Consider the following 115,343-nt stretch of genomic DNA (forward strand, 5'->3'; position numbering starts at 1 on the left):
AGGTGAGAAGAATAACCGTCTCGTGCTTCATTTGTTTTCCGGCTTACATATACCAATTGTCCGCCTTGAGGAGACGGGGTTGGATCATTAACCCATGTAATCTGAAAAAGATCTTCCGATGTTATGCCGCGCAGACTCTTCATTGTTTGTCCTCCCACCACGATTCAGATTGTTTTAATTTCCTAACCTTTCCATTTATATTAACGGAAAGCATGAGGCAGGACAACACGATTCTAACGAACGTATTCCTATTTCTTAACAATATCGCTTATGCCCGAAAGGAATTATTGGAAGCATGACGAATCCTAATGTTGAATAGTCATGAAATAGACGAAAAGCTGTCTGAAAATGATGTTTAATGTCAGTTGGATCTGTTTAATGAACAATGCTCTTTAGGTATATTTGGTAATCCAGCTCATTCAATGAGCTGTACCCCGTTTATATATATCATTTTTGTCTCAGTCACCATGAAGGAGGATCATCACTTTGTCCACATCCTATGATCAACAGCACGTGGAATACCCGAGCCGGAAACGCATGGCATGGCTTACAGTGGGGGCTGCACTTTTTGTAGCAGCCGGATTTTTTTTGATGTTTGATGATTCTTCAGCCAAGGGATCTGCCATTTCTTCCGTTATAGGCTTGTTCTCCATTTTATTTTTTGGGCTTTGTCTCTGCTACAGCCTGGTGAAGATGATTAAGAAGGAACCTTCCTTTGTTGTCGATGAGCATGGATTTGTGGATTCATCTTCTTACACATCAGGAGGGCTAATTGCCTGGAAAGATGTTGAGAATATTTTTATGTATGAATTCATGGGACAGAAGATGATTGGAGTTAAATTGTGGGACGAGAAAGCCTTTCTGGATCGTCAAAATGGGATGAAGCGCAAATTAATGACGGTAAACAGCAGCATGGTCGATGCTACGGTAAGCATTGCCCAGAACAGCCTAACGTTACCACTGGATCAGTTGTATATCATGATGGTGGAGCGTTGGAAGCGATCGAATGAAGGGGCGAGTGAAGGCAGTAACTTTGATCTGTTTAATAATGAATAGATAGGCAGAAGAGTATTCTCAGATTGGAGGAGTACAAATGCAACAAGGAAATCAGACGCGTACGATCCAGCTGCCCGATGGGACAACACTGCCTGCAATCGGACAGGGAACATGGTACATGGGTGAGAAACAATCCAGTCGAAGAGAAGAAGTTCAGGCACTGCGTTATGGCATTGAACGTGGAATGACAGTGATAGATACTGCTGAGATGTATGCTGAAGGCGGGGCAGAAGAAGTCACTGGTGAAGCGATAAAGGGCTGTCGCGATGATGTATTTCTGGTATCCAAGGTTTATCCTCATCATGCGGATCGTAAGCAGATGATTACCGCTTGTGAGCGCAGCCTTTCGCGTCTGGGGACAGATCGCTTGGATCTGTACTTGCTGCACTGGCGTGGAGATGTGCCGTTGGAAGAGACGGTTGAAGCTCTGGAACAGTTGAAACAATCAGGCAAAATTCTGCGCTGGGGTGTCTCGAATCTGGATACAGAGGACATGCAGGAGTTATGGAACATTCCAAGTGCCCAGCATTGTGCAGTGAATCAGGTGCTGTATCATGCTGCCTCTCGTGGTATAGAATACGAGCTTCTTCCCTGGTTGAGGGAACGCCGTATTCCTGTGATGGCATATTGTCCACTGGCCCAGGGAGGCAGGCTTCGTAAAGAATTGCTGGAGCATTCAGTCATCCGTGAGATTGCCAAAGATCACGGAGTCAGTCCTTCGCAAATTGCGTTATCCTGGGTTATCAGGGATGGAGACATACTGGCGATCCCGAAAGCCGTACAGCTGAATCATGTTGCAGAAAATGCTGCGGCGATGGACGTTATTTTGACCGAAGATGAAATTGTTCGTATGAATGAGGCATTCCCTGCGCCTAAGGGTAAAGTGCCTTTGGATATCGTATAGAAAACTTCTTGTCAGACCGATTACATCATACAATGAACGTAGTTGGGAGAATCAAAAGTAATAAGAGCAGATCTGCGGATCTGTTCTTTTTTTTGCATTTGAAGCTATTTTATACAAATGGGCTTTACAACAACAAATCACTAGTGTACTATGTAACTAACACACAGATACAGAGAGGAGCGAGGACATTGTGAGCATCGAATTTGACAACAACTTGCCAATCTACCTGCAGATTATGCAGTACATCAAAAGACAGATTGTGACCGGAACACTTAAGGCAGGCGATAAAATTCCTTCGGTTCGTGAGCTCGCGGCCGAATTACAGATCAATCCCAATACAGTACAGCGAACATTTCAGGAGTTGGAGCGGGAAGAAGTGGTTGAAACCAAGCGAGGTCTGGGCCGATACGTGACAAGTGAGGAGTCGAAAATTATGACGATCAAAAAAGAGATGGCTGGTGAATTGCTGGAGCGTTTTCTTACAGGAATGCAGGAGCTGGGCATCGAAGAACAGGATATTGTAAATATCGTGGCGGATGCCGTTGCAGAAGGAAAGCAATCATCGCATCGCGATGGAAGAGGAGGAACAGTGAATGAGTAATATTCTTGAGCTGAACCATGTAAGTAAAAAGTATGGCGGTAAAAAAGCTCTTCATGACATCACGCTGGATGTCGCACCAGGCCGAATTGTAGGTCTGCTGGGCAGTAACGGCAGCGGTAAAAGCACACTAATGAAGCTGGTTGCAGGACTGCTGCACCCCAGCAGTGGAGATGTTCTTGTCACAGGAAAAGCGGTTGGCTTGGAAACGAAGTCGCTGGTATCCTTTATGCCGGACCGCCCGTTGACTGAGAATTGGATGAAGGTACGGGACGCGATTGCGTATTACCGCGATTTCTACGCTGATTTTGATCAAGAAAAAGCGAGAGAGATGCTTGATTTCATGAAGCTTGGAGAGGGAGATAAGGTAAGACATCTGTCGAAAGGCATGAATGAACGACTGCAATTAACACTGGCTCTTTCCCGTAAAGCTCGTCTTTATCTGCTCGATGAACCGATTGGCGGGGTAGACCCGGTTGCACGTGGCAAAATTCTGGATGCGATTGTGAAGTTCTATGACGAAGACAGCAGTCTGATCATTTCTACGCATCTTGTAACAGACATTGAACGGATCTTTGACGAAGTCATCTTCATCCGTGAAGGTGAGATGGTGATGCGGGAAGAGGTCGAGACTCTGCGTCTCAAGTACGGTAAAAGTGTGGATGAGATGTTCAAGGAGGTTTATGCGGAATGATGACATTGCTGAAATATGACTTTAGAAGAAATTGGAATACGTTGCTGGCTGGATTGGCCGTATTGATTATTGTGCAAATTGGGCTGGCATTGTTCATGTCCGATATATCAGGCAGTGTTATCGGTATTATGGCATATGTCGGAGTAGGCGTATCTATATATGTGAAAATGATTAAAACATACTGGTCCAATATCCGCTCGTACAATCGCCGACTTTTGCCAGTAACAGGACTGTCTCATGTCTTATCCCCGATCATATTCGGAACGCTCTGCGGGCTGGGTTTACTGGTTGTTGCCACCATTCACTATTTTATTTTCAGTGCAACGCATACAGGGATTAACTTTGCCGACTACATTAACGATTCGGGTATTCATGTTTCGGAGATTGTTTCCTTGCTGCTGTTTTCCTGGTGGGTGGCTTTGTTCATGACCATTATCATCTTCCTCTCCATCTCCATTGGAGGCAGCTTCCGCTTTAAAACAGGACCGTGGATTAGTATCGTCGCTTTTTTCGTGTTAACCAACCTTATTAGCTGGCTGGAGAATATCATTTTCTCGGGCCGCTTTAACCCGAATGAGTTGTTTCAAATCACAGAAGGAAATACAGGGATCTCCGTTACGTCCAATCGAATCATGTGGTCAGATGGAACGTGGGCAAGTATCATCTTTGAAATCATCGTTGCTGTGATTTTGGTTGGTGTTGCAGTGTATCTGAATAATAAAAAAGTTGAAGTCTAAGATCAGATTCTGTCAGCTGCAGTTTAGCTGGCAGATTTTTTTATTTGAAGCAATTCCCAGTTCTTATACGTAAATAGGGATATATGTCGTTTTACAATAAGGTAGAAGGTTTATTTCTTGTGAGGAGGGATTCCATGGAACTCTATTTCAGAGATAATTTCTTTAATGCAGGGTACACCGAGATTATGAACCATCAACAGGAACAGGCAGGTCATCTCGATTTAAAAAGTGCCTTTGGTTCATCGCTTGATGTATTCGATAACTCGGGGCTCATCTGCAGTGGTAAATTCCGCATGTTAAGTAACCGTTGGGATGTAACCTCGGCCGATGGAAGGGAATGGGGTGTCTTAAGGGCGAGGATCAGTTTCTTCAGTAAAAAGTATGAGTATGATGCAGGACCGCGTGGTGTGTATGATGTCTCCGTTCCGGCGTTTTCACAGGAATATGATATCACCGGGATGGGCGGCAAAATCGTGGCAAGCTTCAGGCGTACAAGTGGCTGGTTTGGTTCAGGTGCGTTTGTGTTAGACAACAAATCAGAACAGCTGGATACGTATGAATTGATTGCGGTTGTGATGGGCGTACATGCGATTAATAAAAGAAGGAATTCGGCTGCCGGCAGTGGCGCGTAGACAGAACATATGAACAAAGAGGCTGTCCCTTGGGTCGTTAGCATTAACGGGGACAGCTCTTGTTGTCTTATTTTATTCTAATGAAACGAACACACGCTATTTGTCCCCATTTGCATAAGTTGGACGTTTAACGAATCACAACTAACATGAGCTATGCAGAATCACTGCCATCTGCATTGGCGAAAGGCTTTTCAATGGGGTGGCTGCGCACTCCTCCAGAAGTCCGTTCAGGCAGTGTTTCAAGCTCGGTTTCCGCATAGCGTGCCAATACTTTGGCGGCTGTCTCGGACATTCGCTCTCGAAGCGCAGCATTGTCCGCAATCCGTACCCGTTTGCCCAGAAAACGCATTTTGGAAAGTACGTAATCCATCTCATTCCGCGGAATGGTCAGTTCAATGCGGTACGTCTGTTGGGCTTCCACAAATTCCACCTGCTTCTCGAAGCAAGAAAAGGCATACAGAATTCGCGACAACTCCTGATTGAACTCCGGCAGCACTTCGATCGTTACGGTCGTCTTCCGGTTTTCCGTTAAAATCGCGATTTTGGCAGCATATTGCGAAGCAGTTTCCGGTTGAAGTGGCTGGGCTTCCGTTGTAATGATGCTGTGCAGCTTGGTGGACATCAGTTTGTTGTGGAGTGGAGCATACCAGAGCACGTACCATTCTTTTTTGACCATGGAATATTCGAGCTTGTAGGGGTATCCAAACTGATCCTGGCTGATTCGTCCATTGCGGACACGCCCTGTCAAACGAAACCCTTGATGATGCAAAATCATCTGCCGTAATGGCTTGAGCAGCGGATGAAAGACACTGTTTTCTTCACTTTTGGCTTTTTCGGTCAGGTAATCCTGAAGGTCCAGATCCTGCTCTGCATCCAGCATGTCATGCATTTTGTGCAACGTATTAGGGTGCAGCGCTTCTGGTGCAGCAGGGTGATTCAGCATCATGCGCAGCCAGGCTCGTTCCTGGGAAGTCCAGGTGAACAGTCCGGTTTCATTCAATCTCGTCATCATCTGGTAGTTGAACATCTTCTCGAACAGATTCATAATATTGCGCAATCTCCTTCCATTCCTTAATCATCTCCTGACGCAGCCTCTGTGGAGCAATCACCTCACAGCTTGAGCCAAAACTTCGAAGCCATGGCTTAATCTCGGTGATACCGTTGACCTGGATTTCATACAGAAAGGTATGATCTGTTTCGGGCGTAATCGTTCCCCACTGGCCTTGCAAACGAACCCGATCCAGAATGAAGTTACGCTGGCCATCCTGAGGATGGAAGAATCGTGCTTGAACCGTTACAGTGTTCCCCGTATCCACGAGCCAGCTGTAGCGGCTGATCTCAGCCCACTGTTGCTTTAATTTGAGCATATATTCTTCTTCAATTGAATCCTGTTCCTCTAGCTGTGTAATGCCTTCCATTCGGAACTTCACAAATCCTCGGCGTCCCTGAAATCCAATGACATACCAGCGGCCATACTGATGGTCATAGACAACTTCAAGTGGTACGATCCGGTTGGATCGTCCGCCTGCTTCCCGTTCAAAGCGTGGGTTTGTATTCTGCGAACTGTAGCTGGACGGTTTTTTGGGTGAATAATACAAAAACTGCACATGTTTTCGCTGGCGAATCGCACTAAGCAGAGTGTACAGATGTGCTTCATCCAGAATGCGTGAATAATAGTGGTACTTGTATATAAATGGCTCAGTAGCTTCTTCCTGTGGATAGCTTGTAGCAATGGCTTTTTTGAGACTGTCACGCAATAAATATCCCTGCACGGACGGAACCTGGGTGTTGGCCATAATATCCACAAAATCATACAACTCCAGCTGTTCTTCCACGGATAGCCCCGTAAGTACGTCCTGCTGCAACAGGTAACGATAAGGCCTGCCGCCAGGTTCCTTGCGGATCACCCCGACTTCTTCCAGATACTTCAGATCTGAGCGAATGGTCTTTTCGTCTGGTAATGCCAGATCTTCCGGAAGATCAGCACAGCAGGCATCCAGTAATTCCATAGCGGTTAAAGCCTGATCTTGAAGGGTGTGCAAAAGAACGGAAAGTCGCTGCACTTCAGTCTCTTTCATCGACTTGGCGCGAAAGAGGAAGAGCAGCATGGGCTCAGCAGATTCCCCATACTGGAAACGAACTAGATCCGCCATTTCTTTGTTTTGTTCCGAGCCTGAGCGTTGGTCCGCGACGGTCTGCATGATTTCTTTTAATCTACGCTGGGTTTTATCAAATGTATGTACGGAGATGCCGAGCCGTTCGGCGTACTGTTTACGGTTATACGCACCACTTGTCAGGGACAACATGCGCAGAAATTGAATTTCTTTGTCAAAGCTCTCTTTAGCCATGAATATTCACTCCTTGGTGGCCTGGAGTCAGGCGGATATAGTGGATGACTATGTTGGCAGAACAATTCTTCGTTATATAGAAACATTGGTGATCTTCCCATTTACTATATCCCTACATTGTATCAGGATGAGTGGCTGGTTTCATTTTAAACTTACGGCGGTTGAATCAATTTCATAATACCTTTAGCTGCTTCAATCGTTACAAAATGATATTTTTATGAGTTATGAAATTGATTCGTCGCCATACTTTCGCCATGTTCGCGTGCAAATGGGTGAGGCATAATAAGGGTGTGAAGCGGGGCAGCAACAAACTCTGCGGATCAAGGTTCCGAGGCGCCAGGGAGGGTTACTTCGATTGTTAATCGACCAGGTCGTTGGTTCAAATCCAATCGCCGCCGTTCATGGCGGTGTAGCTCAGCGGTAGAGCGGGTATTATACCTTCCCACCTTTTTCCTCGGAACATTTTATTATGGAGTATCAGTAAATAGACTCACACCGGGAGGTCATGAGTGATGAGCAGAGCAAAACAATTATTTAATCAACCTCAGCCAACGATACGTAATCATGGGGGCTACGGAGCCTATGAACGGTTGATAGAGGAACAATATATACAGATGTTGATGACCAATACTTTGAACAATACATTTTATGCAGATACCCAGCAGCTGATGGACGATGCGATGGTCAGTCATCAGGAGATGGCTGAGGTCGATGCAGGGTTTATGGCGCGGGCGCTGGTCTATGCTCGTAATGAAGGCTTGATGCGGTTACAGCCTCTATACGGGCTGGCACTCTTGTCCAAGGTGGACCCGGATCAGTTTGCGAAGGTATTCTCCAAGGTGGTACAGACACCGGCTGACTTGGCCGATTTTCTGACGATTCTTAGAGGAACGGGGCGAGGACAGGGCGGACGAGCGGTGAAGCGACAGGTGAGTCAATTTTTGAATGGTATTACTGAATATTGGGCGATCAAATATAACGGGCGCGGACGTGGATACAGTCTGGGCGATATGATCGCTACAGCACACCCCAAGCCGTCAGATATGAAGAAACAAGCTTTGTTTCGTTATTTGCGAGGACATGAGGTGGATCTTACGGACCTGCCGCAGTTGCAGGCGCTGGAAAAGTTGAAGGCAACCCCAAACCCTGCAAGTCGGATGCATCTGATCGAAAAAGGCAAACTGCCGTATTCGGTGATCACATCGATCATGCAGCCGACACGTACGGTATGGGAGGCGTTGATGTCCCAGATGCCCACCTTTGCATTGTTACGTCATCTGAATGCGATGGATCGGGCGGGAGTGTTTGAAAAATCGAAAAATATCGATTACGTAACGGGCCGTCTAACGGATGCAGAATCCCTGCGTAAGTCGCGCATTTTACCTTTCCGCTTCGCCAGTGTGTATGAAATGATCGCCAGAGAAGAGCTGCGCTCTGCTTTGCGGGAAGCGGTGGAGCTATCGATTGGCAACCTGCCATCGCTGCCGGGAAGAACCGCCATATTCCTGGATCGCTCCGGTTCCATGCAAGGGGATTATTTACGGATTGGATCGGTGCTGGCACTGGCACTTTATAAACAAACACGAGGCAACTCGCTGTTCTGGTTATTCGACCACATAGTTGAGGATGCTCGTCCCAAGATGGATGAAAGCATCCTTTCCCAAGCTCATCGGATTCGCGCACAAGGTGGAACTGACACGGGACGGCCTGTCCGAGAGCTGCGGGATATTGGAGAGAAAGTGGATCAGATCATTATGATCACCGATGAACAGCAGAATGAAGGCAGTCCGTTATATGCTGAGCTTGAACGTTATCGCCGGATGATGAATCCGGACCTGAAAGCATTTATCGTGGATATTGCACCTTATCAGCAGGCAATGGTGCCGCCACGGGATGGCAAAACCTTTTATATCTATGGGTGGAGTGAAACGGTACTGACGTATATTGCTGAGACTGTAGCGGGATATGATACACTTGCGAGCCGGGTGAGAGAGATAGAGATTTAAATTGGAAAATGTGGAGGGCACAGAGATGACTCATGTTCATGAAGAAATGAGAGATACGATTAGACAGCAGCTGAAGCAGATTGAACAGGAGGAGCAGGTGCGGATCATCTATGCCTGTGAATCGGGCAGCCGGGCATGGGGATTTCCTTCACAGGACAGCGATTATGATGTTCGTTTTCTGTATGTGAGACCGCTGGAATGGTACTTGTCCATTGAGGATAAAAGGGATGTTATCGAACGCCCGATCAGTGATCAGCTTGATATAAATGGTTGGGATTTACGCAAAGCCTTGAAGCTGTTTCGCAAGTCGAATCCGCCGCTGCTGGAGTGGCTGCAATCCCCGATTCAGTATGACGAACCGTACAGCGTGGCAGAGCATATTCGTACACTATCGCCTTTGACCTTCTCGCCAAAGTCCTGTATGTACCATTATCTGAATATGGCGAAGGGAAACTTCAGGGATTATCTGCAGGGTGAACAGGTGAAGATCAAAAAGTATTTCTATGTGCTGCGCCCACTGCTCGCCTGTGGATGGATCGAACGTTATGATGCGATGCCACCGATGGCATTTGAAGAGCTGGTGCAAGAGCTTGTTCCTCAGAGCGCGCCGCTCTATACGGAAATCCATGAACTGCTGCGCCGGAAAAAGGCCGGCGAGGAACTCGACCTGGAACCGCAGCTACCCGCCATACAGGCTTTTTTGGCGGAGAAGATTGCGTATTTTGAACAATTGGCCGCCCAGCTGGAGAATGAACAGATTATTCAATATGAAGAACTGGACCGTATCTTCCGTTTTGCACTGCAAGAGGTGTGGGCGGCAACCTTCGATTAAAGTATAAGGTCCTGCGTATTTGCACATCAAAAGTCTGAACCGGTGGGCCCACGTTTGTAACAGGATCGGAGAAGTGTGCGACTTCTGATCCCTTTGGAGTCAAGGTAATAGTACAGGTTTGGTATATCCAAGCCTGTTTTTGTTTATTTTTCGTCAAAATATTTCATTCAAGATAATTAAAATTAGGAGTTTTAACGTTAATATAAATAACTAAAGCCCTATATGTTTCCAATCCATTCTGGGTAATAATTAATAGTAAGCAAGTGGTCATTGGAATCTCACAACGTAACGATAGGGGGTAACCTGTATGGCGTCAATGATTCTGCTGGTGAAACAGACGGAAGATGATGAAAAGGTTATTTATCGATTCGGACCGAATGAGCGGAAGATGGGACTCATTGAAATGAATAAGGTCAAGGAAAGTGTGAAGGAACTGGAGCCTGTTCAGGTGGAGGGTGTCAGTCCGAGTTTTTATTTTAATCGGGCCGCGCAGCGACTGGTTCGATGTTTGTTCAGAGAAGGTGGTAAGTTCCCTGAACGGACGACATGTGAATCTTAGTTTTCTTAGGGCTGGTCAATCATATAATGGACTCGATCAGATCGAATATGCAGGTAACAAAAGAAGTTCAAGCTCATCCGGAGACGGCTGTGTTTGGACTTTTTTAGTTGTGCAGGCTTTGTGCTGACTTCTCCTCAGACCAAATAAAGCCCACAGCTCCGTTGAGGAGAGTGGACTAGTTATTTTTGCCTATAGGTCAGAACGTCTTCGCAAACGAAATCAGTGCGGTAATTGTAATGATGTTAAGCAACGTCGAGATTAGTACCGTCTGGGCGGCAAAGTCTGGCTCGTTATCGTATTCCTCGGCTAGAATGGACGCATTGACTCCGGTAGGCATGCCGGATGCGATAATAAGGGCCTGAGCGGCAATACCTTGCAAACCGAGCAGCAGCACAATGGAAATCCCGATGGCCGGGCCAATCAGCAAACGCAGAAATGTGCTAATATACACATCAAGACGATACAGGCGAATTGGATATTTTACAATTTGGGCGCCGAGTGTCAGGAGTGCTACAGCGACCATACTTTGTTGCGCGTAAGTCAGCGGCATGGACAGGAAAGTGGGCAGTGGAATATTTCCCATATGAAACAAAATGCCGAGTAACAGCGCATAAGGAACGGGCATTTTTAGAAATCCAATGATCACCGCACGGTAATTGCCTTTGAGCTTCGCGCCCTGAATGGACAGCACACCATAGGTAAACGTCAGCAATGCCTGTAAAGACATGACCAGTGCCTGAATGGAAGAGGCCAGCGGATCACCACGAAATACCAGGGAGTTGATGGGCAGACCATAATTGCCTGCGTTGTCCAGCATGATGCTGTTGTTGAAGGCAGCCTTCATGCCTTTGTTCATGCGAAGCGAGCGTGCGAACACAGACCCCACAATATAGAGAATAAGTACATATAAGGCGTAAAAAAGCGTGACGGTACCAAGTAATTCCCCCGACATATCGGAGTGATACATGCTCATAAAGACGGCTGCGGGGGTAATACAATAGAAATTGATTTTGGCGAGGGTGTACAAGTCCAACTTGAACACCTTTTGCATCCAGGACCCGACGGCAATCAGGAGAAAGACGGGCAGGACGACTTCAAGCATGATGTCTGCAATCATCAGTTCAGCTTCCTTTTTCATGAAAATTTCAGTCCGATTTCGAAAATACTTCAACCATTATATCATTTTATACACAGATGAAAGATGTAAATGACTAAAAAAGATAAGGGGGCTTTTCATTATGATTCCAGATCATCTGGATTATGGTTTATCGATATTATTTATTGGATTCAATCCCAGCATCACGTCTGGAGAGACGGGTCATCATTATGCTTATAAAGGAAACCGTTTCTGGCGCATTCTTGAGCGTTCCGGATTGACTCCTCGTTTATATGATGCACAAGAGGATGGAGAGTTGCTGAAGCTGGGGTACGGATTTACGAATATTGTTGCCCGGCCAACAAGAGGTATGGATGATATTACAAAGGAAGAATATGCAGAGGGACGGCAGATTTTACGGCAAAAGCTGGAGGAATACCGACCAGACATCGCCTGTTTTGTGGGGAAAGGGGTATACACTCAGTATAGTCAGCGTACCAAAGCGGAATGGGGATTTCAGGACGACCCGGTCGTCAAGGAAATTCATGAATTTGTAGCCCCGTCATCCAGTGGGTTAGTGCGTATGTCGATGGACGAGATCGTAGCGATCTATTCCCAGCTTAGTGATTTTGTCTCAGAGAAAAGCAGAGAGGACTGAAAAACGAAGCAAAAATGAAACTCCACATGGCAGCAAGTGGAGCAGTAACAAAGAACCTTCATTGGTTGCAGAGTTCGGCTATCCGGTTTACACCGGGTGGCGCGAATTCTTTTTTTTGGATAAAGTGAGAGGTTTCAGGAAGTGATTCCGTCTATTATAGTACAGAACCATGCATGGAAGCTGTAGAGAAGGGGGATTACATGACTCAACAGATACCAGAGGAGGAGCTCATTCAGCGTATTATCGCAGGGGACAAACAGCTATTTGCTGTGCTCGTGGATCGATATAAAAATAAAGTCTTCGGCATTTTACGCGGGATGGGTGCGAGTCATCAGGATGCACAGGATCTCGCTCAGGATACGTTTCTTCGGATGTACCGCTATCTTCCGACACGAAAGGAAGGAAGCAGTTTCTCATCTTGGGTATACACCATCGCTGTGAATCGGATGCGGGATTTTATGCGGCAACAGAAACCGGTCATGACCGCTGTTCATACAGGCTTGGAACAAACCAATGGTGAAACGCCAGAAAAACATGTGCTGCATAAGGAGATGCAGCGTGAAATATATCGCCAGATGGACCAACTGCCAGAGTCGTATCGGCTTGTGCTGCTGCTTAAATATACGAATGAGCTGAGCTACGAAGAGATTGCAGATATCACGGACATGAGCCCCGCACAAGTGCGTAATGCACTTTATCGAGGGAAGAAAACGTTAAAGAAGCAAATGGAGCGCAAAGGAGGTTTATCGACGTATGAAGCCTATTCCAAATGATGAGGATCGATTGTGGGAGCAGCATTTATTCCGCGAGGAACCGGATGCGGACTTTACGCTTGAGGTGATGCGAAAACTGGAAGGCGTGTCCATGGAAAGCGCAGAGCACGGGGATCCATTTACGAAAAAGGCTTCCAAATCCCATTGGATGCGCCGTACTGGGATTGCAGCGGCGGCAGTTGTGATCCTTGCGGGAGGGGCATGGTTTGCTTTTGATCACACAGCAAAATCGACTCAATCCACGGTAAATGCCGTAAATCAACGGCTTCCCGACATACCTGTACCAGAAGAACTCAAGTACTCCTATTTTGCCGATGATTACAAACGTTTGAAGCCGCTCGGTCTAGTGGTTAATCCGAATATCAACATTGAGGATCAGGGCTACACGCTTAAGATTGAAAATGTGCTTGTGGATCGTTCTCAGATTGTAATGACCGTGCAACAAACAATGCCTGATGGGTCAGAATTATCACGGTTAGTGTCTGTAATGGGTAGAATTCATGTTACGGATAAAGAGGGACGAGAAGTTGCCACTCTTGCAAGAGATACCAGAACAAAGGGCTATGTTACCGAACGACTGGTATTCCAGTTGCATGATGAAATTCCGGATCAAGTGGTCGTGCGTGGTGAACTGAGCCACTTAAATATGGGTTATTATAATTTCGAGACAAAATCGTACGAAGATAAAGAGGTTACGGTAGATTGGAGCTTTCAATTCAACATCGATATGACCAAAGCTAAATCACTGGCTGTTGAGGCTCCCATGAACAACACCTACACCACTCCTGAGGGTTTGAAACTGGATCTGACACAGCTTGTACGCACGCCAAACGGGACTCGCCTTGACATGAACATCAGTCTGAATGATCAGCTTCAAGCCAAAGTTGATGAGAATTGGGCGAACTATATGAGCATCATCTACCATCTTGAGATCCCTGAAACCAATGAATATCGAATTTTCAATGGATTTAGACCAGATGCCCGTGAAGCCAAGTTTCGGCTTCATGATGAGAGTGGCATAAGGGATGGTGGTCCATTGAAGTTATCGGAGACATGGGATCCTGCATTTGTAACGGTAGATGCAAAGAGCATTCGCTTTGTTCTGGATGGTTACACGATTCCTGTGAAGGAAGAGAAATCAGTGGAAGTTGATCTGGACAAGAGGCGTAAGGATACCAAGTTCTATACATTTGTAGAATTTGAACAGCTTGGGGATAAGATACTATTTGATGATTTTGATTATAAGCCTGTTCCGGAATCATCTAATCTTCAGATGAGTAATGTGAATAAAGGATATTCACTTGTTCTGAATGGAACAGGGACGTACCGAAATGCTTTCGTGGGTGATCGCTGGGTGGCAGTAGATTCGGAAGGAACAGAATATCCTGTTGAAGTGGTTGGTTATCCAGACCAGCCCAATAGTAACGGTGAATACGTTGCCGATAAACTGAAAATGGTCATCCGTGGTTTTTACAAAGAAGATGGAACGAAATTCACCTTAAAAAGAACCGTGGTTAATCGAGAGTACCGTGACGTGAATTGGGAAGTAGATCTTCCGTCGTACACCAGTCTGCCTTGGCAGAAATAACAGTCATGAATGACGAGGAGGGAATTGAAAAGCTTGGATGATTAACTAGATAGGGATGAAAGGCCCCGCATAATAACATGCGAGGCCTTTTTGATATTCAATTAAGTTAAGTTGTGCTGAAGCTAAAGAAGTTGTGCGCATTGATTTACGCCGATTCCCTTGGAATAAGGGACGTGGATAACATCACCGTTTCCTTTGGTGTTCCCGGGCGTTCAATTCTGCGCTGCAAAGCTTCGATTGCACGCTGCCCGAGTTCCTCTTTGCACAGGTTGACCGTGGTCAGAGGCGGGGATGATGTAGCGGCGGCATGCACATTGTCGATACCGATGACAAGACAATCCTCAGGTGTGGAGAATCCCATTTCCTGCAACTTATTCATCCACTGCAAGGCGATATCGTCATTGACGCCAATCCACGCATCAGGCCGTTCGTTGGCGGGCATGTTTTTGATTGTGGCAGCCAATTGGTCGATCCATTCGCCGTTCTCATAAGGAATATTCCATTCTCTGAACGTGGTCAACCGACTGCTGTCTGCGTGAAAATGGTTCAAAGCCAGTTCGATGCCGATCTTCCGCTGCGCAAAGCTGGCAGCTCGGCCATCATCCGTAATCAGACCGATGCGGCGGCACTGCATCGACATTAAATATCTAGCCACAGTAATGCCTGCTTCCAGGTTATCATGGCTAATGGTATCACAGTTCAATAGTGGCTCCTGATGATCCACGAGCACAATGGGGCGGCCTGTCTGGGTCAGTCGTTGCAGGACTGCATGGGGGAAAGCGCCCATGGCGATGACTCCTGCACAACGTTCCCAATCCAAGTGAGGAGCGATTGCCCGTTCTGGCGGCGTGTGTTCATCAGCGACTCCCAGAGAGGGAGATACAATGGCATGATGCCATCCTCTCTCATTACAGGCAGAGATCATGCCTGAGAGGACGCGCTGCCAGTAGTGGGGCTCACCCCGGTTGAGCTGATTCATGCAGATGAGAGCAAATGGAGGCTCGGATTGTTCTGTATGGGTTGCAGTTGGAACAGTGCTGCTTCCTGGGGTGCTTTGGCGATATCCCAAGGCACGAGCTAATTCCAGCACACGGGCGCGTGTCGCTTCGCTGACACCTGTCTTGCCACTGAGTGCACGGGAGACGGCATATTTGGATAATCCAAGCTGGTCAGCCAGCGACTGGATGGATACTTTACGTGACATTTCATTACTCCTTCATATGTAAACAATTTGCATAAATCCAACAAGCCATTTCAATCTATATAAATTGAACAAAACATTTACACGATAACGGAGAGGACAGAGATAACCTGAAGAAGCGGAGCGTTCGCCTTTATCCCCGGATTTTCCCCTTCGAAAAAGGGAATCCAAAAAAATCTGGGGATAACAGCGATCGGAAGGTTGTTCTGTCATCGGAGTGGCAGGTGTAAATATTCTTTAGTTCAATTTATATATACAAGATATGATCCAATTTATTTTTTTAATGAACCATCCGTTATGAATTGACGATCATCTTCTGGCACAGTACACTTACAAATAATAATGTTATTATAATTTATCATAACAAAAATAACAATGTGACACAAATCATTGAATGAAACGATGCAAACAAATATGGAAACTTCAATTCAAAGGAGACGACATCCATGGAACAGTTCAGATTACCGAAAATCCCCATGCCGCATCTGGAATTACCGCAAGCTGTGCAGAACATTCTTACCGAGGCTGAGGAAAGACTGCAACATAGACCCAGATTGCTGGCACAGTTCCGTAACTGTTTTCCCAACACGTTGGAAACGACGACAAAGCTATTGGATGATGGGACAACCTTTGTAATTACAGGGGATATCCCGGCAATGTGGCTGCGTGATTCAGTGGAGCAGGTGATGCACTACGTTCCGCTGGCAAAGGAAGACGAACAGCTGCAGCGGATCATTGGCGGGCTGATCAAACGGCATACATTCTATGCGGACATCGATATCTATGCCAATGCGTTCAACGAAACGGCTAATGGATGGCATTGGGATGCGAATGATGAGACAGAGATGTCGCCTTGGGTGTGGGAACGCAAGTTTGAGCTGGATTCACTTTGTTTCTCTATGCGGCTCGCCTATGCGTATTGGCGTGAGACGGAATTGACGGATATATTTGACGAGCGTTTCAAGAGGGTGATGGAGAGCATATTAAGTCTGTGGAAAACGGAGCAGCGCCATGGTGAGCAGTCTTCATATCGATTCATGCGCCGGAATTGCCCAGCTCATGATACGCTCCGTAATGAAGGATTCGGGATGCCGGTAAACTATACCGGGATGATCTGGTCCGGTTTCCGCCCCAGTGATGATGCATGTGATTTTCATTATAATATCCCGGCAAATATGTTTGCGGCGGTAACTTTGCGTCAAATGGGAGAGATTGCAAGGTGGGTATTCAGGGATGAGAAGCTTGTCAGTGAGATGGCTCATCTGGAAGAAGAAATACGACATGGTATTTCCTTATACGGTACTTACCGTCACCCCGAGTATGGGCAGATCTATGCCTATGAGACGGATGGTTACGGCAACTTTTGCCTAATGGATGATGCAGGTACCCCGGGACTAATGTCTATTCCGTATTTGGAGTATGCTTCCACGGAGGACATCGTGTACCAGAATACACGGCGCTTTATTTTGAGCAAGGAAAATCCGTTTTATTATGAAGGACAAGCAGCCAAAGGCATCGGCAGCCCTCATACTCCGCCTGGATACATCTGGCATATGGCGCTGTCCATGCAGGGTCTGACCGCAGACAATGATAAGGAAATGCTGGAGATGATAGAGCTGCTGGAGAACACGGATGCAGGTACCGGGTACATGCATGAAGGTTTTCATTCGGATGATCCAAACACGTTCACAAGGCCTTGGTTTGCCTGGTCCAACAGCCTATTCTCGCAGCTTGTGTACAAGGCAATGAAAAAAGGGATTCTATAAAATGATGTAAGTTCAAAAAATGACTGTCTGCAAAGCAGCCGTTCCGGTTACGAATCGTTCTTTCGATCGCTGTTATCCCCGGATTTCCTGATCACCTTTTTCAAAGTCGAAATCCGGTGATAGCGTATGCTTCCGATGCAGCTTTCTTGCAGAAAGCTTTCAGGCGAACACTTCGTTTCTCCAGGATCGATTTCGTTCCCTGCACTACTTCGCGTTTTATCAGAAACTTTTTTTGTACCTTGTATAGGAAAAGGAAGTAGGTAAAAAACAATAAAGCCCAAACTGCTAAACTTTTGCAGATTGGGCTTTATTTAATTCAAGTACACAGGCGCTTCGCTATGTGGTTTTCAGCAGATCGGCGATGAACACCTTTTGACCAGTGCGGGCACTTTCGAGGGACGCAAGCACCATGGCCATACTGAACTGGTTGTCACTGCAATCGGTCTCAGGCAGATGCCCGGATTCCAGCGCTGCGAACATGTCTTCGAGGCAGCCGTGATGTCCTGTTTTCTCCATGACAGGCTGCTCTCCTTCAATCCGCTCACACGGTTGGAAAAAGGACGGTTTGCCTTCCGCATCCAGCTGCTGCGCCGAGACAACTTCAGCATAAATGTCATCATGTCCATCCCAGATCGCGGTTCCTTTTTCTCCGGTTACACGCCAGGATGCTTCCCATGAAGTAGGCACACCCTCTGTACACCAGGACCCGCGATAGTTAAACACGGAGCCATCGGACATTTCGAAGATACATAACGCCATCGCATTGCCTTGATACCATGACCCCGGAGGATTGAATTCGTGGCAGTACACAGAGACCGGGTTGGCACCAAGAATGTATCGTGCCTGGTCGAAGGTATGAATCGCCATATCCAGCAGCAGTGGACTGTCCATCAGGTCACGGAATCCACCAAAATGAGGTCCCAGGAAGAAATCTGCCCCAGCAAAACCGACCTGGCCGATCGTTCCGTCGGAAATCAACTGCCGATAGGCGCGAATACGTGGATCGAAACGACGATTTTGCATCACAGCCTGAATATTACCTGTACGGCGTGCAGTCTGAACAATATCTTCACAGTCAGAGAAGGATTCCGCCAGAGGTTTTTCACCAAATACATGACATCCTTGTTGTAACGCCGTCATGGCAATGGTGTGATGGCTTGCTGGAATGGTGACATCAAATACGATATTGGCATCTGTTGCCCGAATGGCCTCACTGATATCCGTAAACGTGGGGCAGGAGAGGCCGTGCCGTGCAGCGAGTGCAACGGCGGTCTGTTCATACAGATCGACAAGCCCTACAATTTCCGTGTCCGGCCTTTGCATGGCATAATCTACCCAGGTATTGGACATGGCCCCACAGCCTGCCACAACTACCCGATAAGGATGACTCATCCAATCATCTCCTTATGCTTTTCATTTTCTATGTTCGTATAATGGACATCATGCCACTTCATGTTAATCCCGTTTCTATACCGGATTGGGAACAAAGTTTCCACCGCGACATTGTTTCAAATAGTTTAGTGCGTGCACCTGTCCGGTCATTTCGAGTTCATCTTTGTAGACAGGATCATGCCAGCCTTCAATATCAATCGTTCCCTGATACCCGTTTTGGCGCAGAATTGTAATAATGTCGGACCAGTTGGTATCCCCGAAGCCGGGTGTACGGTGCCAGACGAATTCACGTGGGCCGTGCACGCCATATTCTTTGACGATGTCCCAGGCAATGGTGGCATCTTTGCCGTGCACATGGAACACTTTAGGCGCCCACTTGCGCAGTTGAGGAATCGGGTCGATCAGGCTGGACATTTGATGGCATGGCTCCCATTCCAATCCAATGTTTTCATCAGGAACCGCATCGAACATCATCTCCCAGGCCGTTGGATTATGCGCAATGTTCCAATCGCCAGTCTGCCATGTACCGCCCATATCACAGTTTTCAAAAGCAATGCGTACACCCCGGTCTGCGGCCCGGCGTGCCAGTTCTCCAAACACTTCCTTGAACCGCGGAATCGACTGGTCAATCGGTTGGTCGGTCAGTCGTCCGGTGAACCCGGAGACGATATCCGCTCCGAAGAGCTGGGCATGGTCAATCACCCGTTCCCAACTGGCGAGTGTATCGGCATTATCCCCGGCTCCGGTGAGCGGATTGCCGAACACACTTACTGCAGAGATGACAATTCCTTGTTCGTCCACAATTTCACGGACACCTTTGGCAGTTTCGGCGAGGTCCAGATCACCCGTCGTTTGCCAGAAGGTCAGATTAAATGATTCGAAGCCATGTTTCATGATCTGTGGAATGACGCGGACTGCGTCGTGTCCACCTACAAGGGTACCTATGCGTAACGGATTATTCATGGTTGTATTTCACTCCAATATTGGCTTATAGTACTTCGTGACACACTCATTATAGCCGGGCATCTACCGGATGGCTCTATACAATCTTGTGCAATATTAGTCTGATCTTGTGGGGAAAGGAGGAGACAGCGTGCTGGACCTGAAAGCGCTTCACGAAAATACCCGCATTGACCATAAATCTCATCCATTTCAGCTGTTCCAGAATCGTTGCTGGGGGATGAAAACGGAAGAATGCATTCTGTACCTGCACTGGCATGAACACTTTGAACTGATTTTTATGCGGCAGGGCAGTGCCTTGTTTCATATCGACAGCAGACCCTACGTAGCTCAAGCAGGTGAGGTCATTATCATTCCCGGAGGGGCGCTGCATGTCGGGTATGCTTTGGAGGAAGGGGATATCCACTATGATTCGGTTGTGCTCAACAGTGCATTATTTCATGATTTTACCCTTGATCCCGTTCACTTGAAATATGTTGCTCCCTATCTGGAGGGGAAGGTAAGGTTCCCGGTGAAACCGGCGGAGCACGACGCAGCTTGCCAAGGCTATTACTCCCTGTTGGATGAAGCCATCGAGGAGATGGCCTCACAACCGCTGGCCTACCAACTGGTTGTGAAGTCCAAGCTGCATGCCTTGTTCACTCTGCTTGCCCGTACATTTATGCCACATCAACTTCCTGATAAAACAACGGGATCGTATTTTCCAAATCGGGAACGATTCAAGCATCTGATTGAGCAGATTGAAGCGGAGCCAACAGGGAAAATGTCCGTTACCGAGGCAGCCGGGAAGATAGGGCTGAATACGTATCATTTTTGTAAAATGTTCAAAAAACTGACCGGACGCACCTTTGTGGAATATGTGAACGGGTGCCGAATGACCAAAGCCGAACAGCTGCTGCAGGAGAGCAGCCTGACCATTACAGAAATTGCCGCCCAGGTTGGCTGTGATAACGCCAACTATTTTACGAAGCTGTATAAACAATACAAAGGGATGACACCCTCGCAGGGGCGGTTAAAATAGGAAAACCTTGTGTCAACAGGTACAAACAAAAATCCGGATCACCGCCAGAGATGCGCGAGTAATCCGGATTATTTTATGAATATCAGATATCAGAACAAACATTTGATCTGTTTATAAACATGCTTATTTCATGAATTTAGAGAATAACCGATTAGCTTTCTTGGAGAGGTCGTCCAACTTGATATTGGCCTGATCCAGTTGATTGTATCCCCACTTGATCGTTTGCAGCATGCGAGGGGAGATGGGCGTACCTTTGATCCGTGGATAAATGTTGTGATAGGCCCAGACGAGATGCTCCCAGCGATTATCGTTACCGTCCTGAATATACTCCGATACGTCGATGACTTTCCCGCGTCCATTCTGGAGAATTACATTTTTCAGGTGAATGTCCCGTGGATTCAGGCCGCGGCTGCGTACTGCCTCACGCGCTTCGTCCACATCGAGCATGACCTGCTCAGGGACCGGGATACCTTTTTCCAGACATTCGAGTAAGGTATCTCCCGCTTCAAAACTGATCACAAGAATATTCCGGCCGCTGCCGTAATAGGTAGGGAAATAGGGCAGACCTTTGAGCTGCTCATATACCTGTTTTTCATTTTCAAGTTTGTCCAGGGCATGATCTGAGTACATCTTGAAGGCATACTGCGGCAATCCGTCATACGTAAATACCGCCGCATCCGTTCCTGTGCCAATACAATTCAGTCCTTCTACATGGCCAATGATGTTCACGAGCTCATTCCGGTCGCTTCCGATGACTTGGATTTGTTGTAATGCTTCTTCCGCCTGGAACCAATCCGGTCGATTCATGGGTGGTGCCTCCTTTTAGGATATGCCTGTACAATTATCTGTCTAACTGCAAAATCCTGTACTCTTTTAGTATAGTATGCGTTCTGCGCTGTAATTTCATATTCTGGTGATGTTACTATATAAACGTTACGCATTGAATCGGAAACGGTTGCGGATAGAAGAAAATTACGGAAGGGGTGCTTGCGACGTTTTTGCTCTTTCCTATATACTGTGAGCATTAAGGGATCTCATGCAGATCCGGCATACAGAAAGGCAGAATATCTTATGGCACAATACCCGCAGTGGTCTTATTCGCAGTCGCGGGCGAGTATGTTCGATGAGTGCCTGCGCAAATATTATTATCATTATTATGGAGCCCATAACGGCTGGAAGGCAGAGTCGGCTGATGAGATGCAGGTACGTCTGTATCGGTTGAAGCAGCTCAGCAATCTATACCTCGTATTCGGCGACCTCGCGCACCGGATGTGTGAATCGGCGGTTCGCAGCAGGGAAGAAGGCAAGGATAAACCGCGTGAACACTTTCTGGAACAAACTATGCGCAAGCTGCTCAATCAGGCGTATGTGGAATCGATGGATCAGGATCAGTGGCGGCTCGACCCCAAGAACCGGGTAATGTTGTCTGAGATGTATTACGGGGATGACACGTTGAGTGACCGGATTGCCACGATCAAAGAACGAGCCTCGGCCTGTGTCGGCAATCTGTACCAGACGCTCACGTGGGAGGACCTGTCCCGTGCAAGTACGGATATTTTGGAGATTGAGAAATGGGATACGATGATGCTGCACGATACGCGTGTGTATGTGAAGATGGACTTGTTATATCGTCGCAGCAACGGCAACATCGTCATTGTGGATTGGAAAACGGGCAAGGAGGATGACTTCTCGGATCAATTGATGCTGTACGCATCCTATGTGAGGGAGCATTACCGGGTTCCACTGGAGCAGATCGAGCTGCGGGTGGAGTACCTGTTAACCGGGACACACCGAGAGTTTACGGCAACGGAAGAGGATATCCTGAAGGTGGAGGAGAACGTGGGGCGGTATATTGCGGAGATGCGCTCCTGTGTGGATGATGAGTATTACAACCGTCCCAAGGACGTTTCGTATTTCACGCCAATGCCTTCACGCCGTGCTTGCCGGGACTGTAATTTCCGTGAGGTATGCAGCGAACGTGTAGTATAGAGCACTAGAAGCATCTTCAGATCTCATTCCTATTCATGTGAAAATAAAACAAGAAGCGCCAGCCTGGACAGGATCTGCCCGGACTGGCGCTTCTATTACGTTCCACAGGCCGGCGACAAGGCGCCAGGTGGAACGGTCATGTCAAGATTACTGGACCGTGGCGGTATTCTCCAGCGCCTGTCCTGCGGGAACATAGGCATGCCCGAGATCCCGGGCAACCGCCTCATACGTGATATGTCCATTCAGCACGTTTACCGCGCTGCGAATGGACGAACTGCCGCGAATCGCGGCAGCTGCACCGTGGTTCGCCAGCTGCAGCGCATAAGGCATGGTGGCGTTGGTCAGCGCCACCGTAGACGTGCGCGGCACCGCGCCAGGCATGTTCGCTACCGCGTAATGCACCACACCATGCTTCACATAGGTCGGTTCATCGTGGGTCGTGATATGATCAATGGTCTCCACAATTCCGCCCTGATCAATTGCGACATCCACAATGACCGAGCCGGGTGCCATGGTGGTGACCATTTGCTCGCTGACTAGGGTCGGCGCTTTGGCGCCTGGAATCAGCACCGCACAGATCAGCAGGTCGGCAGCCGCAACAGCCGACGCAATATTGGATGGACTCGATACCAGCGTATGAATCTGATTGCCAAAAATATCATCCAGCTGGCGCAGACGATTCAGATTCAAATCAAGGATGGTCACATCCGCACCCAGACCAATCGCGATTTTGGCGGCATTCGTACCTACTGTGCCACCTCCAATAATGACGACCTTGCCACGGCTTACGCCGGGTACGCCTGATAACAGAATGCCTTTGCCACCTTCCGTTTTCTCCAGCAGCTGCGCTCCAATCTGAGCAGACATCCGTCCGGCAACTTCACTCATCGGGGTGAGCAGAGGCAGTGTACCATTAACTTCCAATGTCTCGTACGCAATGGCAGTCACCCGGCTTTCAATCAGTGCCTTTGCCAGTGCAGGTTCCGCTGCGAGGTGCAGGTAGGTGAAAAGAATCAAGCCAGGACGAAAATAGGGGTATTCGCTGGCAAGGGGTTCTTTGACCTTGATGATCATATCTGCCTCTGCCCACACAGTTGAAGCTGTATCCCGAAGCTCCGCTCCGGCCGATTGATATTCGTTGTCTGTGAATCCACTGCCCAATCCTGCGCCACGTTCGATCATGACTTGATGTCCGGCTCTGATAAAATCAGCAGCTCCAGCAGGGGTCATTGCTACACGATTTTCATTGTTTTTGATTTCTTTCGGAATTCCGATTCTCATCGCCATGCACCTCGTCCATTTAATGGTTGTTAGCTTATACTACAAGTTTATGACCTGGATCATCGTTTTGCACCTTACCTCATGTCTATGTTTTGAAGAATTGATTCAACATAATGTCGAGAAAAGACTATTCAGGACATTTGTCCATCGCTTATAATGTAAGAAAAAATGACACTATGAGGGATCGATATTGAGAAATGACCGCGTGTTTACGATAAAGGATATTCTGGCTCGCCCTGTCTTTGCCAAAGCCCGGCTTGCTGCGGGGAAAGAAGGAACATCACGTCAAGTTGGATGGGTTCATGTGCTGGAGATTACCAATGTTTCTCCCTTTGTAAGCCCCCATGATCTTATTTTATCCACTGGACTATGGCTTCAATCGGAAGAAGGGCGCGAAGAATATCTGCTCCAGTTAATCCGGAGCGAAGCGGCGGGGCTCTGCGTGGAGTTTGGTACGAGCATTCATGGCATACCCGAAGAATTGATAGAACTCGCTGACAGGCATCAATTCCCGCTTATCGTGTTTGAGCAACCGGTCCGTTTTGTTGAGATCACGCAAGATATTCACGCTTTGCTTATTAATCATCAACACCAACTGCTGAAAAGTCTGGAAACCTATTCCCGTCAGCTTCAGCAGCGAACATTACAGAGTACAGACATGTCGGCTGTGCTCAATCTTCTGCATGAATATGCAGCCAAGCCGGTTGTGTATATCTCGTCCATGGAACCGGGCAGTTTTGTGCCGGAGCTGCCCTCCGAGACACAACAAGCGATCTACACATGGTACGAACAGGAGGTTGAGCATCTGGATCTCAATGATTCAGACACGGAGTTATGGTTCCATCTGGATGAGGAACAGGTGTTGCTATGTCACCCGGTCGTATGTTTTGGGCAGGTTTTTTCCGCAGTAGGCATGGTTGTACATCCTTCGGCACCCGTCGAATATCTCAAGCTGTTGCTCGATTATACAGCGAAGGCTGCGGCCGCATTGACGCTGCGCTCTCAGTTTCTGGAGGAGAAAATGGTACGCAACCAAAATGAGCTGATCCAGGATCTGATGAACGGTAACATTCTTCAAGAGGAGCAGGCACAGACCCGAATGGGGCTCCGTCTGTTGGTGAAGGGACAGTACTGGTTTGCCGGCGGCGTTATTGAGATGGAGCACCGTCTGAAAGGCATAGGCCGTGAGCGAATGGAAACCAATCATCAGGATATTCTGGTGCTGCTGCGTTCCTTGCTCAAAAAGAACAACCTGGCCAGCCTCATCATGCTGAAAAATAATCAGGTATATGTATGCTGCGCCAAGGAAGAGAGCAAGACATCCACACGAAATCAACTGGTAAAATCACTTGAAGGCATTATTAGTGATGTGAAGAGATTTGCGAGTCGCAACCTGAAGCAGGTTACGATCCATGCCGGATTTGGCAAGGTGCGTAACCGGTTAACAGGATTGCCGGACAGTCTGCGGGAAGCATATCAGGTCATCGAAGTTTCACGATCCGTGGATCGGCTGGAACATATTCATTTTTACGAACGTATGGGTATATATCAAATGCTCAAAGCATTGCCCCAATCGTTTCTGCAGCCTTTTGTCAATGACCATCTGGGCGTTCTGATTGACTATGATCGGGCACATCATCTAAGGCTGGTGGAGACATTGGATGCCTTTCTGCAAAATTTTGGTTCCAAACGGGATGCGGCTGCTCAATTGTTCATACATCGGCAAACCTTGTACAATAGATTGGAGAAGTTAGAAGAATTAATGGGACCAGATTTTATGGATCAGGAAAGAAGAATCTGCCTGGAGATGGCGCTGCTTGCTCATGCCATGATCGAGGAGGAACAGGATTTTCCATCTTGATGAATCAGGCTGGAAGACAGTCCAGACTGTGCATTATTGAAAGCATGCACAGTCTAGCAATTTTTACTGATGCGACGAGCGTTTCGTAATGCTCTTGGTAATACAGAGTTGCCAGAAGCCGGACGGCGGCCACGGAACAGTTTGGGTTGGCCGGAGGAAGGTGCAAGGGATAACGAGGTGGGAGCAGCCAAGCGATATGGCGAAGAGCTGCGCTCCGGAAGAGTTTCCGTCTCCATTCTTTTGGATGAAACACCGGTTTGACGCAACCATTCATCAAGTCGCTCGCGGTTGATTCCCAGTTGTCCGCTCAGATTACAGATATCGAGGTTTTTTCTCACACAAATCCGCCTTTCCTGGAATATCGGGCTGTATTGGTTCTGAAAGGGAAGCATGAAGTTCGAAATGGGTGGATGCCCACTTGATTGGTGTGCTCGATTAGCGGAATGGCGAATATGTTAAACATCCTCATGAAAGATGTATGTACCCTGTGTTAAACGTTTGCAAACAGCTGCTTTGTATATTTTAGAATAATTTGGCTTTTATCTAGATTTTATCACTCCACATGTAACTGTGCGTCTCAATATAGTCTCAACTTGTGAGAAAATAAGGTGTATGGAAAGTACCAGTATCTAGTACGGAGGACACAGATGGAAAACAGTAGTGAGGTTCAATACGACAGCCACTATGGTCATGGAAAACGTTTTGTGGGTCGAGCCAAGGAACTGATGATGTTGGACCGATGGCTTAGTAATCCGGAAGCACCTTTAACCATTTTTTCAGTTACGGGCATGGGGGGGATCGGTAAATCATCCTTACTGTCCGAGATGTTGTCTGTTGCTCGAAATCAGGGAGCAACCGCCATATGGATGGATGGCAGATCCTGCGGCTCTACACCGTCGGTCTTTTTGGAGTATCTCTCCTCTACATTGGGACTAGAGACGATGGGGAGTGATGGTAGCACGCGGCCATTGAGCCTGCTAAGTGAGACTTCAGTAAAGAGGCGGCTGGTCCTTGCTGTGGATAATTATGAAGAGTTGGCTCTTCTGGAGAGCTGGTTTATGGAAGTCTTCGTATCCAAGCTCCCGTTATATGGAGTACTTATTATTCTGGCCTCACGACCGGAGCCTGCTTCAGCGTGGCGGACACATCCAAGGTTGCGGCAGCGCCTCGTGCAGATGCCTCTTCAACATTTTACGGGTGAAGAAGTGTCCGAATATATTGCGGTGGCAGGATCATTGAACAGGAGCATGGCGGGGACAATTGCGCGTATGACAGATGGACATCCGCTGGGGCTGGCGCTTGCTGTGGAGGCTGCGGATCAGCGCAGGAATGTACCCATTTCCGATTGGAATGAATTGTCACAAATGATTAGTGCCAGACTGCTGCTTGAATTGACGCTGCCCCGCCTGCACCCGATGGTCGAGGTATTAACGCTGCTAGAAACAGCGAATCAGGAATTGCTATCATCCGTGCTGCAAACAGAGGTGACGCTTGAGGAATATAACGTCCTGAGACGTATGTCGTTTATCCGTTCCGGTCCTAATGGTCTGGCGCTGCATGATATGGCCAGATTACATCTGCTTCGCGATTTCCGCCAACGTGAGCCCCAGCGTGTGCTAGCCATGCGGGTGCGAATTGCAAGGCTGCTGAAGCCGCTCCATGAACAAGCTGGTCCACATGAGAGGCGCCAGATTACGAGGAAAATGCTACTGTTGTGCCAGGAATCCATGCTCCAGCACCGGAAGTATGCTGATGTATCGGCGGATTCACTATTTTCTCCCATGGAAGTGATGCGAGCAGAAGACTTGCCGGCGTTGCACAGATTGCTCCAACAGTGGTGTGAATATAGTGTAGAACCCTGGCAGGCGCCGTCTTATCCTGCTTTTTTAGACGAACTTGCACAGCGTTATCCTGAGGGGATTGTATTGATGCGTGACAAGGAAGGTGATCCAATCGCAATGTTCATTACGGTGCTCGTGCATCGGGAGAGCAGCGGGATGTTGTGCAGCTATTTTCCGGCCGAGATGCAAGAATGTTTCACACCGGACGAGCTGGATTGCGATCCGGACCAGACGGATACTCACTTTGCGGTACTCGCTGCAGCACGAGATGATGTGCCAGGTTACAAACGTGAAGAGCTTGTGGGTTATATGTCGCTGGATCGCCTGTCACTACTTGGAGAAGGGGCCAGGGTCATACTGATCGCAACCAATCCGCATCTGAAGCTGTTTTTGCAGAGTATTGGGTTTCGGAGTAAAAGAACACGCACTCGTTTGTGCGACTTGTATGAAGATCAAGCAGAAGTGCTGGATCTGGATCTACGCAGTGGACAATTTGGTGATTGGATGATGTCCCTCTTGGTTCCGGATACAAAGAGCAGTGGGTTACAACAGGGGACGTCTGGTGTGAGTCTGGTATCCTGGTCCGAACAGGATGTGCGCAAAATGCTGACTCATCTGCACTCTCCCGGAGAATTGCATGAGTATGCAGGGCGAGTGAATGGCATAACGGATGGCATTCATCTACAGTCGCATATTCTGGATTTGCTGGAGGGCCGGGTTCATGGTATCTCCCAACAGGATCAGCTGCTGTTATATACCGCCTATTGGACACATGCTGGCAATCCAACTGCCGCAGCACAGGCTTGTTCAATGAGCCGGGCGACATTCTATCGGCATCTGCGATCCGCTTTGATCCGATTGGCAAGAGTACTGTAGCGTGACAGAAAAAACACACAGTAACCGGCCTATCGAGCCAGTCCTGCGTGTTTTTTTAATGAAATAAATCTCAAGCAGATGACCATGAGATACAGGGTCAGTGAGGCTTTGGTTATTGAAATTGAAGCGTTAATGCGTTGTTCCTACTAACCAAGCGGCGAGTTCTTCCGTTTGGGTGAGAATGGCAATGGGGTCCCAATACCAGGAGCGATCGGCACCCCAGATATATACATGATCATTTTTGACGGCGTCCAATCGTCCCCAGATGGGGTCAGCCTTTAAATCTTCTATCGTCTGGTTATCTGTCGTTAGAACGATATAATCCCCAGCATATTTAGGCAAAACTTCCGTGGAGAGACTTGCCCAGCCTGGATCGGCTAACTCAGCGATTACCTCAGCTGGAGGTTTGAAACCAAGCACATTGTATATTACGGGTCCGCCCTTGCCATAGTTGGCGCCAACGGTTGAAATATCTTTCCCCATATATTCCAGAATGGAGAATGTGCTATCGGCAGGGATAACCTGGAGCACTCGTTCTTTCGCTGCGGCTGTGCGGCGGTCATAATCGGCAAGCCATGCCTTTGCTTCCTCTTGCTTACCTAGTAGCTCACCGAAATAACTGACTTCTTCATGCACGGTTTTGAATGAGGCATAGGGTACGATTACAGTCGGAGCAATTTTAGTTAACTGCTCATTCATTTCAGCGTACATATCATCCATAATAATCAGATCCGGCTCCATGGCAGCAATCTTCTCCAGGTTGCCGTTGCCATCTCCCAGATCCTCCACGTCTTTCAGCGCATCATGCAGGTAGGGGTTCGCAATGTGGTGACTTGATGTTCCGACAGGAGTTACACCCAGAGCGATCAGACTGCCCAAGTATTCACCCGCTACAATTCGTTTGGGTTGCAATGGGACTTCAATATCTCCTGTAACCGTGGACACGGTTTTGGTCTGTGGTTGCTCGGCAGTTGTAGTTCCAGCAGTTTGTCCTTGTTTGGTATTGGTCGGAGTTGTCGCATTCTCTGTTGCTCCCGAGGAGCTATTACCTGTAGCCTCCGTCCCGCAAGCGCTGACCAACAGCATAAAGCTAAGCAATAATACCGCCGTAATTGGTGGTCTTGATCCTCTATACATGTTCAATTCGTCCTCTCTATCCCTAGCTCGTTGATAATCATTATCATCTACAACAGTATAGCTGAGGGGTTTTGGAGGGCCAATGGATAATCTCATGGTTGTAGAAGGACTATCTTCTCGTTGGGTGGCTCTATGGTCCGCTCTGAAATGTGAGGGAGAGACACCTTTATACTTTTTGAATAACCTGCCCAGATAGTAGGGGTCCTGATAACCAACGCTGGATGCAATCTCTTTTAAGGTGGCATCCGTCTCCAGCAGCAATGCTGCCGTCTTTTCGATCCGTACTTTAATGAGATAATCAATCGGGCTGAGTCCGGTCCGGCTTTTAAAATAGGAGGAGAGATGCGGAACGCTATAATTCAGGTTCTCTGATAGTAATTCCAGCGTAATGGCTTCGGCGTATCGAGACTGAATAATCGTGATGATTTGCGCAGCCAGATCGCGTTTCTGAGAACGTACACCTTGAGTCTGCATCTGATTCATCAATTCAGTGATGAATTGAAAAAGCAGGCTCTTGGCACGCAAATGTCCAAGCGCTTCGGCTTTGCCCCATTCCTTATGCATGTCCGTCAAACAGCGATAGAGTATAACAGGTTCCGCAGGGATTAGGCTGTAGGTAACGTGGAAAGGACGCAGACGATCAGCTAGTGCTGCAAGTTCGCTATGGGCTGGCAGTGAAAGTTTTGCTTTATAATAAACGCAATAATATTCGAACTCTTCTTGTCCGGCTTCTACGTTCAGAATGCTTCCTTTACCCGCATGGAATATCTGAAAACGTCGTGTATTGTGTGATGTCTCATCGAGTATAATCTGAGCGCTTCCGCGGACAGACATGATAAAGACACTGGCAGGTAAGACATAGGGACGCGAAGTCTGACCTGCTCGGACTACCACACGGCGGATATCAAATATGTTGAAGGAAGCGTGATTCCACAACATCATGTGATTCTGTATCTCCATGTGCTATAACCAACCTTCTTCATCGAGGCTTAACCATTCTATGTATCATTCATTATAACGACATGAAGAGGCTGGTCATAGACCGAGCCTCTTCATGCGGTTATAGAGCGTTGCTCTTGAGATGCCGAGCTGCCGGGCGAGCGTTCTTTTGTTGCCTCCGGCGGCTTGCAGATATTGGAGCAGAAGTTTCGACTCATAGGCGTCCAAATGTTCCTGATACGATAGGGTCGACATATCCGTCGACTCCTCTCTTTTTCCTTCGTGTATTGGAACAGGTGGGTCCGTGCTACCTGGGAAAGGAGACGATCCCGATTCAAGACGAGGCTGAGTATGAAGCTGCACCGTCTCGTGCCAAATGGATGCTGCCTGATCCACGGATGAAATGAAGGTGTCAGGGAGATATTCAGGCTTAACCTCGCCATCCGTGGTGAGAATGGTGATTCGTTCAATCACATTTCTTAATTCCCGTACATTACCCGGCCAGTCATACTGGAATAACAGCTTGAACACCTCAGGAGGAACCAGTTCAATATGACGATTATAGAGCAAGGAAAACTCTTGCAGGAAGGTCTGTGTCAACTCGTAAATATCTTCCTTGCGCATACGCAGGGGAGGAATGACGAGATTAATGACATTCAGTCGATAGTAAAGATCTTCTCGGAACTGATTGCGGGCAATCATGCCCAGCAGATTCTGATTGGTTGCAGCGATAATCCGGCAGCTTGCCTGTTTCATGCGTGTTCCACCAACAGGGAAGTAACTTTTCTCCTGCAATACACGTAATAGCTTCACCTGAAGCTCCAACGGCATTTCTCCTATCTCATCCAAAAAGAGCGTGCCGCCTTCAGCGAGTTCAATTTTCCCTTTTTTTCCTTTGGGATCAGCCCCTGAAAATGCACCCTTTTCGTACCCGAATAATTCACTCTCAAATAATGAACCAGGAATAGCTCCGCAGTTAATGGCGATAAATGGCGCTGTTTGCGGTTCTCGCAGGTCATGAATGGCTTTGGCGAATAGCTCCTTGCCCGTTCCGCTTTCTCCAAGAATGAGTACAGTAGCTGAGGTGGTACTAATCTTGCGAATAGTCTCCAGACACTGGTTAATTACAGGACTGCTGCCCTTGATTCGGGCAAATGGATCGGAATCCGGGCGCAGACGGGCAACGGCTTTCTCCAGATGCTGGACTTTGGATGTCATATGTAATAACTCTTGATGTAGACGGATTTCGGTTGTTATATCCACTTCGGCGGCAACCGCGCCTACAATACGTCCATCGAGATGTACCGGACGTGCATTAATGAGTGCGAACAAATCGGGTCTTGGCTGGTGCTGCTTTCGATATACAGTTTCTCCTGTATACAACGTTTTGAGTGATTGAAGGCGATCCGGGGGGAAGAAATCCGCTGCCGGTTTTCCAATGATATCTTTTTTGTGAATGGAAAAAACATGCTCCGCACCCGATGTCCAGTAGGTCACCTTTGCTTCTTCATTAATCAATGTCAGAGCTGAGCCTGCCGTCTCCAGTGTGGTCTCAAAATAAGCTTCCATAAGCCGATGAGCATGCATCATTTCTTGTAAAACATCGGATACAGCGATATAGCCCAATAGAGGTCCATCATCCTGAATTAACAGATAAGGACTTGTGTTGAATAGCGGTAATGCTTCTGCCAACGTTGTAGAGGAAGAGATGACAGTCATGGAGAGGCCTGCATCCAGGGTTCTCATATCTGTACGTAATAAGGTCATCAAGTCTGGAAGTAAATGTTTCATCGGTATATCACCTCAGCTAGAGCATAACTTTCGGAAACTACACCTGTTCCAGGAAATGCTAACAAGTGGTCTGCATATGAAATGATTGGGAGAATGATGGTTACCCATATTATAGCCTTCCAAATGCAGTGTGTATATATTTTTTGACATGAAGCATACATGTTGTCGATGTAGAAGAGAAGATTATGGATTTATTATTATTGTTATGCGCTTTCATTTTTGCAGTTTAGGAATAATTGTTAATTTACATGAAGTGATTCGCTTTTAGAGTGAGTTTTGAGTGATTATAACTGACATTGAAGACGGTTTTTTTCTGGCAGGTTTCAAACAATATGACTCGGAATGAGCGAAGTTTACGCAAGAACACAAAAGGGTTGTGTCCAGAAAAGTAGACATTTTAAATTGGGGATGCTCATTTTTTAGACATTAAGAGATGGGTCGAAGAGAAGAAAAGTGGGATGCTCTGGGATGTTATACACGACAGAAAAAAACCATGTGCTGAAAGAAAGTGGCAGCATGGTTTTTGTGTTCTCATTATTGTGTTTTGGATCAATGGATTCAGCAATGGGATTATCTGAACATGTTTTTGACCACCATCCAGAGATTTGCTGGTTTCTCGGCCAGACGGCGGGTGTAGTACGGGTACCACATGGTTCCATAGGGTACGTAACAACGAATGCGATATCCTTCTCTGGCCAGGCGTTCCTGTTCGCCCATACGCAAGCCGTACAACATTTGAAATTCAAATGCATCCGGGGAGATTCCACGATCTTTCGCATATTGCTTGGTCCAGGCAATAATATGGTCATCATGTGAGGCAACCGCAGTATATACACCCTGATCGAGATGATTGCGAATCATCGTTTTGAATTGATCAATCACTTCTGAAGTGTTCTGATAAGCTACGGATGCAGGTTCCTTGTAAGCACCTTTGACCAGACGCAGCCGGATTCCTTCCCGAATCATATCACGTGTATCTTCCACGGTACGATGCAAGTAAGCCTGCAATACCGTACCTGTATTATCCAGTCCTTCCGAGTGTAGACGGCGCACAATATCCAAAGTCGCTTGGGTAAACGGGCTGTCCTCCATATCGATCCTTACAAACAGATGATGCAGCTTCGCTTGGGTGGCAACGGCACGTATATTTCGATAACCTTCCTCAGGGTCCAGCGCGAGTCCCATTTGGGTTGGTTTTAGCGAGACATTGGAGTCCGCACCCTGACGGGCAATGCCTTCCACCAGACGTATATACTCATCACGATACAGCCCAGCTTCTCTTAAATGGGTAATGCCCTCGCCCAGATGATCCAGTGTAGCCATAATGCCTTTGTTGTTGAGTACCCGAATCTCTTCGAGAGCTTCTTCCAGTGTGTTGCCTGCGATAAACTTGCCAGCCAGCTTTTTGCCGTATTTGATGGAGAGATTCTCCACAGCTTTATTGCCTGCGACGGTCAGCAGCGTTTTACGGTACATTTCCGTTCCGATACTCATCGGGGTTCCTCCTTATGGATCATGTTTCTTTATAACAAAGTTATCAAGCAATAATCATGCCAAGGTTATTCTGCATAAAAAATATTCCTCTTCAACCGGAGTTGGCATGGATCTTGCTACATATATTTGGTGATGAGTAAAATGCATGGCAGCTCAGGCAAACAGTCAGCGAACCCCCACATCTGAAGGAGGAAATCATTCATGAATATCCCTTTTGTTAACGAACCATTCACATCCTTTGCAGTCCCGGCCAACCGGGAAGCTTTTGAGAACGCACTTCGTAAGGTGGAGGCTGAACTTGGGCAAGAATACTCCATTATTATTGGTGGACAAAAAATAACAAGCGCCCGCACGTTATCCTCCGTGAATCCTGCGTACAAAAATCAGATTGTCGGAAAGATCTATCAGGCTGATCAAGAGCTTGCCGAGCAGGCCATCCAAACGGCTGCGGAAACATTCCGCACCTGGAAACATACGGACCCGAATGAACGTGCCCGTTATTTGTACAAAGCAGCGGCGCTCATGCGGCGTCGTAAGCATGAATTCTCCGCTTGGATGGTGTACGAAGCAGGCAAAACATGGCCAGAAGCGGATGCGGATACAGCGGAAGCTATTGATTTTATGGAGTTTTACGCCCGTGAGATGCAGCGTATGAGTGAACCGCAGCCGCTCACAAGAATTGCAGGCGAAGATAATGAATTGAGTTATATTCCGCTTGGTGTGGGGATTGTAATTCCGCCATGGAACTTCCCGCTCGCGATTATGGCGGGCATGACTTCTGCTGCTTTGGTATCGGGCAACACGGTTGTATTGAAGCCAGCCAGTACAACACCGGTAATTGCCGCCAAATTCATGGAGCTACTTGCCGAAGTGGGTGTGCCGGACGGCGTAGTGAACTATTTGCCAGGACCTGGAAGCGAAGTTGGCGATTATCTGGTGGACCATGCACTCACCCGCTTCATCAGCTTCACAGGCTCCCGGGATGTCGGTCTGCGGATCAATGAACGTGCAGCACGCACCGCGCCGGGACAAAAATGGATTAAACGGGTGATTGCTGAAATGGGCGGCAAGGACTCAATTGTTGTAGATAGCGACAGTGATCTGGAATTGGCCGCAGAATCCATCACAGCTTCCGCGTTTGGCTTCTCGGGACAGAAGTGCTCTGCGTGTTCCCGTGCCATTATTCATAAAGATGTATATGACGAGGTATTACAAAAAGTGATTGAACGAACCAAGCAGCTGAGCATGGGTAGTCCGCTTGAAGTCGGAAATCAGGTAGGTCCGGTTATCGATGACAAGGCGTATGCCAAGATCACAGAATATATTGAAATAGGCAAGGGTGAAGGACGCCTTGTACTCGGGGGTAGTACTGGGAACGAGGCAGGTTATTTCATTGAACCGACCATTATTGCTGATGTGGACCCGCAAGCACGGATTTCACAGGAGGAGATTTTCGGACCGGTGTTGGCCTTTATCAAGGCAGAATCTTTCGGGGATGCACTGGATATTGCCAATAATACCGATTATGGACTGACAGGTGCAGTGATCTCTCGCAATCGCGAACATCTGGAACAAGCCAGACGGGAATTTTTTGCGGGTAATCTATATTTCAACCGTAAATGCACAGGTGCACTGGTGGGGACACATCCATTTGGAGGGTTTAATATGTCAGGAACGGATTCCAAGGCAGGGGGAAGGGACTACTTGCTGCTGTTCACCCAAGCGAAGTTGGTATCGGAGAAATATTAAGTTGAGAAATTGGGTTTGGGCCCGCTGACAATCACTTGGTTTTTATGCTATCATTTCCTGAAAATAGTCTTTGTTCGTCAGTATACTGTAGTAGCTTGAGCAGCGCTTAAGGGGGGAGACGGATGTTAGGATTTCAGTTGGTGCAGGAGGGGCGTATTCGATTATCCATTACGCCGGAGATGAAGCAATCCATTCATCTGCTGACCTTATCGGGTCAGGAATTGGCTAGATATTTGCAGGAAGCTGCGGATGAAAATCCGGTGCTTGAGCTAGAAGAGCCCTCTACCCTGCGCACCCGTCTTCCCCGACGATTGAGTCAGGAGAGGTTCTCCTCTTATGATCCACTGTTACAGATGAAAGAGGCTGAACCTACACTTGAACAACTGTTGATATCTCAGCTTCGGTTGCAGAATGTTCCACGAGCAATGGAGACAACAGCTATGTATTTAGCTGGTTGTGTCAACGATGATGGCTATCTGACGATGGAATTGACGGATGTTGTATCGGCAAGAGGTGTATCGATGCCGGAAGCTGAAGCTGCTCTGCATATTCTACAATCGCTGGACCCCGCAGGTGTGGGCGCACGAAATTTGCGTGAATGCTTGTTGCTTCAGATTAGGCGTGATCCAGTAGCTAACCAGCATGCGGAGCACATGGTGGAGAAAGGGCTGGAAGAGTTGGTTCGTTTCCATCCAGGAAGAGCGGGAACAAGACTGGGGATTACGTCGCAGCAGGCTCAGGCAGCCTATGACTATATTGCTTGTCTTGACCCGAAACCTTGTCGATCCGTCGGGTGTACGGAACGTGCACATTATATTATTCCGGATGCCGTTGTGCAGATAAAGGGTGATGAGCTTTCTCTACGTTTAAATTCTGCGGGTGTGCCGCGGGTATCCCTGAATGAAGCTTGTTGCCGCTGGATAAGGAAGAATGATGCAGACGAGGTCTGGTTAGGTCGGGCAGCAGAGGCAAGAGCGATCATTCGCAGCGTGGGCATGCGTCGCCGAACCCTGATGCGTGTCCTGGCGGCGATCATGAGTGAACAGGAACCTTTTTTGCGTGAAGGACCTGCCGGATTGAAGCCGCTCAATCTGGCGATCATTGCCGAGGCCATCGGTATGCATGAGTCGACGGTGAGCCGTGCAGTCAATGGCAAATACGTTCAGACACCGCATGGTGTGTTTGAGCTCAAGGCTTTTTTTGCAACAGGACTTGAAACAACGAACGGAGAAATGACCTCTGCACCGGCGGTGAAGCTCAGACTAAAAGAACTGATTCGTTCTGAACGGGCGGAACGCCCCTACTCCGATAGCCAACTGGCATCATTACTCGCGAATGAAGGCATCGTTATCTCCCGCAGAACGGTTGCGAAATACAGGGAAGAGCTTCAGATATTGCCTTCACTTGAACGTAAGCGATGGGCATGAATGGTGTTTACTCTTATTATATATCCTAAACAAGTAACCCCCGCGAGCCGTGGTAACGGTCTGCGGGGGTTGTTCGTCTCGGTTTAACAGAGATCAAAAGGCCGCTCTGTCATCGGAGTGTCAGTGTAAATATTCATTAGTTGAACTTAAAAGCTTTTAAACAGCTTACTAGCGTTCCATATTATGCAGGAAGTGCTCACCTGCAATACCAGGAGTAGTCATTTGCTCCGGATGCAAAATTTCTTCCAGTTCTTCCGGCGTCAGCAGACCCCGTTCCAGAATAATCTCCTGCAAAGTGTTTCCAGTCTTCAATGCTTCCTTCACAATGGAGGCTGCCACATCATAACCCAGATGTGGATTGAGCGCTGTAATTACACTAAAGCTCTGTTTCATGATCAATGCACAACGCTCACGGTTCGCTTCCATTTCTTCAACGGCATAACGAGTGAAGACGTCGATGCCGTTATTCATGATTTTCAGTGATTGCAGCAAGTTGAACGCAATAACAGGGCCCATGACGTTCAATTCGAATTGACCGGCTTCACAGGCCATGCAGATCGTATGGTCGTTCCCCATTACCTGGAAGGATACCTGATTGATCACTTCCGCCATAACCGGATTCACTTTGCCTGGCATAATGGACGAACCTGGCTGACGCGGTGGCAGACGAAGCTCATTGAATCCTGCACGTGGACCCGAAGCCATCATGCGAATATCGTTACAGATTTTGGACAGACTGACAGCACATACTTTCAGTGCAGCCGACAATTCCAGATAGGCATCCGTATTCTGTGTGGCATCCACAAGATCTTCAGCCGTTTGCAAATTCAATCCTGTCACATCGGACAGATGCTCCGTTACCTTAATGATGTATTCCGGTTTGGCGTTGAGACCTGTACCTACAGCGGTCGCACCCAAGTTAATGGTGAGCAGGCGACGATTTGCGAATTCAAGGCGCTCGATATCACGTCCGATCACGCGCGCATAGGCACCGAACTCTTGTCCAAGACGAATAGGCACGGCATCCTGAAGATGTGTCCGACCTACCTTGACTACATCGTTAAATTCCTGTTCTTTTTTGCGGAACGCATCCTGCAGACTTTTCATCGTATCCAGCAGCGTTTCAGACAACCGATACGCAGCAATACGCAGTGCAGTTGGGATCACGTCATTGGTGGATTGGGACATGTTCACATGGTTATTCGGGTTACAGTGGAAATAGTCACCCTTGTTCTGCAATAGCAGTTCCAGTCCACGATTGGCCAGAATTTCATTCATATTCATATTCATGGAGGTGCCTGCACCGCCCTGAATGGAGTCAACAATAAAATGATCTAAATGATGGCCTTTCATCATTTCTTCAGCAGCCATGACGATAACATCGCCAATTTTGCGTGGCAGCATCTTCAGCTCCATATTCGTGATTGCCGCAGCTTTTTTCACCGCAGCCAGAGCTGTAACCAGCTCTCGGTGTACAGGAACGCCGGTAATCGGGAAGTTCTCTACAGCCCGAATCGTCTGTATTCCGTAATAAGCATAAGCAGGAATTTCTTTTTCTCCAATAAAATCTTTTTCCGTCCTTGTGGACAATGTAGACATTTCGTTCGCCTCCAGTGGCATCCAAAAATAGGTCTGCTCCGGCAATGCCGAAGCGCACTCAGTATATCATTTAAGCAAAATGGATGCCAAGCTAAATCATTTCACCCAACTTGCCGATAAATAATTTAAATTAAGGATATCACCTTGGCAGACTGCAAAGGTTCAGTCAGTCAAAACTCGTCTTATCAATTATGCTCCACTTAGAGGAGAAGTCATGCATGATGAATTAGATGGGGGAGAATTTGTCGTTTTCAGTGATCTAAATCACATGTTATTTGGTTATCTACTGGTAAAATAGGAAAAAAGGACTATGAGGTGTGAATATGAAATGGACTTTAGGCGCAAAAACCGTCGCAGGTTTGGTACTGATTTCACTGATTACGTACGGAACTAGCGGCTTTTTTATATTTTTCCTTCAGGACTGGCTCTCGTTCTCCATGCCAAGCTGGTTATATATATCTATCGTACTCATCATGGGTGTATGCTGGAATGCGATTCTGGGCTGGTTTGCCTCTCGTTGGTTGACTCGTCCAATTGTACATTTGTCCCGTGCGGCACAACAAGTCTCATCGGGGGATTTGACAGCTGAGATCCCAGAGCGGCGTACACAGGATGAAATTACTGTATTATATGATGCTTTTCGCGTAATGGTTTTTAATTTGAGAAGTATTGTAAACGATATTACAGATAGTACACGTACTACCTCACAGAATGCACAGTCACTTAGCGAAGCAATCGCCCAGGCAGCGGAGCAGATCGAAATGATGTCTGATGCGGTTGATCATATTGCTGTGGGTGTGGAAGAGCAGAAGACGACATCACATCAGTCATTGATTACAGCGGATGAGATGTTGAACGATTTTCAGCGTATGCACAGTCAGTCCATCGGGATGACAGAGATGTCAGGCCAAATGGAACGTTCGGTAGATCATACGAAACAGACCTTCTCTTCTTTGATGAAAGGAATGGACGAGCTGACGGAATCTCACAATCGTTCCCGAGACATCATGGTGCTGCTCGAGAAGGAAGCCTCGGACATTGAAGCCATTACTCAGTCCGTCAAAAACATTGCAGAGGAAACAGGGCTGCTCGCTCTGAATGCTTCCATTGAGGCTGCGCGTGCGGGAGAAGAAGGTGCAGGATTTGCTGTCGTGGCTCAACAGATTCGTAAGCTGGCAGATGAGAGCAAACAATCGGTGCATCGGATTAATGAGCTGATCAGCCGCGTACAACAGCGGATTAAAGATACAGCTCAACTGATTCATGAACAGCATGGCCTGGTTGTGAATGAATCTGAGCGCACGATCTCTGTTGATCAGACTTTGCAGGAGCTTACAGGTACGGTAGAGGTATTTATGAAGGGTGCTCATGAAATCGGCTCCAAAATTGGGGAACAGACCAGCCGCGTGGAACAAACGCACGGTCATGTGAAAAAGATTCAAGGGAAAGCTGGATCATTCTCGGATGAGGCGAGACGGATCATGGATGCGGCACATGAAGAGACGGCAATCATGCAGGAGATTTCATCCTCGGCTGAAGAGTTAAGACAGTTAACAGATCGATTAATGGACAAAACGAAAGCATTTCGGATGCAGCCTTGAGCTGTTTCCGGGGTGTTTTTTTGCTTATTATGGTTAAAGCCGAACGTTCTTTCGTAGAAACTGAAATATGTAAAGATTTTTTTATGAAACATTAACAAATTCGCAACGCTTGGGCGATAAATGAAGATATAATGGTAGTATTCCACTACAGATTAAGGAGCCCAGCATATTGAAAACTTGGACAGGTATCCTGCTGATGATTATTTTGGCGGTAGCGACGATTAGTACAACTTCGTCTGCCAGAACCATGAATGAATCGCAAAAACAGCTTAACATAGATGATCAATCCAGCCAGACCTCAGCGGTCGTGGCCTCCAATATAGAAACAATGAATGAAGCAGCATTTACAACGAAGGAATCGATTCCTGTTAAGGGAGAGTACGTTTCGGTTGCTCCGGAAAATGAGAATGTAAGACTGTACCCCATGAAAGTTGAAGGTTCAGGATATATATACAACGGAATGGTGTTAGAAGTGAACGGCAAGAAACGTGAATTCAGTAAATGGCAAGGAGAAGGCGGCTCCTACAAACCCGAAGTGCACGAACTGGATCTGAATGGAGATGGCAAGAAGGAGATTGTTGTGTTGTTTACAGCCGGTCACGGAACAGGCATCTATCTGGGAGAAGCGCATATTATCAATCCAGATACGCTGGAAGAGATGAAGATGCAATCACTGGATGAAATTGTAAAGCAGCATGTAAATTCGAACGTCAGTGTTGCACCAGGTCAGGTGACGATCAACGTTACCGTTGATGGTGTACATGCAGAACCTTCTCTGATGGAGGAAGACACGAGCGAGGGAGTTTATAACGAGGAACTCAAGTTCGGCGGTGTTGTTTACTACAGTGTGGAGAATGGCAAGTTGGTTGTGTCGGCATCCGGTGCATATGGTATGGGTTTATATGACGGTGATCTAAACTTTGCCTATTACTATAAAGATGGCGAGTGGCAGGCTGTGGACTTGGAATACAGCACGGAAGAGTATGAGGATGAGTACTATGAATCTTTTGATTGAACGGAAGTAAGCAGAAAAGAGCGGCATTGATGAGAACAATGATAAAAAAATATGTCCCCACGGTCTGAAATGACAGAGGGAAACGGGTGAGGCTGAAAAAAATGATGAACCTTTAGCCTCGCTTTGTGCTATCCAAAATCGAATTTTATTTCAGAAATTTTCCATGAAATGGTTGACACAAACACTTTAGTCGTTTAAATGTATAAAGGATGGAACTCATCTATTTCATACTTTCACTTTCAGGAGGGATCATTAATGAAGAAGAAGGTCGTATTGGGTTTAATGGTGGGTACACTAACACTCGGCATCGGCACTGGAGCACTTGCAGCAACGGGTCTGGAACCGATCAAAGCGTATTTGAACAGCAAGATATCTCTGAAATTAAATGGGACAACGGTAACAGCCAAAGATGCTAATGGCAAAACGGTATTGCCGATTACTTACAACGGAACGACCTATTTGCCAGTGCGTGCAGTCGGCACGCTGCTCGGTACGGAAATTACGTATGACAGCGCAACATCATCCGTTAACATTGGCAGCAGTAATGAATCTGCACCACCATCCGAAACTGGCAAGCTGACATTAAGCTCGCTTGGAACTGCAGCCTTGGGCACCTCCGACTGGCATACCAAGGATCCGGCCGAAACGGCGTACAAAGGCAAAGATTACAAAGATGTATACCTGCATACCGACACAGCCAAGCAAGGCAAGAGCTTCCAAGTCATGACCCAGAAAAAGTATGCCAAGCTGCATCTCGATCTGGCTGTTCTTGGCGGTTCACAGAAGCTTGAGATTATGGACGAGAACAATACAACGCTCAAGACAGTATCGCTTGCCCCTGAAGACGGTTTGATTGGGGTAGACGTGGATGTTGCAGACACAGATTTCATCTTTGTTGAAATCGTTGATGAGGCCCCGGGCTCCTCTCTGTTTGTTCCATTGACGACCTCATATTTAACCAAAAAATAAACGAGATAATAAAAACGATTATCGCTTATGCATTGCCGGACGGTTATTCCGGACTGGCATAGCGATAATCGTTTTTTCGTTCTTTTGGGACGTATGATCTGGTTAGCGAATTACGGTATCGAGCGGTTTGAGATTTGCTTCGATCTCTGCACGGCGACCTTCAAGGAATGGAGGCAATGCCAGGGACTCTCCAAGATAAGCCAGTTCTTCATCCGTGTCGAACCCGGGACCATCGGTTGCCAGCTCGAACAGAATGCCATTAGCTTCACGGAAGTACAGGGAGCGGAAGTAGAAACGGTCTACGAAACCGGAATTCGGGAATCGGAAATTATGAACCCGTTCCACCCATTGTTTCAGTTCTTCTTCATTATCGACCCGGAAGGCAACATGGTGCACACTGCCTCGACCAGGGCGTTCTTGGGTAAGGTCATTTCGTTCTTCGACATGCACCTCGGAGCCGCTACCACCTTCACCGGATTCGAAGACGAGTACATCGGGTTGGCCTGCGACAAAAGCAGGATAGGTTCCTTTTTGACGGAAGCCGAGCAGTTCGGTAAGAACTGGAGTGGTAAGAGAGGCATCTTTAACGGTAAGATGCACTGGGCCTAAGCCGACAATGCCATACTCGACAGGCACAGGGCTTTGATCCCAAGGTTTGCCCCCGGCAACACCTGTATTGTGTTCATCAGAAACAAGGATCAGACGTTGTCCCTCAAAGTCTGTAAACGAGAGAGTGGCCCGCCCCCCACGTTCGGTGATTTCTCCATGAGGAACATCGAATTCTTCAAAACGCTGTTGCCAGTACGCAAGGGCTGCATCGCTAGGAACACGAAGTGACGTTGCTGAGATGCTGTTCACGCCTTCACGTGTCTGTCCGGCCATTGGAATTTCAAAGAAGGTAAGTTCAGTACCGGGATTCCCTTTTTCATCTCCATAGAAGAGGTGGTAGACTGAAACATCATCCTGGTTGACTGTTTTTTTGATCAATCGCAATCCCATGACGTTGGTGTAGAACCGATAATTCTCAGTGGCGTGAGCAGTCAGTGCAGATACATGGTGAAGTCCTTTGATTTGCATTATAAATTCCTCCTGGTTATATATGTTCAACTAATGAGTGTTTACACAGGCACTCCGATGACAGAACAATCGGAAAGCTTCTTCAGTTTATTTCTGTCCTCTCCGTTATCGTGTAAATGTATAGAAGAACATAGATATATTTTATAATATTCCGTTAAGAAAGTTACTAACTTTTAGTTTGTTTTGTTGTTGAATTTATCTTAACATAAAGATATTTAAAATACAATCCTAATTTAGAATTCCATCTGGACAGTCTGCTCATTCAATGCCAAAATGAAAAAGTTAACATTAAAGAGATATATTGTGTTCCTGTAATGAGAAGGAGAGAAGAGGCACATGGCTTATCCTCAGTGGTTAGACCCTTATGATGCAGAACCGTTTATGCTGTTTTCCACTTCGCACCTATGGGCGATTAGCCTTATTGCTGCATTAATTATATTGATGTTCCTGTTTCGGAATCGGCTGCGCTCATTATCATCCAACATACGCCGTACTATTCGAATTACGATGGCCTGTGTCATGTTCGGCTGTGAGATTGTACTTCAGCTCTGGTATGTATATGGGGATGTATGGAGTCTACAGACTTCATTGCCGCTGGAACTATGCAGTCTGTCACTATTGTTATCTGCGCTGCTATTATTGACACGCAGCCGACTGCTGCATTCTGCATTGCTGTTCGCAGGAATAGCAGGAGCCTTGATGGCGATCGTAACCCCTAATCTCGGTTATGATTATGCACATTTTCGTTTCATTCAATTTTTTACTGCTCACGCCTGTATTATTCTGGCTTTGCTCTATATGACTTGGGTGGAACAGCTTCGTCCAAGTTGGAGATCAGTGCTGGGATCGATGATATTCGTGAACGTGGCTGCGTTGGTCGTATACGGTGTGGATGTCCTGCTTGAAGCCAATTATATGTTTCTAAGACACAAACCGAATACGCCTTCAGTACTCGACATGTTGGGGCCCTACCCCATGTACATTCTTGGGGAAGAGGTACTGGCGTTAGTCATGTTCTCCCTAATGTACGTCCTGCTCTTTGCGATTCCGGAGCGACTGAATAATCGGGTGAGGAGAGGAAAGAGTTCAGCGCTCTAGTTAAAAATCATTTGTCCTGATGGTAGGCAGCGGGGGCTGTTCTTCGTTCTTCTCTAAAGATATATTTCAAACTAAACATCCCGCAGTGATCTTGATATCCAGATCGTTTGCGGGATGTTTGGTTGTTAACTTCACAGAGATATGTTTCTAATTTTTATCCCCGAAGCAAAGATTCCGCTCCATCCACGTAGATCCGGGTGCCGGTCACATGGGAAGATTCATCAGAGGCGAGGAAGAGCACCAGATTGGCGACTTGCTTCGACGTTCCAGGTTCACCTTTGAGTGGATGTTCATGACCTTCCGGAAATTCAACAGGGATCTGTACTTCTTTTAGATCGTCCGAAGGATAGGTGTTATCATCGATGTTCGTATCTATGGCTCCCGGGCAGACGGCGTTGACACGGATCTTGTAACGGCCCAGTTCCAATGCAGCCATCTTCGTAAAAGCCGTCTGACCAGCTTTACTGGAAGCGTATGCAGAGAACCCAATGCCAGAGAATACGCGGTTACCGTTAATCGAACTTGTAATAATGATGCTGCCGCCGCGGTCTTTCAAATGGGGGATGGCGTACTTCACAGTTGCGAACGTGCCGCGCATATTGATGCCCATCGTCTGATCCCAGTCTTCAGGTTCCATCGTTTCGATGGGAGCCATCGTGCCATTAATTCCCGCATTGGCAAACACAATATCGAGCTGTCCGGCTTGCTCCGCTACCTGATTGATTGCTTTTTGTACGTTGTCCGGTTTGGATATATCACATTCAATGACGTGTGCTTCTCCGCCTGCGTTTTCGATCGTCTGTTTGGTTTTCTCTGCATTCTCCGGGGTCCGGTCCAGCATGAACACTTTGGCCCCATGCTCAGCGAAACGAATGGCTGTTGCCTGACCAATTCCCGAGCCACCTCCGGTTACAATCGCAACTTTTCCTTGCAAACGTTGTTCAGTCATCCTTATCCCTCCGTATCGTATGGATTGTCGGTATACTCTCTATCTCTACATACCCGACTCCCGCATGGTGAATCAGTTGAATCCATATAAAAAAGGACCGCATCGCGGCCCTCAGTTTGCATCCTTTATGATTATAATGATCTGATTGCTTGTAAAATTACTTATGTTTCTTCCAGTCCATCGAACTATTGTTCAACAGGTACTCAAAATCATTATCTTTCCGCTTCTGTTCCGCTTTACGAGCTTCTTCGGCCTGCAGGCGTTCCTGCTCTTTGCGGTCTGCCTCGGCAGCCTTGGCTTCATCAGCCTGAGCCTTCAGTTTCTCTAACACATCACTGCTCAGCAGATCCTTAAGTGTGGTCGGTTTATCCTGTGCTGCTTTGGGAGCAGGGGGGTGTTTTTTGGATTTTGCCATAGAAAAATCTCCTCTCAAAAACATGAATCAGCTTCCATTATCGTTCAGTAAACATATTATATCAGGTTCACCAAACCCATTCCATGAAACTGAGGGACAAAAGCAGGAAATAGGGAGTTGCGTGACGAATGAAAACGGGTATAAATTCATATATTATTACCGATACTGCGACTATTCCCGGGAGAAAGGAGTCGTTGTTCGTGGAAGTAAACCGTAGTTTACTGAAAGGGCTTGCATGGGGTGTTGCTTTCAGCTGTCCGCTATGGATTGCGATCATCGGGTGGTTGCGTTTGATGGGATGGATGTATTGAGACCAGCGGGTTGCAGAGCTGCTGCATATAGAGTTGTGCCAGAATAGGGCATTTTTTATAAAGTTATTTATGTAAACGCTAACATTGAATAAAGCTCTGCCTTGCGTGAATACGCAGGACAGAGCTTTTGTTTGTCTTACAGGTTATGAATCAAGATGGATAACTAAGATCTGTTCCAAAGGTTAAGGCATTTTTACCGGTTCTGGATATTCCAGACCGTGGGTGTCAACAGTGACTTTTTTCATCACCTGATCGGTAACCGGTTTGTCTTGTGCACCTATTTCCTGAGCAGCGATTCCATCAACGACTTCCATACCTTCTGTAACTTTACCGAATGTGGCATAGGCATTATCGAGATAATCAGCATCCGCTAACATGATGAAAAACTGGGAACCTGCGGAGTCCAAATCATTTGTCCGCGCCATGGAGATAACCCCACGCGTGTGATTCAAGTGGTTTTTGTGACCATTGGATGTAAATTCTCCTTTGATCGCATAACCAGGACCTCCTGAACCGTCGCCAGCTGGATCACCACCCTGAATCATAAAGCCTGGGATAACGCGGTGAAAGATCAGGCCATCATAGAAGCCTTTATTGGCGAGTGAGATAAAATTATTCACCGTGTTTGGAGCAATCTCCGGATAGAGCTCAATGACAATTTTCTGCCCATCTGACATTTCAATTGTGGCTACAGGATTAGGGCCAGTAGGTTCCACTGGAGCAGGTGCTTCCGTTGCGCCGCTTGAAGGGCGTCCACAACCACTAATGACGATAAGCAGCATCGCTAGAACCAGCGACACAGCTGTTGTTTTTTTCCACCGAAAAGACATGAGAACGTTCCCCCTTGCATCTCTGCATAATATATTTAGTCAGAATTATTTTCGGATAATCCCTCAACTATCATACCGTTTTTGCGGACAAGATGGCAATGCAAGGCAGGATATTATGGGCGATAAGGGATGGTGTAAATGCTTACAGAGGTGTAAAATAAGGAAAATGCTTCCGCAGTCAGGGACGTACGGGTCTGTTCCGTCCGCTCCAATACACGGCAGTCCCGACGTCATTAACGGAAAGGGCGTGCGGGTATATGGACTTCTCGTGGAAGCGTAATCTGGTGATTTTGTGGATTGGTGTGTTTTTTTGCAGCACCGCTTATTCAATCTCCATCCCATTTCTGCCTTTGTTTCTGAGTGGCGATCTGGGCGTTCGTGATCACCTGGAGTTCTGGTCAGGGCTTGCCTTTGGCATCACGTTTCTGGCAAGTGCGCTGGTGTCTCCCTTCTGGGGATCACTGGCTGACAAATACGGGCGCAAGCCAATGCTGATCCGGTCGGGATACAGCCTTGCGGTTTTGTATTTGATCAATTATTTTGTGCAGGACCCCTATTCGCTAATCGTGGTTCGTTTGTTTCAGGGATTGCTTGCGGGGTTTGTTCCGGCGGCGATTGCACTGGTCGGTACCAATACACCGGAAGAGAAGACAGGGTATGCGCTTGGTATCATGTCAACAGCCGGCGCAACAGGAGGTATAATCGGCCCGTTAATTGGCGGGGTCGTAAGCCACTATTATGGCAACCGGAATGCGTTTTTATTTTCCAGCATCGTAGTATTGGTCTCGGCGTTGATAGCAACCTTCTGGGTCAAAGAAGAGAACTTCAACCGGAACAAGGCACGTTCTCATGTGATGGATGACATCCGTGAAGCCAGGGCCAATCGATTGTTTATTACGGTGCTTGGCATGATGGGCATATGTACCTTCTCCGTGATGATTCTGGAGCCATTATTGACCGTATACGTGATGGAAATGGGCATTCAGCCCGATCGTGCTTCTCTCAGCTCGGGTATTATTTTCTCTGCAGTTGGTGTAGCTACGGTTATTATGGCGCCGCGTTGGGGCAAGATCGGTTCACGAATCGGATATGGCAAAGTACTGATCATTGGCCTCGTTGGTGGGGCGATCGGTAACCTGCTGCAGTTTTTCACTACAGGCTATATTGGATTCGGCATCTTGCGTTTTGTGTATGGATTATTCTTTGCTGCGGTGTTCCCGGCGATTAATGCAATGATTGTGCAAGTGACTGAACCTGGCTTCCGGGGAAGAGCATTCAGCCTGAATCAGTCGGCTTCTCAAATCGGTACGATGGCGGGGCCGATAATCGGTGGTGTTCTGGGTGGCTGGTTGCCGATTCGTTGGATTTTTATCATCAATGGAGTGGCGCTGCTAATTACCGCCATTGTGGCGAAATGGTCCCGACTGGAGGAGAAGTTGCCGGGATCGGGCAAACCCTTGGCGAAGTAATCAATAACGTAAAACGTTAAATGGTTTATCGGATATCAGAGCGAGGGATGGCACCGTACGGATACGGTAGCCATCTCTTTTTTTGGATACAGTCTTTGTTGCTAGCGAAATTAAAGCAAAAAGAAACCTCTAACCAAAGAGGTTTCTTATACCCTTAAAGAATCTGTAATGCGTTCTTATTTATCCGAGGATGAATCTTTTCGGGGAACTTCAACCCCTTCAACGTTCTCTTTCGGAATGGCATGTTCAACAGCATCAAGTTGATCCTCATCCGCCAGTGCTTCCGGAAAGGAGTCTTCCGTGAATAATCCAAAATTCGGATCAATATCCCGCTCGGTTACCAAATTTTCGGGCTCATGTACTTGTCGCTTGTGATTATCCTTCATCGTGACTGCACCTCCTAATTCATGCTGTGACAAGAGGATTAGCGCCGTGGTGGAATGTCGTTCTCTGGTTTCCCATCTGCCCCAGCGCCGTTTAGCAGGTCCGTCCCGTGAAGAGCATTGGGGTCGGGTGCGGCAGGATCAACCGGACTATTCGGTTGAATTAGATCAGCATCAGGTACGGATTCAAGTGCAGGCTCCGCTGTCCGTGACTCCAATACCGGCTCTTCTGTAGCCGTTACAAATGGGGGATTCACTGTATTTTCAGTATCGATACGTTTTCCCGTAACTTCATCAAAGGTATCTATGTCACCTTCAGGAACTTCAGTTTCCAGTGGAATATCACGTGACCTCTGATAACGGTCGTAGTAACGTTCGCTCTCTTCATTACTAATCGGTCTGTCTGACATAAGTAGCACTCCTTTTTAGTGGATTATATTTAATGGTTGTTTGTTTGATTGGGCAGTTATCTAGTAAAGGTTCTTATTCGGTAGTTACCCAAAGGGCTAACGTTGTAATCTTGCCTAGTATGATTCCCTTGTGTTCCCAAAATATGAATATAAGATGAAAGTGAATAATGTACGGATTACAGATTCAACGTATACGCTTTAAAATTTAGGGAATACATATTTGACCAGAAAATACAGAAATCCAAAGAAAATAATGATATAAGCCGCATACTTGATAAACGTTGAAGCGACCATACTTGAATCCGATTTGTGTTGGACATCCTTATGTTCTACCTCTACCGTTCTGTGTGGCTCATTCATTTGAATCACTCCTCAATAGTATGTGTTTGCTTTGAGGAACCATTACACCCGATAGGGATGATTGAATCGCACGGGTCAGTTTTACAGCTTTTCATCTTTGGCCTATGATATGATGAAACATGGATATAAGAGGGAGGGATTCCAATTGAATTGGTTTACGCTGGGCAATATGATTACTCAAATCCGAGTCGGGCAAAAAGCGTCTACCCCCGGGTTTTCACGTACCGTTATACGTCGTCCGGACGGGCTGTTCTGGGTAGGCGGGATATGGTCAGGACAGATTGTCCAGTTGCGGGATTATCTTTTCTCGGATATATGGATGATCTATGAAGATGAGGAAACGGAGCAGTGGTTGGAATATCGAACAAAGGTTGAGCAGAAAGAGCGCGAAATGATTGAGAACCAGTACGAAGACCTGCGCGGATAATGGAGAAAAAACACGGATTCTATCAATAAAATGGAAATAAAACTATAAATCTACTAAAATGTGAATTTTCATTTCCCTACAAGAAGGTGACACGTCAAACTGTGGCGAATGATAAATGAGAGAACTTGGGGATAGAGAAAATAAGAAACTTTGAGGTGCTGTGAATGAAAAATGTGCCCAAAGCTATCATCATCTTATGGATAAGTATGTTGAATATTCTTTGCTTGCCGCATGATTTCGTCTCAGCGACTGCAGGAGAAGTTGACAAACCTGTATCCATTACGGGATGGGAAGTAAAATGGGGGAACGTACACGATCAGGGATTCATCAGTGAGGTTCAAGGTTCGGAGGAGATCTGGGAGAAGCAAGGTGCAGAAAAGCTGGAATATAGCAGCGTAGAAGCCCCTTCAGGTTCCATGTGGACACGCGTGACCATTCCTAAAATAAACGAAGATAGCTCGGCAATCCGTTTTGAAAATATTAAAGGGAACCACATTGTAATCTATCTGGACGATCGTAGGGTTTATGAGAATTATCATTACAATTATGATAACAACGCTGTGTTGTTGCCCCTTTCGAGTGAGAATTCAGGTAGCAAACTGTATGTATGGTCCGAGAATGAAAAAGGCAGACTTGGCATTTATGGAACAGTTCAGGTTGGGCCTTATGCTACATTACAGGAAAAATACATTCACAATGGTCTGCTTGATGTAATATTGGGAGCGACCTTTGTGTTCACGGCTCTAACGATGCTGAGTTGCACTTTTTTCCTGGGGAAATTCCATAAAGGGTTGTGGATTTCGCTATGTATCGTGATGGGTTCTATTGGAACGATGATTATCACCTATTCACAGTTTTTATATACGTTCTATCAGGTTTACGGTAATCTGTATTCCGTATTGTTTGACCTGGCTATGCTGATGGGCATGCCTGCACTCTGTTATTTTTTTGAACAAATTATCGGACCAGGTCGTTATGGCATCTTTACCAAACTAAGAAAATTCCAATTCATCTATTCTGTAGTAGCTGTGGCTGCCCTGATGATTGATTTTATTTCAGGCGGTCAATGGGACATGCTCTATACTTTGTTGGTTCAGAATGTAATTGGATTTGTTCTCGTTATCCTGTTGAGCATCTTGATGATCGGCACCATCGCCAAAGCGCTTCAACGGAGCCGGGAAGCTCTTTTGCTGGCTACGGGATTCGGCACATTTGCATTAATCAGTGTTGCTGAACTACTGTGGTATTACCAGCGTAATGGAACATATCATCTGATATGGTGGAAATGGTCCATGGTTGCTTTTATTATCTCACTTATTGCCATACTGGGAAGCCGATTTGCTGAAAAACATACCAAAGTGCTTGAATACTCAAAAGAGTTGGAATTGTTTAATAATGAGTTGCAGCGTTCCGAGAAAATGGAGATTATAAGCGAATTGGCTGCCTCGGTTGCTCATGAGGTTCGTAATCCACTGCAGGTGACACGAGGATTCCTTCAGCTCATGACAGAGCAGGAAGACAACAAAAACAAAGGGTATGTGCGGATAGCTCTGGAGGAGCTCGATCGGGCATCCGGCATTATTACCGATTTCCTCACGTTTGCCAAACCGGAGTTCGATCATATTGTCTCTTTGAATATCGCGGACGAATTTAATCATATTGAGGGTATTCTTGTACCGATGGCTAATCTGGAAGGCGGCAAAATAACAACTGACATTCCGCCCAATCTATGGATTAGAGGGAACTCCTCCAAGTTCAAACAGGCTTTTATTAATATTATTAAGAATAGTATAGAAGCTCTGCAAGGACAGGGTCAGATCGATATTTGGGCTTATGCCCAGGATGGGATCGTTAAGGTACATGTTAGAGATAATGGAGAGGGCATGGATGAGGAAGCGCTGGTCCGGCTTGGGGAGCCATATTTCTCGAATAAAATTAAGGGGACAGGCCTTGGAATGATGGTGACTTTCCGAATCGTTGAAGCCATGCATGGGCAGATCAGCTTTACAAGCACAAAAGGGGTAGGAACAGAAGCCGTCGTATCTTTTGCTGCGTTCGTCGAATGACGAGCGGCAGAAGTGTACGATGGCTTTTTTTGTTCGCTACCCCTGATGTTGTTCAATTACATATTCAATTTAATCCGTTTAGCTTCTCCACGGTCCGCAATTGACGTCATAATCCACTTTGGATGGATTGGGAGGAATCACGAGAACGTAATCGTTCTGTTGTTCTTCAACAGTACGGACTTGAATATGTTCAGGAATATCAATGCCAAATGCTTCGCGAAGCGCTTGCTTCGGGTTGGAGTGCAGTTGTTGTCTGAAGTGCTCATCAGTCCAGGCCTTTTCAATAATATCCTCGTGCAACGTTTTCTCTGATACCATCATCGTCAACATTCCCTTCATATTTAAAATTCAACTGTACCAGCTCTTCTTTGGTGATTAGGACAAATGTTGTTTCTCGCTGATCCAGTAATGAAACCCGCCTTGAAAAAGCATTTTTTTGTGTTGTTCGATGTCGTGAACAGTTTGTCCCAGAATGCCGCATAAGTAGGAATTAAATGCTTCGAGATGCGAAATTCCCGAGTTAGAAGATGTCAGTCTGATGTTATATTGTTGAGCAATGTCTACATAGGAGTTCATCAATTGGGTATTGTATACATTCTCATGTACACGTTCGCTTACAGGATGAGCTGGGTAGTTATGTTCCAGTGCTGCGGATATGTGGGAGAGGAAGCTGTTGTAATTTCCGTGCACAGCATCTTGTTTCGTGTCTGTGAAGTCATCTGTCATCTGGAGAGTCATCAGTGCAATGTTGACGGCAGAACATACCGGAGTAATCCGATGCTCCTGTTCCAAAAGAAGGAGTGAGCCCGCAGCTCCAAGTTGAAGTGGGGCGGCTTTTTGGGCGATTAATAGCGGGTTTCTCTTGAAATAGTCTATGGAGTTCTCACCGGTGACGCTCATGGCCCAATCCTCCACATACTGTCTGAAATACGTCCAGAACGGGGAAGAAAGGCTGAATAGCTCTGAATAGACACAGATCGCATCCACGTAGTAAAGATTACCCAGTGATAATTTCAGTGTCACATCTTCTGGCTGCTCGTCCATAACTTCATCCTGATTCAGAAAATATAGCATATGCAGGAGACAAGCAGTACTTAGTTTGTGTGCCTTCTCTGGAGGTAGACCATCCGAGAGCTGCATCCACAAAGGAATAATGTAGCCGATGTAGCTGTGACCCGAATCTCGTAACAAAGGATTGACCAAATGAAGTTGTTCTAGTGCATGTTCTGACATTAATTCAGGATATTTCTGTACCAGCTGCTCTGCTGCAGCGAACACCACCTCCACATCGGATCTAAACGGATCAAACCATTCTCTCCGCATCGTTTGGTTACGCCCTTCCCATAATAAAGTAATTAAGGACTTTTCGACTAGATCATGAAGTTACTCTCAGTATACCGGAAATGAATTGAAAAAAATAGGATGTTTTGTGATGAATTGTGAAAAAAACTATGACATTTTGTATTTTTATGGCATAAAAAAGCGGAAGTTAGGCTCAAACTAAGAGGGCACAGGATTTTGACATATGAAAGGAAGAAGAGAAATGAAATACAAATGGAAAAAATGGATGGCAGCCGGATTGGCAGCCGTATTTATAACAGCATCAACCGGCTATACGGCATCCGCTGATCCGAATGGATCTGTTGAAGATCATGTGACAACACCATCCTCCTCTACAAACCAGACGAAGCCTTGCATGCAAGCAGGTCATGGCCTGTTTATGATTGGAGAAACCGCAGATCTGCTCGGTATTGGGCTCCGTGATTTAAAGGAACAAATGGAGCTTGGCAAGACGTTGACTCAGATTGCCAAGGAACGCAAGGGACTTAGTGAAAATCAATTGTTGGAGAAGCTGAAGCCTTCGCTCTCTATGCGATTGGATAAAGCAGCCGAAGAAGGCTGTCTCACAAAAGAGCAGGCAGCAGCAGCCAAAGCAGGTATGGATACGAAGCTGAAGAAGGTAATCAACACACCACTTCGGGAGTTAAGACGTGAGTTCGCTCACCACGGCAACAGACATCCAATGATGGACAAGGGCGCTATTGCACGTTTTCTCGGCATCACCCCAGAGCAGCTCCATCAGCAGCTTCAAAGCGGGAAATCACTGGCTGAGATTGCTCAGGCAAAAGGCATCAGTGAAACGCAGTTGGTAGACAAGTTGAAGGAGCAGTTGACGGGTGACCTGAAAAGGTTCGTTAATCAGAAGGGCCATGCACATCAAGCTCCTGGTCCTCACGAACCTGTACCTGGTCGATCCGCTTCCACAGAAGTGAAGTGAAAAAGAGCGTCTTCCACGAAGGGAGACGCTCTTTCTATATTCAATCAGGATTAGCTGGTTTCCGGACTGCGATTGGCGCTAGTTGACGGACTACGCTCGGGCGAACTTGTTCTGCCCGCCGAAACAGTATCACGTAAACGGGGACTTAGGTGTTTCTTTCGTTGTAAACCTATGGTGAAGCGAGAACCAGGAAGTTGGGAAAGTCCCCAGCTGATTGCAAGAGACGTTGCCACGGTGACCAGAAACGAAAGCAATGTAACCGGAAGATGCCAATCAGTTAATGTAAGAGGCCGGGTAATATACGCGATGCAGTAGATAACCAGTGCATGAACCAGATAGCCACCAAAGGAATATCGGCCAATCCACGTCAGGAGACGCTGAAATGGTGTATCTTTGCCTCGCAGCAGTACAAGGAACCCATAGAACATGAACATCTGGGCCATGATGATGATGAATGTTGTTGGCTTCAGATAGGTTGATATATTCAGGTTAACGACATCGCCGGACCCTCGCAGCACATCATACCCAAGCCAGATGTACATGCCGATAAACAGACAGACCATCCAGGGCAATACTTTTGCGGTCCAACTTCTCCAACTATCCACTGACCAGGCACAGACTGCGCCCAGCAAAAAGTAAAACCAGTACATAACCCATGAATAAGAGCGATATTGCAGCAAACCCGACCAGGGTTGAGGTAAGGAGGCTGTCCACCCGCCCATATCGTAGTAGGACCATTTCATAAGTAAAGTGTATAATGCCATCCCAATGAGAATCAGCGTGACGACGGATTGCATCGGGGTGAAGCGTGTAACTTTTTCAATACGTTTCCGAATGAACTTGGCTCCCGCAAGAAACAGGGGAAACAGAATATAGAACTGAAACACCATAATCACAAACCACAGATGGTATCCCGTCTGGGGGAGGAACAGTTCACGAACAAGACTGCGGAAGTCTGGCATACCCGAAAGCCAGAACTCGGGTGTGAATACCCGGACAAACAACCAATAGATAAACGTCCATACCACAAAAGGCACATAGATATCTCCAAACCGCTTACGGATAAACTTGGGGTAATCCGGCTTGGTATGACTATGATGATAGAACAGCATTACACCGGACAGAAAGACGAATGTCGGCGTACCAAAACGAGTCAGATGATAAATCATGGTCAGCATGATGGAATCAGGTTGTTCAATGTCAGCGCGATATATATATTCTGCGATGTTATGCTGCATCACAATGGCGAGAAATGCAAGGCCGCGCAGTTGAGTCCATTCCACGATTCGCGGTTTATTCACGTGTATTCCTCCTTCGTGTAACCGGAATTCATCATTTAAGGGTACCTGTTGAACATTAAGACTGCATTAAATGGAGGAAATAGGTACAAAAAAAGATGGCAGCAGCCATCTTTTTGTCGAAGTATCTTTGCGATACCTGCCTCATTTTGTTTCCATTCCTTTTAGTTTAAGTCTTGTACTTTTGTTGATTCATCCTCTGAAGATTTTGCATCTTCCTCAAATAAATTCTGAATGTATGCTTGGAGTTTCGGTTTATTTACACCGAGTACCTGGGCAGAACCTGCAAGCTCATTGGTAAGCAACTTGTTAGGAGGGATCTGCTGTTTATCGATTTCATTCACATTAATATCGAATCCGAGGGAAGCTAATTTTAACATCTGTGTTGGACTGAGGTCTGTCTCGATATATGGAGCGACAGCTTCCAATATTTCAGGAATCTTGAAGAGTGAAGTCGTGCTTTGCATCTTCTTGGCTAGCTCAGTCATGAAAATCCGCTGCCGTTCGGTACGCGTAAAGTCTGATGTGGCATCATGCCGGAACCGGACATATTGCAGGGCGGTCTTACCGTCCATATGCTGAAGTCCTTTTTTGAGATCGATATCGTACATATGTTTATCTGCTTTGCTGGTATAATACATGTCTTTCTCCACATCAATATCGATTCCGTCTACAGCATCAACCAGCGCCATGAATCCAATAAAATCGGTATACACGTAGTGCTGAATAGGGATGCCAAGCAAGTCACCAACCGTTTGTTTGGTTAATTCCGCTCCTCCGTAAGAGAAGGCTGCGTTGAGCCTGCTTTTGCCATGTCCCGGAATGTCTACATATGTATCACGCAGAACAGAGAATAGATGGGCTTTCTTGGATACCGGATCAATGGAAGCGACCATGACCGAATCTGAACGGCCGGCATCATCCCCTCTGGTGTCACCGCCAAGCAGCAAAATGTTAACTCGTTCCTTCCCTTCCCATTTAGGAACAGGAGTGGTTGGAGTGTCCGTATTTTGGTTTGTGTCAGAAGTGGAAGTCTCTGAAGCGGTTGAGATGCTATTGGCAAAATGAACGATCGAGTATCCGTAATATACAATGACACCGGCTATGGCAAGTGCCAGGGTTAGGGATGTTCCCCATAACCATTTCTTAAGCATAATCTTCACCTTTCTATGAATGAACTATTATGTAACCCAAACTAGTTTAACAAAAAGTAAGAGAAATGTCCTCTTTGATTTCGAAAGTTCGGTTACTAGGCGACATGTTTGACAAATAGTTAGTGTATATTTATTATGTAAAAAATAATCGTGTTTTGTGTAATGGAGGTATTAAACGACTGTTATGAATCAATCTGTATTTAATTGGATCAACCAGTTTGCTGATCGTATTCCGTTTCTGGACTGGTTTATGATTACATCAGCTGAATATGCCGTTTGGGTTATGATAGGGCTTCTTGTGATTGTGTGGTTTCTTGGCAATCCGTCGAAGCAACGAATTGTGTTTTATGCATGTGTAGCTTCGATCGTAGCACTTGTTCTGGCAAAATGGGGAATTTCACCTGTGGTAGGCCATCCAAGGCCGTTCATGGAAGGCACGGTGAATCAACTGGTTCCGCATGTGCCAGATCCATCTTTCCCAAGTAAACATGCCTCCTTCGTATTTGCGCTGGCTGCAGCTTCATTTTTTATCGGACGTCGCTTCGGAATGTGGATGCTGTTGCTTGCTGTGCTGACAGGAGTCTCGCGTGTCTATGTTGGTGTACATTACCCTGGGGATATTCTGGGCGGATTCATTCTGGGTAGTCTGGTTAGTGTAATCTTGATTGCTACGCGTAATTATACCAAGTCGATTCCCGATTTTTTCATTAACATTCATCGTCGAATTTTTCGTTAGAAACGGTTGAATATAGTAGGGATTGGAAGAGAAGTTTCGTATATGGAAGCCTTAAGTCATTGGTGAGCCAAAGACTTAAGGCTTTTTTTGTGTTTATTTCGAAGTTAACTGAAATTTACAAAAATCGAATTCTGATATCTACAATTCATGGCGATACGTGTCGATATATTATAAATATGTACTAGTTGAGGAGTGGGGAACATGAAAGACGCGCAGGGAAGCATGATGGGGAAATTAAGATTGACAATTCGAATGAAATTACTGACCGGATTTCTGATTGTGGTGGCACTTCTGGCTTTTGTCAGCATTTACGCGTTGACCCAAATTCATGGCATGTCCAGCAAAGCGGATGATGTTGACAAAACGTGGATGCCAAGTGTGTCTCTGTTGGGTCAAATGAATGGTGATGTTTCCGATGTAGAGCGCCTCGCTCTTGCCGTCATTGTTGAGCAGGATGAAAATGAAACTGCCAAAATGAATGAAGCGCTGGATCAGCTCCTTGCCAAAATTGAGGATGAACGAAAACAATTGCTCTCATTTATAGATAGCAATGAAGAAGCAATGAAGCTTTACAAAGAATTTAGCACGAACTATGACGCTTATTTGGCCAAAATGCCTGAATTCATTGAGCTGGGATTGAAAAATGATTATGACGAGGCCAGCAGACTGCACACGGCAGCTTATTCTTTGTGGTATACCGCCAACGATAAGATTGCCCAATTGATTGTGATGGGAAATCAGGGTTCTGATTCGGCAACGAATGCATCGGTTGAACTGGCCGAAAAAGCATTTAATATTATTTTGGGGGTAACCATTGTTGCTTTCCTGGTCTCCATGTTTATTGCCTTCTTCATTGCAAGTATCATCTCACGTCCAATTCAGAAGATGAATGCAGCAGCGGTGTTGATTGCAGATGGGGATCTGACCAGTGAGAAGATTGTTCTCAAGAACAAGGATGAGCTGGGAACGCTGGCAGATTCCTTCAATGTGATGACTGGCAACCTGCGGGAGATGATTCAATCCGTATCGATGACATCCGAACAGGTAGCCGCTTCCTCGGAAGAACTTCTTGCGAGTGCTGAGCAGAATACAAGGGCGTCGGAACAGATCTCCGAGACGGTTGAGGAATTGGCTGTAGGTACATCGGATCAAGTAGATATGGTGAAACGTTCTTCACAGGCGATGAGTGAGATGGCTCTTGGTTCGGAACAAATTGCTGAGCTTGCTCAAAGTGTATCCGTATCTGCTGTGGATGCAGCGAATCAGTCAGCCGAAGGAAATATGATTATTCAGCAGGCTGTTGAACAGATGGGATCTGTTCGCAACTCCATTGCATCACTGACAGAACTGGTTACAGGGTTGGGAGAACGTTCCGCAGAGATTGGTACCATTACCGAGGTTATCAACAATATTGCCCGTCAGACCAATCTGCTTGCATTGAATGCAGCAATTGAAGCGGCACGTGCAGGTGAGCACGGACGTGGTTTCGCAGTCGTAGCCGGAGAAGTACGGAAGCTCGCAGAGGAGTCTTCTACATCCGCGCAACGGATTACGGATCTAGTCCAATTGATTCAGAAGGATACAGATCATGCCGTGCAGGCTGTGAAAGTGAACAGCAATGAAACGGAAGCCGGCATTGAGATTGTAACAGCGGCTGGACAAGCCTTTGAGCAGATTTCGGATGCAGTGAACAAGGTCGCTGGTGAAATCCAGGAAGTATCTGCAGGTTCAGAGGAAATGTCAGCAAGTACAAATGAAGTTGTAGGGTATGTGGATCAGATCTCTAACATCGCTGGAGAAGCAGCAGGTGGGGTGCATAATGTATCTGCCGCAACCCAGCAGCAGCTGGCTTCAATGGAAGAGATTGCTTCATCCGCAGGTTCTTTGTCCAAAATGGCTGAAGAGTTGCAGGAGCAAATCAACAAATTCAGAGTGTAAACGATCCAAAAGACAGGTGTTCGGACTGGATAGTACCCTGGATCATAATGCAACCTGTAGTACGACTTATTCAAAATACCAGGACTGTTTCTCATATTGCGTTCATGCGCAATAAGGGGCAGTCTTTTTTGTCATATCACTACCCAAACATGTCACAACAATGTTATTTCAGAAGTCACCAGCGCTGATATTGCAACTGAAGTAAAAGGCTATAATGGTAATTAATGGTGGAAAATACATGGAGTCACACCATAGGAAGGAGCGGGTCATTACATCAGTGTAATTGAAAAATGTGAGACGATTATTGCAGAAGGAGATGAATGGTTGAAGATGAAGGGAAGCTGGTGGAGACGAATCGCTATTCTCGCGTTATCGGCAGGGCTACTGGCAGGAAGTACATCCATACAGGCATGGAATGGCAAGGCAGATGCGGCTGCCGGGAATCATAACTATGCGGAGGCATTACAGAAGGCAGTTTATTTCTATGAAACACAGCGTTCTGGGAAATTGCCGGAAGACAACCGGGTGGAATGGCGTGGTGATTCCGGATTAAATGACGGAGCGGATGTTGGGGTTGACTTGACCGGAGGGTGGTACGATGCTGGAGATCATGTGAAATTTGGTCTGCCTATGGCTTATTCGGCTACGATGTTAGCTTGGTCTGTTGTGGAATACCGTGAGGGATACGAGCAGGCAGGGCAACTGGAGCAGATTAAGGATAACTTGAGATGGGCCACAGACTATTTTGTGAAAGCGCATACGAAACCAAATGAATTATGGGGACAGGTTGGAGCAGGCAATACAGACCATGCCTGGTGGGGACCGGCTGAAGTGATGCAGATGAACCGTCCTGCTTATAAGATCGACGCATCCTGTCCGGGAAGCGAACTTGCGGGTGAAACCGCAGCGGCACTCGCTTCTTCATCCATTGTGTTCCGGGACGGTGACCCGACTTATGCCAACAAACTGCTCCAACATGCCAAGGAACTGTACAGCTTCGCGGATACGTATCGAGGCAAATATTCGGATTGCATTACAGATGCCCAATCGTTCTACAATTCATGGACAGGTTACTATGATGAGCTCGCCTGGGCAGCAACATGGTTATATATGGCGACAAATGATAGCGCTTACTTGTCCAAGGCGATTGCTACAGCGAATCTGTGGCAGGCGGATGGGCAGAACGGGAACTGGGCCTATACTTGGACCCAAGGCTGGGATGACAAACACTACGGAGCCCAGATTCTGCTGGCCCGCATTACGTCGAGTCTGAACATGCCAGAAGCGACGCGGTTCATTCAATCCACGGAGCGCAATCTGGATTATTGGTCTGTAGGCACGAATGGACAAAGGATCAAGTATACACCGGGCGGGCTTGCCTGGCTTGATACTTGGGGATCACTCCGGTATGCAGCGAATGCATCGTTTATTGCTTTTGTATATTCCGACTGGGTCAGTGATCCGGTGAAGAAAACAAGGTATCAGGACTTTGCCGTCTCTCAAATGAACTACATTCTGGGGGATAATCCTCGCCAAAGCAGTTATGTGGTCGGTTATGGTCAGAATCCGCCTAAGCACCCTCATCACCGGGCCTCCCACAGTTCATGGACGAACAATGAAAATGTACCTTCAGAGCACCGTCACACGTTGTACGGCGCGATGGTTGGTGGACCGGATGCATCGGATGCCTATACCGATTCCATTGGGGACTATGTCAGCAATGAGGTGGCAACCGATTACAATGCGGGCTTTACAGGCGCGTTAGCCAAAATGAATCTGTTATTCGGCCAGAACGATCAGCCCATCGCGAATTTTCCGTCTCCGGAAGTAAAGACGGATGAGTTCTTTGTCGAAGCTGCTGTTAAGGCATCCGGTTCCAATTACACGGAAATCAAGGCTCAACTGAACAATCGTTCCGGCTGGCCTGCGCGGATGGGGGATAAGTTGTCATTTCGCTATTTCGTGGATTTGAGTGAAGTTTACGCTGCAGGTTACACCGTTTCTGATGTCCATGTTACAACCGCATACGCCGAGGGGGCTATCGTATCCCAACCAGTTGTGGTTGATGCAGCGAAACGAATCTACGCTGTTACAGCGGACTTTACCGGAACCAAGATATATCCAGGCGGGGAAGGACATTATCGCAAAGAAGTCCAGTTCCGCATTACCGGCCCGCAAGGCGCCTGGAATGCGAATAATGATCATTCATTCCAGGGCTTGGGCACAGGCAATGTGGCGAAGAGCGTATATCTCCCAGTCTACGATGCGGGAATACGAATATACGGTCAGGAACCTGGTGTTACACCGGTCGTCACTCCTGTTACACCTTCGGGGGTGCAGGCTGTATCAGGAAATGCTCAGGTCATCCTGAACTGGGTAACATCTCCTGGGGCGGAATCGTACACCGTAAAGCGTGCCGAGGTGAATGGAGGGCCATATACATCAATAGCGACAGGTGTCCATGGGGTGACGTACACGAACACGGGGCTCACGAACGGGAAGACCTATTATTATGTAGTGACGGCTGTTAATTCAGCTGGGGAATCGCCCGGTTCTGCACAAGTCTCTGCCACGCCACAGGCTGAAACATCGCTGCCTGGTGCACTGACATTAAGCGGTACGGCAGGCAATGCCCAGTCGATTCTGACCTGGACGGCAGCATCGGGAGCTTTGACTTATAAGGTACAGCGCTCAATTGTAGGCGGTGCATATACCGATGTGGCAACTGGATTGGCAGCTTTGAATTATATTGATGCAACAGCGGCAAACGGAACGGTGTACAGTTATCGAATCGCCGCCGTGAATGTGAGCGGACAGACGTTGTCCAACATCGTGACGGTGACACCGAGTGCGCCTCCGGCCACGACGGGCACGCTTGAGGTGCAATATCGTAACGGAGGGTCAGGTGCTTCCGGCAATGCGGTGACTCCGCAGTTTAATCTGAAAAACACAGGCACTCAGGCAATTGATCTGAGTACCGTGAAGCTCCGATATTATTTTACCAAGGATGGTGCAGGGGATCTCACCTTCTGGTGTGATTATGCCCAGATTGGCACGGCCAATATTGAAGGCAAATTTGTCACGCTGGCTCCGGCAAAAGGTACAGCGGATACGTATCTGGAGATCAGCTTCAAATCCGGGGCTGGCAGCCTGGCTGCCGGAGTGGAGACGGGCGTGATCCAGGGGCGCTTTTCCAAGAACAATTGGAGCAATTTCGATCAGAGCAACGACTATTCCTATGATGCAACCAAGACAGCTTTTACCGCATGGAATCAGGTAACTGGGTTTCAGGGAGATACGAAAGTCTGGGGCATGGAGCCGTAACCTAAAAGGGAGTTCAACAACATGGGCAGACCCACAGTAACTCTAATTTGAATTTCACCATTCCAGGGAGGTATGTACATGTTGAAATCAGCTGCGAAAAAAAGTTTGTCTGCCATGCTAGCAGGCACCGTTATGTTAACCGGGTACACTGGCTTGTGGGCGGGTCCCCAAACGGTTTATGCCGAAGAGCAGACCATTGATGCTCAGGCGGACGGAATAAACGAAGCTCGATTTTTGCAATTGTATGATCAACTGAAGGACCCGGCGAACGGTTATTTTTCTCCAGAGGGCATTCCGTATCACTCCATTGAAACGCTGATGAGCGAGGCGCCGGATTATGGGCACATGACGACATCCGAGGCATACAGTTACTGGCTCTGGCTGGAAACGATGTACGGTCACTATACGGGTGATTGGTCCAAACTGGAAGCCGCTTGGGACAGCATGGAGAAATACATCATCCCTGTCAATGAAGGTGACGGCAAGGAAGAGCAGCCTACGATGAGTTATTACAATCCAAACAGCCCGGCCACCTATGCAGCAGAAAAACCTTTTCCGGATCAATATCCATCTGCCATTAACGGTCAATATGCTGCAGGAAAAGACCCGCTTGATGCTGAGCTGAAAGCTTCCTACGGCAACAATCAGACGTACCTGATGCATTGGCTGCTGGATGTGGATAATTGGTACGGCTATGGTAATCTGCTGAATCCGAATCATACAGCGGCTTACGTGAATACGTTCCAACGTGGAGAGCAGGAGTCTGTGTGGGAGGCCATCCCACATCCATCCCAGGACAATAAAACGTTTGGCAAAACGGGCGAAGGTTTCATGAGCCTGTTCACCAAGGAGACCCAGGCTCCGGCAGCCCAGTGGCGTTATACCAACGCAACGGATGCTGATGCGCGTGCGGTGCAGGTACTGTATTGGGCGAAGGAGATGGGCTACACCAATACAGCGTATCTGGACAAAGCGAAGAAGATGGGTGACTATCTGCGCTATGGGATGCATGACAAGTACTTCCAGAAGATCGGAAGTGCCAAGAACGGTACACCAACTGCTGGTACAGGCAAAGACTCTAATATGTATCTGATGGCATGGTATACCTCATGGGGCGGCGGCCTTGGCGAGGGTGGGAACTGGGCATGGCGGATTGGAGCCAGTCATACGCATCAGGCTTACCAGAATCCGGTGGCAGCGTATGCATTGTCTGATCCGGCAGGCGGCCTGATTCCAAAATCGACAACAGCCAAAGCAGATTGGAATGCATCGCTGAAGCGCCAATTGGAGTTCTACACCTGGTTGCAGTCTCACGAAGGGGCAATTGGCGGTGGGGCGACGAACAGTTTTGATGGCTCTTACAAAGCTTATCCTGCCGGAACAAGTACGTTCTACGACATGGCTTATCAGGAAGCTCCGGTATACCGGGACCCGGACTCCAACACGTGGTTTGGTTTCCAGGCTTGGTCGCTGGAGCGTGTAGCCGAGATGTATTACATTCTTGCCGAGAGCGGGGACCTCAGCTCCGAGAACTTCCAAATGGCCAAAAAAGTCATAACCAAGTGGGTCGACTGGGCCAAGGATTATGTATTCGTCGATGAGCGTCCAGTGACGGATGCTGAAGGATATTATCTGAATGCGGCAGGTCAGCGTATTCTTGGTGGTACCAATGCACAGGTTGCCACAACACCTGCACCTGGCGAATTCTGGATTCCAGGCAGCCAGGAATGGCAGGGGCAACCGGATAAATGGAACGGGTTCAGTTCCTTTACGAACAATCCTAATTTCCATGTGGTAACCAAAGATCCTGCTCAGGATACGGGTGTACTGGGGAGTTATATTAAAGCCCTGACGTTCTTTGCTGCAGGGACTCAAGCGGAAGGCGGCGTACTCAGTGCCAAAGGACAGGAAGCCAAAGACATGGCCGAGAAACTGCTGAATACAGCCTGGGATTACAATGATGGTGTGGGGATTGTCACCGAAGAAGTCCGTAAAGACTACTTCCGCTTCTTCGCCAAAGAGATCTACATTCCGGCGAACTGGACGGGAACCTTCGGACAGGGGAACACGTTACCGGGTACAGCCGGCGTACCTTCTGACCCGGCCAAAGGTGGTAATGGCGTATACATTGGTTACTCTGACCTGCGTCCAGCCATCAAGCAAGATCCGGCATGGGCGTATCTGGATAATCTGTACAAAACGTCTTATGATCCAACAACGAAAAAATGGGAAAATGGCGCACCAACCTTTACGTACCACCGTTTCTGGTCACAGGTGGATATGGCTACCGCGTATGGTGAATTTGATCGTCTCCTGGGTGATGCCGGAAGCCCAGGAGTTCAGGTGCCGGGAGCTCCAGCTGGTCTGACAGCTGCAGCAGGCAGTGAACAGGTTATTCTGAACTGGACTGCATCCACTGGTGCCGCTTCTTACACAGTAAAACGCGCGGAGGTAAACGGCGGCCCGTATACTTCAGTAGCAACGGGGGTTACCGGGTCGACCTTCACAGATACAGGACTGACCAATGGCAAAACGTACTATTATGTGGTGACCGCAGTGAATACGGCAGGTGAATCTGCACCTTCTGCTCAGGCCTCTGCAACACCGCAAGCTGGAATATCTATACCGGGAGTGTTAACCCTTACAGGAACGGCAGGCAATAATCAGGCTGTACTGACATGGACCGCATCGACCGGAGCTGCAAGTTACAAGGTACAACGCTCGGTTGCAGGTGGAACCTATACGGATCTGGCTACAGGTCTGACGGCACTGACATACACGGATGCCACGGCAGTGAATGGTACCGCATACAATTACCGAGTGGTGGCAGTGAATACAAGCGGCCAGACCTTGTCCAATGTAGTGGCGGTGACACCAACAGCGCCTCCTGTAACAACAGGTGCACTTGAAGTGCAATACCGCAATGGCGGTTCAGGAACGTCAGGCAATGCGGTGACCCCGCAGTTCAATATCAAGAACACAGGCACGACAGCAGTGGATCTGAGCCAGGTGAAGCTGCGGTATTACTTTACGAAGGATAGTGCATCCGATCTGAGTTTCTGGTGTGATTACGCTCAGATTGGCAGCGCCAACGTTGAAGCTCACTTTGTGACGGTAGATCCGGCTAAAGGGACAGCGGATACGTATCTGGAGATTGGTTTCAAATCCGGGGCAGGCAACCTGGCTGCCGGAGCAGAGACGGGAATTATCCAGGGTCGCTTCTCGAAGAACAACTGGACGAATTTTGATCAGACTAATGACTATTCTTTCGATGTTTCCAAAACAGCCTTTAGCGCCTGGGACAAAGTGACCGCTTATATTGGCGGAGTCAACGCTTGGGGTATTGAGCCATAATTAATTCATATGGAGACAGAGTACAGCCGGGGAGAGATCTCCGGCTTTTTGTGATGATTTTGGGATTACAGGTACTCATAACTGAGAAATGAACCATAGTAATGTTTACCAAATATAGAATTTAAATATTAAAATATAGGTCATTTGACTCACGTCCTAAGTGATGCCTGGCTTAAGGCACTTTTCTGCGTAAAACGAAGCGCAGTAAATAGTTACAATAATTTAACCTTTGGAAAAGAAGAGATTTACGGCAGTTTTAGCCAACTGATGTGAGAGGTTTCCCTGATTCTTAGTGCTCAAGCCTGCCTGATCGAATACAGGACTTTGGACTGATGATCGTTATGGACAGCCCGTTTTACAATGGGGCAAGCCCGGCGAATGAGGCCAGGTTAAAATTCTGTAACATCAGGGGGAACACGACATCATGAACTGGAAAAGCAAGATCATTACTGCAAGTGTAACAGCAACGATGCTGATGGGAAGTCTGACCACAGGAGCATTAACGACACCTGCATCAGCAGCGGCAGTTGAAAATTCAAAAGTTAAAGTCATCTGGGGAGTTAATTTGCGTACATCGCCATCTTCTTCCGCAAGCATTGTTCGTTTGGTGCCAAAAGGAGAGACCGTAACGGTACTGCAAAAATCCGGATCAGGCTGGTATAAAGTTACGGACTCCGGTAACCGGACAGGATACATATCTTCTTCTTCAAAATATACACAAGCTGTGAAAGGCAACACGACAACAGGAAGTTCAGTTACAGGCAGTGCTTCAGTGGAGAAAGTGATTGCTGCCGGTATGAAATATTGGGGGACGCCTTATGAGTTTGGAGCAAGTCGTAACAGTACGGCTACGTTCGATTGTTCAAGCTTTGTCCGCCAGGCCTTTATTGATGCGCTCGGAATCAAGCTTCCATCCGATTCACGTAAACAAGGTGCTTATGTGAAAGCCAACGGTACCGTTCAGACCAATTGGAAAAATCTGAAGCGTGGTGACCTGATGTACTTTATGTCCTACAAAGGCAGTTCGGCTTCATCATATTCTAGTGTGAACAAATCTACTGCTACGATTACCCACACGGGAATTTATCTGGGTGACGGCAAAATTCTGCACACCTATTCCAATGCCGGCGGCGGTGTAACGATTAGTGATATCTCCGGCAAACATTGGGAGTACCGTTTCCTGTTTGGCGGAAGTGCACTTTAAGTTCATGCATGCTTATTAAATAATGAACACATATAGAACCTTTCATCTCTGCCTATACGGGGGATGGAAGGTTCTTTTTGTTGTTTATTAGTCCTGATAGTACAGACGGAACAGAATATCCTGATCATAGTTGCCGAATCCTTGACCATACAATGTAAGCCCGCCCACATGCTGCGCATCTTCCTCCACGGAGAGGCGCAATGTCCACTGATTTCGTTCCACGGGAATATCGGCAAGCGTAACTTCGGACATAAGCTGTCCATCAATAAAAGTGCCCTCATGGGTAATCCGCAGCACTTTGAGCATGCCGTATTGATTCACACTGTCGCTCCACCATTCCGGGGTGAACATGCCTCGTCCATTTCCGGAATCTCCAGGACTTGTCCATTCACCTAGTCGAATGCCATTGAGCATGAAGGTAATATCCGAAGGCCAGTTTGGGTTGACCGAAGGGGCCTCTGAACCTATTTCAAGTGATAATTCAATGGCACTGATCTGTTGGCCTGACAAGATATAGTTTGGAATTTTGTATTCCACGAATCCGCGTCCAAACCAGAGAATATGGGCATGCATGCGTTCGGGATCCAGAAAATAGCGTGGGTCATCGTATTGTCCAATGACCTGACTGGATGTAGCCAGACCACAAGTTGGATACACATCAAAATGAGTGTAATGTCCGACAGGGATCGCCACTTCATGAAGCTTGCGGGAAGCTCCCGTTTCCTGTGGCATGGAGATACCAATCCAGTCGACGGCCAGGCTGTTCATTTTGTGCGTGCCGCCATCCTTGCGAATCATTTTGGACTGAATAACGCCCACATCCTGAAGCTTGCGAACATGCATGGTTACAATTGCGCTGCTCAGGCCGAGTGATGCGGCAATGTCCTTCACGTTCATTGGGGTCTCCGCGACAAGCCTGATAATCTGCAGACGGACTTCACTCGCAAGTGCCTCGTATAGAGGCAGCCATTCTGTATCGGTATTTGCTCTAATCACATCTGTTCCTCCATTTTTGATTTATAGAATTAAGTTAAACATAAATCCAGTCAAAAGAATAACATTTTGCAAAATTCAGGTTGAAATTGGTGCCATAATCGATTTTAATATAAATATGAACGTTGATCCATAGATTATCAATTAATTTTTATATTAATCTTAGGAGGCTGAACTTCACGATGGAAAAAGCAAAAATGACGGTAGACAAGGATTTCACAATTGGCGTAGTTGATAAACGTTTATACGGTTCATTTATTGAACATCTGGGACGTGCCGTATATGGTGGAATATATGAGCCGGGTCATCCTACGGCGAATGAAGCGGGATTCCGTGGAGATGTGCTGGAGATGGTTAAGGAGTTGCAGGTTCCGATTGTGCGGTACCCTGGCGGCAACTTTGTATCCGGTTACAATTGGGAGGATTCGGTTGGGCCTGTGTCAGAACGCAAACGCAGACTGGAACTCGCCTGGAGAACAATCGAGACCAATGAATTCGGGTTCAACGAATTCGTGGATTGGTCCAAACAGGCGAATTCGGAAGTCATGATGGCCGTCAACTTGGGAACACGGGGTGTAGATGCAGCCCGCAACATCGTGGAGTACAGCAATCATCCGGAAGGTTCCTACTATAGTGATTTGCGTATTAAACATGGATACAAGGAGCCTCATGCTATCAAAACCTGGTGTCTAGGCAACGAAATGGACGGCCCGTGGCAGATTGGTCACAAAACAGCAGAAGAGTATGGACGGATTGCACTTGAAGCGGCAAAAGTGATGAAGTGGACAGATCCAACGATTGAGCTGGTCGCCTGCGGAAGTTCATCCCTGGGTATGCCATCCTTCCCGGAATGGGAAGCCACGGTACTGGATCATACGTATGATCATGTTGAATATCTGTCCCTTCATCAGTATTACGGTAATGCTGAGCAGGATACGCCAACATTCCTTGCGCGTTCCCTTGAGATGGATCGTTTTATTGAGACGGTAAAAGCGACCTGTGATTATATCAAAGCGAAGAAGCGCAGCAAGAAGACGATGTTCCTGTCCTTTGATGAATGGAATGTCTGGTATCACTCCAATGATAGTGACAAGAAGCTGGACCCATGGCAGATTGCCCCGCCACAGCTGGAGGACGTATACAACCATGAAGATGCACTGCTTGTGGGATGTATGCTGATCAGCATGCTGAAACATGCGGACCGAGTTAAGATGGCCTGTCTGGCACAACTCGTCAACGTCATCGCTCCAATCATGACGGATAATGGCGGTGCTGCATGGAGACAGACAATCTTTTATCCGTTTATGCATGCTTCCGTGTTTGGACGTGGAACGGCACTTGTACCGTTGATCCAGTCCCCGAAATATGACACCAAACAAATTACGGATGTTCCTTATCTGGAGGGTATTGCGGTGCATAACGAAGAGCAGGGTGAAGTAACTGTTTTCGCTGTAAACCGTCATCTGGAAGAATCACTTCCGCTTGAAGTGGATCTGCGCAGCTTTGGGAAGTGCCGGTTGATTGAGCATATTGTGCTGGAAAGTGATGATCTAAAAGCAGCCAATACCGCAGCACAGCCGAATCGCGTCGCTCCGCATAATCGTGGTGATGCAGAAGTATCAGATACATTGATCACGGCAAGCTTGGCCAAAGCTTCGTGGAACGTAATTCGATTGAAAGTTCAATAGTAGGTGAAATGAGTCGAGGGAATCACTCAGGTTTACACTGAGCACTCCGATGGCGGAACTATCTTCGGCTTGCTGTGTTCCTCAACTATAAACGCAAATAAAAGCTGGATGTGCATGAATCGCATCCAGCTTTTTTCGTGTTCCTTGGAGAGGATCTTGAGAAGACTCCGTTTGTTAAAAGTCACTCATCGCATCAATGAATTTTATTTCAACTCAGTATCCGGTCCAAACACAAAGCTCTCGCCATCGCGTGGAATGAGCACCTGTCCGTCCAATTGTTCAGATGCCAGATAACTGGCGAGGTCCACACGGGACATCATGCAATGGTTAATGGCATCCATATGCACAGCGATGACATGCGCATCTGGTGCATGGCGTTTCACGGTAGCTACATCAGGTCCGTCCATCGTGATCGGATCTCCTTGCAGGAAGCGGGCACCGCCAGCATTCACCACAATCACCTCAGGTTGATATTGACGAATGGCTTCGGCTGGCTCTTCACACCAGATGGTGTCCCCGGCGATATAGGCGACAGGTTCTTCGTCCGCTTCCAATACAAAACCAGACACCTTGCCCATACGTTCGCCGATTTCCCCGGTTCCATGTTGTCCTGAAGTGCGGGCAAAACGAACAGAATGATATTCGTGTTTCTCATCCACGGCGGTAACGTTAGTAAATCCGGCTCCTGTAAACACGGCCTCATCTCCTGGCTGGCACAGCAGAGGTACATCCTTACGGAGCTGCTTCGCTGCTGCTTCATCCCAGTGATCGGGGTGTGTATGCGTAACGATCATCAGATCGGGATTCATATAATCCGTTTCCGTCTCGGGTAAGGAGACTCTTGGGTTACGTAATTCATTGGGCGTATTCGGGAAAGCAGGCATCACTTCTTTATCCATCAACATGGGATCAACCAGTATATTCAGACCCCCATATTCCAACCATAATGTAGCATTACGAATCAATTGAATTTTCATTGAACCTGCACTCCTTCGGGAATTAATGTTATTATCCTATATGTTATACAACCCGTTTATGGGCGTAAATAACACACTGAAAGAAAACAGACCACTTTAATTTCAAGTTGAAAGGATTGCAAAATAGATGAATGAGACGATTGATGATACAGATATACGCATACTGAAAAGCCTGATCCGGGACGCCAAACGCTCTCACAAAGAGATCGGCGAAGAGGTGCATCTGACCGGACAGGCTGTAGGTGCGAGAGTACGCAAGCTGCATGATCTGGGTGTGATTGAAGGGTATACGGTAAAATGGAACCCGGAACGCCTCGGCTTGGGCCTGCAGGCATTTGTAACGATTTTTCTGAATTCTGGCGACCGACATGCCGCCTTCCGTGAATTTATGGCTGCGCGTGAAGATATCGTGGAAGTTCACCGTGTCAGCGGAGAGGGCTGTTATCTGATGATCGTACGCACTGGAACAATGGAGCAGCTTGGAAGTTTGCTGGAAGCCATTTTGCCGTATGGAAATTATAGAATGAACCTGTCTGTTGGTATCGAAAAGTCGGAATGATGTGAGCTGAATTTCAGATGTCCTGGTGCTGTTTCTCTTGGAGCGTCTTCTGCAGAAGGACAACTGCTTGACTGAGCTCTTTTTTGGTTAGCAAATGATCGGTCTGGATATGACGCCGGGTGCCGTCTTTCAAATACAGGGCAATCATGGGGGAAGCAGACAATATCCATTTGCTGAAGGCGGGCGAGCCAAGCTCAATTTTACGAATCTCATTCCAGGGAATGGTCCGTTTAAGGGGATGAAGCCCTTCATCATTCCAGGATAACAACACAGAAGAACTCGCGATTGCGCGGGACAGAAACATAAAAAATAAAGGCCCGATAAACCACATGCCAAGAATGGCTGCGATGGAATAATACAACGTCTCCAGTTGTCCAGCATGATCGTCATAGATGATCCATAACAGGGTAACGCATAACAGCAAGAACAGAAGACAAAGTGCTCCTTTCCATATAGCCGTGAAACGGCGGTAGGCAATCTGCCGATGCTCAAGCTTCGACTCTGATGATTTATATAATTCAGGTTTCATAAATACGCCTCCTTAACATCATTTCCCAGAAAATATACCAAACATGCCGCCTGCATCGCAGAGCGGCACATTCAACTTTATTTAACCCATTTGGTTCGATAAGCTAGCCGGAAATAGCTGAATCATTACCGGCTTCACGCGCATGGGTGTAAAGATCAGCATATACCCCTTCAGCATCAATCAACTTCTGATGTGAGCCTTCCTCGACAATCTCGCCATTCTCCATTACGAGAATCCGATCTGCATGCATGACTGTAGATAAACGATGTGCAATGACAATCGTTGTTCTTCCCTGTGAGACGGATTCCAGCGCCTGTTGTACCAATTGTTCGGTATGCGAATCCAGATTCGCGGTTGCTTCATCCAGGATAAGAACTCGGGGTTGAAAGACCACGATTCGGGCAAACGATATCAGTTGACGCTCTCCGGCGGACAGACCGCTTCCGCGTTCGGAAAGACGTGTATCATACCCTTGCGGCAAACGTGAAATCATCGCATGTGCTCCGACGAATCGACAGGCCTGAATAGCCTGCTCTCTCGTAATATCCTCGCGGAACATTCGTACATTGTCAATGATGGAGCCCGAGAATAGGAATGGTTCCTGCTGGATCAGACCAACGATCCGATGAAGATTGGCTTGCGGGAAATGGCGAATGTCTACACCATCGATCTCAATGCTGCCCTGATTCACATCGTAAAAGCGATTGAGCAGGGAGATCAACGTACTTTTGCCAGCTCCTGTAGTGCCTACGATACCCACCATTTCACCTGGATACAGATGCAGATTCATATGCTGAATCAGGGGGCGATCTGCCCGATAGCCGAACGAAACATCATTAAAATCAATCTGTCCCATCACGTTCCGTGGTTCAAGTGTGGAGGCAGTCCCGGGTATGGGATCAGCGACTTCCGGACGGGTACTCAGAATGTTCCAGATTCGATCCATGGATACGGTGGTTGACTGGAATGTGTTCCACTGCATGGTGATCTGGTTAATCGGCTGGAAGAACTGACGGATGTAACTGATAAATGCATAGAGCACACCTACCTGCAATGATTCACCCAGCACGGCACGTCCTCCAAGCCAAACCATCATAACGAGCGCCGCATTGCCAAGGATATCAAACGTCCGGTTGAATATGACATTGGAACGGGCTTGTGTGATATTGGCCTTCAGGTGAAGTTGGTTCTGTTCCGTGAATCTTTTCTTCTGCTCTTCTTCCTGATGGAACGCCTGGATCAGAAACATGCCGGACAGGTTCTCTGCCGTAAATGCAATCAAACGGGAGAGACGAGTTCGGGCATTCTGATAAGCCCTGCGCAGTTGGCTCCGAAATAACACAGCAACGATGGCGATCACAGGCAATACGATGAGAGAGTACCCTGCGAGTACCGGATCGAGCTGGAACATAAAGACGATAATGAGCACCAGCATCATGCCATCCCGGATGAGACTAAGCAGTACCTGAGTGAAGAAACTGCTGATCGTTTCTGTATCACTGGATACATTCGTCACCAGACTGCCAATATGGAAGCGATCGAAGAAAGACATCGACATTTTGGAGATATGCTTGAACAGGTCTTTACGAATGCGAGAGACGATGTTCTGACCGACATGTTGCAGCAGATTGTTTTGTACATAGGTAAAAATAAAGCTGATTACAGCCAGCCCCAAAAAGATCGCTGCCAACTGGACAAGGAAACCTACACTGGTTTGGCCGATGGCCAGATGATCATCGATCGCAATCTTCACCAGGTAAGGCTGAAGCAGATCGGCGGAGATGCCGAGCAGCGAACAGAGAAAAATACCTGCAAAGGCCCATTTATGGGGTTTGGCGTAGGACATCATCGCTTTGAAGGAAGTACGCTTACTCTGGTCTGCGCCTGCATCGGAACCGGGCCCATTCCCTGACGATGCTTGTGCTCCCGCACCTGAACGAACTTCAGCGTTACGGTCAGTCATGATGTAATCCCTCCTCCTGCAAACGATAGGTTGCAGCATATAACCCTTTTGCGGCCATCAGCCCTGCATGTGTACCTTGTTCAGCAATTCGACCTTCATCCAGAACGATAATTTCGTCGGCATGACGGACCGCACTGATCCGGTGGGAGATGATTAACGTTGTTTTGCCTTTGCCAATCTCACGCAGGCTGCGCAGAATGCCACTTTCAGTGACGGCATCGACAGCACTCATGCTGTCATCCAGAATGAGTACCTGCGCTTTTTTGATCAACCCCCGTGCCAGACTGGTGCGCTGACGCTGACCGCCAGACAATGTGAGTCCGCGTTCACCCAGCAAGGTATCGAACCGATCAGGGAACCGGATAATGTTCTCGTATATCATCGCTTGTCGTGCACTGTGCTCTACGGTGTCCAGCGGAACCTCACGGTCGCTAAAAGCGATGTTGTCCCGAATGGTTGTACTGAACAGGAATCCATCCTGCGGTACATAGGCAATACGGGATCGCAGACTTTCCAGCGACAGCTTCCGGATGTCGGTTCCGTTAATACGGATGGTGCCTTCAGGCGGCTCATATGTACGCAGCAATAGCTTCACAAAGGTACTTTTACCAGAACCTGTTTTGCCCACAATGCCCACAGTTCGGCCTGCCTGGATATTCAGACTGATGTTTTTGAGCGCAGGGGATAAACTGCCGGGATAGGAAAAGGACAGATTCTCTATCGTAATGTCGTTCACGGCTTTGAGACTTGTCGCATTGGGAAGCTCACGCACGTCAGGCACTTCCGTCAACAGATCATTTACCCGCTCCAGTGATGCTCCAGAACGCTGCATGGTATTGATCACATTACCGATTTGTTGAAGCGGTCCCATGATGATCCGCAAATATAACGTCAATGCAACAAAACTTCCGAGTGTAATGGAGTTCTGCATCGTCAAAATTCCGCCAACAAGCAGGGAAACAACCAGTGAAATGGCACCTAGCAGCGGTAGCAAGGCCTGAAATAGAGAGGACAGACGAACAAGCCGCAGCTGTTTGCTTTTGATTGCATCTACTGTGAATCCAAAACGTTCACGGGCGCTGTCTTCAATGGCAAATGTTTTGGTTACACGAATACCACCCAGCTGTTCCTCTGCGGATTCCGTCATCGTTGCAAGAGCATCCTGTACATCACGAGAGCGCTTGCGAATTCGCGGACCGAAAAAAACGACCAGAAAGGGAATGGCCAGCAACGGCACAATACTGATCAGAATAAGTCTCATCGGGATTCCGCTGAGCAGCATCATCACGATGCAAGATAATAATAGAAATGTTGCATTGGTCATCATGGTGACGCCGTTGGAGATGGCTTCACGTACAGAGGTGACATCATTCATGACGTAACTGAGCAGTTTCCCATTTCCCTGTTTGGAGAAATAGTGCTCACTCAGCTCCGAAAACTTGCCGAAAATGCGCTCACGTGTCATGAATTCGAAGCGGCGTCCAAGCTTCATGATCATGAATTGCCCAGTACCGAATAACAGATTATAAGCGATGGCTATAGCCAAAAGCGAAAGGCTATACCGGATGACCGTATTCATCTGAAGTGTGTTCTGCATGAGTTGATCCGTGAAGCTGCCCAGAATTCGGGGCAAGGACGCCTGACCCACATTGGAGGCAATAATCAGTAGTACAGCGAACAGATATACGGGCCAGTTAGCAATGACATAGCCTCGTAGTAATCCTTTCTTGGACATAAGATTTGTTCTCCTTTGTTCAGGGTGAAAGTTGGTTTGGAATCGGAGTCAAGAAAAGGGCCGACACCTGATAATAGCGCGTCGTGCCCTCTTACTTTATGCGATCCGGTTTGCTGTTTATCCGTCATTCGATAGAAATCTCTATTCTTATTTTTGCGCTAATCGGTAAGGATGTCAACGAAGCAAGCAAGCATAATGGAAAGAAAGCAGATCAGCGCCCGCAGAGTAAGGGATATATGCAGTATTTCCGTCATTTATTCACCAGATGTCGATTTTACTGAAACATTTCAGGAGAGTCTCCCGTCTGTAGGATTGAAGAGGTCAAAAATTGGGTTTACTAAATATGGAGGTGCCAAGAAATGAAACATAAAAAAGGATTGGCTGCAACGCTTGCGCTCTGCGTGTCTTTGACGGCAGGAGGTGCATCGGTACTTGCATTTTCGGATGTAAAAGATGAAGGACAAAAAACGATTGTGGACTCGTTACATGCCAAGGGTGTTGTTAATGGAGTAACGGTGGATCTATTTCGTCCAGATCTCGCATTGTCCGAGCCACAGGGTGTTCAACTGATTGTGAACGCTTTTGGTCTGAAAAATGAATACGCTGCCGCCTCGGCACAAAATAAAATTAGTCCCACGACCTGGTACGCCGATGCCGTTCAGGCTGCAACACAGAATGGTCTGTCCATTCCGGTGGAGTTGAATCCACAAGCCAAAATGACGCGTGAACAGTTTGCCATTTTGCTCCTTGAAGGCATTAATACAACCGGAGAATATCCGGTGATCATGCTGTATAATGATATTAAGGACGAAAATAAAATCGGTAAGGACGCCAAATCTGCGGTCCAGAATCTGTTGAACATGGACATCATTGAACTGGATAAGGACGGTAACTTCCGTCCAGATCAGTCGCTTACCCGTATGGAGGCTGCAAGCATGATCTTCAATGCACTTGAATTTGTAGATAAGCACGGCAATGGCGGATCGACGGAACCGACTCCAACGAATCCAGGCGAAGGCCAACAGGGGATTGTGCCTACCGTGACATCAACCAAAGTGGATGACAAGACGGTAAAGGTTAAACTGACCGCGCAAATGCCTCATCCTGGTTATGGATTGAAGATTGAAGATGTGAAGCTGGAGAAGGATGGACGTGCCATTGTGCTGTATACCATTATCCAACCTGACCCGGACATGATGTATCCAATGGTTATTACCGATGTAACCGCAGAGACAGACATTCCAACAGGATACACTGCAGAAGCACAGCCTTCTGGAAAATAATCAAACCTTGCCAGCGCGCCTCGATCCTTGATCGGAGCGCGCTTTTTTTTCTGGAAACGACGATCGATATGAAAAAGCTTGCCTAGGGAGAGCGGCTGTTTTTCAGTCTGAATCTTGATTAGTCCGACTGAAAAGTATTGATTCCATTTTTGTATGTCACATTTGATGACTTGTAAGTGATTTTAAAAATGGAATTAAGTTAGAATGTGTAATATTTAATGACATTAAAATGTTGTTTTTAAGATGTAAATCAATATCTATATAGGCGATAAAGCTGCTTCGTGTTAACGGAGCGGCTTTTTTTCTGGCCTGATCCGGAAATTATCATGCACTCCAGCTCCTCATGTCATGTGCAAAATCAACATATATGACTGGATATAACTAGTGTTTATCTGTGCTTATGTGCTTTCAGCCAAGGATAAAAACGACATATTTACCGAGTGGGGAAGAAACTCATAGAATAAAGCCAAGCCATAAGCGAGCTTGATGCAGGTGATAAATATATGGTAGATAATATTACATTTGTGTGATTGAATTAAATCTATCCTTATTACTTTTTCTAAGCATCAAGAGAGAAGGAAGACAAATGCATAAGTAAGGGGGAGAAACACAGTAGCAATGAAGAGTAACTTCTATTATATTCAATATGGCGATGCGCAGAGCATGCTAAGACCTTGCGACCTGTATGACCGATGTGAATTCAGAATACGACCTGCACACATGGAATATCTCTTTCCTAAACATATGTGGGTTTTGACTTTAAGGTCTGTTTCTCAACTTTCATTCAGATCTGACATCTCTCAAGTTCATGCGAAGCTACTCGAAACGACAACTTCAAGAGAGAAATGGGTCAAATTCCACATGTTTTACTTCTCCAAAATGACAATGACAAGCTGTAAATAAAAGCGTAAACCCCTGTTGTAACAGTACTTTCCGTGTTTTTTAAGAGTGAAGATCGAAATAGCATATTTACGGATTCGGAAATGATTCATAAACTCAGTATGTAAGCGTTACCAAAACGCGAGAGAAATAAAGGCCTCGCATGATAGAAATGTGGTCCGGGACTCATTCCTTACATTTGAACAGGAGTGTTTCGCTCTTCTTACAAAACGGACGGATTTTCATTAAGAAAAGGAGGAAACAACTGATGCAGCCAGAAGGGAAGTCCGCCTTGTCGCAAAACCTATCGGTGCACACGATTCCGAACCGCAAGAAAAATAAATTAGGGAGAAGGATGATTCGAAACTGGGAGTTGTATCTGTTTATCGCGCCAGCATTTCTATACTTTCTGATTTTCCATTACGGGCCGATGTACGGCATACAGATCGCATTCAAAAACTTTATCCCGACGCTTGGCGTTACGGGAAGTCCATGGGTTGGTTTCGATCATTTTATCCGCTTTTTCAATTCGTATTATTTCTGGGATTTGTTATGGAATACTCTCAGCATCAGCCTGTATGAGCTGGCTATAGGTTTTCCGCTGCCCATCATTCTGGCGTTAGCTTTCAATGAAGTAAAGGATTCCTTCTTCAAACGTACCGTTCAGACGGTCACCTATGCACCGCATTTCATTTCGGTCGTTGTCATGTCGGGTATGATTATTACCTTCTTGTCGCCTTCGTCAGGCATGATTGTCAATTTGGTGGAGGCTCTTGGATTTCAGGCCCCTCAATTTCTGACGGACCCTGCGTGGTTTAAGACGGTGTACGTACTCTCGGGTGTCTGGCAGAGTGCAGGATGGGGTACCATTATATACCTCGCAGCCCTCTCGGGTGTGGACCCTCAACTGCATGAAGCTGCCGTGGTGGATGGTGCGAGCCGGTTTAAACGGATTCTGCATATTAACATTCCAGCGATTATCCCTACGATCACCATTTTGTTAATTCTGAATATGGGCAGTATTCTTGGCGTCGGATTCGAGAAAATCTTGCTGTTGCAAAATCCGTTGAACATGGGCTCATCCGATGTCATCTCGACATTTGTCTATCGGTCCGGTCTGGTCGATGCACAGTACAGTTTCTCCACAGCTGTAGGGTTGTTTAACTCGGTAGTTAATGCGATTCTGCTGATTACGGTGAATCAAATTGCACGTCGCACCAGTGAAAACAGTTTGTGGTAAAAGGAGGGGGAAACACATGTCAACCGCGGTTAAGGAAAGCAGAAGCGATAAAGTGTTCTTATGGTGCAACTACATCTATCTGACGATAGCGCTCGTCATTGTGCTTTACCCGCTGTTATACATCATTAGCGCCTCAATCAGTGATCCCAAATTTGTAAGCTCCGGTGAGATGTGGCTACTTCCAAAAGGGATTACGTTTGAAGGGTACGCCCGCGTATTTGAAAACACCAACATCTGGATCGGGTACAAAAATACGATCATTTATACCGTCTTAGGTACACTCGTCAACCTGATGGTCACTCTTCCGGCAGCCTATGCGCTTAGCCGTTCTGATTTTGTTGGACGTGGATTCTTCATGGCAATGTTTATGGTAACGATGTTTTTCAGCGGAGGACTTGTCCCAAGCTACTTGCTGGTTAAGGATCTTGGGATGGTGAACAGCATTTGGGCGCTTATTCTGCCAGGAGCTGCATCCATCTGGAATATTATCGTATGCCGTACGTTTTTTCAATCAACCATTCCCAAGGAGCTGCAGGAAGCGGCCCATATTGACGGGTGTACCAACACCCGGTTGTTTATCCGAATTGTGCTTCCGCTCTCCATGCCGATCATTGCCGTGATGGCGCTCTTCTACGGCGTCGGACACTGGAACAGCTATTTCAGTGCCATGATTTATTTAAATGATTCCTCGAAGTATCCACTGCAGCTCTTTCTGCGCCAAATCCTGGTACTTCAGGAGATGGCAGCACAGGGCGGGGGAGCTATCGATACCTCTTCAGCAACGGCGATGAATTCCAAAGCGGAAATTGCTGCGCTGGTCAAATATGCCGTCATTATTGTTTCAACTTTACCTGTAATTGCGATTTATCCATTTCTTCAGCGTTATTTTGTGCAGGGTGTTATGATCGGTTCCGTTAAGGGATGATCTTAAACCATAATCCACACTAAAAAAGGGGAGTTGTCGTCATGAAAAAGCTTCGCAAGGCTTCATCCATTGTACTCTGCCTCACCCTATCCGCAGCATTACTTGCAGCTTGTGGTTCCAATGAAGATGGAGGTTCTGCGACTTCAAATGTCGAAGGGGTCAAAAAAGAAGGATTCCCGATTGTGGACAAACCACTTACGTTAAAGGTCATGTCCCAGGATGCGGGCGTAGCCGACTGGAACACGATGCCAGTCCTGCAAGAGATGGAGAAATTGTCAGGCATCAAGCTGGAGTACCAGCTTTCACCGATCGACAGCTTTGAAACAAAGAAGAACCTGGTATTCGCGAGCGGCGATTTACCGGATATGTTCTATGCTGCGGATCTCAAGCCAGCTGAGCAGGTTACTTATGGGACTCAAGGCATTCTGATCCCGCTGGAAAAATACATTGATGAGGGCTATGCCCCGAACATTAAGAAGATTCTCGACGAAAACCCGGATGTTCGCAAATCATTTACAACGCCTGACGGACATATGTATGCACTGCCATTCATCGATACGGCTGCCGTGTGGTACAGAGGCCCGATGTGGTATAACGGGGAATTCCTAAAAGCGCTTAATGTAGAGGAACCTAAGACTACGGAAGAATTATATACGTACCTGAAGCGTGTTAAGGAAGAAGACCCTAACGGCAACGGACAACAAGATGAAATTCCGCTTACTTCTGTAAAACTGGATGATCTTCGGATGTATTTCTTCGGATTCTGGGGAATGTACAACGAAGGAATCTACGCGGATAAGGACGGAAAAGTTCACTATCCTTATCAAGAAGAAGGCTACAAAGGTTATCTGACGTTCATGAACCGCTTGTGGAAAGAAGATTTGCTGGATCATGAGACCTTCTCTCAAACAGGCGATCAGAAAAAAGCAAAAGGCGAAAGCAACAAGCTTGCGCTGTTCAATGACTACCATCCATACTTCACACTCGGCGGCGAGCCTAGCACGAAGCATCCGCTAATGACACCGGTGAAGAGTGAGATCGCAGACTCACCTGTATACGGTAAACACCCAGGCATATCGGCACGTGGTACCTTTGCTATTACTAGCAGCAACCCGTCCCCTGAGGCAACTATGCGTTGGATTGACTATATGTACAGCTATGATGGAGCGACCCTGTTCAATCAAGGTCCTGAAGGTCTGCTGTGGAAATTCAAAGACAAGGAAAATCTCGTAAAAGAGTGGCTGCCTGTTCCTGGTGGCGGGGATCGTGAGGAATATCGCGGTAAAATCACACCGAACTATGGCATTTTGACACCCGGCATTAATGATCCGGATATCGCAAAAGGTCTTCGCACCGAATTTGATGAATGGCTTGACCAGCAGAATCAAGAGAAGTTGGTGCCTATCGGAAAATCACCGTTCCCTAACGTTTATTTAACAAATGAAGAGCAAAGCGAAGCGACCGCTTTATTATCTGATCTGGATACGTACGTCAAGCAGATGGAAGCGAAGTTCGTAACAGGCCAAGAGCCGCTTGAGAATTGGGATAAGTATATTGCACAGATCAAAAAAATGGGCAGCGACCGTATCGTTGAACTGTATCAAGGGGCGTACGATCGCTGGAACACAGGCCAATAAGAACAAGGACTCCAGAAAGAGGTGTGAACAAGGATGCAGAAATGGTTTGAAGAGGCCAAGCTGGGAATATTCATCCACTATGGCATCTATGCTGTGGACGGGGTTTCGGAATCGTGGTCCTTCTATAATGGAAGGATCTCCTACGAAGAGTACATGAAGCAGCTGGACGGCTTTACGGCATCGAAGTTTAATGCAGAGAAATGGGCGGACTTGATTGAGAAATCCGGAGCCCGATATGCTGTGCTGACAACGAAGCATCATGATGGCGTTGCTCTATGGGATACGCAGTATAGTGACCTGAATGTCGTTAAGCAGACACCAGCCAATCGGGATCTCGTGAGGGAATATGCGGAAGCAATTCGGGAGAAGGGCATACATCTGGGGATGTACTTTTCGCTGATTGATTGGTCGCACCCGGATTATCCTAGCGTGTTTGAAGGTGGGAAAGTACCCGAGGATCTCAGTAGTGTCAATCGGCATTCAAGCCCTGTGGATGGTGTTGAGGATCAGGAGAAGTGGAAGAAATTCCTTGAGTTCAATAACCACCAGCTTCGGGAGATCATGACGAATTATGGTAAGGTGGACCTGCTGTGGTTCGATGGGGACTGGGAGCGAAGTGCCGAGCAGTGGAATCTGCCGGAGTTCAAGCATTACCTGCAATCGTTTAACCCGGATGTCATCATCAACTCCCGCCTTCAAGGTTATGGGGATTATAAAACGCCAGAGCAAGGCATTCCGATTACCAGACCGGAGGGACCATGGGAGTTCTGCACCACGATCAACACATCATGGGGCTATGTGCCAACAGACCATAAATACAAATCGTTAAATCAGATCATTCGGATGTTCTGTGACTGTATTTCGATGGGGGGCAACATGCTGCTGGATATCGGTCCACGCGAAGATGGCACCATTGATAAGAGGCAGGAGGATATTCTGCTTGGGCTGGGAGCATGGATCCGAACCCATGAAGAGGCCGTTTTTGGAACGGGTGAAGGTATTATGCCTCGCTATTATCTGGGGGGGAGCACCGTATCCGAGGACAGAAAGGCATTGTATCTGTTTGTTTATGACGATCCAAAAGAGAATGTATGCATCAAGGGACTATGCAATAAGATCAAGAAGATTACTGTGCTGCATTCGGGCAAAGAACTTAACCATGAGATTCATGGGGGCGTGCCTTGGTTCAATATCCCGGGGACAACGTGGATCCAAATGACCCCTGAGGACACACATGAGCAGGTGACGGTTCTTAAGCTCGAATTCGACGAGGAACTGGAAATGTACGGCGGTTCAGGAGCCGTTGTTACTCATAACTAACATTACGGGAGGGCATGCACCTATAGATGCATGCCCTCCCTCATGAAGCGGAGAGAGAGCGATATGAACCAAAGTGGAGTACCTGAGCCGAAGATTGAGTATGCTCCCAAACATTATATATGCAAGCGTGCGCAGGAACCGCTGATGCTGGACGGCCGCGTAGATAAGGCATTCTGGGATGCAGCTGATTGGACGGATGATTTCGTTGATATCGAAGGGGATCTTCGTCCGAAACCCGGAAAACAGACTCGGGTAAAAATGCTGTGGGACGACGACTATTTCTACTTTGCTGCCGAACTGATTGAAGATCAGATATGGGCTACGTTGACCGAGCGGGATTCTGTTATTTTCTATGACAATGATTTTGAGATTTTTATCGACCCCGACGGGGATACCCACCAATATTATGAGTTCGAGATCAATGCGCTCAATACGGTATGGGACCTGTTATTGGTGAAGCCATATCGGGATGGTGGGCCTCCGGTCAACGGTTGGGATATCAGCGGTCTTAAGACAGCTGTACATATCGATGGGGAGCTGAACACACCTGACGCCGATAACCGAAAATGGAGCGTTGAGGTGGCAATTCCCTGGACCAGCCTGAAGGAATGTGCCGAAGGCAATCGTCCGCCTGTACCGGGCGAGTTCTGGCGTGTCAACTTCTCGCGGGTGGAATGGCAGACTGAAGTGAAGGATGGGGAGTACCGCAAAGTGCTGAATCCGGATACAGGCAAACCTTATCCGGAGGACAACTGGGTCTGGTCGCCCATGGGTATTATTAACATGCATTATCCGGAGCTATGGGGATATGTCGTATTTTCGGATGACGGAACGGATCGGTCCTTTGAGCTGCCGGAAGACGAACGAATCAAATGGGAGCTTCGCAGACTCTATTACCGTGAACGCAAATATTTTGAAGCCCATGGTGAATTTACACAGGATGTGAAGTTACTCATGGGTGAAGAAACATTAATTTGTCAGCCTGTAATTGAAACGACCCGTAGCCTATTCCAGATTAGTACGCCTTCCTTTGACGGCACTACCTTAATCTGCATTCGGGAAGACGGAAAGCTGTGGAAGGAGTGAGCCACCTATGACAAGCCAAACCTTGGTGTTTTCGATGGATGCACAGTCCTTGGAGCGGATCGAGCAGAAGTTCCAGGAGAAGTTAAACTTTGCGGATGCCCGTAAAGATGAACTGTTCCATGTGTTTCAGCAGCCTTTAACTGAAGAAGAGGCATGGGCCTTGAAATATGTTTATGCCTACATGCCGGTGAACGACCTGGCTGATTATGATGGGGAATTGTTCCTCAGTCATGTGCGTCGGGCACTGGACATTCGCAAGCGTGTGCCTTGGGGGGGACGTGTACCAGATCATCTGTTTCTGCATTTTGTACTCCCCTATCGAATCAATACAGAGAATATTGAAGATTTCCGTGGCATTATCTTTGACGAGTTGGCTGACCGGACAGCGAAGTTATCCATGGCGGATGCCATTCTGGAGACCAATTACTGGTGTCATGAGAAAGCGACTTATATTGGCAGCGATCTGCGCACGATATCGCCGCTGACGATGATTCGAAATGCCCGCGGCCGTTGTGGAGAAGAATCCACGCTGGCGGTAGCCGCTCTTCGTAGCATCGGCATACCTGCCCGTCAGGTCTACACACCACGCTGGGCTCACTGTGACAGCAATCATGCTTGGGTAGAAGCCTGGGCGGACGGCCAGTGGTATTACATTGGGGCATGTGAGCCGGAAGCCGGATTGAATCAAGGGTGGTTCAGTCCACCAGCCCGTAGGGCCATGCTGATCAATACGAGAATATTCGCCGACTATCCGGGACCGGAGGATATAACACTTTCCGAGAAGGGATATACGGAGATCAATTTACTGGAGAACTACGCGCCAGCGCATACCATCCGCGTGAAGGTAACAAATGAGCAGGGCGCGCCTGTGCCTGAAGCGAGTGTCCGATTTGAGCTATACAATAGTGCTGAATTTTATCCCATCGCCGAAATCAAGACTGATGCACAGGGAGATGCTTCCTTTAAGACGGGTCATGGCGACCTATTAATTCGTGCGGTTAGTGGTGGCAAGTGGGGTGAAATTCTATTCAAAGCTCAGGATAGCGATCATGTTGAGATCGTGTTGGATTCATCAGAGCAGCCATCAGGGATCGTGGATTTTGATATGGTTCCTCCTCCAGAAGGGGAGGGAGAAGTAGTGGCTTCGTTACCGGAAGAGAAGATCCAGGCTCACAACCGCCGCCTGGAGGAAGGTACGAAGATTCGGAGTGGATATGAGGATACATTCCTGAGTGAGGAAGATGCATTTGCATTGGCTCATACAACTGGACTGCCTCCGGAGCGCGTACGGGATATTCTACAGAAGGCACGGGGCAACAGCCGCGAAATCGCTGCTTTCCTAGAGGAACGTTCCGGTGAATTTGGTGAGTGGCCACTACAGTTGCTGGAGTCGATGAACGAAAAAGACTTGATCGATACTTTTCGGCTGACATTGGACGATCATCTTATTGGTGCACTTTCACAGCGTGGACAATGGGCAGAGGAGACATTTGTGAAGTACATTCTGTGCCCACGGGTCTCCTATGAAATGGTGGTGCCTTATCGATCTGTATTCCAGAATGCTTATTCCGAGGAAGAAGCAGCGGCGTTCAGGGAAGATCCTTCGATGCTTGCGTGCAATCTGGAACAGGACTATTCGTATTATGAGGATCTCCCTAACCTGAAAGGTAAGGGGAACCCTGTAGGTACTTATAGTCTGATGAAGGGAGACCCACCTTCGCTGGATATTCTGTTTGTCGCCGTGTGCCGCAGTTTGGGTATTCCGGCCCGATTGCATCCGAGCGAGCAGAAACCGCAGTATCTGAGTGAACAAGGTTGGGAGGATGCAGTGTTCGGTCGTACCTCTTCTCGAAATGAGGACAGCTCAAGCTGGGGAATGCTGCATCTCCTCAAGGACTCAGAAGCTCAGGGGGATGCACCGGCAGCATCCTATGCGGAGAATTTCACATTGGCACGTCTGGAAGATGGGGTGTACAAAACGCTGATTTATCAGGATGGTTATTCCGATGTCTATAGCGATCCATTTGAGGTTGAACCGGGGGCTTATCGTTTAACGACTGGCATCCGTTTGAAAGATGGAACGGTAAGAGTCCGCTTCATTTACTGCACTGTTCGCGCTGGAGACACCGCTGAAGTAGTCCTGACTTATCGCGAGACGGAGGTAGACATCCCGGTGCTGGGCAAACTAACAACCGGCAGTGTGCTGACTCATCTGGATGGTTCTGAAGTGCAACTGGAGGAACTTCTGGGATCAGAAGGAGCTATTGCTGCCTGGATTGAACCGGAGCGGGAACCGACCAAACATCTGATTCGTGAGCTGTGTGAACTCGCTGAGCCTCTTAATAAGCTGGGCGTGCCAATCGTGCTGCTGATCGGAGATACGGAATGGAACGCCTCCTTTGACCCTGTGAATTATCCGAAACTGCCGCTACGCACGATTTTTGTTCGTGATTCCAGCTATGCGTCCTTATCCAGTTTTATTTCGAAACCTGCCGCTCAGGAAGCGGGCTATCCGCATCTGTTCGTACTGGATAATCAGGATCAAATTCGATATTCGGCCTCCGGGTACAAGATTGGTACAGGCAAGGAAGCTCTGCAGATTGCTGCTGCGATATCTCAATCATGGAATGGATCGGAGTGAAGAGTATGACGAAATATATTGCTGCTGGTTATGTCGTTGATTCTGTACTTCCCGACATGACGGATGAGGATCTGTTGAAGTTAACACATCTGAATGTAGCCTTCGGTCATGTCAAGAATGATGAAATCTCAATTGAGCATTTAAAAAACGGAGAGGTTGTCCGGAATATTAAGGAGAAGCATCCAAATCTAACGGTGCTGCTGTCCGTGGGCGGGTGGAGCGCCGGTGGTTTCTCTGAGGCCGCCTCAACCGATGCGGGGAGGGACAGCATGGCTGCATCAGCGGTTAGGGTGCTGGAGGATTATCCTTTTGACGGAATTGATCTGGACTGGGAGTATCCTTCTTACGGTGAAGCTGGTATCGCATCCAGTCCTGATGACAAACGGAATTTCACCTTACTTCTCAAGACGATCCGGGAGAGGCTGGATGCCAAGGGCTCCGAGGATGGCCGTCATTATCTGCTCACCATTGCGGCAGGGGCTGATCAATACTACGTAGACGGTACAGAGATGGCTGAGGTGCAGCAGTACCTGGACTTTGTGCAGTTGATGACCTATGATATGCGCGGCGGTTTTCAGGTTTTGACCGGACATCATACGAATCTGTATACGCCAACCGGGGATCTGTTCCGAATTAGTACAGATGCTTCCGTGAACCTGTTCATCCGCGCCGGCGTTCCGAAAGAGAAGATCGTTATCGGCGCTGCGTTCTACTCCCGGATCTGGACTGAGGTCCCTGACCGAAACCATGGCCTTCACCAAATGGCCGGTAGTACAGGCGGCTACGGTCCGGCGTTTGCCGAGCTGGAAGCGAAGTACATCAATAAGAATGGTTATATCCGTTATTGGGATGAGGAAGCCTGCGCGCCGTTCCTGTTTAACGGTTCCAGCCTAATTTCTTATGATGATGAAGAATCAATTCAGTGCAAATGCAATTACGTGAAGGATCAGGGCCTGGCCGGCATTATGTTCTGGGAATACGGCTGTGATCCGACCCATCGTCTGCTGGGTGCAATTCATCAAGGGCTTCAAGATGTTCCGGTAGAGAAATAGAAGAAGCGAGCCGGGTTCGACAATTCGTATTGTGTATACGGGCCGAAAATAAATAGAAACCTCCTCTAACCAAAAGGTTCAGGGGAGGTTTCTATTTTATACGAATCCATTATCCAAGACATTCCTCGTCGTCATCATCCGGGGAATCGGAGGAGTCGTTGGGACGGTGCATTTTGCGGTACTGCCCTGGGGTATAACCCGTCTCTTTCTTGAATTTACGGATGAAGTTCGGTGTATCCAGATAACCGACGCGTGTGATGATATCTTTTAATGGATCGCTAGTATGCAACAGCAGCCGGATGACTTCATCCATCCGTTTCTGCCAGATATATTGGGTAAAGTTCATGCCGATCTTCTCTTTGAAGGAACGGCTGAAATACGAGGAAGAGATCGTGAATTTCGATGAAATCGTACCCAGGCTGAGATCATAATCTGAGTAATTGGTATCAATATAAGCAACGATTTCATCCATCAGGGAGCTTTCTTCCGTCTCGCTCTTCGCCTCGACATGAGCACAGATTTCGGCGGCAAGTCCTTTCAGTTTTTTCTCCAAATCCTCCAACGAATCGTAGGAAGTGATCCTTGGAAGTTGATTAACCACATGATGAATGCCAAGCTCCGAGGCCGTTTTGAGCATCGTATTCAGAATATCAAAGCAGATGCAGCGTAGCAGTGGTACAGACGGCATTTCGGATTTCAAGGTATTCAACGCAGTTGATACCATCTGAACCGCCACATCGTAACTGCCCTGTTTCAAGCTCTGATCCAGCTTAAGCAGCACATCCTTAGGTACCCAGAAAGAAGAATCCTGTTCACTAGAGCCGGAAAGGGCGTTGAAGAAGGTGCTGCTGCCCTGTCCGTGGAGCATGGATGCTTCCAGTGCGGTTGATGCCTCAATGTAGGATTGATTCAGCTGCAATGGAGAACTGTAGTTGTTGCCGATCCCGATTGCGGGAGCAACTCCAACGTGATCTGCCACCATTGATTGCAGTGATTCAACAATAGACTCCATACGGGCATTCAAGCTGGATTCATACCCTACCTCGGCATCAAATCCGACGATGAGGGCCACTTGGTCTGGTTGTGGAAGCTCCACGCCGTAAGCATAAGCAGACAACTCCGGCAGTTCCATATCGTTAATCAGCTGCATAACAGTACGCTGTTCGAGGTGATCTCCGCTGGGAAAATCGTACATTTCCAATCCTAATGTCATGACAAAATAATGGGATCGGTTAAAGCGTATGCCGAGATTGTCCGTAAACTCAGAAGGGAGTTCTCCGGTATGGCCATGCTTCAGTAGCATGAGCAGAATATGATTACGAGCGTAGGGCTCCTGAAGGTCCACGCGCTGGCTGTAATCATGCAGCGTTTTCTTGATCCATTCCAGCTCGTTGCTGGTTGTGGAAGGTTCAGGATTATTTTTTAAACGGATAAACTCCATCAAGTCTGAAATTGGATGGTATTGTCTTCGGGCCAACATAATGGCAAGGAAGGTGCCCATCACGACCACGAAGGAGAAAACAAGAACAACAAAGGTACGAATATGGACGATTCGACTAAAAAATTGATTGCTCGGCATAGCGGTTACATAAGTCCAGCCCGCGTCTGATTTGACGGATACAACCGAATGCGGTTCTTGATTTAAGGAGAGACTGTGGGTTCCCGGCTCAAGTTCAAACAGAGATTTGACTTCCTGTTCGGTAATGGTTTCCCCTTTATAATTGGCGGCCAGCACCTGCCCATAATTATCGAAAATATAAGTCATCCCATGGTAGTCGCTGAGAATGGAATCAATCAATCCGGTCAGATTGGACTCGTGAATCAAGTACATGACAGTGCCGTGGGCAGGCGTATTATTAGGTGCAATCGGTACAAGGTAGGCCAGCATGGAATTGGGTACTTTGGTTCCTTGAACGACTTGCTCGGCTGGTCGTATCGTGGGGAACTGAACGTTATTCAAATCCCGGATCATGTCCGTTTTGTTCCATGTATTAAATTTGTAGCGGCCCGTGAATACATCCAGGTTCTCAGAGCCCTGAGACGAGTAGATGTTATCATCTCCGCGGAAGAACAGAAATAGTTCATCGATAATGGAACTGGTCGCCTTGTATTTGACCAAGGCACTAATCGATTCCCGGCTATAGTAGGGATGGTGAGTCCAATAGCGGGTCAGCTGCTCATCGTAAGCGATACGAAATGCGATGTCCTGCAATTCCTTCATGCGGTCATCAATGACCGTTTTTGCTTGGGTCAACTGATTGACATTGGTCTGCTCGATCTCTGAACGGAGCGTGTCCACAGCATTGTGATAAATAATAATAGTTAATATAACAAGAGGTATAAGGAAAATGGAGATATAGGATAGTGTGTACTTAAGCAGAAGCTTGGACTTGAAGTGATTCCATTTCATACTCTGCAACCTCCCGTTTTTCTTTAGAGCTGCAGCGATAGCGCTCTCATAAAGACAGTGAAGTATTACCATGATGCCGAGCTGCTAGGTGTTCCTACTAAAAATATTAGGAGAACTTCTCTAATAAATCAATGAATCTTTTCTGAGATTTAAGGGGAGTCATGCAGAACGTTTCTTGAGAGAATCGATGTAGATAACCATAGCAAAATCCCCTTCGAGTTCACTCCTTTCCTTATGTTACCACACAAGGCTTTTTAAAGAGTATCAACTTGAAGGGGATGATTTTAATAGAGGTTATATTGTAGTTTGTACATTTATATTCGAAGGTCACACGATTATTTAATCCAGTGGTTCATAATCAAACCAATCGAACAGACTGGGTGCACCTTCTCCTGATGGATTGTGAGCATACATGGCAATGATGACTCCTGTGAAGCCGCCCGCCACTTCAGTAGAGAGCAGATGGGTTTCGCCCGAGCCGAGGACAGTGCCAGTTGTTGAACCTTGCTGCACGGAGAATGTGAATATATCACGCTGGGCCTGAATCTGTAATATCGCAGGTCCAGCTCCACAGTCCCGAATTACCTCTGTTCTTAAAGTACCAACCGTTCGTCGGAATATCATTTTTTTGTGACCGTTGACCCGAGTTATAGCCAGATCATAATGATATTTCTCATTCATATAGACGGTCAATCCCGCTTCGTCGCCATCATGCGTTGGATCAAAGTTCATTTTGGCAGCCAAGTTACATAAGAAATGGCTCAAGCGACGACCTACAAAGGCGGGATTTCCATTATCATTGAGAGATACGGGGTTTCCTCGCAGAACAAGATGGCCCGGGTGTTCTGTGAGTGACCAACTATCTGGAGCTGGATTCCGTAGGAAGATCCAGTCCAGACCAAGTGTGGACACATTGAAATCATCCCGGGTTCCCTTGTGGGGCCATTGGACTTCAGGCAGCTGCGGGCCAATCATGACAGGCTCAATATGTCCGTCATGACCGATGATAGGCCATCCTTCACTCGTCCAGTTCACGGGTGCGAGGAATGTCTCACGCCCCAAGTGATGCCGCAAGGGGTAGGCTGCTGGGCGTATTCCAAGGCATACCGCCCACCAGCTTCCGTCATGTGCTTGCACCAAATCGGCATGCCCAGTGGCGTGAATGCTGCTTTTCATGCTTCGGTTCGAAAGGATCGGATTGTGAGGGCAGGGATGGAAAGGCCCATATGGATCCGTGCTTCGTGCAATGGTTTCCATATGCCCGTATTCGGTTCCCCCTTCGGCGATCATCAGATAGTAGAGGCCATTTATTTTGTACAAGTGTGGGGCCTCAGGTGCGGCACCGCCAGTTCCCTTCCAGATGAACTGGCTCTCTGTCAGCTTGTTGCCCGTCAAGATGTCGATCTCGCATTGATAGATTCCCTCACCTTCATTCCCATTACAGGCGGATTGAAAGTAAATACGACCATCATCATCAAAGAATAGGGAGGGGTCTATGCCATCCTGGGCGACAAAAATAGGATCGGACCAAGGTCCTTCAGGTTTCCTGCTTCGTACATAGAAGTTGCCGCCTCCGCTTACATTGGTAGTTGTCATGTAGAACCAGCCATCATCGTGGCGTAGAGTTGGCGCATAAATACCTCCGGAACTGCCCGCTTTGGAGAGTGGAAGCTGTTCGGCAGAAGTGAGTACATGGCCAATCTGTCGCCAATTCACAAGATCTTTGCTATGAAAAAGGGGTACACCCGGGAAATATTCAAACGTGCTGGTTACGAGGTAATAATCTTCGTCTACCCGACAGATGCTGGGATCTGGATAGAAGCCCGGAATCACGGGATTGGTGTAGTTCGACATCATGTAGTGCTCCTATTCATTCCAGAGTTTAACGCGATCCTGGACGTATTTGGTGAATCCCTGCTCCATTTTTTCGACATCTGCATCAACAAGCTTCTGCTGATAGTCATTCCAGATGGCATCGAATTCTTCCGGTTTCGCCATGACGGCCAGCGGAATCTGTTTCCATGTAATATCCTTCACTTTATTAGCTATAATGTTGATTTCATCATCACTTGGCACAGAGATATTCCATACCGCTCCCCATGGTTTTACCGGGAAATCCTTTTCGTTCGGAAACAGATCCATCCAGGTCGTTGCATCGTAAGCTTGAAGGGTCTCTTTCTCTACATCCGTATAATTCTCAATAATCTGTTCCGGGAAGTTCTTGGTATAATAATTGTCAGTAGAGTCTTTCGCGCCATCCCCGTAATGACCACCTATATTGGTGTAAAGGCCTACGCCGGATTCTCTGGTGAAGGCGATATTGTCATTAATAATGCGCTGCTGCACATCCGCGGGTACAACTCGCTTACCGTCCTCCGTCGTATATTGCTTACCTTCTACGCCCCAATAGTTAAGGATTTGGCCTTCCTCGGAAGCGAGAAAATCCAGAAATTTAATGGCTCGGACCGGATCTTCTGCACTTTCAGTTATGCCTACACCCCAGCCAGCCATGAACCCAGTGGACTGGTATCGGTTATCCTTGTATTGATCGGATAGCATGACAGAATAATGTCCATAGGTTTGATCATTTTTTCCTGCAGCCTTCAGCGCCTTTTCCCCATCGGAGTAGCCCCAGTCTGCATCGATCAGACCGATGACACGACCAGAAGCGACTTTGGCCAGATATTGATCGTTTTTCTGAATAAAAGACTCCTGATCAAGCAACCCAGTGTTATACATATGGTTAAGCCATTGGAAGTACTCTTTCTCACCTTCCGTGCGGAAATGGTAGGTTGCTTCATGCGTTTCCGGATCAATGTAGTACTCTCCATCACCGGATTTACCAGTAGTCTCAGCCGCGGGATTTGTCACGGTAATTTGAATGTGCCAGTCATCCGCGTTTAATGTCATGCCGATATTTTTGTTACCATTCTCATCGGTAGGGTGCTTCTCCAAATAAGATCGAATGACATTTTCATAATCTTGCAGTGTCTTGATCTGAGGGTACCCGGCCTCCTGCACAGCACGATGCTGAAGCTCAAAACCTGCACCAGCCACGAAGTTGACCCCGTCTATGGCTGAGTAGGTAGGAATGACATAGATGGAAGGATCGTCGTTACTGTAGCGCAGACGTTTGATTTGGTCACCGAAGAGTTTTTGGATGTTTGGGGCATGTTGATCGATCAGATCAGTAAGGTCCAGCATTGCTCCTGCATCAACCAATTTGTCCAAATCCCCCTTGGGACTGATCAGATCGGGGTAATCACCACTTGCTGCGATCAGTGCCAGTCTCTGTGCGGGGTCCGATACTGCGAATTCGGCATCCAGTGTGATGCCTGTCTGCTTGGTAATTTCCTTGCCGACATCATCCTGCATCTTATTCCAGTTCGCGTTGGAATCTGCTCCAAAGAAAGTCAACGTCATCGGCGAAGTATCACTGGCATTTCCTTCTTTGTTTTCTGAGCTTTCATTGCCGCTACTGCACCCTGCCAGCAAGCTTAATGAGAGTGTAAGTGCAACGGAAACTTTTGCAATCTTTCTCATCGAATGAACCATAATGACCCCCTAATGTTATTCGTTAATTTCTTGAATTCGCTTACAATAATCACTTAATCTGTGCTGTATTTGCAGCGCTACATGAGGAATTATAGAGAACCAATGATCGGCAAACCTTGATTTTTCGGTCATGGAGTAGCATGATATAGACATTCATTCCAACATGAATCATGGAGGCGAACTGTTGAGCAACGCCTATTTGAATTGGTTTACAGCTGATTTGGAATTTCCGTTCTACATTCAATATGGAGGACATGACGAAGACACCGAACTTCATAAGCATGTGGACTTTTCGGAACTTGTTATTGTCCTGAATGGCAATGCGACGCATGTTGTTAATACGGAGGAGTTTTTTGTTAAGAAAGGCAATGTATTTGTGATTAATGGTTCCACTCCGCATGCCTACAGAGATCCTCATGATTTTCAGATATGCAACATTATGTTCAGACCCGAAATGCTTGCTTCCGCCGGACCGGATCTGAGAAAATCAAAGGGGTTTCAGGCTTTGTTTGTATTGGAGCCGTTTTATCGCAATATTCACTCCTATCCGAGTAAAATGTCCTTGCCTATTTCCAATCTGGAGTATGTGGAATCACTGATCTCTGTCATGATTGAGGAGTATAGAAGCAGACAGCAAGGATATCAGACGATGCTGATCTCCCGTTTTACGGAGATGGTTGTTTATCTGTCGAGGCATTATGAGACACAGGAGAAGGGGATTGAGGGCACTAATCTGATGCATCTGGCGAATGCCATTTCCTATATCGAGGATCATTATCTTGAACCCCTGACCTTGGAAGAGATTGCAGGGAAGTCGAATGTTTCTATACGGCATCTGAATCGCATCTTTCGATCCTATTATCAGATGACGCCCATCTCGTATTTACAGAAGCTGCGACTGGAGAAGGCATGTTATCTGTTAAAACAGGGGAACCTGTCCATTACTGAAATTTCTTATGAATGCGGGTTTAACGATAGCAATTATTTTACCCGGCAGTTCACAAAGATGTATGGCATTTCTCCCAAAACGTACAGGCAATCTCTATAACATGCCGCTGTGGTGTGATGAACGAATGAAGGAGGGGTGAGTGTGAGAGAAACCTGTGTTCCAACTGGAGTGGCACTAAAAGATACCGGCTTTGGATATACGCTGTCCCTGGTAAGCGGTAAATATAAAATGGTTATTCTATATTGGCTGTCCGAAAACAAAGTGATGAGGCATAATGAGCTGAAGAGAAGCATTGGTACCATTTCTTACAAAACATTGAGCGTCATGCTTAAGGAGTTAGAGGAACATGATCTGATTCTACGCAAAGAATATCCCCAAATTCCGCCCAAAGTTGAATATTCATTGTCGGAACGAGGAAAATCAATAATGCCACTGTTAGATATGATGTGTGATTGGGGAGAAGCCAATATGGCGTCTGCCCCAGGGTTAATACAATGCTAACGGTCAGGTTGTGAGAGATTAAAAAAGCAAAAAGCAGTATCTCCTGAAAATTGGAGATACTGCTTTTTTGATCTGCTCTGAGTGGGCTTTAGAAGTTCTCCATGAAACGTAAATAGTTATGTGCGCTTTGTTCCAATTCATCTGCTGTAGGTTCATGTTCTGCCCCGTAGAAGGCAAAGAATGGCCGATAATCGGCATCGCAGTAATAGAAAGTCGTCTCAAAAGGCGTTAGCAGTTGTCCAAGGGTATAACGATATTTGCCCTCTTCCGTGTAATCCGCCTCTTTGATTCCGGCAGATACGGCCAAAGCGACTTTGCGTTGCTGCAATTTGTCCCCCTTGGAGCCGTAAGCCCAGCCATACGTAAAAACTTCATCCAGCCATTGTTTAAGAAGAGGTGGGCTGCTGAACCAATAGAACGGAAATTGCAACACAAGATGGTCATGACTTTCAATGAGCTGCTGTTCTTGCTGCACATCAATATGTCCATCAGGGTAAACTTTATAAAGTTCATGTACCGTATATTTTTCTGGATATTGTTGGAGTTCTTCTATCCATCGTTTGTTGATGACCGACGTTTCCGGGTTGGGATGTGCTACGATGACAAGTGTTTTCAAAATGAATTCTTCCTCTCTAAGCTATAATGTTTCTTGAGTATAAAGGGAGAATTGCCAGGATGTAAGTATGCACTTTTAGTACAGGTACTTACCTTAAGGTAAGCACCACCGGTCGTTTTGTATGTTCCTTTGAGGCACTCCAAACGGTCATGGATATGAGGTGTGGCAGGGGGTTATGGGAACATGCAGAGCGTCTCGGGAAGGTTAAGTCATAGAAAGGAGTATAGCCGCCAGATTAATGCTTGGCGGCTGTTTATTAATTTTTAAGTTATAAACGTGGTGTGTTCGTAATGGAGTCATTATTCCTCTTGCACATTATAGAGCACACGGGCAAGCAGATTCTGACCATAATTGCCGAAATTTTTGCCAAAGATCGTCAATCCGCGTTTGTTCACTGGTCCGTCCGTTACAGCAATTCGAAAGTGGATATCGCTTTTGTAATCCAGGCCAATCTCGTCCAGAGTTACATCGGAGATGCGGCATCCATCAATATAGCTGCCCTCTTGGGTGATACGGATCAGTTTCAGCATCCCGTATTGATTCAGATGCGGCGGCCACCAGTCCGGATTGAACGTACCACGGGTATTACCAAAATCTCCTGGGCTCGTCCAACAACCAATCTCGATGCCGTTAACGTAGAAATAAATATCCGAAGGGTAGTTGTCGCAAAAACCTGGTGCCTCCGAACCCAATTCCATGGACAACTGGATTTCGCTGAACGTTTGGTTGGGCTTAAGGTAGTTGGGAATTCGATATTCGAGATAACCTTCGGCTAGCCAAATCATCTCCGCATCAATACGGAGTGGATCAGCAAAGTAACGTGGATCATCGAACTCACCGACAATGCTGTCCCGGGTAGCGAGACCACATGTAGGAGCTGCCTGATAATCGCTATAATGCCCTACCTGAATTTCAACCTCGTATCGGTTATAAATCTCCTGTGAACGCAGGTCCACCATTAATTTTTCCTCATTGAGATAACATATCTTCTGAATTCCATGTTTACCAACCGCAGTATTGATCTCAATCAGACCGCTTTCTTCCAATTTCTTAATATGCATTGTAATGGCGCCATTGCTGAGCCCCAGTTTGGTTGCGAGATCATTGAGGTTAAGACTCTGGTTCTTGGCAAGCAGTTCAATGATCTGGATCCGAATTTCCGAACTGAGTGCCTTGAAAATATTAACGCCAGACATCAGATCTTTAATATAAATCATAGGTGGTTTTCCTTTCCACGTTCTGAACAAAGCCCTGCTGACCCAGGCTTTTGCACATTTATATGGTTTGTTTTAGATAATTATAAATGATTACCCGATGGAAGGGAAGGGCGGAGTAAAGGAAGCCAAATCCCTTATATACATAGCATAAATGGGCGTAATATTCATAAATTGATGAATATTTACTTTAGAAAATAACTTAAATCATTTCATATATATTTGAAATATACCATTGAAATGTGATGTAACCGCTTTTATAATCCTAGTATACCTAAATTGATTTAATACTTCATGAACCAAATTAACTATTTGATCAGGAGAGGTGGATTCGATTTGGAAAAGTTCAAAGGAATGACAGGATTCAGGAAGAAACGTTGGGCATTACCTGCACTACTTGTACTTGTTTTGCTATTGGCGGGTCAGTCCCGGGCATTCGCGGCATTTTGGAATCTGAGCGGAGATATTGCCGTCCACGATCCATCCATCATCAAAGAAGGAAACTCATGGTATACCTTCTCAACAGGTCCTGGCATTCAGGTCCTGAAATCAGATAACGGCTCCTCCTGGTATCGTGTTCCGCAGATTTTTCTGAGCAAGCCCTCCTGGTGGGCCTCTGCCGTTCCGGGACAGAGCGGTCTGGATGTATGGGCGCCTGACGTGGAGCAGTACAACGGAAAAGTGTGGCTGTATTATTCCATCTCTACCTTTGGCTCCAACAGATCTGCGATCGGGCTTGCGTCTGCAACCAGCATTGGAGCAGGTCAGTGGAAGGATGAGGGGTTAGTACTTCAAACCACAACCGCCAACGATTATAACGCTATTGATCCGAATCTGGTCATCGATGCTTCAGGCAACCCGTGGCTGGCTTTCGGTTCTTTCTGGAGCGGTCTGAAGATTGTGAAACTCGACAAAAACACAATGAAACCGACCGGAAGCATATCCTCCATTGCGGCGCGTCCGAATAATGGCGGGGCCATCGAAGCACCAAGTATTGTGTACCGTAACGGTTATTATTACTTGTTTGCCTCCATTGATTCCTGCTGCCAGGGCGTAAATAGCACGTACAAAATGGTCTATGGACGTTCGACAAGTATCACAGGACCGTATGTGGACAAAAACGGTGTGAACATGTTGAATGGTGGCGGAACCCTATTGGATTCGGGGAATGTCAAATGGAAGGGACCGGGCGGTCAGGATGTGTATAACGGTAATGTGATTGCGCGCCACGCCTATGATGCTGATGATAATGGCAATCCGAAGCTGCTAATCAACGACCTGCTGTGGGATTCCAGCGGCTGGCCAACCTACTAGTTTGTTTTAAATAAATATAAAATGTTTTAACAAAGTATTGACTAAAGTGATCTGGATTTGATAAATTTAACAACAGAAATCTTATTTTACTGAATTGAATACGGTTACAAATCCAGATCAGGAGGGGTTCAGATGGTAAAGAAAAAAAGATTGGTCACACTTATGCTTTTAATGCTGGTAAGTGCACTCGTGTTTGCGGGCTGCGGAGGAAGCAGCGGATCAAGCGGGGACAAGGAATTGACATTCATGTTCCGTGGTGGCACAGATGAACAAAAGGCATATCAAGCCGTTGTTAAAAAGTTTGAAGAAGAGCATCCAGGTGTCAAAGTCAAAATTATCGTAACAGCTGCAGATCAATATGCGACAAAATTGAGAGCTGCCATTACAGGCAACAGCTTGCCGGACGTATTTTATTTTAACCCTGGTGATGTGAAAGCCTATGTGAACAGCAATGTGCTAATGAACCTGACACCTTACATTGAAAATAATGCGGACGTAGATCTGGATAACATCTGGAAATATGGTGTGGATCTGTACCGTTATGATGGCAAAATGGCAGGTCAGGGCGATCTCTACGGCATGCCGAAAGATCTGGGTCCGTTCGCACTCGGATATAACAAGACATTATTCGAAAAAGAGGGCATCCCTTTCCCTGATAAGGACAAGCCTTACACATGGGACGAATTCATCAAGGTCAACCAACAAGCAACCAAGGATACGAATGGAGACGGTAAACCGGACGTGTTTGGTACAGGCTTCAACGTACAATGGGCGCTGCAGTCCTTTGTATGGAGCAATGGTGCAGACTGGTTGGATGACAGCAAAACAAAGGTAACCATTGATGATCCGAAATTTGCGGAAGCACTGCAATTCTTTGCAGACATGCAAAACAAATACAAAATCACGCCTTCCATTGAGGAAGCGCAAACATTGGATACGTACCAACGTTGGATGAAAGGAGAAATGGCTTTCTTCCCGGTAGGTCCGTGGGATATGAGTACATTTGAGAAACTGCCTTTCGAATATGATTTGCTGCCTTTCCCTGCAGGCTCTACGGGTAAATCCGCAACGTGGATCGGTTCACTCGGTATCGGTGTATCGGCCAAAACGAAACATCCGGAAGAAGCTGCAGCATTGGTGAATTACCTCACCGCTTCCAAAGAAGGCATGCAGCAGTTGGTTGATGCCAAAGTGCAAATCCCGAATCTGCTTGATATGGCTGACGAGTGGGCCAAGGATACTTCAACGAAACCAGCCAACAAACAGGAATTCATTGATATCGTAGAGGATTACGGTCGCGCGCTTCCAGGGAACTACACGTACAATGCGGAATGGTATGACCTGTTCTTCACTGATATCCAGCCCGTACTGGATGGCAAGATTACAGCCGCAGAATATGTGAAGCAGCAACAGCCAAAAATGCAGAAACTGTTGGACAAAGCAGTAGAGCAAGAGAAAAAATCTCAGAAATAAGTATTTTGCAACATGCTGAAGTGTGACTGAAAAGATTGAAGGGTAGGTTCTAGAGAGAAGCAGCCCACCAAATGGATAGAGTAATAGATTCCGTGTTCAAAAAAAGGCGGTGCCAGCAGCCTGCTATCACGCTGCTGGCATCATTTTGGATTCCATACGGGTATGTTGCATGAATTGATCGAGCAAGCAGGCGTGTATCGATTCATGCAACATGCTGATATTAGAAACAGGGGTGAGCGCAGTGATTACAAAATCTAGTTTGTATCGCAAAGAGAGGCTGTACGGATATTTGTTTATTTTGCCTCCGGTTCTTGGTTTGCTGATCTTTGTTCTGTTCCCTTTCCTATATTCCTTGTACGGTTCGTTTACGGATTGGGATGGCTTGGGACAGATGAACTTTATCGGTTTAGCCAATTTTAAGGATTTGCTCACGGATGATCTGTTTTACAAAGCGATGTTCAACACCTTTTATCTGATGCTGGGTATCCCGATTGGTTTGTTGCTTGCATTGCTGCTGGCGATGGGTCTGAATCGTAAAATTCCCGGCACTACAACGTTCCGTGTGATCTATTATATTCCGGTCATTTCTTCCCTCGCAGCGGTGTCCATCATGTGGAACTGGGCGTACAACGGGGATTACGGATTAGTGAACCAATTCCTTGATCTGTTCGGTATTGAAGGCCCTAACTGGCTCGCAAACAAAGATACGGTTAAACCGGCCCTGATTATTATGACGGTGTGGAAAGGTCTGGGTTATACGATGTTATTGTATCTGGCTGCACTGCAAAGTGTATCACGTACATATTACGAAGCGGCTGAGCTTGATGGAGCGAACGGGTTCCAGATTTTTCGCAACATCACCTGGCCGATGGTGAAGCCGGTTACCTTTTTCCTCGTTGTTACGAATATTATTGGTGGTTCCCAAATCTTCACTGAAATGAACATTATGACGCCTACGGGTGGTCCTGAATATTCATCCGCATCGATTGTCTTCTACATCTGGCAGAAAGCATTCAGTAACCTGCAAATGGGTTATGCCTCTGCGATGGCCATGATTCTTGGTATTTTCATTTTTGTCATTACCTTGGTGCAGTTCAAAATGAACGAAAAATCAGCCTATGATGGGGATTAATGGTCTAGGAAAGGAGTGAACCGGAGATGTCTTACAGTCAAAAGAGGAAACTAACGAACTCTATCATTTTTATCGTTTTGGCACTTGGTGCTATTGCGATGATTGCACCACTGATCTGGATGTTGTCCACTTCTGTGAAGGAGAAGCAGGATGTGTTCGCACTTCCGCCCGTGTGGATACCTGAAGTGTTCCAATTCGGAAAGTATAAGGAAATCTGGGAAGCAGGTCCGTTACTCAGCGGGATCAAAAACAGCTTGATCGTGGCGATCAGTGTTACCGTTGTCGGGACGTTTACGTCGAGTATCGCTGCCTTTGCTTTTGCCAAATTGAGATTTCCGCATAAAAACAAACTGTTTCTTGCATTGCTCGCATCGATGATGATTCCGTATCCGACAGTCATGATTCCGCAATTCATCATGTTCTCCAAGTTGGGCTGGGTGGACACGCTCTTGCCGCTTATCGTTCCCGGATTATTTGGGAACGTCGTTATGATCTTCTTCCTTCGTCAATACCTGCTTAGTGTACCTGATGCCATTATTGAAGCAGCGAAAATTGATGGCAGCTCCTATTTCCGACTGTACTCCAGCATTACGTTCCCGCTCATTAAACCAGCGATTGCAGCTCAACTGATTCTCTGGTTCATGGGTATCTGGAATGATTATCTGGCACCGATTATTTATCTGAATTCACCTGAGAAACAGACCTTGCAGCTCGTTATTGCGAACTTCAATGCCACGTATGCGATCCAGACGGATTACCCGCTTATTATGGCGGCGTCCATTGTTGCGCTGCTGCCGGTGTTGATCATCTTCCTGATCTTCCAGAAACAGATTATTGAATCGGTAGCGATCTCTGGAGTGAAAGGATGAATCAGCGGAGAATATTCCGCGGGTGGACGAATTCAGGAAAAGGAGTTGTTGCTTCCATGTTGCTTATGCTGCTGGTTGGGGCTACAGGCTGTTCTGGAGATGGAGCAGGGGAATCAGTTTCCCCGCCGGTCTTTCCGGATGCTCCCCAAGATACTCAATTGTATGACACCTCCATTCTGGACGACGAATCCCGTTGGACGGTGAACAATGCGCATGATCCGGCTATTATCAAAACAGATCAGGGATATTACGTCTATTCCACAGACGTTCGTGTAGCAGGGGAAGCGAAACCGGGCGTCATGGTACGCAAATCGGATGATTTAATTAACTGGAAATGGGTAGGTCAAGCATTGCCAGGTATCCCAAAGGAAGCGCTTGATTGGACAGGTGCAGTTAACCTGTGGGCACCGGATGTGATTCAGGTTGGTGATACCTACCGAATGTATTATTCGGCTTCGACCTTTGGCAGCACGCGGTCGGCCATCGGTTTGCAGACATCCCCGTCCCCGGAAGGTCCTTGGACAGATGAAGGATTGGTTGTTAAAACATCCGAGAATGAAAAGGATAAGTTGAATGCCATTGATGCCAATCCAGTCTTGGATGCCGAAGGCAATTCATGGATGGTATACGGTTCTTTTTTCGACGGGATATATATTGCGCCTCTTGATCCGAAAACCGGAAAGTTCAAGGAAGAGGGGTATGGTACCCGCATTGCTGCCCGTGATCGTGCTACGGAAGAAGGTGCGGTGGAGGGGCCATATATTGTCTATAACCCGGAATTTAAAAAGTATTATCTATTCGTCTCATATGATTCTTTATTCGAAGATTATAACGTGCGTGTAGCCCGCGCTGATTCCATTACAGGCCCCTATACGGATGTAAATGGCATGAACATGCTGGATACGGAGCATCTGCCTCAATACGAAGTAGGAACCAAAATTCTGGGTGGCTATCGCTTCACCGAAGGTGAGGGCTGGGTTGCACCAGGACATAACTCGGTTCTTAAAGATGGTGACGATTATTATATCGTGCATCATGCGAGAGGCGAGACGGATAAAAACTGGCCGTATTTGCATGTACGTAAAATGCTGTGGACCAAGGACGGCTGGCCTGTTGTATCACCGGAACGTTATGCAGGGGAGTACACACAGGACATACCGAAGTCGATGATTGCCGGGGAGTGGGAAGGTCTGGCTGTTGATCCGTCGGTGGACGGACAGGTACAGGCAGTGCCTTACACCTTGCAAGCCAACGGCAAATTGAAAAGCGAAAACGGTTCAGGCAAATGGACGTTTGACGGCAAACAAACACTGACGCTGGAGTGGAAAGAAAGCCCGTGGGGCGGAGCCTCCACAGAAGAGCTGAAGTTGCTCCCGTCCTGGGACTGGGAGCGAAGCCAGCCTGCACTTGTGGTTACTGGCCTGAGCGACCGCGGCATTGCTGTCTGGGGCAAGCAGATTAGCGCCGCAGAGAAATAAGAGGCCCGGAGTTAGATTTGGTTCAGCGAGCGCGGAAAGTGCGAAGCTGTTGCTTTCAAGGTGCATAAGCAGCGCAGGGGGAGGACAAGAGAGCGACAAGGCCCTGCCACCCCCGGAGCGTCCGCGGTGCACCAGCAGCTGGCCGAGAAAATACGGCCAGTCATGCATTTTGTGGGGAGAGTCGACCGAGCAAAGCGGTCGACCCCATAGAAACAGAGCCACACCGATGGCTCGGAGTTTGGATTTGGTTCAGCGAGCGCGGAAAGAGCGAAGCTGTTGCTTTCAAGGTGCATAAGCAGCGCAGGGGGAGGAAGGAGCCGAAGGAGCGACTTTGGCATCCGATTTCAACCGCCAAGAGCGGTGGGAAAAGAAATCGGAGGACAAGAGAGCGACAAGGCCCTACCACCCCCGGAGCGTCCGCGGTGCACCACCAATAGGTTTTACATTTTTCGCTCGAAGGTTTCCAAATCTCCACTCCGAGCCATACACACACATTTGAAAGGGGAGCATTCCCATGACTGATTCCATTACATTTACCAATCCCATCCTGGAGCAACGTGCTGATCCGTGGGTGTACCGTCACACCGATGGGTACTATTATTTCTCCGCTTCGGTGCCAGCCTTTGACCGGATTGAGATTCGTCGTGCACAAACGCTGGAAGAGTTAAGAGATGCTGAGCCGGTAACGGCATGGCACAAACGTGATACAGGACCGATGAGTGCCAACATATGGGCACCTGAAATTCATTTTATCGATGGAAAATGGTACATATATTATGCAGCAGCTCATACCAGCGAGACGAATGAAGGCCTTTTCGACCACAGGATGTATGTGTTGGAGAATGATTCTCCGAATCCACTGGAAGGTGATTGGGTGGAGAAAGGACAGATTCATACGCGCTGGGAAACATTTGCATTGGATGCAACGACTTTTGAGCATAAGGGAATTCGTTATCTGGTCTGGGCACAGAAAGATCCGGACATTGTGGGTAACTCGAACCTGTACATCTCCGAAATGGAAAATCCGTGGACACTGCGTGGTGAACAGGTCATGATCGCAACACCAGAGTACGACTGGGAGATCATCGGCTTCAAGGTAAACGAAGGGGCGGCAGTGTTGCATCGAAATGGGCGGATCTTCATTGGTTACTCTGCGAGTGCGACCGACTATAATTATTGTATGGGTTTGCTTACTGCGGATAAAGATGCCGACTTGCTTGATCCAGCGAGTTGGGTGAAATCGCCAAAACCAGTATTCCAAACGTGTGAAGCGAATGGTCAGTATGGTCCGGGTCATAACAGCTTTACGGTATCACCGGACGGCAAAACGGATATTCTGATCTATCACGCGCGAAACTACAAGGACATCGAGGGAGATCCTCTCTATGATCCAAATCGTCACGCCCGCGCACAGGTCATTCACTGGAACGAAGATGGCACGCCTGACTTTGGAGTCCCTGTTCCAGATGGGAATGCTGCGGCAGAAGCGAAATAATAATACTTCTAAAGTTTTAATATAGTAAGCCCTTAGTCAGCGAGCCATGCTGAATAGGGGCTTTTACTTATGTACACATTGAAAAGGGAGACATGAAGACGGATACGAGAGACAGCATAGAAGCAACCATCCCCTAACCTCTGCGTATGAGGAGTATACAATTCACTATACACATAATATTAGGAGGCCATATATGGATTCGCGTGAGACATTGGACCGGGAGCTAGAACAGATTTTAAAATGGGAAAAAGGGCAGAAGGACTTGTTTATTTGGGACAAAATTGGACGTTTGCCATTTGCCATGCTGGATAAAGTTATGCCCAAAGCGCTGAAACAGAAAATAGGAGACTCGCTGAACGAAGTCGGTCAGTATGTGCAGAATGGCGGGAAATTTCTCGTTCAGAAAAAGAAGGTGGCGGAACTGCTGCAAGAGGAAGCAATCAAATCCGGTTATTCCATGAAGGCCGATATCTCTTACGAAGACCAGGATGGAGAGACAAAAGATACGACGAAAATTCACAGTGTGGAAGGCTTGCCGCTTGAAGTGCTGGATCGCACTGCTGATAACATTACGGACAGTCGAACGAGGTTTGCTGCTGCACAAGGGGCTGCAACAGGTATCGGTGGCATTGTAACGATTGCTGCAGATATTCCAATGGTCATGGGGCTTTCCCTGAAGGTGCTGCAGGAGATGGCGCTATGCTATGGATACGACCCTGACGAACCCCAAGAGCGCATATTTATCGTCAAATGTCTGCAATTCTCCTCCGCCGATATTGTGGGCAAGAAAGCAATTATTGATGAACTCGCCGATTACGATAATCCGGACAAGCAGGTTGAGGTTATCTCTCAAATGCAGGGTTGGCGGGAGGTTTTTAATTCCTACAGTGAATCGTTTGGGTGGAAAAAGCTGTTCCAACTCATTCCGATTGCCGGTATGGTATTCGGTTCGGTGAGCAACAAAAATACGATTCGTGATGTTGCCGAAGCCGGAAAAATGTTGTATAAAAAGCGCCTGATTCTTCAGCGCCTTTCACAATAAGATCCATTAACCAGAAGGGCTGTACGGACACAGCCGCTGGACTATGACTCTGACGCTAACGAATCTATGACATTCTATTGTGGATTATGGAAGGCTGCGCCGACTCTAAGGAATCCCATTATCGCTATTTGTATGATAATCAGGCAAAACGATGCCAAATCAGACTAAACATAAGGAATAGAGTGTCTGTGATTCGTTACATTGGCGGATTGCCAGAAAGGATGCCTATAACGTGCACTGGATTCGTTACACACATGTCATCCTACTGAATTCGGTTATTTTTGCAGGCTCGACTCAGCTGCCAAAGCTCTTGTTGGCTAATCACGCTTGTCATGAAGCAGGACGCCGCACGGTTCACGCTAACGCTGCCGCTGACAACACAAAAACGGGATAAAGCCTATTCATACAAGGCTTTATCCCGTTGGTGCAAGAAGAGGTAACCATTCGAGGTGGATTAACCACCTGAGTTTTACATTTCACAAAGCTGCTTTAACAACTCTATTTTGTTTCGCTGAGCATCGAACATATGAACTTGTTAAATCTGTCAGATTAAAAATTAATTAATCTTCGCTCCCGTTCTCTTCCGCCCAGCGGTTCAGCAATTTATCCGATGGAAGCAGGAAGGTGAAGATACCGATCAGTGGCAGGAAGCTGCACATCTGCATAACTGGAGATACGCCGAAAACGTCGATCCAGTTCCCCAGGACGAGTGCCCCCAGACCGCCCATACCAAATGCCAGACCGGTAATCAGGCCGGAGACGGTCCCAATTTTGCCGGGAATCAGCATTTGTGCATACACAACGGTCACCGAGAAGCTGGACAACATGATGAACCCAATAATACTCAGCAACACGGCTGTCCAGAACAGATTCGCATAAGGCAGCAGCAGCGCCAGTGGAGCGGCTCCGGCCATCGACAGGAAGATCATGTTGCGTTTACCGAAGCGATCCGCCAGTGGACCGCCAAAGAACGTACCAAGAGCCCCAGCCGCCAGGAACAGGAAGATATAGATCTGTGCGTCCTCTGTGGACAAGTTGAATGTATCCTTCAGGTTAAACGCATAGAAGCTGCCGATTGAAGCGACATACCACGAACGGACAAAGACGAGCAGAATCAAAATGGTTATGGCAGCAGCAATCTTTTTACGTAATGCTGGATTGGGAGCACGACGAGCTGCAGCCTGTCTGCGCAAATATCCTCCCGATTGCAGCATGCGTCCATACCAGCGAGCGATATAAATTTGAACCGCGATTCCCGCAGCAGCAATGCCCGTGAAGCCGATGGCACCGAACAACCCAAACGGGATGAAAATCCATCTGGTAAGCAATGGAGCCAGAGACTGACCTGCATTGCCACCTACCTGGAAGATTGACTGAGCGAGACCCCGACGAGGCCCGGCGGCCATATGGGATACCCGTGAACCCTCTGGATGGAACGCCGCCGAACCGAGACCAACAAAGATGACGGAGATCAGGACAGCCATATAACTGTCGGCGAAGGCAAGCAAAAGCATACCGGTGAACGTAAAGCCCATGCCGATGGGCAGAATGGAAGGTGTTGGTTTTTTATCAGCAAACCAGCCTACAACAGGCTGCATGATGGACGCAGTAAAGTTAATAGCAAACGAAATCCATCCGATCTGTGTATACGTGAGATGCATGGAGTCTTTCAGAATCGGAAAAATAGCCGGAATGACCGATTGGATTGAATCGTTGAACAAATGGACCAGACTGATGGCAATTAAGATCCGGTAAACGGTACCTTGTGCATCCAATCCGGGTGGAGCTTTCGAACGCGCAGCGGCGTCTTTGGATAATGAATTTTGCATGGACATGAACAGTTCTCCTTTGGTCGCGGTCACGAGGGATCAGCGCCTGATGATGTGATGTGCCTAAGCATATTGTTACATAATAGGACAGATTTGAAAGGTCGACAAGGGGAACAGGTGAAATTAACCTTTTCATTATAATGTAAACTATTGATATACTTTAAAGAATCTACTATTAAAGTATACTAAATCAGAAATGATAAAGGACTGATCAATATGAGATCGCTATCGCCATATATTCTTGCCAAACGTAATTTGGCGATGACCATTCTATTTATGGCAGTCATGACTTTTCTGACTATCTATGTTGCCTCTACGTCTCTGTACTTTGCTATCGGATTTTTTGTGGTTGTTCAGTCTATTGGTGTACTTATGCTGAGACATTACATCAAAAAAGTGAAAGAACTGAAGGAAGATCATAGTACTTGAATGTTAGTCCAATCATACGATTGATTGCTAACGCTCACGTTCCATAGCATACAAAAAAACAAAAGCCGAACTTCTTCGGATAGAAGAGTTCGGCTTTTGTTTGTTCTATAATTTTATTTTGCACAAAGCATAATTGATGTAACTGCCAAATTAACGATTATCAATCGTCTCCGGGTACATATCATGATTCATCATGCGGTGTTCAGCCATTTGCTCATATTTCGTACCTGGTTTGCCGTAGTTGGTGTACGGGTCGATGGAAATGCCGCCGCGCGGCGTGAATTTGCCCCATACTTCAATATAGCGTGGGTCCATCAGCTTAATCAGGTCGTTCATGATGATATTCACACAATCCTCGTGGAAATCACCATGGTTGCGGAAGCTGAACAGGTACAGCTTGAGCGATTTGCTCTCCACCATTTTCACATCCGGAATGTAGCTGATATAGATCGTCGCAAAATCCGGCTGACCCGTAATCGGGCACAGGCTGGTGAACTCCGGGCAGTTGAATTTGACAAAATAATCACGGTACGGATGCTTGTTATCAAAATTCTCCAGGATTCCCGGATCATATTCAAACGTATATTTTACACCCTGGTTACCCAGTAATGTTAGATCTTGCATTTCATCAGGTTGTCTCATCGGTTCTTAAACGCTCCTTGTTTCCGTCAAAGCCCGAAGCCTCGCGGTATATATGAATAGGCGATTTTGCCTGTCTAATTCTTTTCTTTCATTAACTGAGGACAATTCATTCTCATCCTTACATCATGCCGCCCATTCCACCCATATAGCCCATCAGACGCCGCGCTTGTTGCCCCACACAAGGGTATGCAGCTGTGGCAGCACACGAACGTCGTTCAGATCATCGGATGCACTAACTTGATCAATCAGCCATTCATAACGGGCAAGCAGCGAAGATGCCAGATCTGGCGTATCGGCAGAAGTGACATCCGGGTTCCCGGTCTGCAAAAATAAATCCGTGCCCGGATACCGTGCATGCACACGGCGGGCATAGTCCAGGTCTGTTTCATCGAAAATCACGATTTTCAGACTGTGGCTTCGTTCCATCGGGCGAGCAGCCAATCTTTGGATCAGATCATCCAGCACAGCCCAGTCAGTGTTCATGCCTGAACTGGGTGGCTTGGGCGAGACGGTGACTTCGTCAATGTCCGCCAGCCAAGGCTGCCAACGGGAGCCCTGCGTTTCTACCGCGGTGCGGATACTGTTCTCCCGTAGCAGCTTAACCAATCCGCCCAGTGAAGCGAGCAGGGCAGGATTGCCACCTGAGATGGTCACATGGGAGAAGCGTGATCCGCCAACGCGGCGCAGCTCGTTCCACACGTCCTCCGGCGTAATCATCCGAATCAGATCCTTGCCGCTGCCGTCCCAAGTAAAGGCCGAATCACACCAGGAGCATCGATAATCACAGCCCGCGGTGCGGACGAACATCGTTTTCTGCCCAATAACCATGCCTTCACCTTGAACCGTAGGACCGAAAATTTCCATTACAGGAATGCGAGCCTGTTTGCTCTGTTCCACACTACTCATCGATCATCCACTCCCGTCTAGCCTCGGCGTAACTGGTTGGCGTCTCGTATAAGCGGACAAACTCTGTTCGACCACCCTCAGTTAGTGCGGCATACGGTTCGGTCTGCAAGGCATGTTCCATCTGCTCGAACAACCAGACGACCATATTTTCAGCAGTTGTGTTCATGAGGGGAAGGGTTTCGTTCAAATACTGATGATCCAGATACCCTTCAATTTGTGTTTTCCATATCTCCTTGATATGTCCAAAATCAACCGTCAGTCCGGTCTCACCCGGGTAACCGCTAATGCCAAAAACAACTTTATACGTATGCCCGTGCAAATTCTTGCACTTGCCTTCATAACAATGCAGATGATGCGCAGCGTCAAACGTAAACTCCTTGCTGACAAGTACACGTTTACGATGATAGCGAAGCTGTGCAGGGAGGATGTCTTCACCAATCCGCTGCAATCGTTCCACAATACGAAATGTTCCGGGCTCTCTCATCGTACGTCTGCTCCCGCAGTTCCAACTATAGCAGAATCAGTGCGTTGCTCCAGATAGCGATCTAGTCCGGCTTTGCGCAGTTTGCAGGCAGGACATTCTCCGCAGCCATCGCCGATAATCCCGTTATAACAGGTCAGTGTGCGCTCCCGCACATAGTCGAAGGCACCAAGCTCATCCGCCATTTTCCATGTTTGGGCTTTGTCCAACCACATCAGTGGGGTGTGAATAACAAACGGGTAGTCCATGGACAGATTCAGCGTTACATTCATCGATTTCACAAAGGAATCCCGACAATCCGGGTAACCGCTGAAATCCGTTTCGCATACACCTGTGACTAGGTGACGAGCCCCTTTTTGCTTCGCCATAATGGCTGCAAAACTGAGGAACAGCAAATTCCGCCCATCGACGAACGTACTCGGTAGTTCACCTTCTTCATGCGTAATCTCCACATCCGTACGAGTGAGAGCATTGGGCGCGAGTTGGTTTAACAAACTCATATCCAGTACCGTTTGCTGTACACCCAGATCGCGGGCGATCTCTGCGGCGCATTCAATCTCCAGCTTGTGACGCTGGCCGTAATCGAAGGTAACTACCTCAACCTCAGCAAATTGCTGTTTGGCCCAGAACAAACAAGTTGTACTGTCCTGACCGCCGCTGAATACAACGACTGCTTTTTCTTCGTTCAACATAAAAAAACCTCTCCATCTTCTTAAGATCAATCCATGCACATAGGCACAGAGTGTCGGAAGAACAGAGAAGTTCATGAACTGGCATCCATCAAAAAACACACCTTCTCGTATGCTGCTCAAAAAAAAGCAGGCACGATCTAGTGTCCTTAGTTTTTTACGTACGCTGTTACCTATAATGTACGCAAGACTTACTAACCTTATTAAAGGTCGAGTCTTATAGAGGGAGTTCGCGAACCTCTCCCATGCCATAGGCATGGATTTTCTTCTTCAATTGTCCGGTACAGTATAACACATTTCCAATACGGCGAGCATGCTTTCCATGAGAACCCATTTATCGCCGAGCATAACGTCATCTGGACTCATTTGATTAATACATTTCCAAAAGGAATGACTTCCTTCAGAATGCGCTTAAATAAGCCTTCATCATTCATATCCTGTTCCAGTCTATGGTTTTCACGGCCTGCCTGAAAGAGTACAGAGCCATGTCCTGTCATCTTCCAATGATAGTTCATATGCTGGCTGGCAAGGTTGTTCCCATATACGGTGAGTTCAAGCTGCGCGTTCTCGGGATAGGCGATAATACTGCCTGCATCCACGTACAGTGGTGCGGTAGGGTGCAATTCCTGCTGGCAGACCTGACCTTGTGTCAGCAATCCAATCTTGCCTTTGCCCGAAAATTTCATTTTCACTGCATCCCGAGTGATCAGCATGTTTTTGATTTTCTGAATTTTGGTGTGCATCGTGACGCCGTCAGAGTAGAAGAAAAGGTGGCGGAAGTCGTACAGCAGATCACTGTTCTCGCTCAATTCAACTTCCTTCATGGTGAATCCGGGAGGCAGGGCGGCCACAAATTGACAAGGCCCGGTAATTTCGGATTTGATGAGCTTTTTTTTACGATAGATACCCGAAATATTCATAAATTTATCATTCCGACTGCTGCTTGGGCCGCGAAAAGCGACAATTTGCTGGGGATGGAGAATATGAAGGCGGTCGTCCTGGATCAACGAGAACGTGACCACTTGTCCGGCTCCGCCAGCTTCGGCATTATTCAGGTGTATGTGCATGCGGTTGCTCCTGTTCTTTTATACTCGGCCTGAACGGCGACGCATTCCCCAGCGCATCACCCGAATCAGAATAAAGTATCCCAATATGAGTGAAACGGCTGTGATAATCATCGTTTGAATGCGTTTGGCAGTTGCCGTTTTGGCATCCTGATCATTTTGCAGCTTGCTCACCATGTCAGTCAGTTTTTCGTTTTGCGCCAGCAGCAACTCGTTCTGTGCCTTGAATGCTTCGACATTTGCCTGGGCTTGTCCCAATTGGGCAGAAGTCTGATTCAATTGCTCCAGCGTCTGTTTATAGCTTTCCTGCAAGGCGTTCACTTCTCCAGGAAGTTCGGAGACTCGTTCCCATCCACTATAGATATCGGAGAATATATTGGCATTTGCTGCACTGACTGTTGAAGTCAAAGAAACAGTAAACAATACACATGTGGTGAATAACACCCGAATGAAATAACCCTGAATGGATTTTGGCATGAAAGGCACCTTCTTTCGGTTACATAATCGTTTGCCGATTTCGTCATCATTTGTTGAAATACGGCTCTTACATTATACGTCAAAACCAGGACAATGGGTTCAAGATGATGTAGTTTTAATTACCCTATATGAGAATAAATCAATACATGCGGACAGCTGTTTAATTTTACGGGAGCCGGGGTAATAGAAGGACAGGGCGGCATTCCGGACGGTCCTGACATCACTCTTTTACTTCAGATCCGGGTGCTTGCTATTCATATTAACGAAATTTGTAATTTAATGAGTGAAAACAATATATCCGATTTTTATGAAGATCGTGAATACGAAGGAGTAGAAACGTATGTACACAAATAAACAAGCTGCAACAACCAAAACGATTATGATCACTGTAAATGGTGAGCCAATCGGGCGTGAATTGATTATCGACAGTATTACTTATGCTCCAATCGCAGAACCTGATTCTATACAAAATTCACACAAACTGGGAATGAATACTTCTACGATTTAAGTTAGGACTTGTCATATAAAAGTGGTCTAAAAGCTTGGCATACTGCCAGGCTTTTTCGTCGTTTATTGTCGTAATTACACGGATTTAGGGACGAGAAACTAATATTATGGAAAAATTTCCTGCGAACATATGTTCCGTGACAATATAGTGTCCATTTACCCTGATAACTTAGAAGATAATACATATAAATCGGGGGAGAGACTACCAGTGAACTCAGTCTTTGAAGTATCTTATTCGTGGAATAGAGAGGCCATACCGACAGGGGGAGCGGACCCCGTATATATGATGGTAGAGTGGCGTAATGGTGCCCCTGCCAAAAGACTCAGGAAAATAGCACCCAAAATTGTGTCGCGAGACTTGGAACTTTTGCTCAAACCGGAATTCGGAATTAAGCTTAAAGGCATCTACGGTTGTCGTTCCAAAGAAACGGATATCGGTTGGGTTCTAAGACTTGGAGATGTATACAAGGGAGAGAGTAAACAAATTTTACTCGAATTCGCCATGGGACCTCGTGTATCGGGGAAAAGTGCCGTATGTTCAGCTTATTGGAGTACGCGAAAATTGAAACAAAGCCAGAGAGTACTGCTGCGCAGAGAACAGTTATACATTCAGTACACCAGTCATCTGGGGATGCTGCGCCAGCCGGAAGATCCTAAGGTAGAGAAGACAATCAAATTAAATGAAACAGTTCCTCTGATTAAACAAGCTTTGCGCGCTTATGAAAGAGGTCGTACACAAGAGGGCAGCGACATGCTGCGTCGTCACGCAGATGCTTTGTTAATTGAAGCGGCACGTAAACAGGATCTGGATTATTATGCGGAAGCCGAAATTGTGGAGAAACTTCGGCACCATTACGGGATTACTTTTGATTCCTTGGTTCATAATCGTGGAAAAACGATGTTAGGTGAATAGGGATAAAGAACTAGGGATGTTGGTTCAGAAAGGAATGTTTCTACATAAATTTTTGAAGGTGAAGTCAAGGAATAAGTCGAATGTACTAAACAACATAATAATAAAAAAATGGATGGAGTTGTATCGAATTTATTGAAACAACATCGTGGAGGGTCCGGCAAAATGACAGACCGACTGATCCGATTAATGCGCATTATAACTCTTGTGCAGGCCAAGCCGGGTATTCTGGCCCGTGAGCTTGCCGAGCGGTGCGAGACAACGGAAAGGACGATATACCGCGACATGGAGGCCCTCAGTGCAATGCATATCCCCATCGCCAATATGGGACACGGGAGAGGATACATGTTTATCAGCCATTTTGCTATGTATCCGCTGAATTGGTCTGATGAAGAAGCTCAAGCCTTTATGCACCTGGCAGAAGTCATGGAGAATATTCGTCCGTTGCTGAAGCCTGCTTTTGAGAGCGCGTATGAGAAAGTGGTTGCTTCGAGTCAGAAAAACAAAACAGAGCGAGTGGAATGGTCTGAGCAAATTAGCGGGTTGTTCAAGGTGGGTACTTCTGCTTGGCAAAATGAAAGTACCGAACTTCTGAATCATTCCCTGGTGACCTTGCTTCAGGCTGGAATTTCCCAGAACACTATTGAAGGAGAGTATCTGTTTCAAGGTAAAAAAGGGATTGCACGAATGGACCCCTACTGTCTCATTCCTCGTGAATACCGATTTGATCTGTTGGCGTATTGTCACCTGTCAGAGAAACTGAGGATATTTCAAGTGAACCGTTTGTACAGGGTTCGGATTTTGCCACGCACGTTCCGCAAAGATGATTACCTTTTACAATCTCACTTCCGTACGCCACAGGAACTTAGCGGCAGTACGGAGTGGACTGCATTCAAAATCAGATTCTCACCGCACGCTGTGGAGCGTGTCATGCAGGAGCAGTTTTTTGCACGCCCCATCTTGACGATTGAACCGGAGGGCACGTTGTTGTTTGAAGCCATATTGAGTGATGAAGAAGGATTTCTAACGTGGTTGTCTCAATATGGACCCGATGCCGAAATTCTGGAACCCGAGAAATGCCGTCTCATGATGAAAGAACGTCTGGAACGTTGGAAGGAGATCTACAACTGAACTTCAATGCAGATCATGGCTGGTCTGACTTTGTTCAACATGCAGTCGTATTCCATTATTCTTTGGACTTGAACAGGTGTGCAAGGTTACCGAAAGGAGAATCTTTCTCGTCATCTTCTACACTACTGGAATAGACCACTTTGGATGTGATGCCCTCATCATCTGCGGCGCAATTGGTTTCCAACTTGAACTGATCAAATTGATGTATGAATACTTTGGCTGTATTAATGGCATCATCCAAAGCGCGGTGCT

General features: G+C 47.1%; 99 protein-coding genes (2 of these 99 only partly in view). 56 read left to right on the top strand and 43 right to left on the bottom strand.

Translation table 11 applies throughout. The annotated features are described in order from the left end of the window. A protein-coding gene (locus RS891_RS05725; RefSeq protein ID WP_315794736.1) for a S9 family peptidase crosses the window boundary here: on the bottom strand, nucleotides 1-143 show its 5' end (the start). It extends 1,858 nt beyond the left edge of the window; the window shows 143 of its 2,001 coding nt (coding positions 1-143); the start codon lies at nucleotides 141-143; its stop codon lies off the left edge, out of view. 343 nt (nucleotides 144-486) lie between these two features. On the opposite strand from RS891_RS05725, the gene RS891_RS05730 reads away from it, so the two are divergent. The 6 genes from RS891_RS05730 (at nucleotide 487) to RS891_RS05755 (ending at nucleotide 4,621) form a co-directional block, all read left to right on the top strand. Further along, nucleotides 487-1,056 (top strand): STM3941 family protein, encoded by a 570-nt coding sequence (locus RS891_RS05730; RefSeq protein WP_315794737.1) that lies wholly within the window; start codon nucleotides 487-489, stop codon nucleotides 1,054-1,056. A 37-nt stretch (nucleotides 1,057-1,093) separates the two neighbouring features. Continuing rightward, nucleotides 1,094-1,960 (top strand): aldo/keto reductase, encoded by an 867-nt coding sequence (locus RS891_RS05735; protein ID WP_315794738.1) that lies wholly within the window; start codon nucleotides 1,094-1,096, stop codon nucleotides 1,958-1,960. Nucleotides 1,961-2,150: 190 nt separating this feature from the next. Continuing rightward, on the top strand, nucleotides 2,151-2,561 hold the full coding sequence (locus RS891_RS05740) for a GntR family transcriptional regulator (protein ID WP_113054124.1): 411 nt from the start codon (nucleotides 2,151-2,153) through the stop codon (nucleotides 2,559-2,561). After that, on the top strand, nucleotides 2,554-3,252 hold the full coding sequence (locus RS891_RS05745; RefSeq protein WP_315794739.1) for an ABC transporter ATP-binding protein: 699 nt from the start codon (nucleotides 2,554-2,556) through the stop codon (nucleotides 3,250-3,252). Before RS891_RS05740 ends, RS891_RS05745 begins: the two co-directional genes overlap by 8 nt. Then, entirely contained in the window at nucleotides 3,249-3,989 is a 741-nt protein-coding gene (locus RS891_RS05750) for a hypothetical protein (protein ID WP_113054126.1), read from the top strand. The genes RS891_RS05745 and RS891_RS05750 overlap by 4 nt, the downstream gene beginning before the upstream one ends. Nucleotides 3,990-4,123: 134 nt before the next feature. Next, entirely contained in the window at nucleotides 4,124-4,621 is a 498-nt protein-coding gene (locus RS891_RS05755; RefSeq protein ID WP_315794740.1) for an LURP-one-related/scramblase family protein, read from the top strand. Nucleotides 4,622-4,772: 151 nt separating this feature from the next. Here RS891_RS05755 and RS891_RS05760 read toward each other — a convergent pair whose 3' ends face one another. Both RS891_RS05760 and RS891_RS05765 read right to left on the bottom strand, forming a co-directional pair. Next, nucleotides 4,773-5,666 carry a WYL domain-containing protein gene (locus RS891_RS05760; protein WP_315794741.1) on the bottom strand — a complete coding sequence of 298 codons (894 nt, stop codon included), beginning with the start codon at nucleotides 5,664-5,666 and terminating at the stop codon, nucleotides 4,773-4,775. Continuing rightward, nucleotides 5,614-6,969 carry a helix-turn-helix transcriptional regulator gene (locus RS891_RS05765; RefSeq protein WP_113054129.1) on the bottom strand — a complete coding sequence of 452 codons (1,356 nt, stop codon included), beginning with the start codon at nucleotides 6,967-6,969 and terminating at the stop codon, nucleotides 5,614-5,616. Before RS891_RS05765 ends, RS891_RS05760 begins: the two co-directional genes overlap by 53 nt. 512 nt (nucleotides 6,970-7,481) lie before the next feature. Here RS891_RS05765 and RS891_RS05770 point away from each other — a divergent pair. From RS891_RS05770 to RS891_RS05780, 3 genes are all read left to right on the top strand, one after another. Continuing rightward, nucleotides 7,482-8,975, top strand: a complete 1,494-nt coding sequence (locus RS891_RS05770) for a TROVE domain-containing protein (RefSeq protein WP_315794742.1) — start codon at nucleotides 7,482-7,484, stop codon at nucleotides 8,973-8,975. Between the two features lie 25 nt (nucleotides 8,976-9,000). Further along, nucleotides 9,001-9,807, top strand: coding sequence for a nucleotidyltransferase domain-containing protein (locus RS891_RS05775; protein ID WP_113054131.1), 807 nt, complete (start codon nucleotides 9,001-9,003; stop codon nucleotides 9,805-9,807). Between the two features lie 307 nt (nucleotides 9,808-10,114). Further along, entirely contained in the window at nucleotides 10,115-10,366 is a 252-nt protein-coding gene (locus RS891_RS05780) for an RNA-binding protein (RefSeq protein WP_063567677.1), read from the top strand. Nucleotides 10,367-10,562: 196 nt separating this feature from the next. Here RS891_RS05780 and RS891_RS05785 read toward each other — a convergent pair whose 3' ends face one another. Continuing rightward, nucleotides 10,563-11,483, bottom strand: coding sequence for an AEC family transporter (locus RS891_RS05785; protein WP_063567676.1), 921 nt, complete (start codon nucleotides 11,481-11,483; stop codon nucleotides 10,563-10,565). A gap of 121 nt (nucleotides 11,484-11,604) precedes the next feature. Here RS891_RS05785 and RS891_RS05790 point away from each other — a divergent pair, with 121 nt between their 5' ends. The 3 genes from RS891_RS05790 (at nucleotide 11,605) to RS891_RS05800 (ending at nucleotide 14,481) form a co-directional block, all read left to right on the top strand. Continuing rightward, on the top strand, nucleotides 11,605-12,120 hold the full coding sequence (locus RS891_RS05790) for a mismatch-specific DNA-glycosylase (protein WP_315794743.1): 516 nt from the start codon (nucleotides 11,605-11,607) through the stop codon (nucleotides 12,118-12,120). A gap of 200 nt (nucleotides 12,121-12,320) precedes the next feature. Beyond that, on the top strand, nucleotides 12,321-12,893 hold the full coding sequence (locus RS891_RS05795) for an RNA polymerase sigma factor (RefSeq protein ID WP_315794744.1): 573 nt from the start codon (nucleotides 12,321-12,323) through the stop codon (nucleotides 12,891-12,893). Next, on the top strand, nucleotides 12,874-14,481 hold the full coding sequence (locus RS891_RS05800; RefSeq protein ID WP_315794745.1) for a DUF4179 domain-containing protein: 1,608 nt from the start codon (nucleotides 12,874-12,876) through the stop codon (nucleotides 14,479-14,481). The genes RS891_RS05795 and RS891_RS05800 overlap by 20 nt, the downstream gene beginning before the upstream one ends. Before the next feature lie 145 nt (nucleotides 14,482-14,626). On the opposite strand, the gene RS891_RS05805 is transcribed toward RS891_RS05800, so the two are convergent. Next, nucleotides 14,627-15,685, bottom strand: a complete 1,059-nt coding sequence (locus RS891_RS05805) for a LacI family DNA-binding transcriptional regulator (RefSeq protein WP_315794746.1) — start codon at nucleotides 15,683-15,685, stop codon at nucleotides 14,627-14,629. A gap of 443 nt (nucleotides 15,686-16,128) precedes the next feature. On the opposite strand from RS891_RS05805, the gene RS891_RS05810 reads away from it, so the two are divergent. After that, entirely contained in the window at nucleotides 16,129-17,448 is a 1,320-nt protein-coding gene (locus tag RS891_RS05810) for a glycoside hydrolase family 125 protein (protein ID WP_113054135.1), read from the top strand. Between the two features lie 336 nt (nucleotides 17,449-17,784). Here RS891_RS05810 and RS891_RS05815 read toward each other — a convergent pair whose 3' ends face one another. Together RS891_RS05815 and RS891_RS05820 are read right to left on the bottom strand one after the other, a co-directional pair. Then, the gene (locus RS891_RS05815; protein WP_315794747.1) at nucleotides 17,785-18,840 is read right to left on the bottom strand and encodes a Gfo/Idh/MocA family protein; all 1,056 of its coding nucleotides are present in this window, start codon (nucleotides 18,838-18,840) and stop codon (nucleotides 17,785-17,787) included. A gap of 75 nt (nucleotides 18,841-18,915) precedes the next feature. Beyond that, nucleotides 18,916-19,803, bottom strand: coding sequence for a sugar phosphate isomerase/epimerase family protein (locus RS891_RS05820; RefSeq protein ID WP_315794748.1), 888 nt, complete (start codon nucleotides 19,801-19,803; stop codon nucleotides 18,916-18,918). A 130-nt stretch (nucleotides 19,804-19,933) separates the two neighbouring features. On the opposite strand from RS891_RS05820, the gene RS891_RS05825 reads away from it, so the two are divergent. Continuing rightward, complete coding sequence (locus RS891_RS05825; RefSeq protein ID WP_113054138.1) at nucleotides 19,934-20,821, top strand: helix-turn-helix transcriptional regulator; 888 nt, start codon at nucleotides 19,934-19,936, stop codon at nucleotides 20,819-20,821. Between the two features lie 123 nt (nucleotides 20,822-20,944). Here the strand turns inward: RS891_RS05825 and RS891_RS05830 are convergent, their stop codons facing one another. Next, complete coding sequence (locus RS891_RS05830; RefSeq protein WP_076290223.1) at nucleotides 20,945-21,628, bottom strand: serine/threonine protein kinase; 684 nt, start codon at nucleotides 21,626-21,628, stop codon at nucleotides 20,945-20,947. 264 nt (nucleotides 21,629-21,892) lie between these two features. Between RS891_RS05830 and RS891_RS05835 the strand changes: the two genes are divergently transcribed. After that, nucleotides 21,893-22,810: a PD-(D/E)XK nuclease family protein gene (locus RS891_RS05835; protein ID WP_315794749.1), complete on the top strand. Its 918-nt coding sequence runs from the start codon at nucleotides 21,893-21,895 to the stop codon at nucleotides 22,808-22,810. Between the two features lie 147 nt (nucleotides 22,811-22,957). Here RS891_RS05835 and ald read toward each other — a convergent pair whose 3' ends face one another. Further along, on the bottom strand, nucleotides 22,958-24,091 hold the full coding sequence (ald, locus tag RS891_RS05840) for an alanine dehydrogenase (RefSeq protein ID WP_315794750.1): 1,134 nt from the start codon (nucleotides 24,089-24,091) through the stop codon (nucleotides 22,958-22,960). Nucleotides 24,092-24,281: 190 nt separating this feature from the next. On the opposite strand from ald, the gene RS891_RS05845 reads away from it, so the two are divergent. Beyond that, the gene (locus RS891_RS05845) at nucleotides 24,282-25,952 is read left to right on the top strand and encodes a PucR family transcriptional regulator (protein WP_113054140.1); all 1,671 of its coding nucleotides are present in this window, start codon (nucleotides 24,282-24,284) and stop codon (nucleotides 25,950-25,952) included. A gap of 53 nt (nucleotides 25,953-26,005) precedes the next feature. On the opposite strand, the gene RS891_RS05850 is transcribed toward RS891_RS05845, so the two are convergent. Continuing rightward, the gene (locus RS891_RS05850) at nucleotides 26,006-26,290 is read right to left on the bottom strand and encodes a hypothetical protein (protein ID WP_146752142.1); all 285 of its coding nucleotides are present in this window, start codon (nucleotides 26,288-26,290) and stop codon (nucleotides 26,006-26,008) included. Between the two features lie 309 nt (nucleotides 26,291-26,599). Here RS891_RS05850 and RS891_RS05855 point away from each other — a divergent pair, with 309 nt between their 5' ends. Further along, nucleotides 26,600-28,669, top strand: coding sequence for an nSTAND1 domain-containing NTPase (locus tag RS891_RS05855; protein ID WP_315794751.1), 2,070 nt, complete (start codon nucleotides 26,600-26,602; stop codon nucleotides 28,667-28,669). A 129-nt stretch (nucleotides 28,670-28,798) separates the two neighbouring features. Here RS891_RS05855 and RS891_RS05860 read toward each other — a convergent pair whose 3' ends face one another. From RS891_RS05860 to RS891_RS05870, 3 genes are all read right to left on the bottom strand, one after another. Beyond that, a complete protein-coding gene (locus RS891_RS05860; protein ID WP_258530702.1) occupies nucleotides 28,799-30,748 on the bottom strand; it encodes an AraC family transcriptional regulator in 1,950 nt (649 codons plus the stop codon). A 93-nt stretch (nucleotides 30,749-30,841) separates the two neighbouring features. After that, nucleotides 30,842-32,536 carry a sigma-54 interaction domain-containing protein gene (locus RS891_RS05865; protein ID WP_113054144.1) on the bottom strand — a complete coding sequence of 565 codons (1,695 nt, stop codon included), beginning with the start codon at nucleotides 32,534-32,536 and terminating at the stop codon, nucleotides 30,842-30,844. 570 nt (nucleotides 32,537-33,106) lie between these two features. Beyond that, nucleotides 33,107-34,030 (bottom strand): proline dehydrogenase family protein, encoded by a 924-nt coding sequence (locus tag RS891_RS05870; RefSeq protein ID WP_113054145.1) that lies wholly within the window; start codon nucleotides 34,028-34,030, stop codon nucleotides 33,107-33,109. 201 nt (nucleotides 34,031-34,231) lie between these two features. On the opposite strand from RS891_RS05870, the gene pruA reads away from it, so the two are divergent. Next, complete coding sequence (gene pruA / locus RS891_RS05875) at nucleotides 34,232-35,779, top strand: L-glutamate gamma-semialdehyde dehydrogenase (RefSeq protein WP_113054146.1); 1,548 nt, start codon at nucleotides 34,232-34,234, stop codon at nucleotides 35,777-35,779. Between the two features lie 122 nt (nucleotides 35,780-35,901). Further along, nucleotides 35,902-37,206 (top strand): RNA polymerase factor sigma-54, encoded by a 1,305-nt coding sequence (gene rpoN / locus RS891_RS05880; RefSeq protein WP_113054147.1) that lies wholly within the window; start codon nucleotides 35,902-35,904, stop codon nucleotides 37,204-37,206. A gap of 168 nt (nucleotides 37,207-37,374) precedes the next feature. Here the strand turns inward: rpoN and RS891_RS05885 are convergent, their stop codons facing one another. After that, the gene (locus RS891_RS05885; RefSeq protein ID WP_315794752.1) at nucleotides 37,375-38,805 is read right to left on the bottom strand and encodes an aspartate ammonia-lyase; all 1,431 of its coding nucleotides are present in this window, start codon (nucleotides 38,803-38,805) and stop codon (nucleotides 37,375-37,377) included. Nucleotides 38,806-39,128: 323 nt separating this feature from the next. Between RS891_RS05885 and RS891_RS05890 the strand changes: the two genes are divergently transcribed. The 3 genes from RS891_RS05890 to RS891_RS05900 all read left to right on the top strand — a co-directional run bounded on the left by RS891_RS05890 (nucleotide 39,129) and on the right by RS891_RS05900 (nucleotide 42,390). Beyond that, the gene (locus tag RS891_RS05890; RefSeq protein WP_113054149.1) at nucleotides 39,129-40,406 is read left to right on the top strand and encodes a methyl-accepting chemotaxis protein; all 1,278 of its coding nucleotides are present in this window, start codon (nucleotides 39,129-39,131) and stop codon (nucleotides 40,404-40,406) included. A gap of 169 nt (nucleotides 40,407-40,575) precedes the next feature. Then, complete coding sequence (locus RS891_RS05895; protein ID WP_315794753.1) at nucleotides 40,576-41,421, top strand: hypothetical protein; 846 nt, start codon at nucleotides 40,576-40,578, stop codon at nucleotides 41,419-41,421. A 255-nt stretch (nucleotides 41,422-41,676) separates the two neighbouring features. After that, a complete protein-coding gene (locus RS891_RS05900) occupies nucleotides 41,677-42,390 on the top strand; it encodes a stalk domain-containing protein (RefSeq protein WP_113054151.1) in 714 nt (237 codons plus the stop codon). Between the two features lie 102 nt (nucleotides 42,391-42,492). On the opposite strand, the gene RS891_RS05905 is transcribed toward RS891_RS05900, so the two are convergent. After that, a complete protein-coding gene (locus RS891_RS05905) occupies nucleotides 42,493-43,467 on the bottom strand; it encodes a ring-cleaving dioxygenase (protein ID WP_113054152.1) in 975 nt (324 codons plus the stop codon). Nucleotides 43,468-43,803: 336 nt separating this feature from the next. Between RS891_RS05905 and RS891_RS05910 the strand changes: the two genes are divergently transcribed. Further along, a complete protein-coding gene (locus RS891_RS05910) occupies nucleotides 43,804-44,565 on the top strand; it encodes a YwaF family protein (RefSeq protein WP_113054153.1) in 762 nt (253 codons plus the stop codon). Between the two features lie 154 nt (nucleotides 44,566-44,719). Here RS891_RS05910 and RS891_RS05915 read toward each other — a convergent pair whose 3' ends face one another. The 3 genes from RS891_RS05915 to RS891_RS05925 all read right to left on the bottom strand — a co-directional run bounded on the left by RS891_RS05915 (nucleotide 44,720) and on the right by RS891_RS05925 (nucleotide 47,070). Continuing rightward, complete coding sequence (locus RS891_RS05915; protein WP_315794754.1) at nucleotides 44,720-45,514, bottom strand: SDR family oxidoreductase; 795 nt, start codon at nucleotides 45,512-45,514, stop codon at nucleotides 44,720-44,722. 157 nt (nucleotides 45,515-45,671) lie between these two features. Further along, a complete protein-coding gene (locus RS891_RS05920; RefSeq protein WP_076290206.1) occupies nucleotides 45,672-45,929 on the bottom strand; it encodes a YqkE family protein in 258 nt (85 codons plus the stop codon). Nucleotides 45,930-46,422: 493 nt separating this feature from the next. Next, nucleotides 46,423-47,070 (bottom strand): peptidylprolyl isomerase, encoded by a 648-nt coding sequence (locus RS891_RS05925; RefSeq protein WP_315794755.1) that lies wholly within the window; start codon nucleotides 47,068-47,070, stop codon nucleotides 46,423-46,425. Nucleotides 47,071-47,327: 257 nt separating this feature from the next. Here RS891_RS05925 and RS891_RS05930 point away from each other — a divergent pair, with 257 nt between their 5' ends. Beyond that, nucleotides 47,328-48,539, top strand: coding sequence for an MFS transporter (locus RS891_RS05930; protein WP_076290204.1), 1,212 nt, complete (start codon nucleotides 47,328-47,330; stop codon nucleotides 48,537-48,539). Between the two features lie 176 nt (nucleotides 48,540-48,715). On the opposite strand, the gene RS891_RS05935 is transcribed toward RS891_RS05930, so the two are convergent. The 3 genes from RS891_RS05935 to RS891_RS05945 all read right to left on the bottom strand — a co-directional run bounded on the left by RS891_RS05935 (nucleotide 48,716) and on the right by RS891_RS05945 (nucleotide 49,692). Next, a complete protein-coding gene (locus RS891_RS05935; RefSeq protein WP_113054158.1) occupies nucleotides 48,716-48,925 on the bottom strand; it encodes a hypothetical protein in 210 nt (69 codons plus the stop codon). Between the two features lie 38 nt (nucleotides 48,926-48,963). Then, nucleotides 48,964-49,332: a hypothetical protein gene (locus tag RS891_RS05940; RefSeq protein ID WP_315794756.1), complete on the bottom strand. Its 369-nt coding sequence runs from the start codon at nucleotides 49,330-49,332 to the stop codon at nucleotides 48,964-48,966. A gap of 198 nt (nucleotides 49,333-49,530) precedes the next feature. Next, nucleotides 49,531-49,692, bottom strand: a complete 162-nt coding sequence (locus RS891_RS05945; protein WP_017690239.1) for a hypothetical protein — start codon at nucleotides 49,690-49,692, stop codon at nucleotides 49,531-49,533. A gap of 145 nt (nucleotides 49,693-49,837) precedes the next feature. Between RS891_RS05945 and RS891_RS05950 the strand changes: the two genes are divergently transcribed. Together RS891_RS05950 and RS891_RS05955 are read left to right on the top strand one after the other, a co-directional pair. Then, nucleotides 49,838-50,119, top strand: a complete 282-nt coding sequence (locus tag RS891_RS05950; protein WP_315794757.1) for a hypothetical protein — start codon at nucleotides 49,838-49,840, stop codon at nucleotides 50,117-50,119. Nucleotides 50,120-50,283: 164 nt separating this feature from the next. After that, nucleotides 50,284-52,185: an ATP-binding protein gene (locus RS891_RS05955; protein ID WP_315794758.1), complete on the top strand. Its 1,902-nt coding sequence runs from the start codon at nucleotides 50,284-50,286 to the stop codon at nucleotides 52,183-52,185. 78 nt (nucleotides 52,186-52,263) lie between these two features. Here the strand turns inward: RS891_RS05955 and RS891_RS05960 are convergent, their stop codons facing one another. Further along, nucleotides 52,264-52,506: an NHLP leader peptide family RiPP precursor gene (locus tag RS891_RS05960; RefSeq protein ID WP_099855706.1), complete on the bottom strand. Its 243-nt coding sequence runs from the start codon at nucleotides 52,504-52,506 to the stop codon at nucleotides 52,264-52,266. Between the two features lie 54 nt (nucleotides 52,507-52,560). Beyond that, nucleotides 52,561-53,508, bottom strand: coding sequence for a hypothetical protein (locus RS891_RS05965; protein ID WP_315794759.1), 948 nt, complete (start codon nucleotides 53,506-53,508; stop codon nucleotides 52,561-52,563). Between the two features lie 220 nt (nucleotides 53,509-53,728). On the opposite strand from RS891_RS05965, the gene RS891_RS05970 reads away from it, so the two are divergent. Then, the gene (locus tag RS891_RS05970; RefSeq protein ID WP_315794760.1) at nucleotides 53,729-54,463 is read left to right on the top strand and encodes a hypothetical protein; all 735 of its coding nucleotides are present in this window, start codon (nucleotides 53,729-53,731) and stop codon (nucleotides 54,461-54,463) included. A 50-nt stretch (nucleotides 54,464-54,513) separates the two neighbouring features. On the opposite strand, the gene RS891_RS05975 is transcribed toward RS891_RS05970, so the two are convergent. Beyond that, nucleotides 54,514-55,764 (bottom strand): acyltransferase, encoded by a 1,251-nt coding sequence (locus RS891_RS05975; RefSeq protein WP_315794761.1) that lies wholly within the window; start codon nucleotides 55,762-55,764, stop codon nucleotides 54,514-54,516. 161 nt (nucleotides 55,765-55,925) lie between these two features. Then, nucleotides 55,926-56,915 (bottom strand): LCP family protein, encoded by a 990-nt coding sequence (locus RS891_RS05980; protein WP_175383619.1) that lies wholly within the window; start codon nucleotides 56,913-56,915, stop codon nucleotides 55,926-55,928. Between the two features lie 184 nt (nucleotides 56,916-57,099). On the opposite strand from RS891_RS05980, the gene RS891_RS05985 reads away from it, so the two are divergent. From RS891_RS05985 to RS891_RS06005, 5 genes are all read left to right on the top strand, one after another. Next, nucleotides 57,100-57,651, top strand: a complete 552-nt coding sequence (locus tag RS891_RS05985; RefSeq protein WP_076290195.1) for an undecaprenyl-diphosphatase — start codon at nucleotides 57,100-57,102, stop codon at nucleotides 57,649-57,651. A gap of 201 nt (nucleotides 57,652-57,852) precedes the next feature. Beyond that, on the top strand, nucleotides 57,853-59,589 hold the full coding sequence (locus RS891_RS05990) for a methyl-accepting chemotaxis protein (protein ID WP_315794762.1): 1,737 nt from the start codon (nucleotides 57,853-57,855) through the stop codon (nucleotides 59,587-59,589). A gap of 330 nt (nucleotides 59,590-59,919) precedes the next feature. After that, the gene (locus RS891_RS05995; protein ID WP_315796190.1) at nucleotides 59,920-62,913 is read left to right on the top strand and encodes a glycoside hydrolase family 9 protein; all 2,994 of its coding nucleotides are present in this window, start codon (nucleotides 59,920-59,922) and stop codon (nucleotides 62,911-62,913) included. Between the two features lie 78 nt (nucleotides 62,914-62,991). After that, nucleotides 62,992-66,267 carry a glycoside hydrolase family 48 protein gene (locus RS891_RS06000; protein WP_397386899.1) on the top strand — a complete coding sequence of 1,092 codons (3,276 nt, stop codon included), beginning with the start codon at nucleotides 62,992-62,994 and terminating at the stop codon, nucleotides 66,265-66,267. A 424-nt stretch (nucleotides 66,268-66,691) separates the two neighbouring features. Then, nucleotides 66,692-67,471 (top strand): C40 family peptidase, encoded by a 780-nt coding sequence (locus RS891_RS06005; RefSeq protein WP_113054169.1) that lies wholly within the window; start codon nucleotides 66,692-66,694, stop codon nucleotides 67,469-67,471. An 87-nt stretch (nucleotides 67,472-67,558) separates the two neighbouring features. Here the strand turns inward: RS891_RS06005 and RS891_RS06010 are convergent, their stop codons facing one another. Then, on the bottom strand, nucleotides 67,559-68,467 hold the full coding sequence (locus RS891_RS06010; protein WP_113054170.1) for an ArsR/SmtB family transcription factor: 909 nt from the start codon (nucleotides 68,465-68,467) through the stop codon (nucleotides 67,559-67,561). A 179-nt stretch (nucleotides 68,468-68,646) separates the two neighbouring features. On the opposite strand from RS891_RS06010, the gene RS891_RS06015 reads away from it, so the two are divergent. Next, complete coding sequence (locus RS891_RS06015; protein WP_113054171.1) at nucleotides 68,647-70,152, top strand: arabinosylfuranosidase ArfA; 1,506 nt, start codon at nucleotides 68,647-68,649, stop codon at nucleotides 70,150-70,152. A 203-nt stretch (nucleotides 70,153-70,355) separates the two neighbouring features. Here RS891_RS06015 and RS891_RS06020 read toward each other — a convergent pair whose 3' ends face one another. Next, nucleotides 70,356-71,129 (bottom strand): MBL fold metallo-hydrolase, encoded by a 774-nt coding sequence (locus RS891_RS06020; protein WP_315794765.1) that lies wholly within the window; start codon nucleotides 71,127-71,129, stop codon nucleotides 70,356-70,358. A gap of 127 nt (nucleotides 71,130-71,256) precedes the next feature. Here RS891_RS06020 and RS891_RS06025 point away from each other — a divergent pair, with 127 nt between their 5' ends. After that, nucleotides 71,257-71,688: an Lrp/AsnC family transcriptional regulator gene (locus RS891_RS06025; protein ID WP_175383622.1), complete on the top strand. Its 432-nt coding sequence runs from the start codon at nucleotides 71,257-71,259 to the stop codon at nucleotides 71,686-71,688. A gap of 13 nt (nucleotides 71,689-71,701) precedes the next feature. Here the strand turns inward: RS891_RS06025 and RS891_RS06030 are convergent, their stop codons facing one another. The 3 genes from RS891_RS06030 to RS891_RS06040 form a co-directional block, all read right to left on the bottom strand. Beyond that, nucleotides 71,702-72,217, bottom strand: a complete 516-nt coding sequence (locus tag RS891_RS06030) for a hypothetical protein (RefSeq protein WP_113054174.1) — start codon at nucleotides 72,215-72,217, stop codon at nucleotides 71,702-71,704. A gap of 103 nt (nucleotides 72,218-72,320) precedes the next feature. After that, nucleotides 72,321-74,180 carry an ABC transporter ATP-binding protein gene (locus tag RS891_RS06035; RefSeq protein WP_397386900.1) on the bottom strand — a complete coding sequence of 620 codons (1,860 nt, stop codon included), beginning with the start codon at nucleotides 74,178-74,180 and terminating at the stop codon, nucleotides 72,321-72,323. Further along, the gene (locus tag RS891_RS06040; protein ID WP_315794766.1) at nucleotides 74,173-75,915 is read right to left on the bottom strand and encodes an ABC transporter ATP-binding protein; all 1,743 of its coding nucleotides are present in this window, start codon (nucleotides 75,913-75,915) and stop codon (nucleotides 74,173-74,175) included. Before RS891_RS06040 ends, RS891_RS06035 begins: the two co-directional genes overlap by 8 nt. Nucleotides 75,916-76,274: 359 nt before the next feature. Here RS891_RS06040 and RS891_RS06045 point away from each other — a divergent pair, with 359 nt between their 5' ends. The 8 genes from RS891_RS06045 (at nucleotide 76,275) to RS891_RS06080 (ending at nucleotide 87,978) form a co-directional block, all read left to right on the top strand. After that, complete coding sequence (locus RS891_RS06045) at nucleotides 76,275-77,198, top strand: S-layer homology domain-containing protein (protein ID WP_315794767.1); 924 nt, start codon at nucleotides 76,275-76,277, stop codon at nucleotides 77,196-77,198. Nucleotides 77,199-78,345: 1,147 nt separating this feature from the next. Beyond that, nucleotides 78,346-79,317 (top strand): ABC transporter permease, encoded by a 972-nt coding sequence (locus tag RS891_RS06050; protein ID WP_079351018.1) that lies wholly within the window; start codon nucleotides 78,346-78,348, stop codon nucleotides 79,315-79,317. Nucleotides 79,318-79,333: 16 nt separating this feature from the next. Next, entirely contained in the window at nucleotides 79,334-80,242 is a 909-nt protein-coding gene (locus RS891_RS06055; RefSeq protein WP_113054178.1) for a carbohydrate ABC transporter permease, read from the top strand. A gap of 41 nt (nucleotides 80,243-80,283) precedes the next feature. Beyond that, nucleotides 80,284-81,879: an extracellular solute-binding protein gene (locus RS891_RS06060; protein ID WP_064640230.1), complete on the top strand. Its 1,596-nt coding sequence runs from the start codon at nucleotides 80,284-80,286 to the stop codon at nucleotides 81,877-81,879. 33 nt (nucleotides 81,880-81,912) lie between these two features. Further along, nucleotides 81,913-83,199 carry an alpha-L-fucosidase gene (locus tag RS891_RS06065; RefSeq protein ID WP_113054179.1) on the top strand — a complete coding sequence of 429 codons (1,287 nt, stop codon included), beginning with the start codon at nucleotides 81,913-81,915 and terminating at the stop codon, nucleotides 83,197-83,199. Between the two features lie 63 nt (nucleotides 83,200-83,262). Further along, entirely contained in the window at nucleotides 83,263-84,285 is a 1,023-nt protein-coding gene (locus RS891_RS06070; protein WP_315794769.1) for a carbohydrate-binding family 9-like protein, read from the top strand. A 7-nt stretch (nucleotides 84,286-84,292) separates the two neighbouring features. Beyond that, entirely contained in the window at nucleotides 84,293-86,926 is a 2,634-nt protein-coding gene (locus RS891_RS06075; RefSeq protein ID WP_315794770.1) for a transglutaminase domain-containing protein, read from the top strand. 5 nt (nucleotides 86,927-86,931) lie between these two features. After that, on the top strand, nucleotides 86,932-87,978 hold the full coding sequence (locus RS891_RS06080; protein WP_315794771.1) for a glycoside hydrolase family 18 protein: 1,047 nt from the start codon (nucleotides 86,932-86,934) through the stop codon (nucleotides 87,976-87,978). 109 nt (nucleotides 87,979-88,087) lie between these two features. On the opposite strand, the gene RS891_RS06085 is transcribed toward RS891_RS06080, so the two are convergent. From RS891_RS06085 to RS891_RS06095, 3 genes are all read right to left on the bottom strand, one after another. Next, nucleotides 88,088-90,388: a helix-turn-helix domain-containing protein gene (locus RS891_RS06085; RefSeq protein ID WP_315794772.1), complete on the bottom strand. Its 2,301-nt coding sequence runs from the start codon at nucleotides 90,386-90,388 to the stop codon at nucleotides 88,088-88,090. A gap of 339 nt (nucleotides 90,389-90,727) precedes the next feature. Beyond that, a complete protein-coding gene (locus RS891_RS06090) occupies nucleotides 90,728-92,245 on the bottom strand; it encodes a glycoside hydrolase family 43 protein (RefSeq protein ID WP_315794773.1) in 1,518 nt (505 codons plus the stop codon). Nucleotides 92,246-92,254: 9 nt separating this feature from the next. Continuing rightward, nucleotides 92,255-93,943, bottom strand: a complete 1,689-nt coding sequence (locus RS891_RS06095; protein ID WP_315794774.1) for an ABC transporter substrate-binding protein — start codon at nucleotides 93,941-93,943, stop codon at nucleotides 92,255-92,257. Between the two features lie 184 nt (nucleotides 93,944-94,127). On the opposite strand from RS891_RS06095, the gene RS891_RS06100 reads away from it, so the two are divergent. Together RS891_RS06100 and RS891_RS06105 are read left to right on the top strand one after the other, a co-directional pair. Beyond that, the gene (locus RS891_RS06100; RefSeq protein ID WP_113054186.1) at nucleotides 94,128-94,991 is read left to right on the top strand and encodes a helix-turn-helix domain-containing protein; all 864 of its coding nucleotides are present in this window, start codon (nucleotides 94,128-94,130) and stop codon (nucleotides 94,989-94,991) included. Nucleotides 94,992-95,033: 42 nt separating this feature from the next. Then, nucleotides 95,034-95,393, top strand: a complete 360-nt coding sequence (locus tag RS891_RS06105; RefSeq protein WP_315794775.1) for a winged helix-turn-helix transcriptional regulator — start codon at nucleotides 95,034-95,036, stop codon at nucleotides 95,391-95,393. An 88-nt stretch (nucleotides 95,394-95,481) separates the two neighbouring features. On the opposite strand, the gene RS891_RS06110 is transcribed toward RS891_RS06105, so the two are convergent. Both RS891_RS06110 and RS891_RS06115 read right to left on the bottom strand, forming a co-directional pair. Further along, the gene (locus RS891_RS06110; RefSeq protein ID WP_181586631.1) at nucleotides 95,482-96,009 is read right to left on the bottom strand and encodes an NAD(P)H-dependent oxidoreductase; all 528 of its coding nucleotides are present in this window, start codon (nucleotides 96,007-96,009) and stop codon (nucleotides 95,482-95,484) included. Between the two features lie 299 nt (nucleotides 96,010-96,308). Further along, entirely contained in the window at nucleotides 96,309-97,226 is a 918-nt protein-coding gene (locus RS891_RS06115) for an ArsR/SmtB family transcription factor (RefSeq protein WP_076290172.1), read from the bottom strand. A 351-nt stretch (nucleotides 97,227-97,577) separates the two neighbouring features. On the opposite strand from RS891_RS06115, the gene RS891_RS06120 reads away from it, so the two are divergent. The 8 genes from RS891_RS06120 (at nucleotide 97,578) to RS891_RS06155 (ending at nucleotide 106,420) form a co-directional block, all read left to right on the top strand. Then, on the top strand, nucleotides 97,578-98,537 hold the full coding sequence (locus RS891_RS06120; protein ID WP_315796192.1) for an arabinan endo-1,5-alpha-L-arabinosidase AbnA: 960 nt from the start codon (nucleotides 97,578-97,580) through the stop codon (nucleotides 98,535-98,537). Nucleotides 98,538-98,669: 132 nt separating this feature from the next. Further along, entirely contained in the window at nucleotides 98,670-100,010 is a 1,341-nt protein-coding gene (locus RS891_RS06125) for an ABC transporter substrate-binding protein (protein WP_113054189.1), read from the top strand. A 241-nt stretch (nucleotides 100,011-100,251) separates the two neighbouring features. Then, nucleotides 100,252-101,142, top strand: a complete 891-nt coding sequence (locus RS891_RS06130; protein WP_062324023.1) for a carbohydrate ABC transporter permease — start codon at nucleotides 100,252-100,254, stop codon at nucleotides 101,140-101,142. 26 nt (nucleotides 101,143-101,168) lie between these two features. Next, entirely contained in the window at nucleotides 101,169-102,011 is an 843-nt protein-coding gene (locus RS891_RS06135) for a carbohydrate ABC transporter permease (protein WP_090894108.1), read from the top strand. Nucleotides 102,012-102,067: 56 nt separating this feature from the next. Beyond that, nucleotides 102,068-103,489, top strand: coding sequence for an arabinan endo-1,5-alpha-L-arabinosidase (locus tag RS891_RS06140; RefSeq protein ID WP_315796194.1), 1,422 nt, complete (start codon nucleotides 102,068-102,070; stop codon nucleotides 103,487-103,489). Between the two features lie 514 nt (nucleotides 103,490-104,003). After that, complete coding sequence (locus RS891_RS06145; protein ID WP_315794776.1) at nucleotides 104,004-104,984, top strand: glycoside hydrolase family 43 protein; 981 nt, start codon at nucleotides 104,004-104,006, stop codon at nucleotides 104,982-104,984. A gap of 193 nt (nucleotides 104,985-105,177) precedes the next feature. Continuing rightward, nucleotides 105,178-106,026 (top strand): EcsC family protein, encoded by an 849-nt coding sequence (locus tag RS891_RS06150; protein WP_315794777.1) that lies wholly within the window; start codon nucleotides 105,178-105,180, stop codon nucleotides 106,024-106,026. A 232-nt stretch (nucleotides 106,027-106,258) separates the two neighbouring features. Next, nucleotides 106,259-106,420, top strand: coding sequence for a hypothetical protein (locus tag RS891_RS06155; protein WP_315794778.1), 162 nt, complete (start codon nucleotides 106,259-106,261; stop codon nucleotides 106,418-106,420). A gap of 166 nt (nucleotides 106,421-106,586) precedes the next feature. On the opposite strand, the gene RS891_RS06160 is transcribed toward RS891_RS06155, so the two are convergent. Next, nucleotides 106,587-107,855: an MFS transporter gene (locus RS891_RS06160; RefSeq protein ID WP_113051914.1), complete on the bottom strand. Its 1,269-nt coding sequence runs from the start codon at nucleotides 107,853-107,855 to the stop codon at nucleotides 106,587-106,589. A 216-nt stretch (nucleotides 107,856-108,071) separates the two neighbouring features. Here RS891_RS06160 and RS891_RS06165 point away from each other — a divergent pair, with 216 nt between their 5' ends. Continuing rightward, on the top strand, nucleotides 108,072-108,284 hold the full coding sequence (locus tag RS891_RS06165) for a hypothetical protein (RefSeq protein WP_315794779.1): 213 nt from the start codon (nucleotides 108,072-108,074) through the stop codon (nucleotides 108,282-108,284). 150 nt (nucleotides 108,285-108,434) lie between these two features. On the opposite strand, the gene queF is transcribed toward RS891_RS06165, so the two are convergent. The 6 genes from queF to RS891_RS06195 all read right to left on the bottom strand — a co-directional run bounded on the left by queF (nucleotide 108,435) and on the right by RS891_RS06195 (nucleotide 112,543). Further along, on the bottom strand, nucleotides 108,435-108,926 hold the full coding sequence (queF, locus tag RS891_RS06170) for a preQ(1) synthase (RefSeq protein ID WP_062323912.1): 492 nt from the start codon (nucleotides 108,924-108,926) through the stop codon (nucleotides 108,435-108,437). 153 nt (nucleotides 108,927-109,079) lie between these two features. Next, a complete protein-coding gene (gene queE, locus RS891_RS06175; RefSeq protein ID WP_315794780.1) occupies nucleotides 109,080-109,832 on the bottom strand; it encodes a 7-carboxy-7-deazaguanine synthase QueE in 753 nt (250 codons plus the stop codon). After that, complete coding sequence (queD, locus tag RS891_RS06180) at nucleotides 109,825-110,316, bottom strand: 6-carboxytetrahydropterin synthase QueD (protein ID WP_063564568.1); 492 nt, start codon at nucleotides 110,314-110,316, stop codon at nucleotides 109,825-109,827. Before queD ends, queE begins: the two co-directional genes overlap by 8 nt. Beyond that, entirely contained in the window at nucleotides 110,313-111,002 is a 690-nt protein-coding gene (gene queC / locus RS891_RS06185; protein WP_315796196.1) for a 7-cyano-7-deazaguanine synthase QueC, read from the bottom strand. Before queC ends, queD begins: the two co-directional genes overlap by 4 nt. A gap of 362 nt (nucleotides 111,003-111,364) precedes the next feature. After that, a complete protein-coding gene (locus RS891_RS06190; protein ID WP_063564567.1) occupies nucleotides 111,365-112,069 on the bottom strand; it encodes an AIM24 family protein in 705 nt (234 codons plus the stop codon). Nucleotides 112,070-112,087: 18 nt separating this feature from the next. Then, nucleotides 112,088-112,543, bottom strand: coding sequence for a hypothetical protein (locus tag RS891_RS06195; RefSeq protein WP_113051754.1), 456 nt, complete (start codon nucleotides 112,541-112,543; stop codon nucleotides 112,088-112,090). A gap of 340 nt (nucleotides 112,544-112,883) precedes the next feature. Between RS891_RS06195 and RS891_RS06200 the strand changes: the two genes are divergently transcribed. The 3 genes from RS891_RS06200 to RS891_RS06210 all read left to right on the top strand — a co-directional run bounded on the left by RS891_RS06200 (nucleotide 112,884) and on the right by RS891_RS06210 (nucleotide 115,091). Then, nucleotides 112,884-113,051, top strand: coding sequence for a hypothetical protein (locus tag RS891_RS06200; protein ID WP_315794781.1), 168 nt, complete (start codon nucleotides 112,884-112,886; stop codon nucleotides 113,049-113,051). Nucleotides 113,052-113,258: 207 nt separating this feature from the next. Then, nucleotides 113,259-113,963: a hypothetical protein gene (locus tag RS891_RS06205; protein WP_146752093.1), complete on the top strand. Its 705-nt coding sequence runs from the start codon at nucleotides 113,259-113,261 to the stop codon at nucleotides 113,961-113,963. A gap of 162 nt (nucleotides 113,964-114,125) precedes the next feature. Continuing rightward, complete coding sequence (locus RS891_RS06210) at nucleotides 114,126-115,091, top strand: helix-turn-helix transcriptional regulator (RefSeq protein ID WP_315794782.1); 966 nt, start codon at nucleotides 114,126-114,128, stop codon at nucleotides 115,089-115,091. A gap of 55 nt (nucleotides 115,092-115,146) precedes the next feature. Here the strand turns inward: RS891_RS06210 and RS891_RS06215 are convergent, their stop codons facing one another. Next, a protein-coding gene (locus tag RS891_RS06215; RefSeq protein WP_315794783.1) for a 3'-5' exonuclease crosses the window boundary here: on the bottom strand, nucleotides 115,147-115,343 show its 3' portion. It continues 475 nt past the right edge of the window; 197 of the gene's 672 nt are visible here — the last part of the coding sequence; the start codon falls outside the window, past its right edge — the gene reads right to left on this strand; the stop codon is at nucleotides 115,147-115,149.

The organism is Paenibacillus sp. BIC5C1 (assembly GCF_032399705.1).
Taxonomy (GTDB): domain Bacteria; phylum Bacillota; class Bacilli; order Paenibacillales; family Paenibacillaceae; genus Paenibacillus; species Paenibacillus taichungensis_A.

Bases quoted from the DNA above. Each gene is read 5' to 3' on its own strand.
- RS891_RS05735 (WP_315794738.1), top strand. From the start codon at position 1,094: ATGCAACAAGGAAATCAGACGCGTACGATCCAGCTGCCCGATGGGACA.
- RS891_RS05745 (WP_315794739.1), top strand. From the start codon at position 2,554: ATGAGTAATATTCTTGAGCTGAACCATGTAAGTAAAAAGTATGGCGGT.
- RS891_RS05750 (WP_113054126.1), top strand. From the start codon at position 3,249: ATGATGACATTGCTGAAATATGACTTTAGAAGAAATTGGAATACGTTG.
- RS891_RS05755 (WP_315794740.1), top strand. From the start codon at position 4,124: ATGGAACTCTATTTCAGAGATAATTTCTTTAATGCAGGGTACACCGAG.
- RS891_RS05760 (WP_315794741.1), bottom strand. From the start codon at position 5,666: ATGAATCTGTTCGAGAAGATGTTCAACTACCAGATGATGACGAGATTG.
- RS891_RS05765 (WP_113054129.1), bottom strand. From the start codon at position 6,969: ATGGCTAAAGAGAGCTTTGACAAAGAAATTCAATTTCTGCGCATGTTG.
- RS891_RS05770 (WP_315794742.1), top strand. From the start codon at position 7,482: ATGAGCAGAGCAAAACAATTATTTAATCAACCTCAGCCAACGATACGT.
- RS891_RS05775 (WP_113054131.1), top strand. From the start codon at position 9,001: ATGACTCATGTTCATGAAGAAATGAGAGATACGATTAGACAGCAGCTG.
- RS891_RS05780 (WP_063567677.1), top strand. From the start codon at position 10,115: ATGGCGTCAATGATTCTGCTGGTGAAACAGACGGAAGATGATGAAAAG.
- RS891_RS05785 (WP_063567676.1), bottom strand. From the start codon at position 11,483: ATGATTGCAGACATCATGCTTGAAGTCGTCCTGCCCGTCTTTCTCCTG.
- RS891_RS05790 (WP_315794743.1), top strand. From the start codon at position 11,605: ATGATTCCAGATCATCTGGATTATGGTTTATCGATATTATTTATTGGA.
- RS891_RS05795 (WP_315794744.1), top strand. From the start codon at position 12,321: ATGACTCAACAGATACCAGAGGAGGAGCTCATTCAGCGTATTATCGCA.
- RS891_RS05800 (WP_315794745.1), top strand. From the start codon at position 12,874: ATGAAGCCTATTCCAAATGATGAGGATCGATTGTGGGAGCAGCATTTA.
- RS891_RS05805 (WP_315794746.1), bottom strand. From the start codon at position 15,685: ATGTCACGTAAAGTATCCATCCAGTCGCTGGCTGACCAGCTTGGATTA.
- RS891_RS05810 (WP_113054135.1), top strand. From the start codon at position 16,129: ATGGAACAGTTCAGATTACCGAAAATCCCCATGCCGCATCTGGAATTA.
- RS891_RS05815 (WP_315794747.1), bottom strand. From the start codon at position 18,840: ATGAGTCATCCTTATCGGGTAGTTGTGGCAGGCTGTGGGGCCATGTCC.
- RS891_RS05820 (WP_315794748.1), bottom strand. From the start codon at position 19,803: ATGAATAATCCGTTACGCATAGGTACCCTTGTAGGTGGACACGACGCA.
- RS891_RS05830 (WP_076290223.1), bottom strand. From the start codon at position 21,628: ATGAATCGACCGGATTGGTTCCAGGCGGAAGAAGCATTACAACAAATC.
- RS891_RS05835 (WP_315794749.1), top strand. From the start codon at position 21,893: ATGGCACAATACCCGCAGTGGTCTTATTCGCAGTCGCGGGCGAGTATG.
- ald (WP_315794750.1), bottom strand. From the start codon at position 24,091: ATGAGAATCGGAATTCCGAAAGAAATCAAAAACAATGAAAATCGTGTA.
- RS891_RS05855 (WP_315794751.1), top strand. From the start codon at position 26,600: ATGGAAAACAGTAGTGAGGTTCAATACGACAGCCACTATGGTCATGGA.
- RS891_RS05860 (WP_258530702.1), bottom strand. From the start codon at position 30,748: ATGATGTTGTGGAATCACGCTTCCTTCAACATATTTGATATCCGCCGT.
- RS891_RS05865 (WP_113054144.1), bottom strand. From the start codon at position 32,536: ATGAAACATTTACTTCCAGACTTGATGACCTTATTACGTACAGATATG.
- RS891_RS05870 (WP_113054145.1), bottom strand. From the start codon at position 34,030: ATGAGTATCGGAACGGAAATGTACCGTAAAACGCTGCTGACCGTCGCA.
- pruA (WP_113054146.1), top strand. From the start codon at position 34,232: ATGAATATCCCTTTTGTTAACGAACCATTCACATCCTTTGCAGTCCCG.
- rpoN (WP_113054147.1), top strand. From the start codon at position 35,902: ATGTTAGGATTTCAGTTGGTGCAGGAGGGGCGTATTCGATTATCCATT.
- RS891_RS05885 (WP_315794752.1), bottom strand. From the start codon at position 38,805: ATGTCTACATTGTCCACAAGGACGGAAAAAGATTTTATTGGAGAAAAA.
- RS891_RS05890 (WP_113054149.1), top strand. From the start codon at position 39,129: ATGAAATGGACTTTAGGCGCAAAAACCGTCGCAGGTTTGGTACTGATT.
- RS891_RS05900 (WP_113054151.1), top strand. From the start codon at position 41,677: ATGAAGAAGAAGGTCGTATTGGGTTTAATGGTGGGTACACTAACACTC.
- RS891_RS05905 (WP_113054152.1), bottom strand. From the start codon at position 43,467: ATGCAAATCAAAGGACTTCACCATGTATCTGCACTGACTGCTCACGCC.
- RS891_RS05910 (WP_113054153.1), top strand. From the start codon at position 43,804: ATGGCTTATCCTCAGTGGTTAGACCCTTATGATGCAGAACCGTTTATG.
- RS891_RS05915 (WP_315794754.1), bottom strand. From the start codon at position 45,514: ATGACTGAACAACGTTTGCAAGGAAAAGTTGCGATTGTAACCGGAGGT.
- RS891_RS05920 (WP_076290206.1), bottom strand. From the start codon at position 45,929: ATGGCAAAATCCAAAAAACACCCCCCTGCTCCCAAAGCAGCACAGGAT.
- RS891_RS05925 (WP_315794755.1), bottom strand. From the start codon at position 47,070: ATGTCTTTTCGGTGGAAAAAAACAACAGCTGTGTCGCTGGTTCTAGCG.
- RS891_RS05930 (WP_076290204.1), top strand. From the start codon at position 47,328: ATGGACTTCTCGTGGAAGCGTAATCTGGTGATTTTGTGGATTGGTGTG.
- RS891_RS05935 (WP_113054158.1), bottom strand. From the start codon at position 48,925: ATGAAGGATAATCACAAGCGACAAGTACATGAGCCCGAAAATTTGGTA.
- RS891_RS05940 (WP_315794756.1), bottom strand. From the start codon at position 49,332: ATGTCAGACAGACCGATTAGTAATGAAGAGAGCGAACGTTACTACGAC.
- RS891_RS05945 (WP_017690239.1), bottom strand. From the start codon at position 49,692: ATGAATGAGCCACACAGAACGGTAGAGGTAGAACATAAGGATGTCCAA.
- RS891_RS05955 (WP_315794758.1), top strand. From the start codon at position 50,284: ATGAAAAATGTGCCCAAAGCTATCATCATCTTATGGATAAGTATGTTG.
- RS891_RS05960 (WP_099855706.1), bottom strand. From the start codon at position 52,506: ATGATGGTATCAGAGAAAACGTTGCACGAGGATATTATTGAAAAGGCC.
- RS891_RS05965 (WP_315794759.1), bottom strand. From the start codon at position 53,508: ATGCGGAGAGAATGGTTTGATCCGTTTAGATCCGATGTGGAGGTGGTG.
- RS891_RS05970 (WP_315794760.1), top strand. From the start codon at position 53,729: ATGAAATACAAATGGAAAAAATGGATGGCAGCCGGATTGGCAGCCGTA.
- RS891_RS05980 (WP_175383619.1), bottom strand. From the start codon at position 56,915: ATGCTTAAGAAATGGTTATGGGGAACATCCCTAACCCTGGCACTTGCC.
- RS891_RS05985 (WP_076290195.1), top strand. From the start codon at position 57,100: ATGAATCAATCTGTATTTAATTGGATCAACCAGTTTGCTGATCGTATT.
- RS891_RS05990 (WP_315794762.1), top strand. From the start codon at position 57,853: ATGAAAGACGCGCAGGGAAGCATGATGGGGAAATTAAGATTGACAATT.
- RS891_RS05995 (WP_315796190.1), top strand. From the start codon at position 59,920: ATGAAGGGAAGCTGGTGGAGACGAATCGCTATTCTCGCGTTATCGGCA.
- RS891_RS06000 (WP_397386899.1), top strand. From the start codon at position 62,992: ATGTTGAAATCAGCTGCGAAAAAAAGTTTGTCTGCCATGCTAGCAGGC.
- RS891_RS06005 (WP_113054169.1), top strand. From the start codon at position 66,692: ATGAACTGGAAAAGCAAGATCATTACTGCAAGTGTAACAGCAACGATG.
- RS891_RS06015 (WP_113054171.1), top strand. From the start codon at position 68,647: ATGGAAAAAGCAAAAATGACGGTAGACAAGGATTTCACAATTGGCGTA.
- RS891_RS06020 (WP_315794765.1), bottom strand. From the start codon at position 71,129: ATGAAAATTCAATTGATTCGTAATGCTACATTATGGTTGGAATATGGG.
- RS891_RS06025 (WP_175383622.1), top strand. From the start codon at position 71,257: ATGAATGAGACGATTGATGATACAGATATACGCATACTGAAAAGCCTG.
- RS891_RS06030 (WP_113054174.1), bottom strand. From the start codon at position 72,217: ATGAAACCTGAATTATATAAATCATCAGAGTCGAAGCTTGAGCATCGG.
- RS891_RS06035 (WP_397386900.1), bottom strand. From the start codon at position 74,180: ATGACTGACCGTAACGCTGAAGTTCGTTCAGGTGCGGGAGCACAAGCA.
- RS891_RS06040 (WP_315794766.1), bottom strand. From the start codon at position 75,915: ATGTCCAAGAAAGGATTACTACGAGGCTATGTCATTGCTAACTGGCCC.
- RS891_RS06045 (WP_315794767.1), top strand. From the start codon at position 76,275: ATGAAACATAAAAAAGGATTGGCTGCAACGCTTGCGCTCTGCGTGTCT.
- RS891_RS06050 (WP_079351018.1), top strand. From the start codon at position 78,346: ATGCAGCCAGAAGGGAAGTCCGCCTTGTCGCAAAACCTATCGGTGCAC.
- RS891_RS06055 (WP_113054178.1), top strand. From the start codon at position 79,334: ATGTCAACCGCGGTTAAGGAAAGCAGAAGCGATAAAGTGTTCTTATGG.
- RS891_RS06060 (WP_064640230.1), top strand. From the start codon at position 80,284: ATGAAAAAGCTTCGCAAGGCTTCATCCATTGTACTCTGCCTCACCCTA.
- RS891_RS06065 (WP_113054179.1), top strand. From the start codon at position 81,913: ATGCAGAAATGGTTTGAAGAGGCCAAGCTGGGAATATTCATCCACTAT.
- RS891_RS06070 (WP_315794769.1), top strand. From the start codon at position 83,263: ATGAACCAAAGTGGAGTACCTGAGCCGAAGATTGAGTATGCTCCCAAA.
- RS891_RS06075 (WP_315794770.1), top strand. From the start codon at position 84,293: ATGACAAGCCAAACCTTGGTGTTTTCGATGGATGCACAGTCCTTGGAG.
- RS891_RS06080 (WP_315794771.1), top strand. From the start codon at position 86,932: ATGACGAAATATATTGCTGCTGGTTATGTCGTTGATTCTGTACTTCCC.
- RS891_RS06085 (WP_315794772.1), bottom strand. From the start codon at position 90,388: ATGAAATGGAATCACTTCAAGTCCAAGCTTCTGCTTAAGTACACACTA.
- RS891_RS06090 (WP_315794773.1), bottom strand. From the start codon at position 92,245: ATGATGTCGAACTACACCAATCCCGTGATTCCGGGCTTCTATCCAGAT.
- RS891_RS06095 (WP_315794774.1), bottom strand. From the start codon at position 93,943: ATGGTTCATTCGATGAGAAAGATTGCAAAAGTTTCCGTTGCACTTACA.
- RS891_RS06115 (WP_076290172.1), bottom strand. From the start codon at position 97,226: ATGATTTATATTAAAGATCTGATGTCTGGCGTTAATATTTTCAAGGCA.
- RS891_RS06120 (WP_315796192.1), top strand. From the start codon at position 97,578: ATGACAGGATTCAGGAAGAAACGTTGGGCATTACCTGCACTACTTGTA.
- RS891_RS06125 (WP_113054189.1), top strand. From the start codon at position 98,670: ATGGTAAAGAAAAAAAGATTGGTCACACTTATGCTTTTAATGCTGGTA.
- RS891_RS06135 (WP_090894108.1), top strand. From the start codon at position 101,169: ATGTCTTACAGTCAAAAGAGGAAACTAACGAACTCTATCATTTTTATC.
- RS891_RS06140 (WP_315796194.1), top strand. From the start codon at position 102,068: ATGTTGCTTATGCTGCTGGTTGGGGCTACAGGCTGTTCTGGAGATGGA.
- RS891_RS06145 (WP_315794776.1), top strand. From the start codon at position 104,004: ATGACTGATTCCATTACATTTACCAATCCCATCCTGGAGCAACGTGCT.
- RS891_RS06150 (WP_315794777.1), top strand. From the start codon at position 105,178: ATGGATTCGCGTGAGACATTGGACCGGGAGCTAGAACAGATTTTAAAA.
- RS891_RS06160 (WP_113051914.1), bottom strand. From the start codon at position 107,855: ATGCAAAATTCATTATCCAAAGACGCCGCTGCGCGTTCGAAAGCTCCA.
- RS891_RS06165 (WP_315794779.1), top strand. From the start codon at position 108,072: ATGAGATCGCTATCGCCATATATTCTTGCCAAACGTAATTTGGCGATG.
- queF (WP_062323912.1), bottom strand. From the start codon at position 108,926: ATGAGACAACCTGATGAAATGCAAGATCTAACATTACTGGGTAACCAG.
- queE (WP_315794780.1), bottom strand. From the start codon at position 109,832: ATGAGTAGTGTGGAACAGAGCAAACAGGCTCGCATTCCTGTAATGGAA.
- queD (WP_063564568.1), bottom strand. From the start codon at position 110,316: ATGAGAGAGCCCGGAACATTTCGTATTGTGGAACGATTGCAGCGGATT.
- RS891_RS06190 (WP_063564567.1), bottom strand. From the start codon at position 112,069: ATGCACATACACCTGAATAATGCCGAAGCTGGCGGAGCCGGACAAGTG.
- RS891_RS06195 (WP_113051754.1), bottom strand. From the start codon at position 112,543: ATGCCAAAATCCATTCAGGGTTATTTCATTCGGGTGTTATTCACCACA.
- RS891_RS06200 (WP_315794781.1), top strand. From the start codon at position 112,884: ATGTACACAAATAAACAAGCTGCAACAACCAAAACGATTATGATCACT.
- RS891_RS06210 (WP_315794782.1), top strand. From the start codon at position 114,126: ATGACAGACCGACTGATCCGATTAATGCGCATTATAACTCTTGTGCAG.